The sequence below is a fragment of the Variovorax sp. EBFNA2 genome (assembly GCF_033802765.1).
Lineage (GTDB): Bacteria > Pseudomonadota > Gammaproteobacteria > Burkholderiales > Burkholderiaceae_C > Variovorax > Variovorax paradoxus_H.
The window spans coordinates 5,183,678-5,294,702 of record NZ_CP138496.1 but is presented as its reverse complement, the minus strand read 5'-3'; the positions used below and the strand labels follow the sequence as shown (position 1 = coordinate 5,294,702).

The window sequence follows — 111,025 nt, the reverse complement described above, 5'->3', positions numbered from 1 at the left end:
CGCGACGCCGACGCTGAGGCGCGTGTTCAGGCTGATGCGGGGTTTCCCGTTCGCAAAAATTTTCATGGGCGTCGTGCAGGCAGCGCAGCGAAGCGGCGGGACCACTGGCCGGCCGTGGGGGCACGGCTCACACCATTCGCGTGTTGCGCTTGTAGTGTGTCAGAAAGTGCGCGAAATGCGCGCCAATTCGGTGCACCTCGCAGGGCTGTACGGCGCCGGACTGTCGCGCAGGCGCACGACAGAAGCCAATCGTATTACTCGACGCGCGGCGGCGGCTCCGATCGGGCGGCGGCCGGCGACCGGGCCGGCGCAATGAGCACCATCGCGCCGTCCTGCCCGCGCCGCACGCGCAGGCGCGTGCCGTCGAGCAGGCGGTCCAGCGCCGCGTCGGCGGCGACCTTTCCCTTGATGCCCCGGGTGGAAAGGTCCTTGACGTCTTCCATCTTGTAGATGAGCTGCACGCCCGACTGCGCGATGTAGGCGTCGAGCGCGGGCCGCAGCTCGCCGCCCTTCACGTCGAACTCGCGCGCGTGGGCGAAGGCCAGGCCCGTCGCCAGCAGGCCGGCGGCGGCCACAGCCAGGGTCAGGGCCAGGCGGGGGCGGGTGATGAAGAGGGCAAGGAGGGTGGGGGGCTGCCTCCGGATTCGAATCATGTCGGTCTGTGTTTCCGCGAATTGGTTTTTCTTCTGCCCCCGGTGAGACGAGTTCGAGCGCACTTTCCGGTAACGGGGCAAGGGGGAAAAGCCCTTGGACCCGGCCTTCTAGAATTTCGGGAGCTGCCGCCGGGCACGGAAATTGGAAGAAATTTCGCCGCCGGACCCCCGCGCGTTACCGGAAATCTTCGGGCCGTTCGTCTCACTGTCTGTCGCCAATCCCGGCGGCCTGCCGTTCTCCTTTCGGCCCTTCAATTTCGAGGAGCGCTTCGTGGTTCTCAGTGACTTGGATGCCTGGTTCGTCAGCGAGGTGCTGCCGATGGAAGCCGCGCTCACGCGTTTCCTTCGCCGCAACTGGCGCGACGACGCCGAAGTGCCCGACCTGCGGCAGGACGTCTACGTGCGCATCTATGAGTCCGCCTCCAGATCCATGCCCGACCAGGTCAAGCCCTTCGTTTTTGCCACCGCGCGCAATCTGCTGATCGACCGCGCCCGGCGCGCGCAGATCGTTTCCATCGAGATCATTGCCGACCTCGACGCGCTCGATTTCTCGGCCGACGAGCTCACGCCCGAGCGCCACGCCGCCGGCCGCGGCGAGCTGCGGCTGTTGCAGACCGCACTCGACGCGCTGCCGTCCAAATGCCGCCGCGTGATCGAGATGCGCAAGATCGACGGCCTCTCGCAGCGCGAGGTCGCCACCCAGCTGGGCATCACCGAGGACACGGTCGAGCGGCAGGTGTCGCGCGGCGTGCGCGCCCTGGCCGACGCGCTGCTGTCGGGCGGCGTGCAGCTGGACACCAAGGCCTTCGGGCGAGCGCAGAACGAGCGGAGGCTTTCCACATGAGCGACGCCCAGCGCATTGAATCTTTGGCCGCCGACTGGCTGGCCCGCCGCGACAGCGGCGCCTGGACCGACACCGACCAGCAGCAGCTGGACGCCTGGATCGCCGCGTCGATCGCCCACCGCGTGGCCTGGCTGCGGCTGTCCAGCGCCTGGGAGCGCGGCGACCGGCTGGGCGCCCTGCGCACGCCGGAGATCCCGATCCCCGCGCCGGCGCCTGCGCAACAGCCGCAGGCGTCACGTCCGCCTCAACGCCTGTCGCGCTTCTCGCTGCAGCGCATCGCCGCCGGCGTGCTCGTGGCCGCAGCCGGCACCGCCTGGCTCGGCTGGCAGTACACGCAGGAAGAGCGCGGCCAGCACTACGCCACGGCCGTGGGCGCGCGCCAGTCGGTCGCGCTGTCCGACGGATCGAAGCTCACGCTGAACACCGCCACGCAGCTGCGCACGGCCGTGAACGACAGCGGGCGCAAGGTGTGGCTCGACGCGGGCGAGGCCTACTTCGACATCGCGCACGACAAGTCACACCCCTTCGTCGTCGTCGCCGGCGACCGCCTCATCACCGTGCTGGGCACGCGCTTTCTCGTGCGGCGCCAGGGCGACCAGGTGAACGTGACGGTGGAGGAAGGGCGCGTGCAGATCGCCGCGGCCAAGCCCGATGCCAAAAGCGCCGGGCCCACCGTGCTCACGCGCAACCAGGCGGCGGTCACGCATGCCGACAACGTGCTCGTGATGTCGAAGGCGCCCAAGCAGGTCGACGACGAGCTGCGCTGGCGCGAAGGCAAGCTCGTGTTCGACCAGACCACGCTGGGCGACGCGGCGGCGCAGTTCAACCGCTACAACCTGCGCAAGCTCGTGATCGCCGACCCGGTCGTCGCGCAGGTGCGCATCGGCGGCAGCTTCGATGCGAACAACATGAGCGGCTTCGTGGCCCTTCTCAAGCAGGGCTTCGGCCTCGCTGCGCAAGAGAACGGCAACGAAATCAGAATTTCGAATTAGAAAATTACCGGAATGTGACGGGGCATTCGTCTCAGTGGGTACCCAAACAAATAACCACGCTGGAGAAGACACCCCATGAATCGCATTGCGCCTCGCACCGGTCTGCCATCCAAGAAGAAGCGAACGTACGGGGCCCTGCGCCCATGGGTCATCGGCGGCGCATGGGCGCTGGCGAGCGGCATGGCCGCGCACGCGCAGACGCAGACCCCGCCCCAGGGTTTCGACGTGAGCGGCGGCGATCTCAAGACCGCACTCGACGCCTACATCGCGCAAGGCGGCGTGCAGCTGCTCTACAAGGTCGACGACGTGAAGGGCGTGGCCACGCGCGGCGTGAAGGGTGCGCTCTCGCCGCAGGATGCGCTGGCGCAGCTGCTCGAAGGCACGCCGCTGCGCACGCGCCGCGGTGACGACGGCGCCATCGTGATCTACACGGCCGCTGCGGCAGCGAAGCCGGTGGCCGACGAAGCACCGCAGTCGCTCGACAGCGTCACCATCACCGCCACGCGCCGCCGCGAGCCGGTGCGCGAGATCCCGATGCAGGTCAACGTGATGAAGGCGCAGGCGCTGCAACGCGCGGGCGCGAAAAACCTGGCCGACTACGTGGCCGAGCAACCGGGCGTGAACCTCACCAGCAGCGGCACCGTGGGCGGCACGCTCACCATGCGCGGGCTGACCATGGGCCCGGTGCAGGGCATCGCGACCGTGGGCGTGTACGTGGACGACGTGGCCACCGGCCTGAGCTCGGCCGGTGCCAACGGCGGCAACACGCCGCTGGACATGGGCATGCTCGACCTGAGCCACATCGAAGTGCTGCGCGGCCCGCAGGGCACGCTGTACGGCGCCGGCGCCATGAGCGGCGTGCTCAAGTACGTGACCAACCAGCCCGACACCATGGAGTTCGCGGGCTCGGTGCGGCTGGGCACCTCGTGGACGCAGGGCGGCGGCCCGGGCTTCACGACCGGCGCCGTGCTCAACGTGCCGCTCAAGGAAGACGTGGCGGCCATCCGCTTCGCCGCCTTCACCGACCAGGTCGGCGGCAGCTACGACGCCACGGGCCTGGCGCGCGGCCGCAACTACGACCGCGGCCACACCGACGGTGGCCGCGTCTCGCTGCTGCTCACGCCCACGCGCGAACTCACGGTGCGCCTCACGGGCACCGTGCAAGACGTGCATCGCAAGGGCCTGGGCTTCGAAGAGATGGACAAGCGCACGCTGCGCCCCTGGAGCCGGGAGCGCACGCGCCAGATGTCGGCCAATGAGTCGTACAGCAACCTCACGCAGCTGTTCGGGCTGGACGTGGAGTACGACTTCGGCTGGGCCCGCCTGAACTCGATCACCTCCGCGCAGGACGTGAAGATCAACACCACCGTCGACGTCACCGGCCTGTATGGGCCGATGCTGAGCGCGCTGCGCTTGCCGGTGGCCTCGGTGCCGCTCAACAGTGCCGTGGAGCAGCACCGCGTCAGCCAGGAGTTCCGCCTGACCTCGCGCTCGGGCACCACCATCGAGTGGCTGGCGGGCCTGTACCTGAACCGCGAGCGCGGCAGCAACAACGGCGGCATAGACGCCAATCTGATCGGGGGGCGCAGCCTCGGCCTGTTGACGTCGACGCAGTCCTCGCGCTACCGCGAAGAGGCGCTCTATGGCGACGTCACCTGGAACGTGACGCCCAAGTTCTCGCTCACCGGCGGCCTGCGCCTGGCGCGCAACAACCAGGCGTACGCCAGCCGCCAGACCGGCCAGCTGGTCGGTGCGGCCGGCGCCAGTGCCGCCGGCACTTCGTCGGAAAGCCCGACCACCTACCTGGCCGCCGCCAAGTACACGCTGTCGGACACGAGCACCATGTATTTCCGCGCGGCCAGCGGTTATCGCCCCGGCGGTCCCAACGTGCTGAAGCCCGACACCGACCGCCGCGTCGTGCAGCCGTCGTACAACTCCGACTCGCTGTGGAGCTACGAGCTGGGCTACAAGGCCGACCTGCTGGACCGCACGCTGTCGCTGGAAGCGGCGCTGTACGACATCGAATGGAGCGGCGTCCAGCAGCCCACGCGCAACGGTGCCTTCACTTTCATCACCAACGCGGGTGCGGCCCGTATCAAGGGCAGCGAGCTCACGCTCAACTGGAAGCCCAGCAAGGAGTGGCGCTTCACGGCCAACGCCGCCGCCATCGACGCGCGCCTGACCGAGGACGCCAAGGGCATCGGCGCCAAGGCCGGCACGCGCCTGCCGCACACGCCGCGCTTTGCCACCACGCTGGGCGTGACGCGCAACTTCAGCCTGGCCGACCACCCGGCCTATGTCGGCATCAGCGCGCGCTACACCGGCAAGCGCGACGCGGGCTACCGCGGCAGTGCGGCCCTGCCGAGCATCACCATGCCGGCCTACACGCTGGTCGACCTGCAGGCGGGCATCGACTTCAAGACCTTCAGCGTCTCGGCCTACGTGCGCAACCTGACGAACAAGCGCGGCATCGTGTCGATCGAAACCGGACTCAACGCGAACCCGAACCTGGTGACTGCGGCGCTCGTGCCGGCGCGCACCATCGGCGTGAACGTCAACGTCCCGTTCTGACATGTCGGGCCTCCCACCGTTCGCGGCACCGATGCCGCTGGATGCGGCCGCCCCTGCGGCCGTCGAAACGAACCGCAAGGCGCCCACCAGCGCCTGGTATGCGCTGGTGGTGCTCATCATCGCGACGGTGCTGGGGTCGATCGACAAGGTCATCCTCACGCTGCTGACGGAGCCGATCCGCCAGACGCTGTCGCTGACCGACACGCAGCTCGGGCTGCTGCAGGGCGCGGGCATCGTGCTGTTCACCGGCATCGCCACCTTGCCGCTGGGCTGGCTCAGCGACCGCTACGACCGGCGCGTGGTGCTGGCCGCGTGCGTGGTGCTGTGGAGCGCCGCCACCGCCATGCGCGGAACGGCCATGGACTACGGCGTGCTGTTCGTCGCCTCCGTCGGCCTGGGCGTGGGCGAGGCGGGCCTCACGCCCATCACCAACAGCATGATCCCCGACCTGTTCCCGCGCGCGCAGCGGGTGCTGGCGAATGCGGTGTTCGCGCTGTCGGCCATCTTCGGCAGTGCGCTCGGCGCGCTGCTGGGCGGCACCATCGTGCACCTCACCGACGACCTGCGGCCCTGGCTGCCCGTCGCGATGCAGCAGCTTGAAGCCTGGCGCCTGACCTTTTTCGTGCTGGCCTCCGCCGGCATTCCGGTGACGTTGCTCGTGCTGTCGATCCGGCGCACGCCGCGCGAAGGCTCGCAGGCCGCGAAGCCCGGGGCACCGGCCGCCGAAACCTCGGGCGCCACGACGCTGCGCGAGCACCTGCGCTTGCACTGGCGCACCTTCGCGGGCCTGGTGGTCGGCGTCGGCCTCACCAGCGTCGGCCTGAGCTCGCTGGGCACCTGGCTGCCGATCGTGACGGCGCGCACCTACGGCGTCACGCCGGTGCAGATGGGGCAGGGCATGGGCCTCGCATTCCTCTGCGGCACGGTGGCCGGCGGCCTGCTGGGCGTGGGCGCCATGCGCTATGCGCAGCCGCGCATGGGCCCGGCCGCGGCGCTGCGCCTGATCATGCTGGGCAATCTCACGGCTGCGCTGCTGTCGACGCTGCTGCTGTTCACGAGCTCGGCCAACCACAACTTCGCGCTGCTGGGACTCCTGGTGGTGCCGCTCATCGGCAGCGCGGTGCTGCTGCCCAACGTGCTGCAGGACGCTGCGCCGCCGCACCTGCGCGCTCGCACCATCGCGATGCTCACGCTGGCCAGCCTGCCCTTCGGCGTGGTCGGGCCGCTGATGGTCGGCATGTTGTCGGACGCCCTCAAGTCGATGCCCAACGGGCTGGCGGTGTCCATCGTCGCGACCACGCTGGTCGGCGGCTGCCTGGGCGCCATGGTGCTGCGCGCCACCGAAGGCCCGTTCGTGCGCCTGATGCGCGAGGCGAAGCCGAACTGAGCCTTCTGCGCCGACATCCGCTCCCCCCAAATTCATCGTTCGTTGTTCCCCCATGTCACAACCCCAAGCTTCAGCCTCTCTTCCTGACACCGCGTCCGCACTGGCCGCCATCGACGCGCTGGTGGCGCCCCTGAACCGCAGCGACGCGCCCGGCCTGGTGCTGGGCATCGCGCAGCATGGCCGCCTGCTGTACCGCCGCGCCGTCGGCATGGCCAGCCTGGAGATGGGCGTCGCGCTCACGCCGACCTCGCGCATGCGCATCGCCTCCACCAGCAAGCACTTCACGGCCATGGCCGTGCTGCTGCTGGCCGAAGACGGCCTGCTGAGCGTGGAAGACCCGGTGCAGAAATACCTGCCCGAGCTGCCGCAGCTGAGCGCCAACGGCCCCACGCTGCGCCACCTGCTCACGCACACCAGCGGCTGGCGCGGCCACGACGAGCTGTGGGCCATTGCGCATGGCCTCACGTTCACGCTGCCCGGCCCGGGCCTGCCGGCCATGGCGCGCCAGAGCGAGCTCAACTTCGAGCCCGGCACGCACATGGTCTACAGCAACGGCGGCTACTTCCTGCTGGCGAAGATCGTCGAGCGCGTGAGCGGCCAGAGCTTCAACGACTTCCTCAAGGCGCGCCTCTTCGGCCCGCTGGGCATGGCCGACACCTCGTCGGTGCAGACCGACCTCGACGTGGTACCGCACATGGCCGGCCTGTACATGCCCGCCCCCGGCGGCGGCTGGCGCCGCGGCGTGTACCCGTGCGAACTCGACGGCGGCGGCTCGCTGGTGTCGACGGCGGACGACATGCTGCGCTGGCTTGAACACATGCACGGCAGCGAAAAGATCGTGGGCAGCGCGAAGAGCTGGGCCCTGCTGTCGGAGCCCACCACGCTGTCGTCGGGCCCGAAGGTGACCTACGGCTTCGGCCTTGCGCGCCATCCGTACCGCGGCGTCGAGATCGTCCACCACGCGGGCGCGGTGCTCGGTGCGCAGTCGCAGATGATCAGTGTGCCCAGCCACGAGCTGCACATCATCGCCATGGTGAACGGCGCGCCCGTGTCGCCGGCGTCGCTGGCGCTCCGGGTGATCGAGCTGCTGCTGGGCGACGCGCTCGCGCCGCCCGAAGTGCGGCCCCTGGCCAGCGACTTCCCCGCGCTGGTCGGCCAGCGCTACCACGCGCCGTCCACGGGCAGCCTGGTGGGCTTCGCGGAGGTCGGCGGCAAGCTGGGCATGTCGTGGCAGGCCAGCGGCGCGCAGCCGCTGCACCAGGGCGAGGGCAAGCTCTGGCTGGGCCTGCAGGACATTCCGGTGAACGACCTCGTGATCGACGCGGGCGACATCGATCCGCAGCGCGCGCCCGACGCGCTAGTGCTGCACGAAGGCGGCCAGCCGCGCCGCTTCGAGCGCCTGCCCGAGACCGCGCCCGATGCCGCGTCGCTGGCCGACTCACTGTGCGGCGACTACACCAGCCCCGACCTCGACGCCACCGCGCAGATGGCGCTGGTCGACGGCAAGTTGCTGCTCACGGTGCAGGGCCGCCACGGCCAGCACGTGTGCGCACTGACGCCGTTGTCGGCCGACGTGATGGTGCTCGCCTCGGCCGATCCGGTGCTGGCGCAGCTGGGCAAATCGATCCTCAACGTGGAGCGCAAGGCCGGCCGTGTCGTGGGACTGCGGCTGGACACCATGCGCACCCGCAACATCCATCTCGCCCGCCAGGAGCCCCGCGCATGAAGTTCTTCACCACCCTGTTCGCCACCGAGACCAACACGTTTGTCTCGGCCCCCACCGGCCTGGGCAGCTACGAGGAATACGGCATCTTCCGCGGCGACGCGAGCACGCGCGATGCGGCCGGCTACGGCCTGTACGCGGTCGAGGTGCGCAAGCAACTGGCTGCCGAAGGCCATGAAACGGTCGAGAGCCTGCTGGCCTTTGCGCAGCCGCTCGGTCGCACCGTGCGCAGCGTGTACGAGCGCCTGCGCGACGAGATCCTGGACGACCTGCGCAAGGCCGGCCCGGTCGACGGCGTGATCCTCGTGCTGCACGGCGCGATGGTGGCCGACGGCTACGACGACTGCGAAGGCGACGTGATCTCGCGCGTGCGCGACATCGTCGGCCCCAACGTGCCCATCGGCGTCTCGCTCGACCTGCACTGCCACCTCACGCAGAAGATGCTGGACGCGGCCGACACGATCATTTGCTACAAGGAATATCCGCACACCGACGCGTTCGATCGCCTGCGCGAGCTGATCCGCATCGTGGTCGACACCGCGCAGGGCCGCGTGCGGCCCGTGACGGCCGTGCACGACTGCCGCATGGTCGGAAAGTGGCACACCACGCGCGAACCGATGGCCGGCTTCGTGCGCCGCATGCAGGCCGCCGAACAACTGCCGGGCGTGCTCTCGGTGTCGCTGGGCCATGGCTTCCCGTGGGCCGACGTGCCCGAGTCGGGCGCCAAGATGTGGGTCGTGACCGACAACGACCCGGCGCTGGCCGCCCGGCTGGCCGAAGAACTGGGCCGCGCCTTCTGGGACCTGCGCCACGAGACCGGCGTGCCCTCGCTCTCGATCGAAGAAACGCTCGCCCGCGCCATGGCCGTGCCCGACGGCCCCGTGGTCATTGCCGACACCGCCGACAACGCCGGCGGCGGTGCCACCAGCGACAGCACCTTCATGCTGCGCGCCGTGCTCGATCGCGGCATCGGCGACGTCGCCTTCGGCGGCGTGTGGGACCTGGGCGCGGTGCAGCTGTGCCGCGACGCGGGCGAGGGCGCGAGCTTCGAGCTGCGCCTGGGCGGCAAGTGCGGCCCGGCCTCGGGCGACCCGATCGACCTGCACGTGACCGTCAAGCGCGTGGTCGAGGCGCACTCGCAGGGTGGCCTCTCGGGCGTGCGCACGCCCATGGGCCCGTGCGTGTGGGTGCAGGCGGCCGACGGCGTGGACATCGTGCTCATCAGCAAGCGCAACCAGGTCATCGGCGCCGACCTCTTCACGGGCCTGGGCATCGACCTTGCGGCCAAGAAGCTGGTCATCGTGAAGTCGGCGCAGCACTTCCATGCGGAGTTCGGCCCGCTCGCGAAAGCGGTGCTGTATGTGTCGACGCCATCGTCGCTGAGCACCGACTTCGCCAACCTGCCGTACCGCGTGCGCGACCTCGACTACTGGCCGCGCGTGGAACAGCCCGGCCGGCCGCACCACATGGCTGCGCCCGGCGAGCTCTACACCATCGACGGCCGGCGCATGCACCTGCAGCGCAGCGGCCCCGCGCCCGCCAGTGCGTCGCAGCCCACGCTCATCATCGAAGCCGGCGGCGGCTGCGCCTCGCCGACCTACGCACGGCTGCAGCAGGCGCTGTCGGCAAAGTACCCAGTGATCAGCTACGACCGCGCCGGCATGGGCTGGAGCGAGGCCGACGACGCGCCCTTCGACGGCGAGCGCACCGCGCACCGCCTGCATGCGCTGCTCGAAGCCGCCGGCGTGACGGGCCCGATCGTGCTCGTCGGCCATTCGCTCGGCGGCCTGCTGAACCGGGTCTACGCGGGCCTGTATCCGCAGCAGGTGGCCGGCGTCGTGATGCTCGACGCCAGCCACCCCGACCAGTTCACGATGTACGACGCGCCGCCCGAATCGCAGTTCGCCGCCGAGCGCGAGAAGCGCGCCAACTTCCAGGCCGGCGGCCCGCCGCCGCCGGAGCAGGCGCCCATCGAGGCCCTGTTCGCCGACATGCCGCAGGTGCTGCGCCAGATGAAGGCGACCTACACGCCCGAGGCGCTCGACACCATGCTGGCCGAAGTGCGCGGCCTGCCGCACGTCGCGCGCCAGGCGGCTGCCTCGCCTGACTTCGGTGCGCGTCCGCTCGCCGTGCTGTGGGCGAAGCAGCAGCCGCTGCCGGCCGGCGCCGACCCGGCGATCGCCGCGGTGCAACAGCGCTGGCCCGCGTTCCAGGAAGCGCATGCGGCGCTGTCGACGCAACGTCGCCTGGCCTGCATCGAAGGCGCCGCGCACATGACGCTGGTGCTGCTGCCGCCGCTGGTGCAGCGCCTGGCCGAGGAAATCGACAGCGTGATGGCGCAGATCGCGTCGGGGACCGGCCGATGACGCCGCTGGCCGAACTCACCACGCCCGCGCTGCTGCTCGACGTCGGGGTGCTCGAACGCAACTGCGAAGCGATGGCGCAGCGCGCGGCGCGCCACGGCGTGGCGCTGCGCCCGCACCTGAAGACCGCCAAGTCGGTGGAAGTGGCGCGGCGCGCCACGCGCGGGCAGGCCGGCGGGCTCACGGTGTCGACCGTGGCCGAGGTCGCGTACTTCGCGCGCCACGGCTTCACCGACCTGACCTACGCCGTCGGCATCGACGCGAACAAGATCGAGGCGCTGCACGACATCCAGCGCACGCACGGCGCGCGCGTGACGCTGCTGGCCGATTCCATCGAGGCCGTGCAGGCCGCCGGTGCGCGCGCGCGAGCGCTGGGCGCGACTTTCCGCTTGCTGCTCGAGATCGATACGGGCGGCGGCCGCGGCGGTGTGGGTCCGCACGACGACGAACTGCTCTTGCTCGCGCGCGAAGTGCAGCGCAGCGAATCGCTGCTGCTCGCCGGCGTGCTCACGCATGCGGGCCACAGCTACCACGTGCAGGGCGGCACGGCGATCCGCGCCATCGCCGAAGCCGAGCGCGCCGGTGCCGTGCATGCGGCCGAGCGGCTGCGCGCGGCCGGGCTCCCGGTCGAGGTGGTGAGCGTGGGCTCCACGCCCACGGCCGTGTGCGCGCAGACGCTCGAAGGCGTCACCGAGATGCGCCCCGGCGTCTACACCTTCTGCGACCTCGACCAGGTGGCGCGCGGCATCTGCGGCGTGGAAGACATCGCGCTGTCGGTGCTGGCCACCGTGATCGGCCACAACCCGCGCTCGCGCCGCGTGCTCATCGACGCGGGCGCGCTCGCGCTGTCGAAAGACCAGTCGGCGGCCGAGTTCCGTAGCGGCCTGGGCTTCGGGCTGGTGTGCCAGGCCGAGGGCACCGTGCCGCTGCCCGGGCTGTGCGTGGCCGAGCTGCACCAGGAGCATGGCCTCATCGCCTGCGAGGGCGACAGCGATGCCGACGCACAGGCCATGTTCCGCGCGCTGCCCGTCGGCGCCCGCGTGCGCGTGCTGCCGCACCACGCCTGCATGACCGCCGCCCCCTACGACCGCTACCACGTGGTGGAAGGCGCCGGCAGCGGCGTGCAGGCGGTCTGGGACAAGGCGCGCGGCTGGTGAGCCGCGGCCTGCAGAGAACCAATTTTTTTCGGAGAAGACAACGATGACGAAGACATTCCTTGCACGGCTGGCGGCGGTGGCCGCGCCTTTCGTTCTGGCCCTCGGCCTGGGCAGCGCGCCGCAACTGGCGGGTGCCCAGACGCCGGCCGCACCGCAGGCCGCAGCCAGTGCTGCTGCTGCTGCGCCGGCGCCCGTGGCGGTGCCCGAAAAACCCGCTGCACCCGCTGCCACACATGCCGCCACGGCCAAGGTCGACAACCCCTACGGCGTCGGCGCGCTCTGGTCGCAGAGCGATGCCGTCGCCAAGGCCGTGCTCGCCATCCTGGCGATCATGTCGATGGGCAGCTGGTACGTGATCGTCACCAAGCTGCTCGAGCAGATGCGCATGGGCCGCCAGGCGCGCGCGGTCGACAACGAGTTCTGGAACGCGGGCACCGTGCAGGCCGGCACCTCGCGGCTGGCCGAGGGCAGCCCGTTCCGCTTCATTGCCGACGCCGGCATGCAGGCCACGCAGAAGCACGACGGCCTGCGCGGCAAGGTCGACTTTGCCGACTTTGTCGACCTGTGCATCCACCGCGCCACCGAGCGCGTGCAGCGTCGCCTGAGCAACGGCATGTCGCTGCTGGCCACCGTGGGCTCGACGGCGCCGTTCGTCGGCCTGTTCGGCACGGTCTGGGGCATCTACCACGCGCTCACCGCCATCGGCGTGGCGGGGCAGGCGTCGATCGACAAGGTGGCGGGCCCGGTGGGCGAGGCGCTCATCATGACCGCCATCGGCCTGGCCGTGGCCGTGCCTGCGGTGCTGGGCTACAACTGGCTCCTGCGCCGCAACATCACGGTGATGGACGACGTGCGCGAGTTCAGCGGCGAGCTGCACTCCGTGATCCTGGCCGGCAGCGCCGCGGCCTGACGCCCGCGCGCACACGCAAGCGGACGGCGCCATGGCGATGAACATCCCGGCTTCCGGGGGAGACGAGGAACAGGCCATTGCGGCCATCAACACCACGCCGCTGGTCGACGTGATGCTGGTGCTGCTGATCATCTTCCTCATCACCATTCCGGTGGTCAATTACTCGGTGCCCGTCGCGGTGCCGAAAGAGCGCAACGAGGTGCGCGAGAGCAAGCCCGAGACCGTCGTGATCTCGGTGGACGCCAGCGGCCGCACCTACTGGTACGACACGCCGGTGCAGGGCACGCCCGCGCTGGTCGCGCGGCTCACCAAGGTGGCGGCCCTGAACCCGCAGCCCGAGGTGCACATCCGCGGCGACTGGCATTCCGACTACGAGCCGGTGGGCCGGATCATCTACGCCTGCCAGGCGGCCGGGATCGCCAAGGTGGGCTTCATCACCGAGCCGCCCGCGCGCAACTGAGACGAGCAGACAGCGAGACACGCCATGCCAAGAAAAGAAAAGCAGGGGCGGCGCAGCAGCGCGCCCTCCGACGAGCCCTTGATGGACATCAACACCACGCCGCTCATCGACGTGATGCTGGTGCTGCTGATCATGCTGATCATCACCATCCCGATCCAGCTGCATTCGGTGAACCTGAACATGCCCACGGGCAACCCGCCGCCCAGCGACCTCAAGCCCGAGGTGCTGCGCATCGACATCGACGCGCTCAGCGTCGTGCAGTGGAACGGCGAGCCCTTGACCGACCGCAGTGAAATGGAACGGCGCTTCGAGCAGGTCGCCGCGCAGGCCGTGCAGCCCGAGGTGCACCTGCGACCCGACCGCCGCGCCAAGTACGAAGTGGTGGCGGGCGTGATGGCTTCGGCGCAGCGCACGGGCGTGAGCAAGCTGGGCATCGTCGGCGCGGAGCAGTTCGTCCCATGAAGCGCTCCCGGAAGGATTTCAATCCCAAGTCCCGCTTCGGGCCCGTCGGCATCGCCGTGATGGTGCTGTTCCACGTCGGCGTGGGCTATGCGCTCGTGTCGGGGCTCGCGCGACAGACGGTCGAGCTGATCAAGAAACCGATGGAGGCAACCATCATCAGCGAGATCAAGCCGCCACCGCCGCCCCCTCCACCGCCGCCTCCGCCGCCGAAGAAGATCGTGCGGCAGGAAACGCCCAAGCCGCCGCGACCGCCGCGCCCGGCCTACGTGCCGCCACCGGCCGTGACGCCGCCCGTCACCTCGGCGCCCGCGATCACCGCCGTACAGAACACCGAGCCCGTGCCACCGCCCCCGGCCGCACCACCGGCGCCCCCCGCGCCGCCGGCCCCGCCGAAGGCGACCACCACCGACATCGCCGTGGCCTGCCCGCGGCAGGTCAAGCCCGAGATGCCGCGCAAGGCGATGGACGAAGGCATCGGCGGCGTGGTCAAGGCCGAGGTGCGCATCAAGGGCGGCCATGTGCAGGAGGTGCGCTTCCTGTCGGGGCCGCGCGTGTACCACTCGGCCGTGCGCGCCGCGGTGATGCGCTACGAGTGCCAGACCACGGGCGACGCGGAAGTGCTGGCGACGCAGGAGTTCGTCTTCCGCATCGAATAGCGCGCAGGCGCCGAGCCGGTTTCACTTCTTCAGGGAGGCCGGCCCATGGCGAGCGCGCGCATCACGGCGGCCGTGCGTGTCTCGACGCCCAGCTTCACGTAGACATGCTCCAGGTGCTTGTGCACGGTGCGGGGGCTGATCGTCAGCAGGGCGGCGATGTCGGCGTCGGTCTTGCCTTGCGAGAGCCAGTGCATGACATCGCCCTCGCGCGGCGTGAGGCCGGCGGGCAGGGCATCGGGCAACGTGTCGAGCAATGGCGCCTGGGCGCGGCAGGCCAGCCGGTACAGGAAGGCCACCGCCATCGCATGCTCCAGCCCCACGCGCCGGCAGTAGTCGGCCTGCAGGGCGGCGCGGCGGAATTCGCGCCGGCCCGGCGCCTTGGCGACGCGGCGGGTGGTGCGCAATCGGTGCGCGTCGGTGCCGCGATGCCGCACGGGCGAATCCCCGGACTCCAGCTTGTCCAGCAGGCGAAGTGCGTTCGCCCAATCGTTGCGCGACAGGTGCGTCATGGCATGCCTTTCGCGGTGCATACGCATTGCTGCGTATGGCGCCCGCACGCATCGAGAGACAGGATGCGCGCAGGCCCTTTGCCGCGAATTCAGTATAGGCACGCAAGGGCCGCGCAAGTCGCCTGCCGACGAAGGGGATACACATGGCCATCGACGAAACACGGCTTAACGCCTTCATGGGTAACTTCGTCCACGACCTCGGGGCCGTGATGCACGCGGCCACCGTCGTCGTCGGCGACCAGCTGGGCCTGTACAAGGCGCTGGCCGAAGGGCCCTGTACCGTGGAGGCGCTGGCCCGCCGCACCGAGACCGACCCGCGCTACCTGCGCGAATGGCTCTCGGCCCAGGCCGCCAGCGGCTACGTCGAGTACGACCCCAAAGGCGAGCTGTTCTCGATGACCGAGGAACAGGCCTTTTCGCTGGCCGAGGAAGGCAGCCCGGCCTTCGTGCCCGGCGCCTTCCAGATCGCCGTGGCGCAGTTCAAGGTCATTCCCAAGATGGTCCAGGCCATGCGCACGGGCCTGGGCATCGGCTGGCACGAGCACGACGCGGCCCTGTTCCATGGCACCGAACGCTTCTTCCGGCCCGGCTACGCGGCCAACCTGGTGAGCCAGTGGATTCCGGCGCTCGAAGGCATCGATCCGCTGCTGAAAAGCGGCGCACGCGTGGCCGACGTGGGCTGCGGGCACGGGGCCTCGACGCTGCTGATGGCGCAGGCCTACCCCGAGTCCAGCTTCGTCGGCTTCGACTACCACGCGCCGTCGATCGAACGCGCCCGCGAAACCGCGCGCAAGGCCGGCGTCGACGATGAAAAGCGCCTGCGCTTCGAGGTCGCGAGCGCCAAGGATTTCCCCGGCGAAGGCTACGACCTGGTGGCGGTCTTCGACTGCCTGCACGACATGGGCGACCCCGTCGGTGCGGCGGCGCACGTGCGGCAAGCCCTCAAGCCGCAGGGCACGTGGATGATCGTCGAGCCCTTTGCCAACGACCGGCTGGAAGACAACATCAACCCGGTCGGGCGCGTGTTCTATTCGGCCTCGAGCTTCATCTGCACACCGGCCTCGCGTTCCCAGGAAGTGGGCCTGTGCCTGGGGGCGCAGGCCGGCGAAGCGCGCCTGCGCAACGTTGTCTCGCAGGGCGGTTTCTCGCACTTCCGCCGCGCCAGCGAAACGCCCTTCAACCTGATCTTCGAAGCACGTCCGTAAGGACACATGAAGGAGCCGCCATGTCACGCCAATACATCGACTGCCGCGAGTATCCGAGCACGATGAACTGCAGTGTCGCGCTCTGCGCCGATTCCGAAGGCGAACTGCTCGATGCCGCCGTCCAGCATGCCGTGGCCGTGCACGGCCACACCGATTCGCCCGAACTGCGCCAGCAGCTGGCGAGCATGTTCAAGGCCGGCACGCCGCCGGTGGAACTCGCGAAGACGCCCGCCTGACGGAGTGACTGAAGGTCCTGCGCGGCCCCGGCCGCTGCAACGAACCTTGATGCAGATCAAACGCTTGCATCGGCAAGGCGCTTAGCCTGCCCCGATGCAAGCTTCCGCCGCGCTCGCGCCGTTTCCGTCCCTGCCATCGTCCGCCAGCGGCGACGCCCGCGCGGACGCCTGGCAGCTGCTCGACGACCCCGCCGAGTGGGCCGCGTTCGGCCGCCAAGTCGATGCCGCCACGGGCCGCTGGGAATCGCATGTGGCGGTCGAGGGCATGCATTGCGCGGGCTGCGCCTTCACCGTCGAAGCCGCGCTGGCGCAGGTGCCCGGCGTGGTCGAAGTGCAGGTGAATGCCGCGAGCCGGCGCGCGCGCGTCGTGTGGTCGGCTGCGGCCACGCGGCCTTCGCGCTGGTTCGAGGCCAGCGCGCGCGTGGGCTACCCCTTGCTGCCCGCAGGCAGCCGCAGCGCGCGCGAGACGCGCACGCGCGAACTGCGCACCGCGCTGTGGCGCTGGCTGGTCGCGGGCTTCTGCATGATGCAGGTGATGATGTACGCCTACCCGGCCTATGTCGCGCGCCCCGGCGACATGACGGCCGATGCGGCGCAGCTGCTGCGCTGGGCCTCGTGGGTGCTCAGCCTGCCCGTGGTGCTGTTCTCGTGCGGGCCGTTCTTTCGCAGCGCCTGGCGCGACCTGCGCATCGGGCGCGTGGGCATGGACCTGCCCGTGACCTTCGGTGTGGTCATCACCTTCGTGGTGAGCACCGCCGCCACCTTCGACCCCACGGGGCCGCTGGGGCACGAGGTCTACTTCGATTCGCTGACGATGTTCGTCTTCTTCCTGCTCACCGGTCGCTGGCTCGAGGCGCGGCTGCGCGACCGCACGGCCGGCGCGCTCGAAGCGCTGATGCACCGGCTGCCCGACGGCGTCGAGCGCCTCGGGCCCGACGATGCGTGGACCCGCGTGGCGGTGCGCCGGCTCGCGACAGGCGACGTGGTGCGCGTGCGCCCCGGCGAGGCCTTTCCGGCCGACGGCACGGTGATCGACGGCGACACCACCGCCGACGAGGCGCTGCTCACCGGCGAGTCGCGCCCCGTGCCGCGCCCCTGCGGCGACCGCGTGCTCGCGGGCAGCCACAACCTGTCGGCCGTGGTGCAGGTGCGCATCGCGTCGGTGGGCGAAGGCACGCGCTTTGCGCAGATCGTGCGGCTCATGGAGAACGCCGCGCTCGACAAACCGCGGCTGGCCCGGCTCGCCGACCGCATCGCGCGCCCCTTTCTCATCGCCGTGCTGGCCTGCGCCTTCGGCGCGGGCGCGCTGTGGTGGTCGGTCGATCCCGGCAAGGCGCTGATGGTCGCGGTGGCGGTGTTGATCGTCACCTGCCCCTGCGCGCTGTCGCTCGCCACGCCGGCCGCGATGCTCGCGAGCGCGGGAGCGCTGGCGCGCGGCGGCGTGCTCACGTCGAACCTGCAGGCGCTGGAAGCCCTGGCCGGCGTCGACACCGTGGTGTTCGACAAGACCGGCACGCTCACGGGCGACACGCCGCGCCTGGAGCGCGTGTACTGCCGCCAGGGCCTGCGCCCGGGCGATGCGCTGGAGATCGGCGCGGCGCTCGCGGCGCTGTCGCTGCACCCGGCCGCGCGTGCGCTCGTGAACGCCTGGCAGGCGCAGTTCCGCGCGCCGCCGGCCTGGTCGGCGACGCAGCTGCGCGAGACGGTGGGGCAGGGCGTCGCCGCGTCGCTGCATCGACGCGATGCTGTGGACGACCGCGACGCGCGCCCCGTGCGCCTGGGCTCCGCGTCGTTCTGCGAGGTGCCGCCGCTCGACGTGGATGCGGCGCAGATCCACCTGAGCGACAACGAAGGCTGGATCGCCAGCTTCGTGCTCGCAGAAGAGCTGCGTCCCGATGCGACGCAAGCCGTGGCGGCGCTGCAGGCGCAGGGCTTGTCGGTGCGCCTGCTGTCCGGCGACCGCGACAACGCGGCGCGCGCCATTGGCGCGCAGGCCGGCATCGCGGCGGTGCAGGGCGATTGCGCGCCCGAAGACAAGCTCGAGGTGCTCTGGCAGCTGCAGGCGGCCGGGCGCGAGGTGGCGATGGTCGGCGACGGTTTGAACGACGGCCCGAGCCTGGCGCGCGCCAACGCCTCGTTCGCCTTCGGCCACGCCGTGCCGCTGTCGCGCGCACGCTCCGACTTCGTGGTGCTCGGCGATGCGTTGCAGGCCATTCCCGCGGCCGTGGCGCAGGCGCGCCGCACGCTGCGCGTGGTGCGCCAGAACCTGTTCTGGGCCGCGGCCTACAACGCCGTGTGTGTGCCGCTGGCCGTGGTGGGCTGGCTGCCGCCGTGGCTCGCGGGGCTGGGCATGGCCGCGAGCTCGCTGCTCGTGGTGCTCAACGCGGCGCGGCTCGCCGCGCCCGGCAAGGCGGCGGTGGCCTGAGATGGACGTGCTGTTCCTCCTCGTGCCGCTGTCGGTGGTGCTCGTGCTCGCGATCCTCGGGGGGCTCTGGTGGGCCATCGAGCGTGGCCAGTTCGAGGACATCGAGGTCGAAGGCGACCGCATTTTGAACAACGACTGACACCTTGATCTGCATCAAGCCTGGGCAGCAATAGCCAAAGGACACTGCCCGCCAACCACATCAACGGGCACCACGATGCAGCAGACCACGCACCCTCCAGCGGCCATCTACGACGACACCGTCGTCCGGCAGTTCGCACTCATGTCGGTGGTCTGGGGGGTGGTCGGCATGCTGGTCGGCGTGATCATCGCCTCGCAGCTGACCTGGCCCGACCTCAACCTCGGCATCCCCTGGCTCAGCTACGGCCGCCTGCGTCCGCTGCACACCAACGCGGTGATCTTCGCGTTCGGCGGCTGCGCGCTCATGGCCACGAGCTTCCACGTGGTGCAGCGCACCTGCCAGGTCCGTCTGTTCGCCCCGGCACTGGCCTCATTCGTGTTCTGGGGCTGGCAGCTGGTGATCGTTGCCGCCGCCGTCAGCCTGCCGCTGGGCTACACCAGCGGCAAGGAATACGCCGAGCTCGAATGGCCCATCGACATCCTGATCGCCGTGGTCTGGGTGGCCTACGCCATCGTGTTCTTCGGCACCATCGGCCTGCGCAAGGTGCGCCACATCTACGTGGCCAACTGGTTCTACGGCGCCTTCATCATCGCGGTGGCGCTGCTGCACATCGTCAACAGCGCGGCCATTCCGGCCGGCTGGATGAAGAGCTACTCGGCCTACGCCGGCGTGCAGGACGCGATGGTGCAGTGGTGGTACGGCCACAACGCCGTGGGCTTCTTCCTCACGGCCGGTTTCCTGGGAATGATGTACTACTACATCCCCAAGCAGGCGGGGCGTCCGGTGTACTCGTACCGGCTGTCGATCGTGCACTTCTGGGCGCTGATCTTCACCTACATGTGGGCCGGCCCGCACCACCTGCACTACACCGCGCTGCCCGACTGGACGCAGTCGCTGGGCATGGTGTTCTCGCTCATCCTGCTCGCGCCCAGCTGGGGCGGCATGATCAACGGCGTGATGACGCTGTCGGGCGCCTGGCACAAGCTGCGCACCGACCCGATCCTGCGCTTTTTGATCGTCGCGCTGTCGTTCTACGGCATGTCGACCTTCGAAGGCCCGCTGATGTCGATCAAGACCGTCAACGCGCTGAGCCACTACACCGACTGGACCGTGGGCCACGTGCACTCCGGCGCGCTGGGCTGGGTGGGCTTCATCACCATGGGCTCGCTGTACTACCTGATCCCGCGCATGTACGGCCGCGTGGCCATGTACAGCGTGAAGGCCATCGATGTGCACTTCTGGATGGCCACCATCGGCATCGTGCTGTACATCGCCGCGATGTGGATCGCCGGCGTGATGCAGGGCCTCATGTGGCGAGAGATCAACACCGACGGCACGCTCACCTACACCTTCGTCGAAAGCGTGAAGGCCACCTTCCCCTACTACCTGGTGCGCGTGATCGGCGGCGTGCTGTACCTGGGCGGCATGCTGGTCATGGCCTGGAACGTCTGGATGACCGTGATCAGCGGCCGCTCGGTGCGCGCCGAGATCCCGGCCGTTGCCGCCGCCCACGCCTGAAGCCCCGAAGCCTTTGAGGACGCACGATGAACGCACCTGACACCAAGACCCCCGCGCCCGCCGCCACCGGCTTCACGCACGAGAAGGTCGAGACCAACAACCTGCTGATGATCGTGCTGATCCTGCTGGTGGTGGCCATCGGCGGCCTCGTGGAGATCGTGCCGCTGTTCTTCCAGAAGTCGACCACCGAGGCGGTGCAGGGCGTGAAGCCGCTCACGCCGCTGCAGCTCGCGGGGCGCGACGTGTACCTGCGCGAGGGCTGCTACAACTGCCACTCGCAGATGATCCGCCCGTTCCGCTCGGAGACGCTGCGCTACGGCCACTACTCGGTGGCCGGCGAGTTCGTGTACGACCACCCCTTTCAATGGGGCAGCAAGCGCACCGGCCCCGACCTGCACCGCGTGGGCGGGCGCTACAGCGACGAGTGGCACCGCATCCACCTGAACAACCCGCGCGACCTCGTGCCCGAGTCGAACATGCCGGCCTACCCGTGGCTGGAGAAGGGGCTGGTCGACGGCGGCAGCATCGCCACCCACATGCGCGCGCTGCGCAAGGTCGGCGTGCCCTACACCGACGAAGAGATCGCCAAGGCCGCCGACGAGGTGGCCGGCAAGACCGACATGGACGCCACCGTGGCCTACCTGCAGTCGCTGGGCCTGGCGCTCAAGTAAGAAGAAAGAACAGGCAACGCCCCATGACCGACATCACCACCCTGCGCATCGCCGCGACCATCGCCTGCTTCGTTGTCTTCATCGGCATCGTGGCCTGGGCTTCTTCGCGCCGCAACACGCAGCGCTTCGCCGAAGCGGCACGCCTGCCCTTCGAGCAAGACTGACGGGGAGCCCACCATGAGCGATTTCATCAGTCACTTCTGGTCCAGCTACGTGGCCGTGGCCTCGCTGCTGAGCATCCTGGGCTGCGTGCTGCTGCTGTGGCTCACGGCGCGCAAGCGCGTGGCCTCGGACGCCGACAACACCACCGGCCACGTGTGGGACGAAGACCTGCGCGAATCCAACAACCCGCTGCCGATGTGGTGGGTGGGCCTGTTCGTGCTGACCATCGTCTTCGGCATCGGCTACCTGGCCGTGTTCCCCGGCCTGGGCAGTTTCCGCGGCACGCACGACTGGAGCTCGCGCGGCGAGTACCAGGAAGACATGGCCAAGGCCACGCAGGCGCTGGAGCCCGTGTATGCGCGCTACGCCCCCATGCCGATCGAAGAGGCCGCACGCGACCCGCAGGCCCACGCCATCGGCGAGCGCCTGTTCATGAACAACTGCGCGCAGTGCCACGGTTCCGACGCGCGCGGCAGCAAGGGCTTTCCGAACCTCACCGACGCCGACTGGCTGCACGGCGGCACGCCCGACAAGATCGTCGAATCGATCACCAAGGGCCGCACCGGCGTGATGCCGCCGGCCGCCGCCATGGTCGGTTCGCCCGACGACGTGAAGAACGTCGCCAACTACGTGCTGAGCCTGTCGGGCGAGCCGCACGACTCGCTGCGCGCGGGCCTGGGCAAGTCGAAGTTCGCGGCCTGCGCGGCCTGCCACGGCATCGGCGGCGTGGGCAACGCCGCGATGGGCGCCCCGCGTCTGAGCGACCGCATCTGGCTGCACGGCTACGGCGAGGCCGCCATCGTGCAGATCATCAACGAGGGCAAGCACAGCGCCATGCCCGCGCAGGAGGGCCGCCTGACCGAGGCGCAGATCAAGCTGCTGGCGTCGTACGTGTGGGGCATGTCCAACCCGCCTGCCGGGACGCCATGACGCGAAGGACCGTCATTCCCATCGCCAGCGCACCACCCGCCGCTGCGCCGGAGGTCGGTCTCTACGAGGCGACGAAGAAAATCTACCCGCGCAGCGTGCAGGGCCTGTTCGCGCGCTGGCGCTGGGCCATGGTCTTCCTCACCCAGCTGGTGTTCTACGGCATGCCCTGGGTGGAGTGGGGCGAGCGGCAGATGGTGCTGTTCGACCTGGCCGCGCGCCGCTTCTACATCTTCGGGCTGGTGCTGTACCCGCAGGACCTGATCTACCTGTCGGGCCTGCTGGTGATCAGCGCGCTTTCCCTTTTCCTCTTCACGGCCGTGGCCGGCCGCCTGTGGTGCGGCTATGCCTGCCCGCAGACCGTCTACACCGAGATGTTCCTGTGGGTGGAGCAGCGCATCGAAGGCAACCGCAGCGCGCGCATCCGCCTCGACGCCGGTGCGTTCTCGCTCGAGAAGCTGGTGAAGAAGGCCTTCAAGCACCTCGTCTGGATCGGCATTGCGCTGTGGACCGGCTTCACCTTCGTGGGCTACTTCACGCCGATTCGCGAGCTGGGCATGGCCTTCCTGCAGACGCAGATGGGCTCGTGGGAAGTGTTCTGGGTGTTCTTCTACGGCTTTGCCACGTATGGCAACGCCGGCTTCATGCGCGAGCAGGTGTGCAAGTACATGTGCCCCTACGCGCGCTTCCAGAGCGCGATGTTCGACCGCGACACGCTCATCGTCAGCTACGACCCGCAGCGCGGCGAGCCGCGCGCACCGCGCCGCAAGACCGTCGATCCGCGCAGCGCCGCGCTGGGCGACTGCATCGACTGCAGCCTGTGCGTGCAGGTGTGCCCCACGGGCATCGACATCCGCCAGGGGCTGCAGTACGAGTGCATCGGCTGCGGCCTGTGCGTGGACGCCTGCGACAGCGTGATGGACAAGATGGGCTACGCGCCGCGCCTCATCCGCTACGACACGCAGAACGGCATGGAGGCCGGCTGGTCGCGCCGGCAGCTCTGGCGCCGCGTTCTGCGACCGCGCGTACTGATCTACACCGCGCTGCTCGCGCTGTTGGTGGTGGGCCTGCTCGCCAGCCTGGTCGTGCGCACGCCGCTGAAGGTCGACGTGGTGCGCGACCGTGCGTCGCTGGCGCGCATCGTTGAGGGCGGGCGGCTGGAGAACGTCTACCGGCTGCAGATCATGAACGCGACCGAGCGCACGCAGCACTACCGCATCGCCGCGCGCGGCATCGAGGGGATGAGCGTGTCGCCCGACGAGGCCGTCGAGGTCGAGCCCGCGCAGGCGCGTTGGGTCGCCGTGCGGCTGCAGGTGCCTTATGGCGCCGCGCCGGCCGGTTCGCACACGGTGCACTTCGACATCCGGCAGGTGGATGGCGCGGCGCAGGTTTCCGAAAAAGCGGTCTTCCTGGTGCCGCGCTGAAAGGTCTTCCCATGAACGACGCCCTGCCGATGAACGAGCCCGCAACCTCCGGCCCCTGGTGGCGCTATCCACTGGTCTGGCTGGTGATCGCAGGGCCCGCCGTCGTGGTGCTCGCGAGCATCGCGACCGTCTGGCTGGCGCTGCGTACGCCCGAGGTGCTGGTGTCGGAGGACTACTACCGCGAAGGCATCGAGATCAACCGCACGCTGGCCGACAAGAAACTCATGCCGGCGCAGGCCGGGCGCAACCATGCGGCCACGCCCGAGGGCGACGTGCCGGTGCCCAAGCGGGGCGCGCAGTGAGTGCCATGCGCCGCGTGGCCGGCATCCTCTGGCCGTCGTTCCTCGTCGCCTGCGGCATGGAGGTGCTGGTGTTCGCGCTGATCGACCCGATCCACTCCTACTGCGGCGCGGACGCGCTGCATATGTCGCGCCAAGGCATCTACACCGTGTCCTTCTTCGTGTTCTGGCTGATGGCAGCGGCCTCGAGCGCGTGCACCACGCTGCTGGCCCTGCCGTCAGAGAAAGAGACCGCGCAATGACGCTCGCCCTTGCCATTCCCGACACGCCCTCCGTGCTGCCCGTCGAACTGCTGCGCCGCTTCGACGTGCCCGGCCCGCGCTACACCTCGTACCCCACGGCCGACCGCTTTGTCGACAGCTTCGGCACCGGTGACTACGCCCAGGCGCTGCACCAGCGGCGCGATGCGGACACGGCCGGAGAGCCGCTGTCGCTGTACGTGCACATCCCGTTCTGCGAATCGCTGTGCTACTACTGCGCCTGCAACAAGGTCGTCACCAAGCACCGCGAACGCGGACGCGCGTACCTCGACTACCTCGCGCGCGAAGTGGCGCTGCAGGTCGCGCAACTCGGGCCCGACGCGCCCGTCGGCCAGCTGCACCTGGGCGGCGGCACGCCGACCTTCCTCGACGACGAAGAACTGGGCGAGCTGGTCGCGATGCTGCGCCGCGCGTTCGCCTTCGTGCCGGGCGGCGAGCAGTCGATCGAGATCGATCCGCGCACCGTCGATGCACAGCGCTTGGCGGCGCTGGCCGCGCTCGGCTTCAACCGCCTGAGCTTCGGCGTGCAGGACTTCGACCCCGCCGTGCAGCAGGCCGTGCACCGCATCCAGCCGGCAGAACAGGTCTTCGCGCTGATGGACACGGCGCGCGCGCTGGGCTTTCGCTCGATCAATGTCGACCTGATCTACGGCCTGCCGCGCCAGAACGACGCCTCGTTCGAGCGCACGCTCGCGCAGATCCGCGACCTGCGGCCCGACCGCATCGCGCTGTATGCCTACGCCCACCTGCCGGAGCGCTTCAAGCCGCAGCGGCGCATCGCCGCCGACGAGCTGCCCGATGCCTCCATGCGCGTGCGCATGCTGGGGCGCGCGATTGCCGCGCTCACCGAGGCCGGCTATGTCTACATCGGCATGGACCACTTCGCGCTGCCCGACGATCCGCTGGCCGTGGCCAAGCGCGAAGGTCGGCTGCACCGTGACTTCCAGGGCTACAGCACGCAGCCCGACGGCGACCTCGTCGCGCTCGGCGTGTCGGCCATCGGCCGCGTGGGCGCGACCTACAGCCAGAACGCGAAGACGCTCGAAGACTATTACGCGCTGCTCGACCAGGGCCACCTGCCCGTGGTCAAGGGCCTCGCGCTGTCGGACGACGACGTGCTGCGCCGCGACGTGATCATGGCGCTGATGTGCCGGGGCCGCGTCGACTTCGATGCCGTCGAGGCCGCGCACGGCATCGCTTTCGCCGACTACTTCGCGCCCGAACGCGCCGCGCTGGCGCCCATGGCCGAACAGGGGCTGGTGCGCCTGTCGCCGCGCGCCATCGAGGTCACCGAGGCCGGCTGGTTCCTCGTGCGCGCCGTGGCGATGGTGTTCGACCGCTACTGCGCCGCGACGCGCACGCGCTTCTCGCGCGTCGTCTAGGACGGTATGGACTCACCCGCACTCGCCGGCGCCGCGCTGCTCATGGGGCTCGCGGGTGGCCCGCATTGCGTGGCGATGTGCGGCGCGGTGTCGTCCGCGGTGATCCGCATCGTGCCGGCGGGTGGGCCCTCGCAGGCCACGCACGCCATCGCACCGGTCGCCTTTCACCTCGGCCGCATGGCGAGCTACGCAGCGGCCGGCGCCGTCGCCGCCGCGAGCCTGCACGGCCTGGGCGCAGCGAGCGCGCAGGTCGCGGCCTGGCGGCCGCTGTGGGTGATGCTGCATGTGTTCGTGCTCGCGTGGGGCGTGGTGCTCGCTGTCGCGGGTCGCCAGCCGCTGTGGGCGCAACGCGCCGGGCGCGCGCTCGAAGCGCGTCTGCGCCCAAGGGCCGGCAGCTCGCTGCTGGGCGTGCTCGCCACGGGCACGCTGTGGGTCGCGATGCCTTGCGGCCTGCTTTACTCCGCGCTGATGCTGGCCGCGCTGGGCAACGGGCCGTGGCAGGGCGCCTCGACGATGGCACTGTTCGCGCTCGGCAGCAGCGTGTCGCTGCTCGCGGCGCCGTGGCTGTGGCAGCGGCTGCGCGGGTGGGGTGACAGCAGCACGCGCCAGGACTGGGGCGCGCGGCTGGCGGGTGTGTTGCTGGCCGCGGTGACGTTGCAGGCGCTGTGGATGGACCTGAGCCATCGCATTGCGGACTGGTGCGGCTGAGGCAGGCAGGCGCCTGCGACTCTCAGGGTTTGGGTGTCGACTGATCGGCGTCCCATTGCCAGAAGGTTGAGCCGTAGTCGCTGCCTTCGATGAGGGGCATGACTTCACCAGCTTTGAAATACTGGCGACTGCTCGTTTTGGCCGGAGTGAACCACCAGCCCGTTTGAGGGCACGGCTGGCCACCAGGAACAGAGCCAAGCCTCTTCTGTTCATCGTTATCGGGCGCGAGCTTGGCTCTTTGCTCTGCAGTAGGCCAGTCGCTGTCGTCGTCGAAGCGACGCATCCAGCGCAACGAACTCTCGTAGCCGAAGCGTGGGTTGGGGTCGCCGTCCCACGGGTCGAGTGTGTTGAGGTTCAACTCGTCACAGCGGATCGGACGGATCAAGCGGTTGGCTTTGATCAGTACATCTGGCACACCGTCTTCCACGGGATACAGGTCGAGGTCACCCAACTCGATCCAGAGGCCGTTGGCACTGTCAGGGTTGAACTTGTCCCGCGGGTATGGAATCGCCGTGATCTTGATGCGCGGGTCGGCCAATTCGGCGCGGATCTGATGCTCGGACTTGCCCAGCTTGCGCTGCCACACGGGTGAGAGCATGAAGCACCAAGTCGGTGGGCGCAGGCCAGAGCCAAGTCGAGCCGGATTGATGTACCCGTCTTCATCGTCATTGGCGTGAAATCCCATGTTCGATGGGTGATCGACGTCCAGACCGTAGAAATAATCCGCACAGATGCGTTCAAGCACATCGGACTCGTAGGCGCCCATCACGCTGAGGCCGCCGTTGCCTACCTCATATCCCATGTATGCCTGCTCTGGTCGGAGCGACGTTGTGCAGTCGACTACGAACTCGCGCCATCGAGCCTGATTGCCATCCTCGTACCAGTCGTAGCAGAAGATCAGTTTGAGCGTGCTGTAGCCCATTTGAGGCACATGGCAAACGCGCGCCGAATAGGACCACAACGGCGAAGCATCGGGCGATTCCATATCGGTGGCCATCAAATAGAAAGTCTCAAACTCCTTTTGATGATGTGCAGCTTCGGCTCGCAGGTCCGTCGGAAACCGCTTGTCGCCGGCGTTGAGCCACACCTGTGTGCGCGACTTGAACATCTTCTTGATGGGTTCGTCCACGAGTTCGCCAAAGCGTTCCCAGACGGTGATGAACTTGTCCGCCACTGCCATGTAGTCCTCGGGCTGGTGGTAAACATAGAACGTCACGTAGGGGCAGATGCCCAGTTCGCGGTCCTTGTAGCCGTAGAACCATTGCGGAGCGATCTTGCTCTCGCGGACAAATTTTTCGATCTCCTCGGGACTGAGGAAAAGCTCTGCTGTGCTCATCAAATGCCTCGTTTTCTATTGCTTCGCGATCTACCGCTAGATTTTTCGGACTTGTCCTCTTGCTTGGAGTCATCCTGCTTGTCAGGCTCTTTTTTTCCGTGCACCGCGATGTCTTCCGGGTATCGAAACAGCGACAGTCGACCGCCCGAACTGACGGGTTTGCCCTGGAACGTGACGGGAGCCCGACCCGTTTTTACTTTGGCCGCTCTTTCAAGCATGAACTTGTAGCCCTCGAACTGCTTCGCCTCAATCCGATCGTTCGGAAACTTGATCTCCACGATGGCAAAGATGTTCGCCTTGTCGGGACGCTGGTGCCGGTATTCTGAAATCATCAGGTCGGCTGAAATGCTGCCCCTGCGGTACTGGAACGGAGTCGGATAGAACGGATTGACCTTGCCAACCCGTTTGAGCCTGGTAGTGCCCTGCACGGGATGATCCTCGAAGCCGGGCGCAGGCCCGAAGTTGACTTCGCATTTCAGCGGGCTTGCCCAACCCAGGCATTCGTCCACGAACTCGAACAACAGGTTGGCCGCCAACTGCTTCAGCCTGATCACCAGGAATGCTTCGAGCTGCACGTCGCTCAGCTTCTCGACCGACATCGACAGCAACTCTTCGAAGATCTTGGGCTTGGCTCTGGCGAGGTCCTTGAGCGATACACCTTCCTTGCGCCGCAGACTAAAGACGGGCAAACGGTCGGCAGCGGCGCACACTTGGCTGATGGCATCGCGAAACGGAATCTTCTGCTCGATGGCCGCATTGATGGTGGCTTCCGTCGCGCCCCGGCCTGTGGCCTTGCGGGTTTTCTGACCCTGTGGGTCGGCGGCCTCGAGGGCCAGCAGGATGGCGACCTCTTCCTTCTCCTCGATCTTCTGAGCGATCTCTTCCTGAATGCTCTGGATGACCTTGCGAATCTCTTCCTTGGCCTTGCCGATGTCCTTGTTGTATTTCTGGACACCCTCGTACAGGTCTTTGGTCAGCTCCCCCAATTCGTGCGCCGTGATGGCGAGGGCGACCAGTTCGAGCACACCCCAAACGATGGCTGGTGCGGGCATTACGCGGCCTCGCTTTCAGCGTCACCGCACGACGCCGGGGCGCTTCGCGTTTCGGCTTCCCGGGCCTTGGCGTCCAGCACCGACGACCAGTTCTCGGTCACCCGTTCGCTTTCACGCATGATGGACTTGTAGCCTTTCAGGTCGATGGCCGCCTCGCTGTGGACCATGCGGGTCTGACCTGCTTCTGAGGTGTCGCCGCTCTCCAGCCGTTTGAGAGACCGGCCATGGATTTCGTAGGCATAACCCTCGAAGGGGCGGTTGTCGGTTTTGAACAGCTGGTAGTCGGCTTTGTAGGGCCCTTGGTCCAGGCGGGACTCGGTGAGTCCCATCGCTCCCACCGGCAAATGTGGCAGCTGGGCCGGACTCCGCCCGGGCCCCACGAAGCTCTTGCTCGTCCCCTTGATGTCCAGCAGCCCCGGCATCTTCAGCGTGATGTTCATCCCATCCAGCTCGATGCTCGTCTGCCCACCTTTGAGCGTGATCTTCTGCTGCGCCAGCACGTGGATCTCGTCATTGCTGCTCGTGACCGTGAAGCCTTGCTTGGCCAGCCATTCGAGTTCATCGGTATGCGCCTGCACGCTCACCGGCCCGTCCTGCGCAATGACCTGGATGCCACCTTCGTGGCTGTACAGGCCCACGGATTTAGCGGCCACGAAGCCCACGGTCTTGCCTGCGGCCAGATGGGCCTGCGCCTGCGCGGTCCAGTGGATCGCCTCACCCGCAAACACAGTCGCGCTGGCAGGCGTTGCCATGTTCAGGCTCATGGCCGCGTCGAGCACCATGAGTGGTCGCGCAAAGGCAGGCACGGGGTCTTGCCCTTCGCGCGAACTCGCGCCTTCTCCACCCTTCGGCTCGCGCGCGTCCTGCCCGTTGACGCTGCCCGGGTAGTGCCCGTTCTTCTGCGGATCGATGTCGTCGATGAGCGGCTGCAGCAGCGCCGTGGCACTCAATGCCAACGCCTTCGCGCCGCCGGCCGCATCCGACAGTTTCTGCGCCTCGCGCAACGCGCCCGCGAGCTGGCCGCGCACGCTGGTAGTGTCCTGGACGCTGCCCGCCGCGCGTTCCTGGGCCAGCGTGGAGATCAGCAGACCTTCGCCGGCACGCGTGGCGACCCAGGCGTCGGAGCGCAGTTCGGCGCCGGTGCCGCGCCAGGCGCCGCGGTTGCTCTCGTCGGGTGACTGGGCATTGAGGTGGCCCAGGTTCAGTTGACTGGCCGCGTGCGAGCTGGCCAGGCGGGTGCGCACCTGGCCGGGTGCGTCGTCGGCGATCCACTGGTTGTAGCCGCTGCCGTCGAGCGCGCGGGTGTGCCATCCCGAGAGTACGCCGGCGTGGTTGGCCGACGAATCGGTGCCGGCCGACCAGGGCGGTAGATCCTGGCCGTTGTAGAGCTGCTGGGCCACCACCGGCCGGTCGATGTCGCCTTCGATGAAGGACACCAGCACCTCGGAGCCCACGCGCGGCAGGTGGTGTGCGCCCCAGTTCGGACCGGCCACCGGCGCGGCCACGCGCAGCCAGACGGACTGGCGGTTGCTGGCTTGGCGACCGGCGGCGACCAGGCTGCCTTGTCCGCTGCTCGTCGATTGCTGCTGGCCCGCACGCTGGGCCTGCCAATGGAAACGGACTTGCACGCGATGGTCGCGCTGTGTATTGACAGCCGTCGGTGCCTCGTCGTCATCGGCTCCGACCACGAGCGCGACCATGGCTTCGGGAGCTGTGGGCTTGGGTCGCCACAGCGGCACGACCTGTGCATCCGCCGGCTGGGCCTCGAAGCTGTTGCGGTAGCTGCCCTTCTCGAGCTCGCCGGCTTCGAGCACCTGTGCGGCTTGTGCGCCGAGGTTGTTGGCTGCTTCGTGGCGAACGCGCAGCGCGAGGAATTTGCGGCCCTCGTAGCGGTCGTGCTGCGTGAGCGTGAAGCGCTCGCCCGCGCCGAGCTGTCGCACGCTGCCCGCGCCGCCGTAGCGCTTGATGCGCGACTCGAAGGCCACGAGCTGCTGCTCGGCGCGGCGGGCGGCAGTGGCGCTGTCGGCGTAGCGCTGCGCACCGGCGCCGTCGTAGTGCTCCAGCACGGGCACATCGCCCATCGCCAGCGCGCTCTGCACGGCGCCGGTGGGGGCTTGCAGCACGCTGGCGTCCCAGGCGTTGCGCATGACGGCGTTGGTGGCAACCTGACGTCGGCTGCTCCATGCGGTGATGGCATCGGTCGATTCGGTGGCGTCGACGCGGTGAAAGCGGATCTGCGGCAAGGCGCAGTCGGGCGGGGTCGCCGCGCGGTCGAAGATCACCAGGCGGTGGTGTGAGGGCGTGGTGTTGTTCCCCGTGCTGCTGCCATTGGCAGACTGCTGTTCATGCGCGAAGCGAAAGCTCAGGCCTTCTTCCGCGAGCAGGCGCAGCACAAAGGCCAAATCCGACTCGCGGTACTGCACGCAGGTGGGCCGCACGGGCATCTCCTGTGTGACTTCGAAACTGAAGCTCGCGGTCGTGTGGTCGGCGAACACTTCGCTGACGATGTCCTGCACGTGCTTGGCGGCGTACACGAAGCTGTCGCGGCGCAGACCCAGCGCAGCAAGCCAGGGTTGCAGGTGCAGCCGGTAGCGCGCCAGGCCGCCGTCACCGCCCAGCGCATCGACGGCCGTGAGGTAGCCGTGCCAGGTGCGAAAGCTGCCATTGGCCAGCAGCAGGCGCAGGCTCAGCTCTTCGCCGATCAGCGCGAACGGGTCGAACTCGCTCGACGTGGCAAGGGTGTCGATGGTGAACTCGAAGAGCTCGTTGAGGCCTTCGGTGCCGATGAAGCGCTCGACGACGACGGCGTTCTGCGGCGCCGACGCGGGCAGCTGCAGCTTGATGAGCCGCGCCTGCTCCGAAAGCCGCGCGACGTTCAGGCCTTCGAGCTTCCATGGCGCTGCGCCATGGAAGATGTTTGAACTGTCTGACATGGATAACCACCTCCCCGGTGTCACTGCCGGTATGCCCGGTCTTCGTTCGATTCCTGCCGCATCGGAGGCGGCATGGACCGGGGCAACTCTACTTCACGGAAGTGGTCCGGAATCGACGTCCAGATGAGTGCTTTTGGCTTCGGACAACGCCTCAGCCGATGCTCTCGATCAGCAACGCCTGCAGCACGAACCGCCGGTTGTCTGCCGGCGCCGTGCGCTCGTCGAGCAGGCCCGCGAGCGCGGCCGTGGGGTGGCTGTCTGCCGCTGCGCCGTCGAGCACCGGAATGCCCGCGTGCTGGCCGATCCGGCGCACCAGTGCGGGGTCGATGCCCTCGCAGGCCACGGCGTCGTACAGCCGCCCGAGCATGCGCGCGGTGTGCTGCAGCTCCTGCACCGGCGTGTCGGTCGACAGGCTGGAGCGCATCGTCGCGACCTGTGCGCCCAGTTCCTCGGCGGCCTGGCGCAGCAGGGCCAGCGCTTCGCTGTCGCCGGCCTCGCTGAGCAGGCCGAGGTTCTTGCCGCGCAGCAGCCGCGGCGGCGCGGCGCCGTCGAGCGCGGCGCGCTGGAGCAGCCGGGCGCGACCCAGCAGGCTGGCTTCTTTCTGGGGCGACAGCGCAGCGGCGAAGGAGTGCATGGCAAGGTTCGACATGTGTCTCGCGGAGGCTAGCCAGCCTTGGCTTTCCCGCCTTGACGCACATCAAGGCCGGCGCCGCTGTTACACGCCGGACACAGAGCATTCACCCGACGTTACGCACCGATGCGGGCCGTTGTCACTGCGGGGCCTCGCGCTTCCTAGCATCGAGACATCGCCTGATCGCAGGCGAAAGCTACACAAGACAGAACGCCGAGGAATCCCCATGCTCACGAGTGCCCGCCCCCATCCCATCCTCCCGCTTCGGCCCCTTCCGGTCGTGCAGAAGGAAGACGCGGGCCGGCGCACGGCCGAGCGCCTGCGCGTGCTGGCCGAGCAGCTGCAACCGCAGCGCCGGATGGTGCACACGGGTGACGTGATCTACCAGGCCGGCGAACGCTTCGGCAATCTCTACATCCTGAACTCGGGCTTCTTCAAGATCGTCAACCTCTCGGCCGACGGCCGCGAGCAGGTGGTGGGTCTCAAGTTCCGCGGCGACTGGCTGGGCTTCGACGGCATCGCGGGCCAGCGCTACGTGTGCGACGCCGTGGCGATGGACACGGGCGAGGTCTGGGTCGTGCCCTACGAATCGCTGCTGACGGCCTGCACCGCGCACCCCGCGCTGCTGCAGATGCTGCACGCCGCGATGAGCCGCGAGATCGCGCACGACCGCGACTCGCTGATGTCGGTGTGCACCTTGCCGGCCGACGCGCGCGTGGCCGACTTCCTGCGCTACTGGGCCGAGTCGCTGGCCGACCGCGGCATGCGCACCGACGAGATCACGCTGCGCATGACGCGCGCCGAGATCGGCAACTACCTGGGCATGACGCTCGAAAGCGTGAGCCGCGCGCTCTCGCGGCTGGCACGGGACAAGGTCATCGGCTTTGCGACCAAGGGCCGGCGCGAGGTGCAGATTCCCGACGTGGGCGCGCTGTCGGCCTTCGTGCAGCGCTGCCTGGCACCGGCACCTGCACTGCTTCAGTAACGAGAGCCGCCGCTCATTCGCGAGCGGCCAGCAGCGCCCGCGCCATCGCGCGCGCGAGTTCGCTGCGCGAATAAGGCTTGCGCAGCAGCTCCCAGCCCGGGGGCGCTTCGCGGTCGGCGTCGAGCAACTCCGCCGAGAACCCCGACATCAGCAGCACCGCGAGCCGCGGTTGGCGTTGCACCGCCTCGGCGGCGAGCCGCGTGCCGCGCATGCCGGGGCCGAGCGCGATGTCGCTCAGCAGCAGGTCGAAGGGCGTGGCCTCGGCGGCCATGGCGGGCAGGGCCTGTTCGGCGTTGGCAGCGGTCACCACCTCGCAGCCCAGCGTGGTCAGGAAGGTGTGGACGACCTGACGCACCTCGGCGTCGTCTTCGACCAGCATCACGCGCAGGCCCGGTGCCAACGTGGCCTCGGCTTCGATTTCCACGGGATCTTCATCGACAGGTGCCGCCGCACTCGCCGCATCGACCTCCACCTGCGGCAGGTAGAGCGTGACGGTGGTGCCGCCGTTGACCTTGCTGTCGATGGCGATGGCGCCGCGCGACTGCTTCACGAAACCGTACACCGTGCTCAGGCCCAGGCCGGTGCCGCGCCCCGCTTCCTTGGTGGTGAAGAAGGGCTCGAAGATGTGCTCCATGACCGCCTCGGTCATGCCGGTGCCGCTGTCGGCGATGGAGAGCGCGACGAAGCGGCGGCCGGCGTCGGCGTCGCTGAGTTCCTGGCGCACGGTGGCGGGCAGGGCGTCGCAGGCTTCGGCGCGGAAGTGCAGGCGGCCACCCTCGGGCATGGCGTCGCGCGCGTTGATGGCGATGTTCAGCAGCGCCGATTCGAGCTGGCCCGGGTCGGCGCGCACGGCGGGGCAGGGGTCGGCGGTGTCGATCTCGATCTGGATGCGCTGGTCGAGCGTGCGGCGCAGCATGTCGGTGAGCGAGTGCAGCATCTGCCGCACATCGACTGCGTCGGGCTGCAGCATCTGGCGCCGCGAGAAGGCCAGCAGCTTGCCCGTGAGTTCGGCGCCGCGCCGGCTGGCACGCGCGGCGGCGGCCACGAGCTGCTGCGCGTAGCCGTCGGCCGCGAGCTGCGGCAGCTCTTCGAGCACCTGCAGGTTGCCCTGGATGATGGTGAGCAGGTTGTTGAAGTCGTGCGCGATGCCGCCGGTGAGCTGGCCCACGCTTTCCAGGCGCTGCGCATGGTTCAGCGCTTCTTCGGTCTGCACGCGCTGCAGGCTGGTGGCCAGCAGGCTCGCCACCGATTCGAGAAAACGGATCTCCTCGTCGCCGAAGCGCCGCGCGGCCGTGGCGCGCACCGACAGCATGCCGGTCACGCGGCCCCGGTCGGACAGCGGCACGGCCAGCGCGCTGACCAGCCCGGCCTCGAGGTACGTGGGTGGCACGGCGAAGCGGCGCTCCTCGCGGTAGTCGGGCACGACGACCGGGCAGCCCTGCGAGAACACGTAGCCCGGTTGCGTGTCGGGCCGGTTGGCGATGCGCAGGCCGACGCTTTCGTCGGAGAGCAGGCCCACGCCGCTCGCGAGACGGAATTCGCGCTGGGTGCCGTCGAGCAGCCACACCATCGCGACCTCGACCTGCAGCGCGGTCGCGACGATGTCGGGCACCTGCGCCAGCACCACCTGCAGATCGCGCGTGTCGACCGCCAGGCGGCCCAGTTGCGCGAGGTGTTCGCTGTAGCGCGCGCGCTGCAGCGCCTGCTTCACGCGCGGGTAGGCGCCGATGTCGCGGATCGCGGCCACCACGAAGGGCAGGCCCTGGTTCTGCAGCGGGCTCAGCGCGATCTCGACCATGACCTCGCTGCCGTCCTTGCGCTTGGCGACGAGTTCCATGTCGGTGCCCATCGGGCGCGGTCGCGGCGCGCGGCCGTAGGCTTCGCGGAACGCGGCGTGGCGCGGACGGATGCTGTCGGGCACGAGCGCTTCGACGCTCAGGCCCACGAGCTCGTCGGCCGCGTAGCCGAGCATGGCGGCGGCCGAAGGGTTCGCGAGCACGATGCGGCCCGACTGGTCCACCACCAGCAGCGAATCGGGGTACGCGGCGAACAGCGAGCGGAACACGCTGCCTTCCTCGACGCCCGAGGGCAGGCCCGCGATGGACGGTTGCTGCGGCGCTTGGTCGTCAGCCATGGGTGACCGGCGGCACGAGGATGTAGCCCGCGCCGCGCACCGACTTGATGAGCTGCGGATCGTCGGCGTTGGCCTCGATCTTCTTGCGCAGCCGGCCGACCTGCACGTCGATCGTGCGGTCGAAGGGCGCGGCCTCGCGACCGCGCGTCTGCTCGAGCAGGAAGTCGCGCGAGAGCACGCGGCCCGGGTGGCGGGCGAAGGCGCACAGCAGGTCGAACTCGCCGGTGGTCAGCGGCACGGCCTCGCCCTGCGCGTTGCTGAGGCTGCGCGCGGCGGTGTCCAGGCGCCAGCCGGCGAAGCGCAGGCGCTCGGGCGGCGTGGGCGCGGCGACAGCAGCAGCGGGTGCTTCGGGCGTCAGGCGCCGCAGCACGGCCTTGACGCGCGCGACCAGCTCGCGCAGGTCGAAGGGCTTGGTCACGTAATCGTCGGCGCCCACTTCGAGGCCCACCACCTTGTCGACCGGATCGCCGCGGCCGGTGACGATCACGAGGCCGCAGCGCCAGTTCTCGCGGATGTGGCGGGCAATGGAAAAGCCGTCTTCGCCGGGCAGGCCGAGGTCGAGCAGCACGAGGTCGGCCGGGTCGGCGGCCATGAGCGCCCGCAGCGCCGCGCCGTCGTGGATCTGGGTGACGCGAAAGCCGTGGCCCTGGAGGTAGTTGGCCAGCAGCAGCGTGATGTCGACCTCGTCGTCGAGCACCGCGATGTGGGGGGCAGAAGTCATGCGGGGGCTGGGAGAAAAAACGCCGGCGCCACGGGGAGGGCGCAGGGAGCCCGGGAAGCGTAGCACGCAAGCTGCTGCTGTGGCAGCCGCAGTGCGCGCCGTTGATCTGGCGCAAGGCCTGCGGGCGGGGCGCTTCCGAGAATCGCGGCCACTGTCCACCGTGTCTGAAGGGTACGTACGCATGGCATCTTTTCTTTTCTCGGGCGCGCTCGACCTCCCGTGGTGGGGCGTGCTGCTGGCCGCACTGGCGCTGACGCACGTCACCATCGCCTCGGTCACCATCTTCCTGCACCGCCACCAGGCGCACCGGGCGCTCGACCTGCACCCCATTGCCAGCCATTTCTTTCGCTTCTGGCTCTGGATGACGACGGGCATGGTCACCAAGCAGTGGGCGGCCGTGCACCGCAAGCACCACGCCAAGTGCGACACGCCCGAGGACCCGCACAGCCCGCAGGTGGTGGGCCTGAAGCGCGTGCTCTGGGGCGGCGTGCTGCTGTACGTGGCCGAGGCGCGCAACCCCGAAACGCTGAGCCGCTACGGCCACGGCACGCCCGACGACTGGCTCGAGCGCCGGCTCTACACGCGCTACCAGACGCTGGGCATCACCTGCATGGGCCTGATCGACATGGCGCTCTTCGGCGTGCTGCCGGGCGCGCTGGTGCTGGTGGTGCAGATCGCGTGGATTCCGTTCTGGGCCGCCGGCGTGGTCAACGGCATCGGCCACTTCTGGGGCTACCGCAACTGGCCTGCGTCGGACGCGAGCACGAACATCTTTCCCATCGGCCTGCTGATCGGTGGTGAAGAGCTGCACAACAACCATCACGCGTTCCCGACCTCGGCCAAGCTGTCGAACAAGTGGTTCGAGTTCGACATCGGCTGGGTCTACATCCGCGCGCTGCAGGCGGTGGGGCTGGCGAAGGTGAAGCACCTGGCGCCGACGCCGCGCCTCACCAAGCCGCGCGCCACCGTCGATTTGCTCACGGTGCAGGCGGTGATCCGGCACCACTACGACGTGCTGTCGAACTACTCGCGCTCGCTGAAGCAGGCCTGCACCGAAGAGCTGGCCCGCATGCATGCGCTCGCACCCAGCCAGGCCCGCGCACTGCGCGCCGCGCGGCCCTGGCTCGGCAAGGAAGAAAAGGCGCTCGACGCCACGCGCCATGCGCAGCTCACGCAGGCGCTGGTGGCCTCGCAGGCCCTGGAGACCATGTACGCCATGCGGCGTGAACTGACCGCGCTGTGGAGCCGTTCGGGCGCCACCGGCGAACAGCTCGTGAAGCGGCTGCAGGACTGGTGCGAACGCGCCGAAGCCAGCGGCATCGCGCCGCTGGCGGCCTTTGCGGTGCGGTTGCGTTCCTACGCCTGAGAGGCTCCGGCAAAGAAAAGGCGCGGGCCGGTGTTGCACCGGCCCGCGCTTTTTGTTTTTGAGCGATCGCGCGTCGCAAGACTCACTGGCTCGCCACGCGTCCGTCCGGCAGGCTGAAGCGCTCGTGGTCTTCCTTGGCCGCGATTTCAGGCGCGCGGATCAGCAGCACCGGCACGGGCGCCATGCGCAGGATGTGCTCCGCGTTGCTGCCCATGGCCCAGCGGCTCAGGCCGCGCCGTCCGTGCGTGCCGAGCACGATGAGGTCGGCCTTCGAGGCGATGGCCTCGGTCACCACCTGGTCGTGGACCGCGCCGGCCTTGAAGCCGTCGCGCAGCACGACGTCGGCCTCGACGCCTTCGGCCTGCGCCTGGGCGCGCGCCTTCTCCAGCAGCGTCACGGCGTTGGTGCGCAGCACCTCGAGCCAGTCGCCCGAATGGCCCGCGTAGGCGTCCATGCCGAGCGCGAACGAGAGCTCGTCGAGGATGTGGACGAGCCGCAGGCGCCCACCGGTGAGCCTGGCCAGGCGGATGGCTTCGGCCAGGCCTTCGCCGGAGGTGGAGCTGCCGTCGACGGGAACCAGGATGTGTTGGTACATGGTGTGGAACCTCCAGGAGTGCGTTGAAGAAAGAAAAGAGGAGATGCCGTGCCAGTCTGTGCCTGGCCGCGTGCACGGGCCTTGATCTGGAGCAAGCCCGCACGGCCCCGGGCTTGCGACCCTTGGGCCTTCGAAGAAAGAAGGAGACCTCCATGACCCATGTCGCGGTGAAGATCATTCGCCAGGAGCACGCCGCGCTGGCGGCCATGCTGCGTTCCATCGTGATGCTGCTCGACCAGCACCGCCGCAAGGGCACGATGCCCGACTTCGCGACGCTGCGCGCGATGCTGTTCTACGTGGACGAATTTCCCGAGAAGCGCCACCACCCGAAGGAGACCGAGCTGCTCTTTCCCCGCTTGCGCGCCTGCACGCCGATCTCGCGCGACCTGATGGACAAGCTCGACAACGACCATGCCTGGGGCGAGCGAAAAATTCGCCACGTCGAGCACGCGCTGCTCGCATTCGAGATGCTCGGCGAGCCGCGGCGCGCGGCCTTCGAATGGGCGATGAACGAGTACGTGAGCTTCTACCTCGAGCACATGGCGCAGGAGGAGCGCGAGATCCTTCCGCTGGCCGAGCGCGTGCTCAATGCGGACGACTGGCGCGAGCTCGACGCGGCCTTCGGCGAGAACCGCGATCTGTTCTCCGACCAGAACGCGCCCGACGAGGTCTACGCCGCACTGTTCACGCGCATCGTCAACGTGGTGCCCGCGCCGATCGGGCTGGGGCCGGCGTTGTAACGGTCGAGCGGGTGTGGCGCCAGAGGCACGGATCGAGGGCGCACGGCGTTCATAATCGCCCCCGTCATGCCTGCCCGCCACCTGCCTTCGGACACTGCCCATGCGCCGCGCGTGAAGCGCGCGCAGATCTCGGTGTCCGCGCGTTCCGCGACGCCCGAACCGCCCCGCCGCCGCATCCATGACGGCGGCGCGTCCCGCAGCCTTGCGGGCTTCACTGCGATGGAAAGCAGCGCAGCACCGGCCCGCGCGCCGTCCGCAGCGCGTCCGCGCAACTGGCGCACCACGCTGCTGGGCGTGGCGCTCGGCCTGGTGATCGCGATGTTGCTGCTGATGAAATGGCTGCTCGACTACCAGGTCGAGTCCGCCGAAGCGCGCCATGCGCAGGAAGCGCAGGCGCGCACGCAGGCCGCGCGCTGCTTCGGCCGCGATGCCGGGCCATCGTGCCCGCCGGCCGGTCGCACGGTCGTCGAGACCGTCGAGTCGGCCGCGACGAGATAACCCCCGCGCACCGCGTGCGCTGTGCCACCGTCGTTCAGTTCAGCGCAGCACCAGCACCGGGACGTGCGAGTGCGTGAGCACGTGCAGCGTCTCGCTGCCCATCAGCAGCCGCGCGAGGCTGCGGCGCCCGTGCGAGGCCATCACGATGAGGTCGCAGTCCTGGTTCTTCGCGGTCTGGATGATGGCCTCGGCCACCTGGTTCGATTTCATGACCACCGCATCGGCGCGGCGCACGCCCCTGGCCAGCGCGGTGTCGCGCACCGCGTCGGCCAGTCGCTGGGCCGCCTGTTCGACGTGTTTCTGGTTGGCTTCGAAATCCGTCTGGTTCAGCAGCATCGAGCCTTCGAAGTAGCCGTACGGCTGGATGTGCGCGACGTTGACGCTGACCAGCTCGGCGCCGGTCAGCAACGCGAGGTCGATGGCCGTGGCCACCGCCTTGTCCGACAGCGAAGAGCCGTCGGTTGCGACGAGAACACGCTTGTACATGGCAGGCTCCTTGGCCCCCGGCACCGCGGGTGCCTTGCCATTCCAGTCTAGGTCGCGCGGGCGGCACATTCAAGGCCGACCCGGCGCGTCCTTCCTGGCGTCAGCTGCTCGTGCTGTGGCGACGTCCCAATGCGAACACCGAGTTCGGCGCGTCGACCACGAAGGGCTTGCGCACCGGTGTGCCGACGACGGCGGTCGTGCGGCGGGCGGCCGCGCTGGTGGCGGGCTGGACGCCCTTGGCCTTCTGTTCGTCGACCAGGCTCTGCAGCGAGATCGAGCGCAGGAACTCGACGGCGCGCAGGTTCACGGAGGCCCAGAGGTCGTCGATCTCGCAGCGGCCGGGTTCGTCGTCCGAGCCCGCCGCGCGCGGGCGCGCCTTGCTGGCGCCCAGGTCTTCGATGGTGAGCACGACGTCGGCCACGGTGATCTCCGCGGCCTTGCGGCTGAGCGAGTAGCCGCCGCCGGGGCCGCGGGTGGATTCGACCAGCCCGTTGCGCCGCAGCTTGGCGAACAGCAGTTCCAGGTACGAGAGCGAAACCTGCTGGCGCAGGCTGATCGAGGCCAGCGTGACGGGGCCCGAGCGGCCGTGCAGGGCGATGTCGATCATTGCGGTGACCGCGAAGCGGCCCTTGGTGGTGAGGCGCATGGTGTTTCCTTCCTTGCTTGCTTGTCGTTCCGGTGCGCTTACTCGTCGCGGCCGCCGGCGATGCCCAGCAGGGCCAGCAGCGACTGGAACACGTTGTAGAGGCTCAGGTACACGCCCAGCGTGGCCGAGATGTAGTTGGTTTCGAGGCCGTCCTTCACGCGCTTCAGGTCGTGCAGGATGAAGGCCGAGAAGATGCCGATGGCGGCGACCGACAGCGTCATCATCAGTGCGCTCGACTGGATGAAGATGTTGGCGATGCCCACCACCAGCAGGCCGATGGCGCCCACGAAGAGCCACTTGCCCATGGCCGAGATGTCGCGCTTGATGACCGTCGAGAGCATGGCCATGCCCAGGAAGATGCCGCCGGTGCCGGCGAAGGCGGTCATCACCAGGCTGGCGCCGTTGGCCAGGCCGAGCACGCTGCCGACCAGGCGCGACAGCATCAGGCCCATGAAGAAGGTGAAGGCCAGCAGCACGGGCACGCCGGCGGCGGAGTTCTTGGTCTTCTCGATGGCGTACATGAAGCCGAAGGCGCCGCCGAGAAACACCATGATGCCGATGCCCGGCGACATGGCGCGCGTGAGGCCGGTCGCCACGCCGAGCCAGGCGCCCAGCACGGTGGGCACCATCGACAGCGCAAGCAGCCAGTAGGTGTTGCGCAGAACGCGGTTGCGTTCCTGGACCGAGGCCAACGGTGCGCCGAAGCTGGAGGGGTAGGCCGATTGGCTGGAGTTCATCGAAAAATCCTGAAAAAAAGAGAGGGCCGGACGGGTCGCGTGACACGTGCGGCGGGGCCGTCGGACAGCTGAAAAAAAGAAGGGGCAGGGTCGTCGCGCAAGAACGGCGACGGGCCGGATGGATGAGCGCAAACGCCCGGACTTTTCAGTCCTCAGGCATTCGCTCGCCGCCGCGCGGCCTCAGGCGGCGAAGAGGCCGTGCGGCCGGGGTGGCCGCTTGGGCCGGTCGAGCAGCGGCGAGAGCACCGAGGTGGAGCCCCGCCGCGGCGGTTGCGCGGAGAGCACCAGCAGGTTGCGTGCGTGGGGTCGGGCGTCGAGCAGTTCGGCGTGCTCGGAGCCGGCTTCGTCCATGGCGGACGGGTCTTCCGACGACGTCTTGCCGACGTCCTTGTCGCCGCCATCGGCCAGTGCCATGGCGAGCGTTGCGACGGTCTGGCGTTCGCCCGACGACGTCACATGGTTGCCGCCGATCAGCCCATGCGCGAGCACGGCGAAGCCGTAGCAGGACAGCATGAAAGCGAGGACGGTAGCGGCAAACCAGCGGGACATGTAGGGGTATTTTACCCGGTGCGCCGGCATTGCTCCGGCGGCCGCGAATTCATCCGACCGCTGCGCACGGGTGTTGCCATCGTCCACAGGATGGAACGCTGCAGGCCACTTGCGCCGACTACCGGACTTCGGGGCGCGCTTTTACGCTGAGGGTCATGCATCGGGGCCATTTTTCCCGGGCATTCAACCTCACAAAGGAAGCCTCCCATGTCCAAGCCTTACACCCGTCTCGACAAGAACGATGTCGCCGTGCTGCTGGTCGACCACCAGACCGGCCTGCTCTCGCTGGTGCGCGACATCGATCCCGACAAGTTCAAGAACAACGTGCTGGCCCTGGCCGACATCGCCAGCTACTTCAAGCTGCCGACGGTGCTGACCACCAGCTTCGAGAACGGCCCCAACGGCCCGCTCGTGCCCGAGCTGAAGGCGCAGTTCCCCGACGCGCCCTACATTCCGCGCCCCGGCCAGATCAACGCCTGGGACAACGAAGATTTCGTCAAGGCCGTGAAGGCCACGGGCAAGAAGCAGCTCCTGATCGCCGGCGTGGTCACCGAGGTCTGCGTGGCCTTCCCGGCGCTGTCGGCGCTCGAAGAGGGCTTCGACGTGTTCGTTGTCACCGATGCGTCGGGCACCTTCAACGACGTCACGCGCCAGGCCGCGTGGGACCGCATGTCGGCCGCCGGCGCGCAGCTGATGTCGTGGTTCGGCGTGGCCTGCGAGCTGCATCGCGACTGGCGCAACGACATCGAGGGGCTGGGCACGCTGTTCTCCAACCACATCCCCGACTACCGCAACCTCATCACCAGCTACACGCAGCTGACCCAGGGAAAGTGAGCACGCCATGACCATCCCCAACAACGTCGCCAACTTCAACGGCGCCAAGCCCGTCATCGACGCGGGCGACGCCGTGATGCTGCTCATCGACCACCAGAGCGGCCTGTTCCAGACCGTGAAGGACATGCCGATGACCGAGCTGCGCTCCAACGTCACCACGCTGGCCAAGGTCGCGACGCTGGCGAAGATCCCGGTCATCACCACCGCCTCGGTGCCGCAAGGGCCCAACGGGCCGCTGATTCCCGAAGTGCACAAGTACGCGCCGCATGCGCAGTACGTGGCGCGCAAGGGCGAGATCAACGCCTGGGACAACCCCGAGTTCGTGGCCGCCGTGAAGGCCACCGGGCGCGGCACGCTGATCATTGCCGGCACCATCACCAGCGTGTGCATGGCCTTCCCGAGCATCTCGGCGGTGTACGACGGCTACCGCGTGTTCGCGGTGGTCGACGCCTCGGGCACGTACTCGAAGATGGCGCAAGAGATCACCTTGGCGCGCGTGGTGCAGGCCGGCGTGGTGCCGATCGACACCGCGGGCGTGTGCTCCGAAGTGCAGAAGACCTGGCACCGCGACGATGCCGCGCAATGGGCCGAGGCCTACAGCGCCGTGTTCCCGCCGTATCAGCTGCTCATCGAGAGCTACATGAAGGCGCAGGAGGTCGTGACGAACAGCGAGCAGCTGGATTCGCAGCGCAGCTGACACACCGGATCGCATCCTCGATGCGACACTGACGAACGCCGCGCCGCACGCGAAACCTGCGGCGCGGCTTTCTTCATTTCAACGCACGGCAAGGAGCCTCGCATGGACAGTCCCCGCATCCTGATCATTCCCGGCAGCGCCCGCGACGGTTCGCTCAACCGCCAGCTGGCGGCAGTCGCCGCCGCCACCGCGCGCGCTGCAGGCCTGCAGGTGACCGAGATGGACCTGCGCGCGCTCGCGCTGCCCGTGTACGACGGCGACCTCGAGGCCGCCTCGGGCGTGCCCGCCGGCGCGCTCGAGCTGCGGCGTGCCATCGCGGCGAGCGACGGCGTGCTGCTCGTCACGCCCGAGTACAACGGCTTTCCGACGCCGCTGGTCATCAACGCCTTCAGCTGGCTCTCGCGCATTCCGCCGGGCGACGGCCACGCGGGCGGGCTGGCCGCCACGGCCAACAAGCCGGCCGCGCTGCTGTCGGCCTCGCCCGGGCCACTGGGCGCGCTGCGCTCGATGAACTTCCTGCGCCAGTACCTGCAGATGGCCTTCGCGATGCTGGTGGCGCCGCAACAGTTCGCACTCGGGCGCGCGAACGAGGCCTTCGATGCCGGCGGCGCGCTGAAGGACGCGCGCGCCGCGCAGTCGGTGCAGAAGGTAGTGGCGGCGCTGGCTGCGCTGGCGACCGCACTGCCCACGCCACGCTGATCTGCGCAGGGCGGCGTTCGTGCTGTCGCGCGAACGACCGTCCCGATCCGCGTCGCGACGTATCTTCGACCGCACATTGGAAGAAGGACGAGACGACATGCAATTCGAATTCACGCCCCGGGTGCTCGCGCTGCGCGCCGAGCTGCTCAAGTTCATGGACGAGCACGTCTACCCGAACGAGAAGCGCCGCGAGGAAGAGCTGGCCGCCAACGCCCGCGCCGGCCGCCCCTACGCCGAGCTGCCGATGATGGCCGGCCTCAAGGCCAAGGCGCGCGAGCGCGGCCTGTGGAACCTCTTCCTGCCCGAGGCCGAACACGGCCCCGGTCTCACCAACGTCGAGTACGCGCCGCTGTGCGAGATCATGGGCCGGCGCTACTGGTGCGCCGAAATCTTCAACTGCTCCGCGCCCGACACCGGCAACATGGAAGTGCTGGCGCGCTACGGCACCAAGGCGCAGCAGGAGCGCTGGCTCACGCCGCTGCTGGCCGGCGAGATCCGCTCGTCGTTCGCCATGACCGAGCCCGAGGTGGCCTCGAGCGACGCCACCAACATCCGCTGCAGCATCCGCCGCGAAGGTGACGAGTACGTCATCAACGGGCGCAAGTGGTACATCACCGGCGCGATGAACGAGCGCTGCGAGATCTTCGTGCTGATGGGAAAGACCGACCCCGACAACGCCGACCGCCACAAGCAGCAGTCGATGGTGCTCGTGCCGAAGAACACGCCGGGCATCACCATCGTGCGCGACATGCAGCTGCTCGGCATGTACGACCCGCCCTTCGGCCACCCCGAGATCGTGTTCGACAACGTGCGCGTGCCGGTCGAGAACATCCTGCTCGGCGAGGGCCGCGGCTTCGAGATCGCCCAGGGCCGCCTCGGCCCCGGCCGCATCCACCACTGCATGCGCGCCATCGGCATGGCCGAAGCCGCGCTGGAGATGATGTGCCAGCGCCTCGTGTCGCGCGTCGCCTTCCACAAGCCGCTGTCGGAGCAGGGCGTGTGGCGCGAGCGCATTGCCGAGTCGCGCATGCTCATCGAGCAGTCGCGCTGGATGGTGCTCAACGCCGCCTACCGCATGGACACCGTGGGCAACAAGGTCGCCGCGAAAGAGATCGCGATGATCAAGGTGCTCACGCCCAACAACTGCGTGAAGGTGATCGACTGGGCCATGCAGGCCTTCGGCGCCATGGGCCTGAGCCAGGACACGCTGCTCACGCACTTCTACGCCTACGAGCGCCACCTGCGCGTGGCCGACGGTCCGGATGAAGTGCACCGCAACGCGATCGCGAAGCAGGAGCTGGCGGCGTACCAGTAGGGCGAGAGCGGGGCGCCAGCGCCCCGTGCCAGTGGCACTGCAGGCCGAGCGAAGCGATGGCCTGTCGGTATCCCAACCCCTTCTGTATGCGCCGAGGAGCGCAGCGTTTCGCGGATCAGGGCTCGCCCTTGTTTGAGCGAAGCGAGTTTGGGCGAGACCCCGCGAAACGCGAGCACCGCAGGTTGCCCGCAGCGAAGCGGAGGGACGCAGACAGCAGGGTCGCCTTTCTTTTGCCTACGTTTCTTTGGCGAAGCAAAGAAAAGTAGGTCGCCCGCCGGGGCGAGACCCGGCCTCAGGAAAACAAACGATCAGCCTTCGATTTTCCCGAGCCGCGATTCACGAAGCCGGCTCGGCGCCAACGCCCCGGCAGATTCAAGAATCGGATAAGCAATCGAACAGATATGCGAATTGATCCGCTTCAAATCGCTGATCAAGTCGATGTGCAGCGAACTCGTCTCGATGCTGAGAGTCGTCCGATCCGACAGCCGATCCAGATGCGTAGTGGCATACGCCCGCTCCAGATCACGAAACCGCGCCTTCTCCTCCAGCAGCTTCTGCGCATCCCGCACATTCCCATTCAAGAACACACTCATGCTCAACCGCAGATTGGCAATCAACCGCCCATGCAGCTCCACGATCTCCGCCATCCCCGCGGCTGAAAAGTTGCGCTGCGGCTTGATCTTCTTGTCCTCGATATCGATGATCACCCGCTCGATGATGTCCCCGATCTGCTCCATGTTGATCGTGAAGCTGATGATGTCCGTCCAGCGCCGGCTTTCCTCTTCGCCCAGCGCCTCGCGCGAGATGCGCGTCATGTAGTACTTGATCGCCGAGTACAGCTCGTCCACCGTGTCGTCGAGCTGCCGCAGCTCCTGCGCCAGCCGCAGGTCGTTGTTGCGGATCACGTCGAGCGTGCCGATGAGCATGGTCTCCACGATGTCGGCCTGATGCAGCGCCTCGCGCGCGGCATTCGAAATGGCGAGCGAGGGCGTCGACAGCGCCGAGGGGTCGAGGTGGTGCGGCCGGCTGGTGCCCACGGGTTGCGGCGGCACGGGCAGCATGCGCGTCACGAGCTTGGCCACCCATTGCGTGAGGCCGATGAAGCCGATGCTGATCACGACGTTGAACGCCAGGTGGAACAGCACCACGCCGTGCGTCTGGTTAGGCAGCTCGGGCTGCACGTAGCGAATCCACAGGCCGACGAACGGCGTGACCAGCGCCACGCCGAGCGCCTTGAACAGCAGGTTGCCGACGGTTACCTGCCGCACCGACACTGCCGACTTGGCCGTGGTCAACACCGCGAGCAGGCCGCTGCCGAGGTTGGCGCCGAGCACGAGGCCGAGCGCGACGTCGAGCGGCACCACGTTCGACGTCGCCATGGCCGCCACCAGCAGCACCACTGCCAGGCTTGAATACGCCACGATGGCCAGCGCGGCGCCGAGGGTGATCTCCAGCAGCACGTCGCTGGTGATGGACGCGAGCAGCGCGCGAACGGCGGGTGACGAAAACAGCGGCTCGGTGGCCGCGACCACCAGCTGCAGCGCCAGCAGCATCAGCCCCAGCCCGATCAGCACCCGCCCGACGCGCCCCGCCACGGTGGCCGAGCGCGTGATGAACAGCACCACGCCCACGAAGATGAACATCGGCGAGAGCCACGAGAGGTCGGCCGAGAAGAGCACCGAGATCAGCGCCGTGCCCACGTCGGCGCCCCGCATCACCGCCAGCGCGGCCGGCAGCGTGACCAGGCCCTGCCCGACGAAGGACGAGGTCATGAGCGATGTGGCCGTGCTCGACTGCACGAGCGCCGTGACGCCGATGCCCGAGAGCGCGGCCGTGAAGCGGTTGCGCATGCTCTGCACAAGGATCTTGCGCAGGTTGGCGCCGAAGACGCGCAGCACGCCGGTGCGCACGAGGTGCGTGCCCCACACCAGCAGGGCGACGGCTGCAAGCAGATTCAGAAGGTGCTTCATGGAGGGCGGGGGCTGACCTTTCTCTTGTTTTCGTTTTGGTTCGTTTCAGCCCCATTTTCCACAAGTGGACGCTTCAGTCGATCAGGGCTCCGTTGTCGTGGAAAGGATAAGGGCCTTCGAAGCTGCCAGAGGCCGCCAGGTGGGTGACGAGCCGGCGCCCGGTCGGCGACCAGGCGTGCACGCGGAAGGCGGGCGGCTCCAGCGTCCAGGCCGAGGCGGCGTCGGGCGCGAGGTCGAGGCAGACCTGGTGCGCCTGCGCCGGCGAGGTCGAGGCGATGGTGCCGCCGAAGCGCACGTCGATGGCGCGGTGCAGGTGGCCGCAGATCACGCGCTCGACGTTGGTGTAGCGGCGCAGCAGGGCTTCGAGCGCGTCGGCGCCTTCGAGCAGGCCGATTTCGTCCATGTGGCCGATCAGCGTCTCGAAGGGCGGGTGGTGCATGGCGACCACCACGGGCTCGTGGCGGCAGGCGTCGAGCTGGGCTTCGAGCCAGGCCAGGCGTTTGTCGCACAGCGTGCCGTGGCTGGCACCGGGCACGCAGGTGTCGAGCGTGAGCAGCCGCAGGTCGCCGACGCGCACCGAATACTGGACGAAGCCGTGCGTGTCGTCGCCCGTGCCCAGGTAGGCGTGGCCGGGGAAGCTGCGGCGCAGCTGGTCGCGGTCGTCGTGGTTGCCGGGCAGCAGGTAGACGGGCATCGTCAGCGGTGCGAGCAGGGCGGCCAGGTGTTCGTATTCGGCGGCGCGGCCGAAGTCGGTCAGGTCGCCGGTGATCACCACCGCGTCGGGCGGCTGGCGCAGCGCGAGCACCGACTGCACCGCACGCGCGAGGTACGGCGCGGTGTCGATGCGGCCATAGGCCAGCCGGCCAGGCTCGCGGATGTGCAGGTCGGTCAGCTGGACCAGGAAAGTGTTGGGGTTCGCGGTTGTCGTGGTCATGCGCTGGTTTCCTGCGACGTCATCAGGCGTTCGGCGGGGATGCGCAGGCCCACCGCGTCGCCCGGCCCGAAGGGGCTGTCGCGGCCCACGTCGGCCACCAGCACGGGCTGGTCCTGCACGCGCAGGTGCAACTGCACGCGGTCGCCGAGGAAGGTGCGGCGTTCGACCGTGGCGCGGCCCCAGCCGGGCGTGTCGTCGGACGGGGGAGCGCCGATCTCGATGTCTTCGGGTCGCACCAGCAGCGTCGCATGCTGTTGCCAGGGCGCGGGGCAGGGCAGGTACGACCCTCCGAGTCGGACAACGCCCTGCGCGATGGCGTCGGCCGCGCGCTCCAGCCGGTTGACCCGGCCCAGGAACTCGGCCACGAAGGGATGCGCGGGCGCGCGGTACAGGTCTTCGCCGCGGCCGACCTGCACGATGCGCCCGGCGCGCATCACGGCGAGGCGGTCGGCGATGGCCAGCGCTTCCTGCTGGTCGTGCGTGACGTGGATGGCCGTGATGTGCAGGCGGCGCAGCAGCTCGGCGAGCTCGTCGCGCAGCGATTCCTTGAGCTTGGCGTCGAGTGCAGCCAGCGGCTCGTCGAGCAGCAGCACGCGCGGGCGCACGGCCACGGCGCGCGCCAGGGCCACGCGCTGGCGCTGGCCGCCCGAGAGCTCGGCGGGGCGCTTGTTCTCCAGGCCACCGAGGCGCACGAGGTCGACCAGCTCGCCGACGGCGCGCTTCTCTTCTGCAGGCGACACGCCGCGGATGCGCAGGCCATAGCCGATGTTGGCTGCCACCGTCATCTGCGGAAAGAGCGCGTAGCTCTGGAACACCATGCCCACGCCGCGGTGCTCGACCGGGCGCTGCGTCACGTCCTGGTCGCCGAAGACGATGCGGCTGCCGTCGTCGGGCGCTTCGAGCCCGGCGATGAGGCGCAGCAGCGTGGTCTTGCCGCAGCCCGAGGGGCCGAGCAGCGCGAGCACTTCGCCGGCCTCGACCTTGAGGTTCGTGGGTTGCAGGCCGCGCGTGCCGTCGGCATAGGTCTTCGCGCAGTTCGAAATGTCGACGGGGATGCGTTCAAGTTCCATGGCGTTTCTGCATCAGGTTGGCGAGATACTGAAGGCCCCACAGCACGGGAAGGATCACGGCGAAGAAGACCAGCGTGTAGGCCGATCCGATCTCGATGCGCATCGAGGCGTAGCTGTCGGCCAGGCCCACGGGCAGCGTGCGCGTGAGCGGCGTGTGCAGCATCCACGTCAGGTTGAACTCGCCCACCGACAGCGTGAACACCATCAGGCTGCCGGCCACGATGGCGGGGAACACAGCAGGCACGAGGATGCCCATGAAGCGCTGGCGGAAGTTCGCGCCCAGCGAGCGCGCGGCTTCTTCGAGCGCGAGCAGATCGTCGCGCTGGAAGGCCGAGCTCACGGTGCGCACCATGAAGGGCAGCGTGAAGACGATGTGGCCCACGAGGATGAAGGCGAAGCTGGTGCGGAAGGCCGTGAGCTGGCCGTAGGCGAGGATGAGCGCGAGCGCCGTCGCCAGGCCCGGCACCGCGACCGGCAAGGTCAGCAGCTCTTCAAAAATGCGCGCCGCACGCGAGCGGCTGCGCGCCAACGCGTAGGCGCAGGGCACGCCGAGCAGCACGGTGCACACGACGCAGGCCACGGCCAGCGCGAGCGACCAGCCGACGGTGCCGCCGTAGTTCTCCCACACCTCGCCGAGCCAGCGCAGCGTGAGGCCGCTCTTGAGTCCCACGCTGTAGTTGTTGACGAGGCCGGCCATCACCGACAGCAGCATCGGCGCGATCATGAAGAGGCTCACGATCACCGTGACGGCGAGCAGGAATGGGGCGCGGGGTCGCGAGGATGTCTTCATCATCATCGGGCGACCGGGTTGGCGCCGAAGCGGCGCGCCACGAAGAGCACCAGCCAGGTCACGACACCCAGCGAGATCGACAGCGACGCGGCGAGCGCGAAGTTGGCGTAGTTGGTGAACTCGTTGTAGATGGTGATGGGGATCACCTCGAACTTGCTGGCCAGCGTGAAGGCCGTGCCGAAGGCGCCCATCGACGTGGCGAACAAAATGGCGCCGCAGGCCAGCGTGGTGGGCGCGAGCTCGGGCATCCACACGTCGCGTGCCACGCGCAGCTTCGAGGCGCCGAGCGAGCGCGCGGCTTCTTCGAGCTGCGTGTTCATCGACTCGGCCGCCGCGGCGTAGGTGGCAATGGCGCGCGGCAGCGAGAAATACAGGTACGCCAAAAAGAGGCCGAGCAGGCCGTAGGCGAAGGTGATGCGCTCGCCGATCAGCGTGTCGCTCAGGTCGGCCACCACGCCCTGGCGCCCGCCGAGCAGGATCACGAAGAAGCCGATGATCACGCCCGGGAACGACAGCGGCAGCGTGAGCAGCGACAGCAGCATGCGCTTGCCGGGGAAGGCATGGCGCGCGAGGTAGATGCCCACCGCCGCGCCCAGCACCAGCGTGGCCAGCGTCACCGCCACCGACAGCGCGACGGTGTTGGCCATGCTTTGCAGGTAGCGCGCGTCGGTCAGCACCGCGAAGTAGGTGGCGGCGCCCTTGTCGGCCGGCAGCGCCAGCAGGCGCACCACCGGCAGCAGCCAGAAGGCCGCGAAGAAGACGGCCGCCGGCGCGACGCAGGCCAGCAATCGCCAGCGCGGGTTCCAGGCGTTGGCGTTGGAGGTGGTGGTGGTGCTGCGTGTCATCGCGCGCGGCGCCGGGTCAGCGCACTTCCTTCAGGTACTGGTCGGAGAAGGCGCGCTGCGCTTCGGCCATGCGGGCGTAGTCGACAGTCTTGGCACGCGCGTAGTCGCTCGCGGGCAGGAACTGCGCCTCGATCTCCTTGGGCATGGCGCCGGCGCGCACCGGGCGCAGGTAGGCCTTGGCCCAGATCGCCTGGCCTTCGTCGGACAGCGTGAAGTCGAGCACCTTTTTCGCGTCGGCCGCGTGCGGCGCCTTGGCGACCAGGCTCATCACGTAGGGCACGGCCAGCGTGCCTTCGCTGGGAATGACGAAGGCGACGTTGGCCTTGTCCTTGTACTTGGCGCGGTAGGCGTTGAAGTCGTAGTCGAGCAGGATCGCGATCTCGCCCGACAGCACGCGCGCATACGACGTCTGCTTGGGCACGATGGGCTCGTTCTTCTGCAGCGCCTTGAAGTAGTCGATGCCCGGCTTGAAGTTGTCGAGCGTGCCGCCGCGCGCCTGGTTCACGGCCACGGCGCCCACGTAGCCCACGAAGGCCGAGGCGGGGTCGAGATAACCGATGAGGCCCTTGTATTCGGGCTTGAGCAGGTCGGCCCACGACTTGGGCACCGGCTTGCCCTTGAGCGCGTCGACGTTGACCATGAAGCCGAGCGTGCCCGAGTGGATGGTGAACCAGTGGCCGGCTGGGTCCTTCAGGCCGTCGGGAATGTCTTTCCACGCAGCCGGCTTGTAGGGCTCGACCACGCCGTCTTTCGCGGCCTGCACCGCGAAGGTCACGCCGAGGTAGGTGACGTCGGCGACGGGGCTGGCCTTTTCGGCGACCAGCTGCGCGAGCGACTGGCCCGAGTTCTTGTTGTCGGCTGGCACGGTGATGCCGGTCTTGGCCTTGATGGCCTTGAGCTGGGTGCCCCAGTCGGCCCATTCGGTCGGGCAGTTGTAGCAAATGGCGGTCTGGGCCATGGCGCCGCCGGCGGCGACGAGGGCGGCGGCCAGCACGCCGAGGCGGGCGAGTCGGTGAAAGCGAAGGGACATGGAAGAACTCCTGGGAGGGGTGGTGAGGTCAGGACACTGCGGCGTCGTTGTCTTCGCGCGCACTTGCGCACGACTCGCCGTCTCGGAAGGCATGGGGGAGCAGCAGGCTCGCGTCGGCCTGCAGCGCGCGGCCGCCGGCGATCGCCTGCACCAGCAGCTCGACGCTGTGGCGGCCGATGTCGCTGTTGGGCTGTGCGATGGTGGTGAGCGCGGGCGTGAGGTCTTCGCCGAGCGCGATGCCGTCGAAGCCGACCACGCTGAGGTCGTCGGGCACCACAAGGCCGCTCAGGTGCGCGGCGCGGATGCTGCGGATGGCGAGCAGGTCGTTCGAGCAGACCAGCGCGGTGGGGCGGCTGCGCGGGCGCAACTCGGCGCACAGTGCATCGACGGCGGTCTCGACGAAGGGCACTTCGATGAGCGGAGGAACTTCGAGGCCGGCCTCGGCCATGCCGCGCTGGTAGCCGCGGTAGCGCTGCTGGGCGCGGTCCGACGCGGCCAGCGTGCCGCTGACCATCGCGATGCGCCGGTGGCCCAACAGCACGAGGCGCGTGACCGCATCGGCCACCGCGCCTTCGCTGTCGACCGACACGCAGGGGTGGTCGGCGTGCCGGTTGTAGGCCAGCACGTAGGGCACGGCGGCGGCCTGCAGGCGTTGCAGCGCGGCCGAGGTGGACGGGTTCGACACCACGAGGATCAGCCCGTCGACGTTGCCCGCCAGCAGCAGCTGCACGGCGCGCTCTTCCTCGTCGAGCCGGTAGCCCGTGGTGACCGGCAGGATCGCGTAGCCGCCCGCGACGGCCGCGCGTGCAATGCCCTGCAGGCATTCGGCGAAGGTCGGGTTCAGCAGCGTGGGCAGCACCACGCCGAGCGTGCGGCTGCGCTGGGTGCGCAAGGTGCGGGCGCTGGCGTTGGGCAGGTAGTTGAGCTCGCGCGCCACGCGCTCGACCAGTTCGCGCGTGGCCGGCGTCACCTTGTCGGGGAAATTGAAGGCGCGCGAGACCGTGGCGACGGAGACCCCGGCTTGGGCGGCTACAGCTTGGATGCTCATCGTGCGGGGTCCGTGGCGTGGTTCATGTAATCGATTACATTGGACCGGCGCAGTATGACTTCGCGATGACAGGATGGGGAAGTGGGGAGAACCCCGGGGCCGCCGGCGCAGCGCACGGCCCAAAGAGAAAGGGGCCCGAAGGCCCCTTGGTCGAGAACTGGCTTACTTGCCGCGCCGGACTCGCCGGATCTCGTCGACGATCAGGCAGATGGCCCCGAGCGTGATGGCGCTGTCCGCCGCGTTGAACGCCGGGAAGTACCAGTTGCCCCAGTGGAAGCTCAAAAAGTCGACGACGTAGCCGTGCATCATGCGGTCGACCACGTTGCCGATGGCACCGCCCAGGATGCAGGCCATCGCGAACGAGAAGAGCTTCTGGCCCGCGTGCGACCTCAGCATCCAGACGATGAAGATCGCCGCCGCCACGCCGATGGCCGTGAAGAACCAGCGCTGCCAGCCCGAGTGGTCGGCCAGGAACGAGAACGCGGCGCCCGTGTTGTGCGCGCGCACGACGTTGAAGAAGCTCGTCACGTAGGTCGCGTCGCCGAGCTTGTAGTAGCCCAGGATCAGCGTCTTCGTGAACTGGTCGATGATCACGATGATCGTCGCCAGCCCGAGCCAGGGCCAGATGCTGGCCCCGCGCGAACGCGAGGCCGACGAGGCGGAGCGTGCGGTCGCCATCAGGCCACGCTGCGCGATTCGCCCGCGCCGAACAGGTTGCTCGTGCACCGGCCGCAGAGGGTCGGGTGCGCCGCGTCGTGGCCCACGTCCTCGCGGTAGTGCCAGCAGCGTTCGCATTTCTGCGCGGTGCTGGGCGTGACCACGGTCGACAGGGTGTCGCCCGCCGCCAGCGCCACGGCCGAGGCGATGAACACGAACTTCAGGTCGTCGCCCAGCGAGCCCAGCAGCGCGAGGTCGTCGGCCGGCGCGTTCAGCTGCAGGGTGGCCTGCAGCGACGAGCCGACCTTGCCCTCGGCGCGCACCGCTTCGATGTCCTTGTTGACGCCGTCGCGGATCTCGCGGATGCGGCTCCACTTGGCGAGCAGTGCTTCGTCGGGTGCGGCGAACTGGCTGTAGGTCTGCGTGAAGATCGACTCGCCGGCCTTGCCGGTGCCCACGATCTTCCAGGCCTCTTCGGCCGTGAAGCTCAGGAACGGCGCCATCCAGCGCAGCATCGCCTGCGAGATGTGCCACAGGGCCGTTTGCGCGCTGCGGCGCGCGAGCGAGCCGGGGGCCGTCGTGTAGAGGCGGTCCTTCAGGATGTCGAGGTAGAAGCCGCCCAGGTCTTCCGAGCAGTAGATCTGCAGCTTGGCCACCACCGGATGGAACTCGTACACCTGGTAGTGCGCAAGGATCTCGGCCTGGAACTGCGCCGCGCGCGACATCGCGTAGCGGTCGATCTCGAACAGCTGGTCGAGCGGCACGGCGTCTTTCGCGATGTCGAAGTCGCTGGTGTTCGCAAGCAGGAAGCGCAGCGTGTTGCGGATGCGGCGGTAGGCATCGACGACGCGCGCGAGGATCTTGTCGTCACCCGCGATGTCGCCCGAGTAGTCGCTCGCGGCCACCCACAGGCGGATGATTTCCGAGCCCAGCTTGTTGCTGATTTCCTGCGGGTCGATGCCGTTCTTGAGCGACTTGCTCATCTTGATGCCCTTGGCATCCACCGTGAAGCCGTGCGTGAGCAGGCCCTTGTACGGTGCGCGGTCTTCCAGCATGCAGGCGATCAGCAGCGACGAGTGGAACCACCCGCGGTGCTGGTCGTGGCCTTCGAGGTACAGGTCGGCTTCGGGGCCGGTCTCGTGGTGCACGTTGGGGTGCGTGCCGCGCAGCACGTGCGAGAAGGTCGAGCCCGAGTCGAACCACACCTCGAGGATGTCGGTGCTCTTGGTGTAGCTCGGTGCGTCTTCGGCGCCCAGGATCTCTTCGACGGTGACGCGGCTCCAGGCCTCGATGCCGCCCTTCTCGACGATGTCGGCGGCCTGGTCGAGGATCTCCATGGTGCGCGGGTGCAGCTCGCCCGAATCCTTGTGCAGGAAGAACGGGATCGGCACGCCCCAGCTGCGCTGGCGGCTGATGCACCAGTCGGGCCGGCCGGCGATCATGTCGTGCAGGCGGGCCTTGCCGTTCTCGGGGTAGAAGCTGGTCTGCTCGATGGCGTCGAGCGCGGTCTGGCGCAGCGTCTTGGGCGCCTTGTCCTTGGTGAACACGCCTTCGCCTTCGTCCATGCGCACGAACCACTGCGCGGCCGCGCGGTAGATCACCGGCGTCTTGTGGCGCCAGCAGTGCGGGTAGCTGTGGGTGATGGTCTCGGTGGTCAGCAGGCGGTTGGCGTCGCGCAGCGCGGCGATGATCACCGGCACGGCCTTCCAGATGTTCTGGCCGCCGAACAGCGGGAAATCGGGCGCGTAGCTGCCGTTGCCCTGCACCGGGTTCAGGATGTCGTCGTACGCCACGCCGTGGGCGATGCAGGAGTTGAAGTCGTCCACGCCGTAGGCAGGCGACGAGTGCACGAGGCCGGTGCCGTCGGTGGCCGTGGCGTAGTCGGCCAGGTACACGGGCGACAGGCGCTGGTAGCCCGCATCGACGTCGTACAGCGGGTGTTCGAATTCGAGCCCGCCGAGCTTCTCGCCCTTGACCGTGGCCAGCACCTTGCCGTCGAGCGCGTAGCGCGTCATGCACATCTCGACCAGCGAGTTGGCCAGGATCAGCAGGCCGCGCTCGGTATCGACCAGCGAGTACTCGAGCTCGGGGTTGAGGTTGATCGCCTGGTTGGCCGGGATGGTCCACGCGGTGGTGGTCCAGATCACGGCGAAGATGTCGCCGAGGATCGTGTGGTCGGTGCCGAAGGCCTTGAGCACATTCTCGCGCTCATGCGCCTTGAAGGCCACGTCGATGGTCTGGCTCTTCTTGTCGGCGTATTCGATCTCGAACTCGGCCAGCGAGGAGCCGCAGTCGAAGCACCAGTACACGGGCTTGAGGCCCCGGTACACGAAGCCGCGCTCGATCACGCGCTTGAACGCGCGCAGCTCGCCGGCTTCATTGGCGAAGTCCATCGTCTTGTAGGGATGGTCCCATTCGCCCAGCACGCCCAGGCGCTGGAAGTCGACCATCTGCTGGGCGATCTGCTCGGTGGCGTAGGCGCGGCTCTTGGCCTGCATCTCGTCGCGGCTCAGGTTGCGGCCGAACTGCTTTTCGATGGCGTTCTCGATCGGCAGGCCGTGGCAGTCCCAGCCGGGCACGTACAGCGCGTCGAAGCCTTCGAGCTGGCGCGCCTTGGTGATCATGTCCTTGAGGATCTTGTTCACCGCGTGACCCATGTGGATCTGGCCGTTGGCGTACGGCGGGCCGTCGTGCAGGATGAACTTGGGCGCGCCGTGGCGGGCGTCGCGCAGGCGGTGGTAGCGGCCTTCGTCGTTCCATTCTTTCACCCAGCCCGGTTCGCGCTTGGGCAGGTCGCCGCGCATCGGAAAGGGGGTGTCGGGCAGGTTCAGCGTGGAACGGTAATCTTTGGGGGAAGCAGCGTCAGACATGTTGGGTGCGGCGAAACAGAGGGGGCTTCGACAGGCTCAGCCCGAACTGCATTGAGCGGTCGGTGCGGAAGATATAGCCGTTCGCCCTGAGCTTGTCGAAGGGCGGCAGCACGGGGCGTGCAGGGCTAAATTCGGTCGCGCGTGGTCTGGCGGTGGGTCTCGGCGTGGGTCGATGCGAAGAACGCGCGTGCGTCGCGGCCATCCTTCGCGATGCCCGCAGTGAGGGCCTCGAGGCTGGTGTAGCGCAATTCGTCGTGCAGTTTGTGCAGGAGTTCCACGCGCACGATTTTACCGTAGGCCCCTTCGGCCCCCAGATGCGAGGGCCACTCCAGGCAATGCGTCTCGAGCAACACGCGTCCGGCGTTGACGTCGTTGGCGTCCAGCGAGGGCCGCACGCCGAGGTTGGCCACCCCGGGCAGCGGCTGGTCGGCCAGGCCATGCACCAGCACCGCGAAGATGCCGCTGGCGGCCGGTTTCCAGTGCTTGAAGCGCAGGTTGAGGGTGCGAAAGCCGTCGTCCTTGCCCGGCGACGAAGCGCCCAGCGCCCGGCCCAGCTTGCGGCCATGGACCACGTGGCCCGAGATCGTGTACGGGCGGCCCAGCAGGGTGTGGGCGTCGGCCATGCGGCCTTCGGCCAGCGCCTCGCGCACGGCCGAGCTGGACACGCGCAGGCCGTGCACCTCGTAGCTGTTCATGCGCGCGACGTCGAAACCGTGCGTTTCACCGGCCGCATCGAGCATGGCGTAGTCGCCGGCACGCTTGGCGCCGAAGCGGAAGTCGTCGCCCACCAGCACATAGCGCGCGCCCAGGCCGTCGATCAGCACGTTCTGGATGAAGGCCTCGGGCGACTGGGACGCCAGCCGGCCGTCGAAGGGCAACACGATGGTCTGGTCGACGCCGCAGGCCGCCAGCTCGGTCAGCTTGTCGCGCAGCGTGCCGATGCGGGCCGGGGCCAGGTCGGGTTTCTTGGTGACGGCGGCGAAATAGTCGCGCGGGTGCGGCTCGAAGGTCAGCACGCAACTGGGCAGCCCGCGATGGCGGGCCTCGGTCTGCAACAACGCCAGCATGGCCTGGTGGCCGCGGTGAACGCCGTCGAAATTGCCGATCGTGAGGGCGCAGGCCGGAGCCACGCCCGGGTGTCGGAAGCCGCGGAAAACCTGCATGGGAGAGTATCTTTTTGATAGCGCCTGACGCCCGTCGAATGGGCAAATCAGGCCGATTTGTCACAAAGCCGGTATATTGTGACGCAGTGGTGGGTCGGCGTGCGTCGCCGATGCACCCCGAGTCTCTGGTCTCTGCGTGGTTTTCTCGTTCGAGGAGGCGTGTGTGAAGGTCTTGAAGCTGTCGGCCCAAGGGCTGCCCCAGTCATGGATATCGCTGGAACAGGCGGTGATCCACTACGCAGCGGACGAAGTTCGCTGGGAAGTGGGCGCGCAGGTGGCCGTGTTCCGTGGCGGCCACAACGCGGTCACCGGTGAGCAGTCGCAGATCGCGATCAACAGCATCATCGGCACCAAGGGCGTGCCCCGCATCAACCCCTTCGCGCAGCGCCCGGGCCTGACCAACAGCAAGCTGTTCTCGCGCGACCGCAACGTCTGCGCCTACTGCGGCGGCCATTTCCACGAAGACGAACTCACGCGCGAGCACATCATTCCGTTCGCGCAGCGCGGCATCGACACCTGGATGAACGTGGTCACGGCCTGCAAGCCCTGCAACCACCGCAAGAGCAGCCGCACGCCCGAGCAGGCGAACATGCCGCTGCTGTATGCGCCGTATGTGCCCAGCCTGTGGGAAGACTTCATCCTGCGCAACCGCCGCATCCTGGCGGACCAGATGGAGTTTTTGATGGCGCACCTGCCGCAATCGTCCCGGTTGCACGACATCTGAAAACGAAAAAGAGGCCCTCGGCCTCTTTTTCATTTCAGCCCTTCCAGGCCGGCGGCCGCTTCTCGATGAAGGCCTGCACGCCTTCCAGCGCACTCTCGTCCATCATGTTGCAGGCCATCGTCTGGCTGGCGTCGGCCAGCGCAGCCTCGATGCCGGTCTCGAGCTGGCGATAGAACAGCGCCTTGCCCAGCGCGAGCGCCGTGCGGGGCTTGGCGACGATGCTGGACACCAGCGCCTCGACCGCGGCGTCGAGCCCTTCGAGCGGCGCGACCCGGTTGACCAGGCCTTTCTCGCGCGCGTCTTCGGCGCAGATGAATTCGCCCGTCACCAGCATCTCGAAGGCTTCCTTGCGCCCGAGGTTGCGCGACAGCGTGACGCCGGGCGTGGCGCAGAACAGCCCCACGTTGACGCCGCTGACGGCAAAGCGTGCATCGCTGGCGGCCACGGCCAGGTCGCACACCGCGACCAGCTGGCAGCCTGCCGCGGTCGCAATGCCGTGCACGCGCGCGATCACCGGCACGGGCAGCCGCTGGATCGACAGCATCATCGCGCCGCACCGGTCGAACAGCTGCTGGTAGTAGCCGAGCGACGGTTCGGCGCGCATCTCCTTCAGGTCGTGGCCTGCGCAGAAGGCCTTGCCCGCGGCAGAGATGACGACGGCGCGCACGGTCTCATCGGCGGCGACGGACCCGAGCGATTGCTCGAGCGCGCCCAGCATGCCTTCGGAAAGCGCGTTGAAGGCGGCGGGGCGGTTCAACGTGAGCGTGACCACGCCGCGCGCGTCGCGTGCCGTCAGGACAAAGGGGGACGTGTCGTTCATGGCCGGCTCAATAAGTCAGCTCGAGCACCGTCGTGTGCCCTTGCGCGGCGGGCCAGCTCTGGCCGGTGAGGCGCTCGCCGTTGAACTCGGCGCTGACCGTGCGCTGCGGCGCGCCGGCCGCGACGCGCAGCCGCGAGGTCGACTGTCCTGCGCCCTGGGCCGGCACGCCGGCGGGCGGGCTCTGGCCGTCGAATTGCATCGTGTCGCGCTGCGCATCGAAGTAGCCGCGCGGACGCGTGAAGACGACCACTGCACCCGCACCGCTTTCGGCCGGCGCCAGGCGCTCGGGCCGCAGGTTGACGAAGCCGCTGCTGCGCACGAACGGGCTGCGGTAGATGTGCGTGGTGCCCTGGCCGGGCACGTCGAGCACGAACTCGTAGCGCGCCGTCGGCTGCGCGCTGAACGGGCCCCAGCGGCCGTCGGCGCCGACCGTCTGCTGGTGCGCCGCCTCGCCGCGCCGTGCGCCCGAGGCCGGATCGACCGCAAAGACCGTGACACGCGCGCCGGTCAGCGCGAGGTTGTCCGCGCCGATCGCGCGGCCGTTGAGCACGACCTTCGATTCCGGCGCGACCGCCGTGCTGGCGGGTGGCTGGCCAGTGAGGAAGCGCCAGGTCGCTGCGAAGGCGGCGGGCGAGAACGAGGTCTCGCGGTGGTCCACGCGCGGCAGCACGAGATTGGTCGCGCCCTTGAGTGCCGGCCCGTCGAAGCCGATGTTGGTCGGCTGGCCCGGCGCGCCGATCCACAGGCCGTCGGGCTGGGCGTACTTGTCGTTGCTGTCCGAGCGCAGCGTGAGCCACTGCACGCCGGGCGTGACCTCGTCGCCGTTCGGGCCCTTGGGCGCATTGAGCTGCTGCATGAAGGCCGAGAGCCCCGAGAACTCGTTGTTCTCCCGCAGGCCCTTCACCTTCCAGATGCCGTGCGCGGGGTTGCCGCCGAGCACCACGTGGCTCACCACGGCCGCGCCGCCACCGTTCTGCACGTAGTTGCGGATGGTGTTGCCGCCGCGCGAATTGCCGATGAGCACCACCTTGGGCGCGCCCGTGGCTTTCAGCACCTTCTCGACCTCGGCGCGCAGGAACGCGGCCGACTCGGTGGTGGAACTGCGCCCCGACTGGGCCACGGCGTCGTCGTCGCGGGCCAGGGGATTCGGTTGGTCGACGGCAAACAACCGCTCGCGCGGCCAGCCGTTCGATTCGAAGCGCCAGACCGTGGTCTGCCACAGCGCCGCCGAGTCGCCGTTGCCATGCATGAAGACGATGGGCGGGCGCTCGGTGGAAGAGGGCGTGGAGGTCGCGCAGGCGGTCAGCAAGGTGACGGCGGCGGTTCCGGCAAGGGCCAAGGCAAGCAGGGTGCGGCGGGAAGGCATGTCTGTCTCTCTCCTGGCAAGGGGCTCGGGCCCCACAAGTGAAAACGCCCGCCGGCGCAAGGCGGGCGGGCGTTGGATGCTATCGACAAACAGCCGTCAGGCGAAGACGCCTGCGGTGTCCTCCATGCGTGCCGACACTTCGCCCAGGTGGTGCAGCGTGTCGCCGAAAGTCAGCTCAAGCTGCGTGAGCTTGCGGAAGTAGTGGCTGCCGATGTATTCGTCGGTCACCCCGATGCCGCCATGCAGCTGCACCGAGTTCGCGGCAACGTAGCGCATCGACGTGCCGAGCTGGTACTTGGCGCGGGCCAGCGCCTGGCGGCGTTCGTCGGCCGGGGCGTTGAGCTTGAGCGTCGCGTAGTAGCTCATCGAGCGTGCCAGTTCCAGCTGCATCTTCATGTCGGCGATGCGGTGGCGCAGCGCCTGGAAGCTGGCGATGACCACGCCGAACTGCTTGCGCTGGTTCATGTAGTCGATCGTGACGTCGAGCGTCTTGTCGAGCACGCCGACCGCTTCGGCGCAGGTGGCGGCAATGCCGACATCCACCGCGTATTCGAGCGCGGTCAGGCCGTCGGCCGTGACCAGCGTGGCGTCGGCCTTGTCGAACACCACTTCGGCCGCGCGGCCGCCGTCCTGCGTGCCGTAGCCGCGGGCTTCGACGCCGCTGGCGCTGCGCTCGACCAGGAAGAGGGCGATCTTGCCGTCGACCTTGGCGGGCACGAGGAAGGCGTCGGCTTCGTCGCCCACGGGCACGACGCTCTTGGCGCCGGTCAGCGAGTAGCCGTTGCCCGACTTGATGGCGGTGGCATCGCACACGTCGAGGCGGTAGCGCGCCTTGCGCTCCTGGTAGGCCAGCACCACGAGGGCCTGGCCGCCGGCGATGCGCGGCAGCCAGTTGTCCTTGGTGGCCGCGTCGGCGTAGCCGCCGAGCACGGCGCCGGCGATCAGCGTCTGCGCGAAGGGCTCCAGCACGATGCCGCGGCCCAGTTCTTCCATCACGACCATGCCGGCCACCGGGCCCATGCCCAGGCCGCCGTCGTCTTCGCTGATGTACAGGCCGCCCAGGCCGAGCTCGGCCAGTTCGTCCCACGCCTCGCGCGAGAAGCCGCCCTTGGCCTCGATGCCGCGACGGCGCTCGAAGTCATAGCCCTTGTCGACCCACTTGCGAACGGCGTCGCGCAGCTGGTCCTGGTCTTCCGAAAAATTGAAATCCATGTTGGTGTCTCCTCAGCCCAGGACGGTTTGCGCCACGATGTTGCGCTGCACTTCGTTCGAGCCGCCGTAGATCGTGGTCTTGCGCATGTTGAAGAAGGTCGATGCCAGCGGTGCCAGCGCCGGGTTGCCGCCGGGGAAGTTGCCCTGCCAGCCGGCTTCCATGGCTTCGCGGATCAGCGGCAGCGAGTACGGGCCGCCGGCCAGCATCATCAGCTCGGCGTAGCGCTGCTGGATCTCGCTGCCGCGGATCTTCAGGAGGCCGGCCACGTCCAGCGAGTTCTTGCCCGAGGTGGCGGCCGAGAGCACGCGCAGCACCATCATCTCGAGGGCGACGATGTCGACTTCGAGCTTGGCGATCTCGTCGCGGAAGCGCAGGTCGTCGTACACGCCTTCGCTCTTGGCGATGCGCTTCAGGCGCTCGAGTTCGCGCTTGGCGCGGTTCACGTCGGCGATGTTGGTGCGCTCGTGCGAGAGCAGGTGCTTGGCGTAGGTCCAGCCCTTGTTCTCTTCGCCGATCAGGTTTTCGGCGGGCACTTCGACGTTGTCGAAGAACACCTCGTTCACCTCGACGCCGCCGTCGATCAGCTTGATCGGGCGCACGGTGACGCCGGGCGATTTCATGTCCAGCAGCAGGAAGCTGATGCCGGTCTGGGGCTTGCCTTCGTTGCTGGTGCGCACGAGGTTGAACATCCAGTCGCCGTGCTGGCCGAGCGTGGTCCAGGTCTTCTGGCCGTTGACGATGTACTTGTCACCCTTGCGTTCGGCCTTGGTCTTGACGGAGGCCAGGTCGGAACCCGAGCCGGGTTCGCTGTAGCCCTGGCTCCACCAGACTTCGCCGCTGGCGATGCCGGGCAGGAAGCGCTTTTGCTGCTCGGCGTTGCCGAAGGCCATGATCACCGGGGCCACCATGACGGGGCCGAAGGGGATGATGCGCGGCGCGCCGGCGAGGGCGGTTTCTTCCTCGAACAGGTGGCGCTGCACGGCGGTCCAGCCGGGGCCGCCGAATTCCTTGGGCCAGCCGTAGCCCAGCCAGCCCTTCTTGCCGAGGATCTTGGCCCAGCCTTGCAGATCGTCGCGCGTCAGTTCGAGCGCGTTGTGCACCTTGTGCGAAATCTCCTGGGGGAGGTTGTCCTTGACCCATGCGCGAACTTCTTCGCGGAACTTCTGTTCTTCGGGTGTGAAGCTCAAATCCATGCGTGCCTCGCTGTGTTGATCGGTCCACCGCAGACGCGGGGTGTCTCCGGAATTGCGAGTTTTAGCACGGTCGTGCTGCGATCCGGTGTCCGCGTCGCGACAAGCCCGCCGGCGTGTGGGGCGGCGGAAGGCGTCGGCGGGGCACGGATAATCCCGGCCTCCCATGAAGAACATCGTGATCCTGATCTCCGGCGGCGGCTCGAACATGGCGGCCATCGTGCGCGCCGCCGAGCGCGACCGCTGGGCCGAGCGCTTCGGCGCGCGCATTGCCGCCGTCATCAGCAACAAGCCGGAGGCCGGCGGGCTGGCGCTGGCCAGGTCGCACGGCATCGCGACCGCCGTGGTGCCGCACCAGGCCTTCGACAGCCGCGAGGCCTTCGACGCCGCGCTGGCCGAGGCGGTCGACGCCCACGCGCCGGCGCTGGTGGTGCTGGCGGGCTTCATGCGCATCCTGACGCCGGGCTTCGTGGCGCGTTACGCCGGGCGGCTGGTGAACATCCATCCGTCGCTGCTGCCGGCGTTTCCGGGGCTGCACACGCACCAGCGCGCCATCGATGCGGGTTGCAAGGTGGCCGGGGTGACGGTGCACCAGGTCACGGCCGAGCTCGACCACGGGCCGATCCTGGCCCAGGCCGTGGTGCCGGTGCTGCCCGACGACACGGCCGCCACGCTGGCCGGCCGGGTGCTGTCGCAGGAGCACCTGCTGTATCCGCGTGCCATCGCTGGATGGCTTTTGGATACATTGAGTCACAAACCTTAAAGTTGTTTATATTCGCGGGTTTTCGGGAGCACAGAACTTTGAAAACCCAATCGCTACTGCTGACGATGGCCACCGCGGCCCTGCTGGCCGCCTGCGCCGCCCCGGCCCCCGCGCCGGCACCGGGCAGCGCCGCTGCCGCTGCGCCCGCTGCGCCGGCCGAGCCCGTCTTCCAGTGCAACGCCGAAGGCGCCCGCTTTGCCGTGGGCCAGCAGGTCACGCCTCAGCTCGAGGCCGCCGCGCGCGCACGTGCCGGCGCCGGCACGGTGCGGGTGCTCAAGCCCAATCAGGCGGTCACGATGGAACTCAACGCCGGCCGGCTCAACCTCAGCGTGGACGCGCGTGGCCGCGTCAAGGACGTTCACTGCGGCTGAGCGTCGATCGGGGTGAACCGGCGTTGCGGCCGGCCCTCGATCTCGATGGTTTCTTCGAACATCGCGGCGGGCCGGACCCACAGGCCGCGGGCACCGTAGAGGGCGCGGTACAGCGTCATCGGCTCCAGCGTTTCGCTGTGGCGCACGGTGCCGATCACGTCGTACTCGCCGCCCTTGTAGTGGCGGTAGCGACCAGGGGGCGTTTCGATCAGGGGAGGGAGGTCTTCGTCGTTCAACGGGGCACTTCTTTCTTCGAATAACAACTGTCGGATGTGTATTTGACGGGAGTCGGATGGACCGTGCGGATTTTGTTCACCTGGTTCGCCTGAGCGAGCACGCAAGTGCGGACGACAGTGCGCGCTACCGGCGTGGCGTCGCGGCGTTTGCCGCGCTCGGCTACCTCTGGGTGCTGGCCTGCCTCGGCCTGGCGGTGGGCATTGTGGCCTGGGTGGTCGTGTCGGTGGCCGGGGGGCACTTCAACTTCACCCGCGGCTGGCTGCTGCTGTTCGCGCTGGGCCTGTTCTGGGCGACCCTGCGCGCGCTCTGGGTGCATTTCGACGAGCCCGACGGCGAACCGCTCACACGCGCCGACGCGCCCGGGTTGTTCGAGGCGCTGGACCGCATCCGCGAGCGCATCAAAGGGCCGCCGGTGCACCGCGTCTACCTGGACGAGAACTTCAACGCCAGCATCAGCCAGGTGCCGCGCTTCGGCCTGTTCGGCGGCGCGCTCAACTCGCTGAGCATCGGCCTGCCGTTGCTGATGATGCTGGACCGGCAGCGGCTGCTGTCGGTGCTGGCCCACGAATACGGGCATCTGCGTGGCAACCACGGCCGCCTGAGCGCCTGGATCTACCGCACGCGGCTGTCGTGGCTGCGCCTGGATGCCAGCCTGCAGCGCGACGAGGGCGTGATGGCGCTGGTGTCGCAGGCCTTCTTCCGCTGGTACTTTCCGCGCTTTGCCGCCAAGACCTTCGCGCTGGCCCGCCAGGACGAGTACGAGGCCGACCGCATCTCGGGCCGGCTGCTCGGCACCGCGGTGGCCGCGGCCGCGCTCACCGAAGTGGCCATCAAGGGCAACTGGTACGCCAGCGAGTTCTGGCCCTGGCACTGGGCGCGCGCCGAGCGCGAGCCGCTGCCGCCCGGCCCGTTCGCCGCGCTGCGGCAGCGCGCCCGCACGCCGCCGAGCGAGGAGTTCGCGCGCCAGGCGCTGCGCGAGGCGATGCGCCGCGTCAGCGATCTGGACGACACCCACCCGGTGCTGCGCGACCGGCTGGAAGCGCTGAATCAGAAGGCGGCGCTGCCGGCCTGGTCGCAGCGGCCCGCGCTCGACATGCTGGCCGACAAACACAAGTGGATCTCGCATTTCGACAACGCCTGGCGCCGCGCCCACGCCGCCGACTGGAAGCAGCACCACGCGCACCGGTCGCGCATCCGCGAGCGCATCGCCGTGCTGGCGGCCCGCGGCGAGCGCAACACGCCCGACGAGATGGTCGAGTGGGCCGACGCCGAGCGCCGGCTCGACCCGGCGGCGCCGGTGCGCGCGCGCTACGAAAGCGCACTGCGGATCGCGCCGGACCATCCGGGCGCCCTGCGTGGGCTGGCCCAGATGCTGCCCGTGCGCGAGCGCGCCGAGCGCCTGGCGGTGCTCGAGCGGCTGCACCAGTCGGGCGTGGCCAGCCGCTGGTGGGCGGCCAAGAACGCCGTCGCCTCGCTTGAAGATCCCGAGGCGGGGCCGCACGACGAGCGGGGACTCAAGCTGTGGCGCGCGCGGCTCAAGGAGGCGGAGGAGGCCGAGGCGCGCGCCTGGGAAGAGATCACCGACACGCCGTTCTTCAGCCAGATTTCGCGCCACGACCTGAACGACCATGAACTGGGTGAACTGCGTGCCGACATCGTGCGCTGCCTGCCCGTGTCGCGGCTGTGGGTGGTGCGCAAGAACCTGCGCGAGTTCGCATGGCGGCGGGCGTACATCGTGTTCGTCGAGGTGCCGGGGCTCGGCGACGAAGACCGCTGGCACCTGTGCCGCGAGCTCGAGCAGACGCTGACCCTGCCGGGCGCGGCGCTGGTGCTCTGGGCGGGGCATTCGCCCACGCTGGAAGACATCGAGCGGCAGGCCTTCGGAACCGTCTGGGTGCGCGGCGCCTGAGGCGTTTGGGCCGCGAGGCCGGCCGGCTGAGACAATCGGGGCTATGCATCCCAAAGCCCTGTTGGAGGCCACCGCCGATCTGGTCGGCCTGGTCCTGAAATTCGATCACCCGGCCGACCAGGTCGTTTCGCGCTTTTTCCGCGACCACCGCGAGTTCGGCCCGCGCGAGCGCGCGACGCTCGCCGAGACCGTCTACACCGTGCTTCGCAAGAAGCTGCTGTTCGATCACCTGTCGCCCTCGGGCAGCGGGTCGAAGGAGCGCCGCATGGCGATCCTGGGCTTTCACGGCCCGCGCGACTTCCTGAAGAGCGCACTCAACGACACCGAGAAGCGCTGGCTCGACAACTGCGACGCCGTCAAACCCGACGACCTGCTCGAACGCCATCGCCACAACCTGCCCGAATGGCTGGTCGCGCCGCTGAAGGCACAGCTGGGCGACGGCTTCTGGCCGATGGTCGAAAGCCTGCAGCAACCCGCACCGCTTGATCTGCGCGTCAATGCATTCACCGACAAGCGGGCCGAAGTGAAGGCGGAGCTTGCGAAGGCTGCTATCAAATCGGTAGTGACGCCGTTCTCGCCCTGGGGGCTGCGCATCGAGGGCAAGCCCGCGCTGACCAAGCTCGACGCGTTCGTCCGCGGCGCCATCGAGGTGCAGGACGAAGGCTCGCAACTGCTGGCGCTGCTGCTGGACGCCAAGCGCGGCGAAATGGTGGTCGATTTCTGCGCCGGCGCCGGCGGCAAGACCCTGGCCATCGGCGCGACCATGCGCAACACCGGCCGGCTCTACGCCTTCGACACCTCGGCCCACCGCCTGGACGCGCTCAAGCCGCGGCTGGCGCGCAGCAAGTTGTCGAACGTGCACCCGGCCGCCATCGCCCACGAGCGCGACGACCGGGTCAAGCGCCTGGCCGGCAAGATCGACCGCGTGCTGGTCGACGCACCCTGTTCGGGGCTCGGCACCTTGCGCCGCAACCCTGACCTCAAATGGCGTCAATCGGCCAAGTCGGTGGCCGAACTGACGGCCAAGCAGACCGCCATCCTGCAAAGCGCGGCGCGGCTGGTGAAGTCGGGCGGCCGGCTGGTGTACGCCACCTGCAGCGTGCTGCCGGAGGAAAACGAGGCCATCGCCGAGGCCTTTGTCGCCGCGAACCCCGATTTCGAGCCCATCGACGCGGCGGAATTGCTCCAGAGCCTCAAGGTGGAGGGCGCCGAGACCCTCTGCGCGGGTGGGGAAGACGGCCGCCGCTACCTGCGGCTGTGGCCTCATCGCCACGCCACCGACGGCTTTTTTGCCGCCGTGTGGAACCGGAAATAGGGACGGGGCTCCAAACTAGGGTAAATCTGCGGTGTGACAAAAGGACAAAAGGCCTCGTTTTGGTCCTGACATCCTAAAATCGCGGGTTACTTACTGAAGGCTGCACCTTCGTGTGGCCATGGAGTACCTGACTCAATGATGCTTCCTGACTCCGCCGTTCTGAACGCGGTCATCCAATGGCTCGGACACGGCCTGTGGGACATTGCCTGGTGGCAAGTCGTGCTGTACACGCTCGTCACCACGCACATCACCATCGCGGCGGTGACGATCTTTCTGCACCGCACGCAGACGCACAAGGCGATGGACCTCGGTCCGATTCCCTCGCACTTCTTCCGTTTCTGGCTCTGGCTCGGCACCGGCATGGTGACGAAGGAATGGGTCGCCATTCACCGCAAGCACCACGCGAAGTGCGAAACCGCTGACGACCCGCACAGCCCGCAGGTCAAGGGCATCGACGAAGTCTTCTGGCGCGGCGCCGAGCTGTACCGCAAGGAATCGAAGAACAAGGAAACGATGGAGCGCTACGGTCATGGCACGCCCGATGACTGGATCGAGCGCAACCTGTACACGCGCTACAGCTGGCAAGGTGTGGGCCTGATGCTGGTGATCAACCTGGCGCTGTTCGGCGGGCTCGGCCTGACCGTGTGGGCGGTCCAGATGCTCTGGATCCCGATCACCGCCGCCGGCATCATCAACGGCATCGGCCACTACTGGGGCTACCGCAACTTCGAGGCGGCCGACGCCAGCCGCAACATCATGCCCTGGGGCCTGATCATTGGTGGCGAAGAGCTGCACAACAACCACCACACCTACCCGACTTCGGCCAAGTTCTCGGTCAAGAAGTACGAGTTCGACATCGGCTGGGTTTACATCCAGGTGTTCCAGAAGCTGGGCTGGGCCAAGGTCAAGAAGGTGCCGCCGAAGATGCTGATGGGCGACGTCCAGCCTGTGGCCAACGAGAAGACGCTCGAGGCCGTCATTGCCAACCGCTACGAAGTGATGGCCGGCTACGCCCGCGAAATGCGCCGTGCGACCAGCGAGGAAATCGAAGTGCTGAAGGCCAAGGGCGCCGACCTGTCGGTGCTCAAGGCGGCCAAGCGCTGGCTGCATCGCGACGACGACAAGGTGCCCGCCTCGGCGCGCACCCATCTGGTGCAAGCCCGTGCCGCGCACCCGGTGCTCGACAAGATGGTCACGATGCGCGAAGAGCTGCGTCAGCTCTGGCTGAACACCTCGCAATCGCGCGAGCAGCTGGCAGCCGATCTGGCGGCCTGGTGCCACCGTGCGGAAGCCAGCGGCATCGCCGGCTTGCGCGAGTTCTCGACCCGCCTGCGCGCTGCACGCGCCTGACCTAGAAAAGAGTGCCAGCGCCTCGCGCGCTGTTGCTCTTGCTCAATAGGGAATAAAGAAGCCGACCTGAGGGTCGGCTTTTTTGCGCCCGCCTTTTCTGCTTTTGCAAAAAACGACGGGCAATAAAAAACCCGCTGGGTGAGCAGCGGGTTTTTTGGGAGAGCAGGCTGAATTACTTCAGCTTGATTTCCTTGTATTCGACGTGCTTGCGCGCCTTGGGGTCGAACTTCATGATCGACATCTTTTCAGGCATCGTCTTCTTGTTCTTGCTCGTCGTGTAGAAGTGGCCGGTACCCGCGGTGGATTCCAGCTTGATCTTTTCGCGTCCGCCTTTGCTCGTTGCCATGATTCAGCTCCTTAAGCTTGGCCGCGGGCACGCAGGTCTGCGAGCACGGCATCGATACCGTTCTTGTCGATCAGGCGCAGTGCAGCGCTCGAAACGCGCAGGCGAACCCAGCGGTTTTCGGTCTCGACCCAGAAACGGCGGTATTGCAGGTTCGGCAGGAACCGGCGCTTGGTTTTGTTGTTGGCGTGGGAAACGTTGTTTCCGACCATCGGGCCTTTGCCCGTTACGTCGCATACGCGTGCCATGTGGACACTCTTTCTTGAACAGCTGGCACCGGCGCAATCAGGGCGATTGCAGGGTGTTTTGCAGCTTGACCTCGCCAGAAACGGGTGGCGGTACCCCGGATTTGCCGCAACCAGACTCCCGGTGGGAGGTGGCCCTATTTCGGCAAAGCCTCGGATTATAGCCCCTTCAGGGGCCGCAGGGCTGGCCGCGCCGCAGAAGCGGGAAACCGGGCCCGGCAGGACGGTGACCCCTCCCGCGGGGAAGGGTCTCAGTGTTCCTCGAGGAAGCGCTGCGCGTCGAGGGCGGCCATGCAGCCCGTGCCGGCGCTCGTGATGGCCTGGCGGTAGATGTTGTCCTGCACGTCGCCGGCCGCGAACACGCCGGGCACGCTGGTCATCGTCGCGAAACCCTTCAGGCCCGAGCGGGTCACGATGTAGTTGTCCTTCATTTCCAGCTGGCCCTGGAAGATGTCGGTGTTCGGGTGGTGACCGATCGCGATGAAGCAGCCCTTGAGCGTGATGTCTTCGGTGGCGCCGGTCTGCGCGTTCTTGATGCGGACGCCCGTCACGCCCGTGTCGTCGCCGAGCACCTGGTCGAGCTCGCTGTGCAGCTTCAGTTCGATCTTGCCTTCGGCCACTTTTTCCATGACCTTGTCGATCAGGATGGGCTCGGCGCGGAACTTGTCGCGGCGATGTACGAGCGTCACCTTGTTTGCGATGTTGGAGAGGTACAGCGCTTCTTCGACGGCCGTGTTGCCGCCGCCGATCACGCAGACCTCTTGCTCACGGTAGAAGAAACCGTCGCAGGTCGCGCAGGCGGAGACGCCGCGGCCCATGAATTTTTCTTCGGAATCCAGGCCGAGGTACTTGGCCGATGCGCCCGTGGCAATGATCAGCGAATCGCAGGTATAGGTGCCGCTGTCGCCCGTGAGCGTGAACGGGCGCTTGCTCAGGTCGACCTTGTTGATGTGGTCGAACACGATCTGCGTCTTGAAGCGTTCGGCGTGCTCGAGAAAGCGCTGCATCAGCTCCGGGCCCTGCACGCCGTGCACGTCGGCCGGCCAGTTGTCGACCTCGGTCGTGGTCATGAGTTGACCGCCTTGCGCGATGCCCGTGATGAGCAAAGGCTGGAGGTTGGCGCGTGCGGCGTAGACGGCGGCGGTGTAGCCGGCCGGGCCGGAGCCCAGAATGAGAACCTTGGCGTGTTGGGGTGCGGACATGAGTAGAAAACCTAGGATAGACGCTGCGTCAGCGTGTACATTTTCAGGGTGGTAGCGATACGTGGGGAGTATCACCGCCCGGTTCAACACCGGGTGCACGGTGTTTTCAATGCGCGCGATTGTAGTAATCCATGGGCTCGGCATCAGGATCACATCAGCGCGCTGTTTCAGGGATTGATACGAATGTCGATGCTGTCCAACCTTGAATTGCTTCGGCGCGTTCCATTGTTCGCGTCGTTGACGGCCTCGCAGTCCGCAAGCATTGCGGATGCGATCATCAAGAAGCGCTTCAAACGCGCCGAGGTCGTTGTAGAGCAGGGCAAGAAATCCGATGCGCTGTACATCATCCTGACCGGCCGCGCCCGCGTCACGAGCGCCGACAGCCGCGGCCGCGAGGTGATCCTGGCCACGCTGCATCCCGGCGACTATCTCGGCGAGATGAGCCTGATCGACGACGAGCCGCATTCGGCCACCGTGCGCACCGAAATCCAGTGCGACGTGCTCATGCTGGGCCGCGATGCCTTCGCGCGCTGCCTGCCCGAGAACTCCTCGATGGCCTACAACATCATGCGCGGCCTGGTGCAGCGCCTGCGCCACGCCGACCGCAAGATCGAATCGCTGGCGCTGATGGACGTGTATGGCCGCGTGGCCCGCGCGCTGCTCGAGTTCGCCAGCCAGGACGGCCTGGGCAATCTCAAGGTCCGCGACAAGATCTCCCGCCAGGACCTGGCCAAGATGGTCGGCGCCTCGCGCGAAATGGTGAGCCGTGTCATGAAAGACCTGGAAGAGCGCGGTTTCGTGCAGTCCCAGGAAGACGGCTCGGTGATCATCAAGGACCGGCTTCTGTCGCTGACCTGAGCCCATAGGCCGGGCGCTTTCGGCGCCCACGGCCTTTTGTTGTAGTGTTCGGGCGGCCGGCCTCCGTTTTTTCGGGCCGGACGCCGTGCTTTTCATGACCTATTCGCTTCATACGCTTCAATCGTCGTCCTCTTCTTCCGCTGCCGAAGGGCAACCCGTGCGCCTGCGCGCCCTGCGCTTCGCCCACGAAATCACCTTGATCGCCGGGTTCGCAGCCCTCCTGTTCTGGCTGCTGGCGATGCTGAGCTTCACCCCCTCCGATGCCGCCTGGTCGACCTCGGGCACGGGCGGTGAAATCAAGAACTGGGGCGGCCGCATCGGCGCCTGGCTGGCCGACGGCAGCTATTTCCTTGCCGGCTATTCCGTCTGGTGGTGCCTCGCGGCGGGCCTGCGCGCATGGCTCTCGTCGCTGGCCGGCTGGCTGCGCGGCGGTGAACCGACACCGGCGGTCGAGCAACCCCCGCGCGGTCGCTTCAACCGAAGCCGCCTCGCTTTCTGGTTCGGCCTGGTCCTGCTGCTGTGCGCGAGCGCGGTGCTCGAATGGTCGCGCCTGTACCGGCTTGAATCGCACCTGCCGGGTTCGGGCGGCGGCGCCCTCGGCTTCCTTGTGGGGCCGGCGAGCGTGCGCTGGCTGGGCTTCACGGGCTCGGCGCTGGTCGCCATCGCCGGCGGCGTGATCGGCTCGGCGCTGGTCTTCCGCTTTTCGTGGAGCCTGATTGCCGAGCGCATCGGTGCCCGTGCCTACTCGCTGTTCGAGTCGCGCCGTGAAAAGCGCGAAATGGCGGCCGACATCGCCATGGGCAAGCAGGCCGCACGCGAACGTGCCGGCGACGAGGAAGAGTTGGCGCCCGCGCCACGCGCCAAGAAAATGCGTCCCAGCAAAGAGACCGCGTTCGGCGAAGCGCTGGATCCGAGCTTCGACGACGAAGAGGAAGAGGTCGCGCCCAGGCGCCGCCCCGCATCGCCCCCCGTGCAGATCGAGCCCGCGATGACCGAGGTGCCCCGCAGCGACCGCGTCGTCAAGGAGCGCCAGAAGCCGCTCTTCAACGAACTGCCCGACAGCAAGCTGCCGCAGGTCGACCTGCTCGATGCCGCGCTGGTGCGCCAGGAAACGGTGTCGTCCGACACGCTCGAGATGACCTCGCGCATGATCGAGAAGAAGCTGAAAGACTTCGGCGTCGAGGTGCGCGTGGTGCTCGCCTCGCCGGGCCCCGTGATCACGCGCTACGAAATCGAGCCCGCCACCGGCGTCAAGGGCTCGCAGATTCTCGGCCTCGCCAAAGACCTCGCGCGCTCGCTCTCGTTGGTGTCGATCCGCGTGGTCGAAACGATCCCCGGCAAGAACTACATGGCGCTTGAACTGCCGAACGCCAAGCGCCAGTCGATCAAGCTCAGCGAAATCCTGGGCTCGCAGGTCTACAACGAAGGCAAGTCGATGCTCACGATGGGCCTCGGCAAGGACATCATCGGCAACCCCGTGGTGGCCGACCTCGCGAAGATGCCGCACGTGCTGGTGGCCGGTACGACCGGCTCGGGCAAGTCGGTCGGTATCAACGCGATGATTCTTTCGCTGCTCTACAAGGCCGAGGCACGCGACGTTCGCCTGCTCATGATCGACCCGAAGATGCTCGAAATGTCGGTCTACGAAGGCATTCCGCATTTGCTGGCGCCCGTGGTCACCGACATGCGCCAGGCGGCGCACGGCCTGAACTGGTGCGTGGCCGAGATGGAGCGCCGCTACAAGCTCATGAGCAAGCTCGGCGTGCGCAACCTGGCCGGCTACAACACCAAGATCGACGAAGCCAAGGCGCGCGAAGAGTTCATCTACAACCCCTTCAGCCTCACGCCCGACGATCCGGAACCGCTGCGCCGCGAGCCGCACATCGTCGTCATCATCGACGAGCTGGCCGACCTGATGATGGTCGTCGGCAAGAAGATCGAAGAGCTGATTGCCCGCCTCGCGCAGAAGGCCCGCGCCGCCGGCATCCACCTGATCCTGGCCACGCAGCGGCCCAGCGTCGACGTGATCACCGGCCTCATCAAGGCCAACATCCCCACGCGCATCGCGTTCTCGGTGGGCTCCAAGATCGACAGCCGCACCATCCTCGACCAGATGGGCGCCGAGGCGCTGCTGGGCATGGGCGACATGCTCTACATGGCCAGCGGCAGCGGCCTGCCGATCCGCGTGCACGGCGCCTTCGTGAGCGACGAGGAAGTGCATCGCGTGGTGGCCTACCTCAAGAGCCAGGGCGAGCCCGACTACATCGAGGGCGTGCTCGAAGGCGGCACGGTCGATGGCGACGGTGACGGCGACCTGCTGGGCGGCGGCGGCGATGCCGAAAAAGATCCGATGTACGACCAGGCGGTCGAGGTCGTGCTCAAGAACCGCAAGGCCAGCATCTCGCTGGTGCAGCGCCACCTGAAGATCGGCTACAACCGCGCCGCGCGCCTCGTCGAAGACATGGAAAAAGCCGGGCTCGTGAGCGCCATGAGCGGCAGCGGCCAGCGCGAGATCCTCGTGCCCGCGCGCCAAGCGGAGTGAGTCGCCGGCGCGCCACCGACGACCCCCATCGCCACCGCTGCAGGGCCGGTTACGTGCTGAGAGGCAATTTGCAAACGCGCACCGCTGCCGCTGCAAATCTTCATCAAAGCCTACAGATGCCGGCATCTGCTGCGGGTAGTGTCGATGGGCATCGCAGCAACGTTTTTCCGAGGAACCTCCCATGAAGAAAACCCGCCTCTGGCTGTTGGCCGGCCTGTTCTGTACGGTGGCCGGCAGTGCCTGGGCCGACGGGCTCGAAAGCCTCGAAGCCTTCGTGAAGACGGTCAAGTCCGGCCGCGCCGAGTTCACCCAGACCGTGACGGCCCCGCCGCGCGAGGGCCAGCCGGGCCGCGTCAAGACGTCGACCGGCACCTTCGAATTCCATCGCCCCGGTAAATTCAAGTTCGACTATCGCAAGCCCTTTGCGCAAAGCATCGTGGCCGACGGCAAGACGCTGTGGCTCTACGACGCCGACCTGAACCAGGTCACGCAGCGCACCCAGGCGCAGGCGCTGGGTTCGACCCCCGCGGCGCTGATTGCCTCTGCCGCCGACCTGCGCGCCCTGCAGGCCGATTTCGCGCTGGAAGCCGCACCGGAGCGTGATGGCCTGCAGTGGGTCAAGGCCACGCCGAAGAACAAGGACGGCCAGCTGCAGAACGTGATGGTCGGCTTCCAGGGCGACGCGCTCGCGGCCCTCGAGATCCTGGACAGCTTCGGCCAGCGCTCGATGCTCAAGTTCAGCAAGGTCGAGGTGAATCCGGCGTTGCCCGCCAGCACCTTCGAGTTCAAGGCACCTGCGGGTGCGGACGTGCTCAAGCAGTAATCACCCGCAGACGGTAGTTCCGGTTTGGCCACGACGCGCTCCCACCAGCCCCTCGCCGAGCGCCTGCGTCCCAAGACGCTCGGCGACGTGATCGGCCAGCAGCACCTGCTCGGTCCGGGCATGTCGCTGCGCATCGCCTTCGAGTCGGGCCAGCCGCACTCCTGCATCCTCTGGGGCCCGCCGGGCACCGGCAAGACCACCATCGCGCGGCTCATGGCCGACGCTTTCGACGCGCAGTTCCTGAGCATCAGCGCGGTGCTGGGCGGCGTGAAGGACATCCGCGAGGCGGTCGAACAGGCTACGACCGCGCGCGACGGGCTCACGCAGCAGCGCACGATCGTCTTCGTGGACGAGGTGCACCGCTTCAACAAGAGCCAGCAGGACGCGTTTTTGCCGCACGTCGAGTCGGGCCTCTTTACCTTCATCGGCGCGACCACCGAGAACCCGTCGTTCGAAGTCAATTCGGCCTTGCTGTCGCGGGCGGCGGTGTACGTGCTGCAGTCGCTCAACGAGAGCGACCTGAAGCAGATCGTCGCCAGGGCGCAATCGATCCAGGCGGTTCCGGCCATCGACGAGGCGGCCATCGACCGCCTGGTGGCCTACGCGGACGGCGACGCGCGCCGCCTGCTCAACACGCTCGAGACGCTGGCCGTCGCGGCCGGCGCCGAAAAGCTCACGAACATCACCGACGAGTGGCTTCTGCGCGTGCTCGGCGAGCGCATGCGCCGCTACGACAAGGGCGGCGAGCAGTTCTACGACACCATCAGCGCGCTGCACAAATCGGTGCGCGGCAGCGACCCCGATGCCGCCCTGTATTGGTTCGTTCGCATGCTCGACGGCGGCGCCGACCCGCGCTACATGGCGCGCCGCCTCGTGCGCATGGCCAGCGAAGACATCGGGCTGGCCGACCCCCGCGCGCTGCGCCTGGCGCTCGACGCGGCCGAGGTCTACGAGCGGCTGGGAACGCCCGAAGGCGAGCTGGCGCTGGCCGAATGCGTGGTCTACCTGGCCATCGCGCCCAAGTCGAACGCGGTCTACAAGGCGTACAACGCGGTGCGCGCGCTGGTGAAGAAAGACAGCACGCGCCCGGTGCCGATGCATCTGCGCAATGCGCCCACCAAGCTCATGAAAGAGCTCGACTACGGCAAGGGCTACCGCTACGCGCACGACGAGGAGGGCGGTTTCGCCGCTGGCGAGCGCTACCTGCCCGAGGGCCTGGAAGGCCAGGTTTTCTACGAGCCGGTCGAACGTGGACTCGAAATCCGTATCTCGGAAAAGCTGCGCGAACTGCGCCGCCGCAACGCTGAACGAGACGATTGATACCGTCTTGCAACATGCGCTCACGCCGCGCATGACCTCTCCCACATACAGCATGAGGTGAGCGGGTAAACCCCGGTCATCCCGCCCCAAAACAGCGCCGGGGCATGTCTAAAATCCCGCCCACCAAACCTACCGACGGCACATGTTGGCTGGTTTTTTGCTTGTCAAGCCAGAGGCGCCAAACCGGTGCCTCGGTAGGTGAATGGCACCCGCAAGGTGCAACACATAGGGAATCGCGTTATGGAAATATTGCTGCAGCAGATCATCAACGGTCTGGTTCTCGGCAGCATGTATGCCTTGATAGCCTTGGGCTACACCATGGTGTACGGCATCATCAATCTGATCAATTTTGCGCACGGTGAAGTGCTGATGGTGGGGGCGCTCACAAGCTGGACCATCATCGGCCTCATGAAGGACGGCATGCCCAACACACCGGGCTGGCTGATTCTTCTCGTCGCGTTGATCATTGCCTGCGTCGTCGCGGCAAGCCTCAACTTCGTGATCGAAAAAGTGGCCTACCGGCCGCTGCGCAACAGCCCCAAGCTCGCACCGCTCATCACCGCCATCGGCGTGTCGATCCTGCTGCAGACGCTGGCCATGATCATCTGGAAGCCGACCAACAAGGCTTACCCCAACCTGCTGCCGACCGACCCCATCCACGTGGGCGGCGCTGTCATCTCGCCCACGCAGGTGATGATCCTCAGCGTCACGGCGTTCTCGCTCGTGGTGCTGATGTGGCTGGTCAATTACACCAAGCTCGGCCGCGCGATGCGCGCCACCGCCGAGAACCCGCGCGTCGCGGCGCTCATGGGCATCCGGCCCGACATGGTCATCTCGGCCACCTTCATCATCGGCGCCGTGCTCGCGGCCATCGCCGGCGTGATGTACGCCTCCAACTACGGCATCGCGCAACACGCGATGGGCTTCCTGCCCGGCCTCAAGGCCTTCACCGCGGCCGTGTTCGGCGGCATCGGCAACCTGGCCGGCGCGGTGGTCGGCGGCATTCTGCTGGGCCTCATCGAGGCCATCGGCTCCGGCTACATCGGCACCCTCACGGGTGGCGTGCTGGGCAGCAACTACAGCGACATCTTCGCTTTCATCGTGCTGATCGTGATGCTCACGCTGCGGCCTTCGGGTCTGCTCGGCGAGCGCGTGGCGGACCGGGCCTGAGGAGCAGCACACCATGAAAAACAGCAAGAACCTCGCGCTCTACATCCTCGGCGTGGTCGCCGTGCTGGCGCTGCCGATCCTGTTGCAGACCCAAGGCAATGCCTGGGTGCGCATCGCCGACATCGCATTGCTCTACGTGATGCTCGCGCTCGGCCTGAACATCGTGGTCGGCTATGCCGGCCTGCTCGACCTGGGCTACGTGGCCTTCTTTGCGGTCGGTGCGTACCTCTACGCGCTGATGGGCTCGTCGCACCTCTCGGACACCTTCCCGTGGTTCAAGGCGATGTTCCCGAACGGGCTGCACACCTCGCTCCTGATCGTGGTGCCACTCGCGCTGGTGGTGGCCGGGGTGCTCGGCGCGATGCTGGGGGCGCCCACGCTGAAGCTGCGCGGCGACTACCTCGCGATCGTCACGCTCGGCTTCGGTGAAATCATCCGGGTGTTCCTGAACAACCTCGACCAGCCGATCAACATCACCAACGGGCCGAAGGGCATCACGGCGATCGACTCCATCAAGTTCTGGGGTCTCGACCTCGGCAAGGCGTGGAAGTTCGACGGCTTCACGATCTCGTCGGTCACGCTGTACTACTACCTGTTCCTGGCGCTGGTGGTGGCCACCATCATCATTTCGCACCGGCTGCAGATCTCGCGCATCGGCCGCGCCTGGATGGCCATCCGCGAAGACGAAATCGCTGCCAAGGCGATGGGCATCAACACCCGCAACATGAAGCTGCTGGCCTTCGGCATGGGCGCCAGCTTCGGCGGCGTGTCGGGCGCGATGTTCGCGGCCTTCCAGGGCTTCGTGTCGCCCGAGTCCTTCAGCCTGATGGAGTCGGTGATGATCGTCGCCATGGTCGTGCTCGGCGGCCTCGGGCACCTGCCCGGCGTCATCCTGGGCGCCGTGCTGCTGGCCGCGCTGCCCGAAGTGCTGCGCTACGTGGCCGGCCCGCTGCAGGCGATGACCGACGGCCGCCTCGACGCGTCCATCCTGCGCCAGCTGTTCATTGCGCTGGCCATGATCATCATCATGCTGATGCGTCCGCGCGGCCTGTGGCCCTCGCCGGAGCACGGCAAGACGCTGACCAAGAAGAACGGCACGCCCATCGACCCGGCCCATGCGGCCGTGGCGCCCGGCTCGCTGCAGACCCACGCACCGGGCATCGACAGCCCCGCCGACGAAGTGCCGGGTGCGGCATCGCGTCCCATGTCCATCAATCCGTGAGCCCAGGAAACACAGACATGACGACAGACACCATCCTCGAAGTTCGCGGCATCTCCAAGCGTTTCGGCGGGCTGCAGGCCCTCTCCGACGTGGGCATCACCATCAAGCGCGGCCAGGTCTACGGCCTGATCGGGCCGAACGGCGCCGGCAAGACGACCTTCTTCAACGTGATCACCGGGCTGTACACGCCCGACAGCGGCACCTTCGAACTGGCCGGCAAGCCCTACCAGCCGACGGCCGTGCACGAAGTGGCCAAGGCCGGCATTGCGCGCACCTTCCAGAACATCCGCCTCTTCGCCGAAATGACGGCGCTCGAGAACGTGATGGTCGGGCGCCACATCCGCACGCACTCCGGCGTGTTCGGCGCGATGCTGCGCACCAAGGGCTTCAAGGCCGAAGAGGCCGCCATCGCCAAGCGCGCGCAGGAGCTGCTCGACTACGTGGGCATCGGCAAGTTCGCCGACTACAAGGCGCGCACGCTGAGCTACGGCGACCAGCGCCGCCTCGAGATCGCCCGCGCACTGGCCACCGACCCCCAGCTCATCGCGCTGGACGAACCGGCCGCCGGCATGAACTCGACCGAGAAGGTCTTGCTGCGCGAGCTCATCGACCGCATCCGCAAGGACAACCGCACGATCCTGATCATCGAACACGACGTCAAGCTCATCATGGGCCTGTGCGACCGCGTCACCGTGCTCGACTACGGCAAGCAGATTGCCGAGGGCAACCCGGTCGAGGTACAGAAGAACGAAAAGGTGATCGAGGCCTACCTCGGCACCGGAGGACACTGAGATGAGCACCGCAGAAGCAACGATGGCAACCACGACGGCCGCGGCCGCCGCCAAGGCCGCAGGCAAGAACCTGCTCAAGGTCCGCGGCCTGAAGGTGGGCTATGGCGGCATCCAGGCCGTGAAGGGCGTGGACTTCGACGTGTTCGAGGGCGAGCTGGTCTCGCTCATCGGCTCCAACGGCGCCGGCAAGACCACCACCATGAAAGCCATCACCGGCACGCTGCCGGCCGGCGCGGGCGAGATCGAGTTCCTGGGCCGCAGCATCAAGGGCCGCGGCGCCTGGGACCTGGTGGGCGAGGGCCTCGTGATGGTGCCCGAGGGCCGCGGCGTGTTCACGCGCATGACGATCACCGAGAACCTGCAGATCGGCGCCTACATCCGCAACGACAAGGCCGAGATCGCGAGCGACATGGAGCGCGTGTTCGTGACCTTCCCGCGCCTGCGCGAGCGCAAGGACCAGCTGGCCGGCACGATGTCGGGCGGCGAACAGCAGATGCTGGCCATGGGTCGCGCACTCATGGCGCGCCCGAAGGTGCTGCTGCTCGACGAACCCACCATGGGCCTGTCGCCAATCATGTGCGACAAGATCTTCGAGGTGGTGCAGACCGTGGCCTCGCAAGGCGTCACGATCCTGCTGGTCGAGCAGAACGCCAACCGCGCGCTGCAACTGGCCGACCGTGGCTACGTGATGGAGTCGGGCCTCATCACGATGAACGGCGACGCCAAGGAACTGCTGCGCGATCCGCGCGTGCGCGCCGCCTATCTCGGCGAGTAAGCGCCAGCCAGCGCCAAACGGCCAGCACCGCAGCGCGCGGTGGCTGGCCGTTTTTACGTCTGTCCCTATCCCATCATCGCGGCGGCAGCCTTGATCGCCTCGCGGATGCGGCCGTAGGTGCCGCAGCGGCACACGTTCTCGATGGCGTCGATGTCGGCGTCCGTCGGGGTGCGCGTGCGGCGCAGCAGGTCGACCGCCGCCATGATCTGCCCCGGCTGGCAGAAGCCGCACTGCGGCACATCGAGGTTCATCCAGGCCTGCTGCACGGGGTGCAGCGTGTTGCCGTTGGCCAGGCCCTCGATGGTCGTCACCTGGCGGCCGCGCACGTCGGACACGCGCACCGAGCAGGTCGTCACGGCCTTGCCGTCGACGTGGCAGGTGCAGGCCTTGCACACGTTGATGCCGCAGCCGTACTTCGGGCCGGTGATGCCGAGCTTGTCACGCAGCACCCACAGCAGCGCCAGGTCGTCGGGCGCCTCGATGTCGACGTTCTGGCCGTTCACCTTGAAAGATTGCACAGGCATGGTGGGTCTCCTCAGGCGGGGATTGGAACGTTGACGGGCGTGGGCAGCTTGCCCGGCGGGATCGGCGTGAAGTCGACCGGAAAATTCAGCGGGAAGCTGCGCGGCTTGATGCCGGTGGCGCGCCCGTAGGCATTGGCAATGGCACCCGAGCTCGCCGACAGGCCGACCTCGCCCAGGCCGCCGATGGCCTCGCCACTGGCCGGCATGATGATGATCTTCACGTCCTTTGGGTAGTGCTTCATGCGCGAGAAGTGGTACTGCGAGTAGCTGCCTTCCAGCGGCAGGCCGTTCTGGATGTGCAGGCCTGCGGTGAGCACCAGCGCGATCGATTCGCACAGGCCGCCCTGCAGCTGCGCCTCGATGCCCGAGGGGTTGATCGGCGTGCCGACATCGATGGCGATGGTCGCGCGCACCACGCGGGCCTGCGCCGGCACGCGCGCGTCGATCTCGACGATGCAGGCCGTGAACGACTTCGACTCCTGGTGCACGGCCACGCCCTGCGCAAAGCCTGCGGGCATCGCCTTGCCCCACTGCGCGGCCTCCGCCACGGCCTTCAGCACCGCGCGGGCGCGCGGCAGGCGCAGGTACTCGAGCCGGAAGGCGATCGGGTCCTTGCGCGCCGCGCGGGCCATCTCATCGACCAGGATCTCTTCCACCAGCCGCGCGGGCTGGATGTGCACCGAGCGGTAGGAGCAGGTGTTCATGTCCATCGCCACCGGTGTCAGCAGCTTGGTCGTGACGCCGAAGTTGTACGGCGAGGTCACCATGGTCTTGAACATCACCTGCTCGATCGCGAAGTTGCCCACCGTCTGCGGGAAGGCATTGGGCAGTGCGATGGCGGCGGCCTCGAGCATGTTGCCGAAGCCGTGGCGCGTGTCCAGCCGCACGCTGGCGATGCGCTGCTCGAAGGCGATGACCTGGCCCAGCAGCATCGTGGCGCGCGCCTTCTGGTAGATCGGCGGGCGGATGCGCGTGTGGCGCATGTCGTCGGTGCGGTGGTACATCAGGCGGCAGGGGCGCCCGAGCGCCTTCGACACCTGGATCGCCTGCAGCACCGGGTCCCAGAACAGGCGCCGCCCGAAGGAACCGCCCGAGGGCACCGCATGCACGACGACCTTGTTCAGCGGCAGGCCCAATTCGGCGGCCACCGCCTGCTGGGTGACGATGGGGCTCTGCAGCCCGGCCCAGATTTCGGCGCGATCGGCGCGCACGTCGGCAATCGCACATTCCACTTCCATCGGGCAGTGCGCGGCCGGCGCGAACTCGAACTCGGCCTCGACCGTCAGCGCGCCCAGCGGCGGCAGCGCGAAGGGCAGCAGCGACGACTTCAGCTTGCGCATGATGGTCGCGTTCGACTCGCCGTCGAGCGGGCCCGCGGCCCAGGTCACGTCGAGCGCATTCACGGCGGCCCAGGCCTGCCCGAAGGTCTCGGCCATCACGGCCACGCCCGGCGGCGTCGGCGTGATGCCGTTGGTCGACGGAATCGGCACCACGCCGATCACGCCCGGCATCGCCATCACCGTGTTCATGTTGTTGATGCCGACGAACTTGCCGTTGATGGTCGGCGGGCGCCGCACCATCGTCGGCTTGGCATTGGGCACGGCCTGGTCGAGCGTGAACTTCTTGCGACCGGTAACGATGTCGAGCGCATCGAGCCGCGTCACGCGCTGGCCGACCACCGAAGGCGTGGAGCCCGAGAGCAGGCCGCCGAGACCGCCCAGCATCGGCATGCCCGCGTGCATCGAGCGCACGCTCGACGAACCGCCGGTGAGCTGGTTCCAGATCAGCTCGGGGCTCGCGTCGGCCGACGTGACTTCGATGGCGCTCAGCGGCAGGCGCAGCTTGTCGGCCAGCATCATCGCGCTGGCCGTGGCGATGCTCTGGCCCACTTCGAGGCGCGGCAGCGCGAGCCGCACGCGGCCGTCGCCGGTGTTCGTCACCTTCACGAGCGGCATGGTCGGCAGCGACGTGAGCGTGACCGCATCGCCGATGTCGATCAGGTCGGTGGTGTCGGGCGGCGTCATCGGCAGCAGCGCGGCGACCGCCGAGGCGGGCGCCGTGAGGGCACCGAGCCCCACGATGCCGGCCGCCGCCGATGCCAGCGGCGCGGCCGTGGCGTAGCCCAGCACATCGCGCCGGCGCAGGCCGTGCGCGTCTCCGTCGTCCGGTCCGCGCGCAGGGCGCGGGTCCTTGTTCGAACGCTTCATCGTTGTCTCCTTGTTGTTTGGCGAACGCGAATGACTGTGGCACCATCGCCGCGCCGAAGATGTCGTTGCAACGACATTTCTTACGGTACCCCGCCGACCGGCGCCTGCGACGGATCGGCCGATGCGATGTCATGAGGGAAGACAGCAGGAGGCGCGATGTCGGACGCGTTGGAGAACATGCTCCGCGAGAGCTTGTGGGCGCGCGCGCTCACGGACGACGAACTCGATCGCGTCGTGCACGAATCGCACGAGCGCGTGGTGCCGGCCGGAGGCTTCGTCGTGCGACGCGGCGAACCCGCTGATCACTGGATCGGCGTGATCGACGGTCTCATGAAGATGTCGGTGTCGCTGCCCGACGGGCGCGTGTCCACGTTCACCGGCGTGACCGCCGGCGGCTGGGGCGGCGAAGGCTCGCTGCTCACTCCCGGATGCTGGCGCTACGACGGCGTGGCGCTGCGGCCGACGCGCGTGGCCTGCGTGCCGCGACACAGCTTCGAGCGGCTGATGTCCACCAGCATCGACTTCAATCGGTTTCTGTTGTTACACATCAATGCGCGACTGAGCCTGTTCATCGGTCTCATGGAATTCGATCGGCTGCTCGGCCCCGACGCGCGCGTGGCGCGTTGCCTGGCCAGCCTGTTCGACCCCATCCTCTACCCGCGCGCGACGCGTTTCGTGCGGCTGAGCCAGGACGAGATCGGCCTCTTGTCGGCGGTGTCGCGCCAGCGTGCCAACCGTGCGCTGCACGCACTGCAGCGCGACGGCCTGTTGCGCATCGAACACGGCGGCGTGGAAGTGCTCGACCTCGCAGGTCTGCGCACGTACCAGGGCGGGGCGGCGGAAGCGGCGGCGGCCGTTGCTGCGGCCACCGACACGGAAGCGAGCGCGGAAGCGCCCTTGGACGACCTCGTCAGTCCACCTTCGCCCCGGTGGCCTTGACCACCTTCTCGTACTTGATCAGTTCGCTCTTCATGAAGCTGCCGAACTGCTCGGACGAATTGCCGACCGGCTCGGCCAGCATCGAGGCGAAACGGGTCTTCGTTTCCGGCGCGTTCAGCGCGGCGACGAAGGCCTGATTGAGCTTTGCCACCACGTCGGGCGGCGTGCCGGCCGGTGCGACCAGGCCCCACCACGTGTCGATCGAGAAGCCCTTGAGCGTGTCGGCCACGGGCGGCACGTCGGGCAGGGCGTTGCTGCGCTTGAGTGTCGTGACCGCGATCGCCTTCAGCTTGCCCGAGCGGATGTTCGGCGCGGCCGTGGCGAGGTTGTCGAAGTTGAAGTCGACCTGACCCGACAGCAGCGCCAGCTGCGCCGGGTTGCCGCCGTTGTACGGAATGTGCACCGCGAAGATGCCCGCTTCTTTCTTGAACAGCTCGCCCGCCAGGTGGCCGGCGCTGCCGTTGCCGCCGCTGCCGTAGTTGAGCTTGGCGGGGTTGGCCTTGGCGTAGCGGATCAGGTCGGCCAGCGTGCGGATGTTCAGGCGGTTGGCCGTCTCGGCGTTCATCACCAGCACGTTGGGCACGCGCACCATCTGCGTGATCGGCGCGAAGTCGGTCGCGGCGTTGAACGGCATCTTGCTGTACAGCCACGGGTTCACCGCGTTCGTGGCCGTGGCCGCGATGCCGATCGTGAGGCCGTCGGCCGGCGCCTTGGCGACGAAGTCGGCGCCGATGTTGCCGCCCGCACCGGGCTTGTTGTCGATGATGACCGGTCCGCCCAGCGTGTCCTTCACCTGCTCGGCCAGGATGCGCGCCGTGTTGTCGATCGGGCCACCGGCCGCATAGGGCACCACGAGGCGGATCGGGCGATGTTGCTGGGCTGCGGCATGGCCGGTGCCGAGCACTGCGGCGCCGGCGATCAGGGTCAGGAGGAAGTGTCTCGTCTTCATGTTGTTCTACGGAAAAGGAAAAAGGGAACGCGAAGGCTCAGGGCAGCGCCTTGTCGGCTTCGGTGGTGAACGCGTCGGCGAAGAATTCTTCTTCGGGCAGGCCGGCCAAGGCCACGTAGTCGCGCTTGGCCGAGTCGACCACGATCGGCGCGCCGCAGGCATACACCTGGTGGCCCGACAGGTCCGTGAAGTCTTCCAGCACGGCCTGGTGGACGAAGCCCGTGCGGCCGGTCCAGTTGTCTTCGGGTGTGGCGTTCGACACCACGGGCACGTAGTGCAAGTTCGGCATCTCGGCCAGCTGCGCGCGCACCCACGCGTCCATGTACAGGTCTTCGGGGCGGCGCCCGCCCCAGTACAGCGCGGCGGGCCGGTCTAGCCCCAAGAACTTCATGTGCTCGAGCAGCGCCTTGATCGGCGCGAAGCCCGTGCCCGAGGCCAGCAGGATCATCGGCTTGTCGGAGTCCTCGCGCAGGAAGAAGCTGCCGAACGGGCCTTCGATGCGCAGGATTTCCTTTTCCTTCATCGCGCCGAAGACATGGTCGGTGAACTTGCCGCCCGGCAGGTGCCGCAGGTGCAGTTCAAGGCCCGTACCCGGCACGGCCACCGTGTGCGGCGCATTGGCCATCGAATAGCTGCGGCGCGCGCCGTCGCGCAATATGAATTCGACGTACTGGCCCGCGTAGAACTGCAGCGGCTCGCCGGCCGGCAGCTGCAGGCGCAGCAGGATCACGTCGTGCGACTGGCGCGTGAGCGCCATCACGCGCACCGGCATCTTGCGGATCGGCAGCGCGCCGGCCTCGGTGACCTGGCGCGACTCCAGCACCACGTCGCTCGTCGGGTGGGCGCAGCAGGTCAGTACGTAGCCGGCCAGTTGCTCCTCGGCGCTCAGCGCCTTGCTCTGGTGCGGGCCGAGCGTGACCTCGCCCGACAGCTTCTTGCACTTGCACGAACCGCAGGCGCCGTCCTTGCAGCCGTAGGGGAGGCCGATGCCCTGGCGGATGCCCGCTGCGAGGATCGTCTCGTCGCCCTGGACCACGAAGTGGCGCCCGCTGGGTTCGACGGTGATGGAAAAGCCCGCTTCGTGCGGCGCTGTAGCAGTCATCGGTATTCTTCGGGGGTGAACTTTCCCGGCTGCGTGCGGCCGGGACAACTGAAAAGAGACAGGAACCCGGATTTTGCCTTCAATCAATAGCCCCTCCGGCGCACTGCCGGCCCGGTTCCGGCGCGAGCGCCTGCTGATCGTCGGCTGCGGCGACATCGGCCAGCGCGTGGCGCGCGATCTGCGCGGGCGCATGCAGCTGGTCGCACTCACGTCCTCGGCCGACCGCGTCGGGGCGCTGCGCGCGGCCGGCATCCGGCCTCTGGTGGGCAACCTGGACGACAGCGCCACCCTGCGCCGGCTGGCGGGCATCGCCACGCGCGTGCTGCACCTGGCGCCCCCCGCGCGCGACGGCGGCGCGGCCTGGTGGCGCGACCAGCGCACCGTGTCGCTGGCCCAAGCGCTGCGGCTGCGTTCGCTGCCCTCGTCGCTGGTCTACGGCTCGACCAGCGGCGTGTACGGCGACTGCGGCGGCGCGCGCGTGAGCGAAACGCGCGGCGTGCGCCCCGACACCCCGCGCTCCCACCGGCGCGTCGATGCCGAGCGCGCCGTGCGCTGGTTCGGCCGCAGCACCGGCGTGCGCACCAGCATCCTGCGCATTCCGGGCATCTACGCCCCCGACCGCGAGAACGGCACCCCGCGCGGCCGCCTGCAGCGCGGCACGCCGGTGCTGCGCCGCGAAGACGACGTCTACACCAGCCACATCCACGCCGACGACCTCGCGCGCGCCTGCATGGCGGCGCTGTTCCGCGGCAAGCCCCAGCGCGTGGTGCATGCGTCGGACGACACCGAGCTGCGCATGGGCGACTACTTCGACCTGGCCGCCGACCTCTACGGCATGCCCCGCCCGCCACGTGTGGCGCGCGATGAGGCGCAGCGGCAGCTGCCGGTGCAGTTGCTGAGCTTCATGGGCGAATCGCGCCGGCTCGACAACACGCGGCTCAAGCGTGAGCTGCGCGTGCGGCTGGCGCACCCGACGGTGCATACCGGGCTGCAGCCTGCGCAACCCTGAAAGGACGCGACCCGTGAGCAAACAAAGTGTCCGCGTCCCCGACGGCCATCCGACCTTCGGCTCGACCGCCGTCTTCGACACCTTCAAGTACGCGCCCGGCGTCAAGGCCGGCGGCCTGCTGTTCGTGGCGGGGCAGGTCGGCCTGCGTGCGGACGGCAGCGTGCCCGAGAGCGCCGCGGAGCAGGCCGACTGGGCCTTCCGGCGGCTGGGCGTCGTGCTCGAAAGCGCGGGGCTCGGTTTTGCCGACCTGGTGGAGATCGTGAGCTACCACGTCGACGTCGGCAGCGAACTCGCGGGCTTTCGCGAAGTGAAGGACCGCTACATCACGGAGGATTTTCCGGCGTGGACGATCCTCGGCGTGGCGGCGCTGGCGCGGCCGGCGCTGCGGGTGGAGATTCGGGCGGTGGCGGCGTTGAGGACCGCGCAGGCGGGCTGACCGAAGCGGGTGCCCCCGGGGCCGGCATCGCAGACCGAGCCGGGCGTACCATGGCGCGACGAGTTCCAGATCGAAATCGATCGAAGCGAAGCGGACGAAACGTATGCCACAGATGATTGAAGCCTTGCTTGCCGATCAAGGCGTGCAGGCGGTCCTCGCCTACTTGAATGCGCGCGTGCCGCATCGGTACACCGGGGTCTACAAGATTCGCTCCGACTTGGTCACGAGCCTTTATCTGCACGACAAGCAAGGCGAGTTGATCCCCGAAAACATTGCCATCGTTCCCTTCGAGGCGAGCATCTGCCCGTTTGTATTGCGTGACGGCTGGTTCCGGACCGACGACTCGAGCGCGGACGAGCGTTTTGCGACGCATCCCGGGCGGGACTACACCATCAGCTACCACGGCGTTCCGTTGTTGAACGCCTCGGGCGCGGTCGCCGGGACCTTGTGCCACTTCAACTTCACGGCCGTGCCGCTGCCGGACGACGAGTTCGAGTTGCTGCACCGGGCTGCTTTGTCGCTCCAGGTGAAGCTCGCCGGCGTTCTTGGCTAGGAAGGGCGCTGTCCGGCCCGAGAGGGCTCGAAGCAAAGAAAAACCCGCTGCGCCGATGAAGCGAGCGGGTTTCTTGATGTGGGGGTGAGACGCTGTCGTCTCATGGTGCCCGGGGCCGGAATCGAACCGGCACACCTTTCGGTGGGGGATTTTGAGTCCCCTGCGTCTACCAATTTCACCACCCGGGCACATCCGGAAGGAAGCCCAAAATTATGGCACAGTGGCTGGCATGAATTATCCGACGATCGAAGACGCCATCGGCAAGACCCCCCTGGTCGCCCTGCAACGCATCCACGCGGCAGAAAACGCCAAGCGCGGCAACGTGATTCTCGGGAAGCTCGAAGGCAACAACCCGGCGGGTTCGGTCAAGGACCGGCCGGCGCTGTCGATGATCAAGCGGGCCGAGGAACGCGGGGAAATCAAGCCCGGCGACACGCTGATCGAGGCCACCTCGGGCAACACCGGCATCGCGCTGGCGATGGCTGCGGCCATCAAGGGCTACCGCATGGTGCTGATCATGCCGGAGGACCTCTCGGTGGAGCGCGCCCAGACCATGAAGGCCTTCGGCGCCGAACTCGTGCTCACGCCCAAGAGCGGCGGCATGGAATACGCGCGCGACCTCGCCGAGCAGATGGTCGGGCAGGGCAAGGGCCGCGTGCTCGACCAGTTCGCCAACCCCGACAACCCGCGCATCCACTACGAGACCACCGGCCCCGAGATCTGGACCGACACGCAGGGCAAGATCACGCATTTCGTGAGCGCCATGGGCACCACGGGCACGATCACCGGTGTCTCGCGCTACCTGAAGGAAAAGAACCCGGCGGTGCGCATCGTCGGCGCGCAGCCGGCCGAAGGCTCGCGCATTCCCGGCATCCGCAAATGGCCCACTGAATACCTGCCGAAGATCTACGACTCGAGCTGCGTCGACGAAGAAATCAGCGTGACCCAGGACGACGCCGAAGAAATGTGCCGGCGCCTCGCGCGCGAAGAGGGCATCTTCGGCGGCATCTCGGCAGCCGGCGCGCTGTGGGCGGCCATCGAGGTGTCGAAGAAGGTCGAGAACGCGACCATCGTCTTCGTCGTGTGCGACCGCGGCGACCGCTACCTGTCGACGGGCGTTTTCCCCGCCTGATTCCGTCATCCTGCTGCGGCGCCTTCATCGGGCGCCGCACGCCCGAGAAAAAAGAACAGAGACCTCCCCATGCCCCACCCCAAGTTTTGCCAGGCCTGTGCCACCCCGCTCGAATGGATCGCGCTCATGGAAGACGGCGGTCCCAAGGAGCGCCTGCGCTGCCCCAACTGCGGCCACACGCACTGGAACAACCCCACGCCCGTGCTCGCGGCCATCGTCGAGTACCGCGGTCAGGTGCTGCTGGCGCGCAATGCGGCCTGGCCGGGCAAGATGTTTGCGCTCATCACCGGCTTCATGGAAGCCGGCGAGACGCCCGAGGAGGGCATCGCGCGCGAGGTCAAGGAAGAAACCAACCTCGACGTGAGCGCGACGAAGCTCGTCGGCGCCTACGACTTCCAGCGCATGAACCAGATCATCATCGCGTACCACGTGGTGGCCGACGGCGAGGTGAAGCTCTCGCCCGAGTTGGTGGACCACCGCCTCTACGACCTGCCCGACCTGCGGTGCTGGCCCGCTGGCACCGGCTACGCGCTGGCCGACTGGCTGCGCACGCGCGGCCACGAACCTGTGTTCTTTACCGCCGCGGAAAACGAAGAGCGTCGCCGCGGCCTGAACCTGCCGCCGGAGCCTGGCAATGCAAGTTGACCGCGAAATCGACACGCGCGGCCTCAACTGCCCGCTGCCGATCCTGAAGGCGAAAAAGTCGCTCAACGACATGGCGAGCGGCCAGTTGCTGAAGGTGGTGTCGACCGACCCGGGCTCGGTGCGCGACTTCCAGGCCTTTGCGCGCCAGACCGGCAACGAGTTGATGGCGCAGGAGACCGTGGGCAGCGACTTCATCCACGTGCTGAAGCGGCGATAGCGTCAGCGATCGACAAAAGGAAAGGGGCCTCACGGCCCCTTATCTTTTTCAGTGCTTTGCAGCGTCCCTCAGAGCTTCAGGCTCTTGAGGTACTCGCGGAACTGCTCGCCCACTTCGGGGTGCGCCAGCGCCAGTTCCACCGAGGCCTGCAGGAAGCCTTCCTTGCTGCCGCAGTCGTAGCGGATGCCCTTGTACGCATAGGCGTAGACCGATTCCTTCTTCATCAGCGCCGCGATGCCGTCGGTGAGCTGGATCTCGCCGCCCGCGCCCTTGGGCTGGTTGCGGATCTCGTCGAACACGCCGGGTGTGAGGATGTAGCGGCCGGCCACGCCCAGGCGCGAGGGCGCGTCTTCGGGCTTGGGCTTCTCGACCATGCGGTTGACCTTCACGAGGCCGTCTTCCACGGTCTCGCCGGCCACGATGCCGTAGCGCTTGACGTGCTCCAGCGGCACTTCCTGCACGGCCAGCACCGAGGCGCCCAGGCGTGCGAAGGCTTCGGTCATCTGCGCCAGCACCGGCAGGCCGCCGACAGGGCCCACCATCAGGTCGTCGGCCAGCAGCACGGCGAAGGGCTCGTTGCCCACCAGGTGTTCGGCGCACAGCACCGCGTGGCCCAGGCCCAGCATGCGCGGCTGGCGCACGTACGAGCAGGTCATGTCGTCGGGCGACACCGAGCGGGCGATTTCGAGCAGCGCGTGCTTGCCGCTGGCTTCGAGCTGGCTTTCGAGCTCGTAGGCGGTGTCGTAGTGGTCTTCGATCGCACGCTTGTTGCGCCCGGTCACAAAAATCATGTCGCGGATGCCCGCGGCATAGGCTTCCTCGACGGCGTACTGGATCAGCGGCTTGTCGACAACCGGCAGCATTTCCTTCGGCTGTGCCTTGGTGGCAGGCAGAAAGCGGGTGCCGAAGCCTGCAACAGGGAATACGGCCTTGCGGATGCGTGTCGGGGAAGAAGTGGACATGGGCGGTTCAGTGTCGTTTCAAAGAGGAAAGAAGAGGGTTGGGAGAGGAGGCGGCGCGAAGCCGGCCACCGCATCCTAAGCCCCCACTCCGGCCTCGTCTGTCAGCCGAGGCGTACAAGCTGGTCGCGCAGGCGCTCCAGCGTGGCGGTGAAATCGGCCAGGCGCGTGCGCTCCTGTTCGATCACGGCGGGCGGCGCCTTGGCCACGAAGGCCTCGTTGCCGAGCTTGCCGTGCACCTTGGCGATCTCGCCCTCGATGCGTGCAATTTCCTTGCCGATGCGCAGCTTCTCGGCCGCCTTGTCGATCTCCATGTGCAGGCACAGGCGCGTGGTACCCACCACCGCCACGGGCGCGGCTTCGGCAGCGGCCTGCCACGAGGCCTCGTCGTCGAACACCTTCACTTCCTTGAGCTTGGCCAGCGCCTGCAGCACCGGGGCCGCATCGCGCAGGAAGGCCGCGCCCTCGGCGTCGTCGGCCACCGCGTACAGCGGCAGGCGCGTGGCGGGCGACACGTTCATCTCGCCGCGCAGCGTGCGGCAGGCGTCGACCAGCGCCTTCAGGCGCGCCACGTGCGCCTCGGCCGCTTCGTCGATCTTCTCGGGCTGGCTCTGCGGATAGGCCGCGATCATGATCGACGCGCCTTCGCGGCCCGCGACCTTCGAGACCTTCTGCCAGAGCTCTTCCGTGATGAACGGAATGATCGGGTGCGCCAGGCGCAGCAGCGCCTCGAGCACGCGGATCAGCGTGCGGCGCGTGGCGCGCTTTTGCGCGTCGTCGCCGGTCTGGATCTGAACCTTGGCGATCTCGAGGTACCAGTCGCAGAACTCGTCCCAGGCGAACTGGTAGATCGCGTTAGCCACGTTGTCCAGGCGGTATTCCTCGAAGCCCTTGGCCACTTCGGCCTCGACGCGCTGCAGCTGCGAGACGATCCAGAAATCGGCGCGGCTGAACTTCAGGTAGCCGTGCGCCTTGCCGCCGACCTGGCAGTCTTCCTTGGTGTGTTCGAGCAAGCCGCAGTCCTGACCTTCGCAGTTCATCAGCACGAAGCGGGTGGCGTTCCACAGCTTGTTGCAGAAGTTGCGATAGCCCTCGCAGCGCTTCGAGTCGAAGTTGATGCTGCGGCCGAGCGATGCGAGCGAGGCAAAAGTGAAGCGCAGCGCATCGGCGCCGAAGGCCGGAATGCCGTCCGGGAATTCCTTTTGCGTGTTCTTGCGCACCGCCGGTGCGGTCTCGGGCTTGCGCAGGCCTTGCGTGCGCTTGTCGAGCAGTTGGGGCAACTCGATGCCGTCGATCAGGTCGACCGGGTCGAGCACGTTGCCTTCCGACTTGCTCATCTTCTTGCCCTGCGCGTCGCGCACCAGGCCGTGGATGTACACGTCCTTGAACGGCACCGTGCCCATGAAGTGCTTGGTCATCATGATCATCCGGGCGACCCAGAAGAAGATGATGTCGTAACCCGTGACGAGCACGGTCGAGGGCAGGTACAGCGCCAGGTCCTGCGTCTTCTCGGGCCAGCCCAGCGAAGAGAAGGGCACCAGCGCCGACGAGTACCAGGTGTCGAGCACGTCTTCGTCGCGCGTGAGCGTCTTGCCGGGTGCCTTGGCCTGCGCCTCGGCTTCGGTCTCGGCCACGTACACCGTGCCGTCTTCGTCGTACCAGGCGGGAATCTGGTGGCCCCACCAGAGCTGGCGCGAAATGGTCCAGTCCTGGATGTTTTCCATCCAGTGGTTGTAGGTGTTGACCCAGTTCTCGGGCACGAAGCGCACTTCGCCCGACTTCACGACGTCGATGGCCTTCTGTGCGATCGACTGGCCGTCGGCGCCGGGGCGCGTCATGGCCACGTACCACTGGTCGGTGAGCATCGGCTCGACCACGGCGCCCGAGCGTGCGCAGCGCGGCACCATGAGGCGGTGCTTCTTCACCTCGACCAGCAGGCCCAGCGCCTCGAGGTCGGCCACGATGGCCTTGCGTGCCACGAAGCGGTCCAGGCCGCGGTACTTTTCAGGTGCGTTGTCGTTGATGGTCGCGTCGAGCGTCAGGATGCCGATCACCTCGAGCTTGTGGCGCTGGCCGACCGCATAGTCGTTGTAGTCGTGCGCAGGCGTCACCTTCACCACGCCGGTGCCGAACTCCTTGTCGACGTAGTCGTCGGCAATGATCGGAATCAGTTTGTCCACCAGCGGCAGCTTCACGTGCTTGCCGATCAGGTGCTTGTAGCGTTCGTCTTCGGGGTGGACCATCACGGCCGTGTCGCCGAGCATGGTTTCGGGGCGGGTGGTGGCCACCGTGAGCGTGCCGCTGCCGTCTTCGAGCGGGTAGGCGATGTGCCAGAGCGAGCCGTCTTCTTCCTCGCTCTCGACTTCGAGGTCGCTCACCGAGGTCTTGAGCACCGGGTCCCAGTTGCCCAGGCGCTTGCCGCGGTAGATCAGGCCTTCTTCATACAGCTTCACGAAGGTGTGCGTGACCACCTTGGACAGGTCGTCGTCCATCGTGAAGTATTCGCGGCTCCAGTCCACCGTGTCGCCCATGCGGCGCATCTGCTCGGTGATGGTGCTGCCCGACTTTTCCTTCCACTCCCACACGCGCGCCACGAAGTTCTTGCGGCCCAGGTCGTGGCGGCTGACCTTCTGCTCCTGCAGCTGGCGCTCCACCACGATCTGGGTGGCAATGCCCGCGTGGTCGGTGCCCGGCACCCACAGCGTGTTGGCGCCTTTCATGCGGTGGTAGCGCGTGAGGCTGTCCATGATCGTCTGGTTGAACGCATGGCCCATGTGCAGCGTGCCCGTCACGTTGGGCGGCGGCAGCTGGATCGCGAACGACTCCGCGCCTTCCTTGGGCTGCTGCGTGCCGCGGAAACCCGCCTTGGCGTAGCCGCGCTGCTCCCATTCCGGGCCCCAGTGCGCCTCGATGGCGGCGGGTTCGAACGATTTGGAGAGGCTCTCGAGGCCGGGCTGGGAGGTAGGTTCGCTCATGGGGAATGCAAAACGGCACCCTCGGGTGCCGTTGGTGACAAGGTGGGATTGCCCGGGATTTTACCGGCGCGGCCCGGGGTAACCCCAGCCCCACATAATCGACCGATGCTGTTCCTGCTTTCCCCCGCGAAGTCGCTCGACTACGACACCCCCGTCCCTTCCGAAACCCCCGCCACCCAGCCCCATTTCGAAGCCCCGCGCGGCCCCTCGGTCGAACTCATCAAGCTGCTGCGCGAGAAGTCGCCCCAGGACATCGCCGAGCTGATGCACCTGTCCGACAAGCTCTCGGCCCTCAACGTGGCCCGCTACGCCGCCTGGTCGTCCAAAAGCACCGAGAAGAACGCCCGCCAGGCCGCCTTTGCCTTCGACGGCGACGTCTACGGCGGCTTCGATGCCCGCAGCCTCACGCCCGCCCAGCTCGCCTGGGCACAGGACCACGTCGGCATCCTCAGCGGCCTGTACGGCCTGCTGCGCCCGCTCGACCGCCTGCAGCCCTACCGGCTTGAAATGGGCACCGCGCTGGCCAACCGCCACGGCAAGGACCTGTACGCCTTCTGGGGCTCGCGCATCGCCGAGCACCTGAACGAGCGCCTCGCGGCCGACCGCACGCCGGTCGTCATCAACGTCGCCTCGCAGGAGTACTTCAAGTCGGTGGACCAGAAAGTGCTCAAGGCGCGCGTGGTCGAATGCGTGTTCCAGGAATGGAAGGGCGACAAGTACAAGATCGTGAGCTTCTTCGCCAAGCGCGCTCGCGGGCTGCTGGTGCGCTGGGCCGTGCTGCACCAGGCGGCCACGCCCGAGGCGCTGGAAAAATTCGATCTCGAAGGTTATGGTTTCGACGCTCAGGTATCGACAGCCGAAAGGCTGGTGTTCAGAAGGAAAGTCTGATGTCCCAAGCGATCAGTCCGGAATTGCGCGAATGGCTGGTGGCCCAGCTCGCGGCCGGCCATTCGGTGCCCGCACTGCGCATGTCGATGCGGGCGGCCGGCTGGCAGGATGCCGCCACCGACCTCGCACTGGCCCAGCTCGAGGCCGGTTTTCCCGAGGCCGAGGCGGCCCTGGCCCTGGCGCCGGCCCGCACCGAGATGCCCGGCCCCGACCTGGACGGCGCGCCGCTGTACATCGAGGCCGGCGACCGCCGCGTGCAGGTGCTGCAGACCGTGCGGCATCCGCGCGTCGTCGTGTTCGGCAACCTGCTGTCGGCCGAGGAATGCGAAGGCCTGATCGCCGCCGCGCGCGTGCGGCTGGCCCGTTCGCTCACCGTCGAGACCCGCACCGGCGGCGAGGTGCTCAACGTCGACCGCACCAGTGACGGCATGTTCTTCGAGCGCGGCGAGAACGAGATCGTCGCGCGCCTCGAACAGCGCCTGGCCATGCTGCTGCGCTGGCCGCTCGAATATGGCGAGGGCCTGCAGATCCTGCGCTACGCGCCCGGCGCGCAGTACCGCCCGCACTACGACTACTTCGACCCGCACGAGCCCGGCACGCCCACCATCCTCAAGCGCGGCGGCCAGCGCGTGGCCACGCTCGTGATGTACCTGCAGGAGCCCGAGCAGGGCGGCGCCACCACCTTCCCCGACATCGGGCTCGAAGTGGCGCCGGTGCGCGGCACCGGCGTGTTCTTCAGCTACGACCGGCCCGACCCCGCCACCCGCACGCTGCACGGCGGCGCGCCGGTGCTCGCGGGCGAGAAATGGGTCGCCACCAAGTGGCTGCGCGAGCGCGAATTCAAGTAGCAGCCAAAGAAACAACAGGGAACCGATGAAAGTCACCGCCAACGGCCTGCAGATCGAAGTCGACGACACCGGCGGCGAAGGGCGCCCCGTCATCCTGCTGATCATGGGGCTGGGCATGCAGCTGGTAGCCTGGCCCGACGCGTTCGTGCAGCAGCTCGTCGATGCGGGCTTTCGCGTGGTGCGCCACGACAACCGCGACATCGGCCTGAGCCAGGGCTTCGACCACCTCGGCACCGGCAACATCGTGTGGGAAACCATCCGCCACCGCGTCGGCCTGAAGGTGCGCAGCGCCTATACGCTGCAAGACATGGCGCTCGATTCGCTCGGCGTGCTCGACGCGCTGGGCATCAACAAGGCCCACATCGTCGGCGCCTCGATGGGCGGCATGATCGCCCAGCGCATCGCCGCCACCGCGCCCGAACGCACCGCCAGCCTCGTGAGCATCATGAGCTCCAGCGGCGCGCGCGGCCTGCCGGGCCCGCGCCGCGAGGTCGGCGCCATGCTCATGCGGCGCCCGCGCAGCCACGAAGAAGCCGCGCTGGTCGCGCACAGCATCAAGCTGCTGCGGCTCATCCAGAGCCCGGCCTACCCGCAGACCGACGAGCAACTGGCCACGCGCCTCACCTTCAGCATGCGCCGCGCCTACCACCCGGCCGGCCTGATGCGCCAGATGCTCGCCATCGGCGCCGACGACGACCGGCCGCAGGTGCTGGCGCGCATCCAGCGACCGACGCTCGTGCTGCACGGCGACGCCGACGCGCTCGTGCCCATCGCCTGCGGCCAGGACACCGCGCGCCGCATTCCCGGCGCGACCTTCGTGGCCATTCCCGGCATGGGCCACGACCTGCCGCCCGAGGTCTGCACGATCCTCGCCAATCACATCGCTCCGTTCGCGCACGCGGCGGATGCCGGAACCGCCCCATGAGCCACGACCCGACCAACCCGAACCCCAACCCCAACACCCCCGAACAATCGCAGCTCGGTCGCGCCTCGGCCTACGCCGACACATACGACCCGAGCCTGCTGTTCCCGATTGCGCGTGCCACGCAACGCGAAGCCATGGGCATCCAGGCCGGCGCCTTGCCATTCTTCGGCGCCGATCTCTGGACCGCCTTCGAGCTGAGCTGGCTGAACCCGCGCGGCAAGCCGCAGGTGGCCATTGCGCACTTCACCATTCCCTGCGAAACGCCGAACATCATCGAGAGCAAGTCGTTCAAGCTGTACCTCAACAGCTTCAACAACAGCACCTTCGCCAGCATCGATGCCGTGCGCGAGCACCTGCGCACCGACCTTGCCGAAGCCGCATGGCGCGGCAGCGACCAGTCGGCCGGCATCGGCGTGAAACTGCTCACGCCCGACCTGTTCGACCGCGAGCCGGTGCACGAGATCGACGGCCTCGACCTCGACCGCCTCGACATCGAATGCACCCACTACCAGCCCGCGCCCGAGCTGCTGAGCAGCGACACGACGCAGGTGCATGTGAACGAAACCCTCACCAGCCGCCTGCTCAAGAGCAACTGCCTCGTGACCGGCCAGCCCGACTGGGGCAGCGTGCAGATCCGCTACAGCGGCCCGCCCATCGACCAGGCCGGCCTGCTGGCGTACATCGTGAGCTTTCGCAACCACAACGAGTTCCACGAGCCCTGCGCCGAGCGCATGTTCACGGACATCTGGCGCCAGTGCCAGCCGACCAAGCTCGCGGTGTATGCGCGCTACACGCGGCGCGGCGGGCTCGATATCAACCCGTTCCGCACGAGCTGGCCGCAGGCGCTGCCGGCGAACATCCGCACGGCGCGGCAGTAGCCAGCCAGTCGGCCCTCGCGCCGCCGCTTAAGCCCCTCTTCGGAAACCCCAAACCCGCGCCTGTCTCGCCTGTGGCATTCTGAAATTCCCCCGCGAGCTCGCGGGCGAACGAACATCCGAAGCAGAGGCAAGACACATGGTTGAAGGAAAAGTGATCGTCGTCACCGGCGCGGGCGGCGGCATCGGGCGGGACATCGCGCTTGCGATGGCGCGGCATGGCGCGAAGGTGGTGGTCAACGACATCGGTGCGGGGCTCGACGGCGAGGGCGGCAGTGCCGGGCCGGCGCAGCAGGTGGTCGAGGAGATCCGTGCGGCGGGCGGGCAGGCGGTGCCCAACACCGACAGCGTGGCCGAGGCCGCGAGCGCGGGGCGCATCGTGGAGTGCGCGGTCGACAGCTTCGGGCGCATCGACGCGGTGGTCAACAACGCGGGCATCCTGCGCGACCGGTTCTTCCACAAGATGTCGGTCGACGAGTGGGACGCCGTGATCAAGGTCCACCTGTACGGCGCCTACTTCGTGAGCCGCGCGGCCGCGACGCATTTCAAGGAACAGAATTCGGGTGCGCTGGTGCACATGACCTCCACCTCGGGCCTCATCGGCAACTTCGGCCAGGCCAACTACGCGGCGGCCAAGCTCGGCATTGCGGCGCTGTCGAAGTCCATCGCGCTGGACATGCTCAAGTTCAACGTGCGCTCCAACTGCATCGCGCCCTTCGCCTGGAGCCGCATGATCGGCCCCATTCCCACCGACACCGACGAGCAGCGCGCCCGCGTCGACAAGATCAAGCAGATGACGCCCGCCAAGGTGGCGCCGCTCGCGGTGTACCTCGCGAGCGACGCGGCCGCCGCGGTCAACGGGCAGATCTTCTCGGTGCGCAACAACGAGATCTCGCTCATCAGCCAGCCGCGCCCGGTGCGCTCCGTGCACCGCTCGGAAGGCTGGACGCCCGAGAGCATTGCCGAGCACGCCATGCCCGCGATGCGCGCCAGTTTCTTCCCGCTGGATCGTTCGGCGGACGTGTTCAGCTGGGACCCGGTCTGAAGACATGAGGGCATGAGGACAAACCCGCAAGCGGCTGCAGGCGGCGCCGTTCGCCGGACAATGCGCGTTCCTCCCGCTTCCTTCGTGCCCGCCCGGTGAATCTGCACTTCGACCTGTTCGACCTGAAACTGTTCGTCTACGTGGCGGACGCACGCAGCCTCACGCGCGGCGCCGAGAAGGCCTGCATCTCGCTGGCCGCCGCGTCCACGCGCATCAAGCAGATGGAAGAAGCGGTGGGCGGCAAGCTGCTGCACCGCAGTGCCCAGGGCGTGACGCTCACGGCCGCGGGACAGGCGGTGCTGTACCACGCCAAGCGCGTGATGCAGCAGATGGAGCACCTGCGCTGCGACATGCAGGACTTCGGCAAGGGCATCAAGGGCCATGTGCGCGTGTTCGCCAACACCACCTCGATCACCGAGTACCTGCCGCAGAAGCTCGCGGGTTTTCTCACGCAGCATCCGGCCGTGCAGGTCGATCTGCGCGAATACCTGAGCGAAGAAATCGTGCGCGCCGTGGCCGACGGCGAGGCCGATATCGGCATCCTCGCGGGCGACGTGCACACCGGCGAGTTCGATGCGCGCCCCTTCGGCCGCAACCAGCTCGTGCTGGTGGTGCCGCCCACGCACCCGCTGGCGGGCGCGTCGTCGGTGGCCTTTGCCGACACGCTCGACGAGCAGCACGTGGGCCTGCACCACGGCAGCGCGATCCACCGCTTTCTGCAGCGCCGCGCCGAACTCGCGGGGCGCGGCTTCAACCCGCGCATCCAGGTGAGCAGCTTCGAGGCCATCTGCCTGATGATCGAAGCGGGCGTGGGCGTCGGCGTGCTGCCATCGTCGTCGGCGCACCGGCTGTCGATGGCGATGCGCATCTCGACGGTGGCGCTCAGCGACGCCTGGGCCGAGCGTGAGCTCAAGCTCATCGCGCGCAACCGCGAACAGCTGCCGGCCTCCGCGCGCGAGCTGTTCGATCACCTCGTCCTTGTCTGAGGCGCGACGGGCCATGTCCGCCGACCTGAAGTCGCTGCGCCTGTTCGTGGCCGTGGCCGACCACGGCAGCATCAGCGAAGGCGCCAAGCGCTGCCACATCGCGCTGGCGGCTGCGAGCAAGCGCATCTCCGACCTCGAGGCCCGCGCGCGCTTGCCGCTGCTGGTGCGGCATGCGCGCGGTGTCACGCTCACCTCGGCGGGCCACGGCCTGCTCCTGCACGCGCGCGCCGTGCTGTCGGCCATGGACCGGCTGGGCGCCGAGCTCGACGATTTCCAGAACGGCGTGGCAGGCGTGGTCAGCATCACGGCCAATGCCTCGACCATCGCGCAGTTTCTGCCGGCGCAGATCGGCTCGTTCCTGCGGCTGCACCCGGTGCTCAAGATCGACCTGCAGGAGCGCGCCAGCACCGAGGTGGTGAAGGCCGTGCAGGCCGGCCTGGCCGACATCGGCGTGATCGAAGGCCAGACGCCGGCCGACGGCCTCGAATGCCTGCCTTATCGCACCGACGAGCTGGCCGTGGTCATCGCGCGCGACCACCCGCTGGCGCGCCGCAAGCGCATCGATGTGGCGGAGGTGCTGCGCCACGACCATATCGTGGTGCGCGAAGGCACGGCGCTGCACCGCGTGCTGCTCGCGGCCGCGCTCGAGGCGCAGGTGCCGCTCAAGGTGCGCATGCAGGTCGGCAGCTTCGACATGGTCTGCCGCATGGTGGAGCAGGGCGTGGGCATCGGCGTGCTGCCCTATGCGGCCATCCTGCCGCAGCTGCAGATCCTCAAGCTGCGCTGCCTCAAGCTCGATGCGCCCTGGGCGCTGCGCCGCCACCTGCTGTGCGTGCGCCGCCAGCAAGACCTGACAGCCGCCGCGCGCTCGGTGCTCGAACACCTCGGCCGTCCCGACTGAGCTGAGGCGGGCGGTCCATCGGGCGACGAGCCTTCGCGCCGCGCGAAGGCTCGAACTCGCCAAAAACGAATTGTTCTCCTGCGGCCCGCGCGCAAAGATGCGTGCACACCAAAGGAGACAGCCTTGAAGATCATCCGCGTCAGCGCCACGCCGCTGAACATCCCCGTGACCATCGACGTGGTCGGCCTGAACAAGCAGACCTCGCTGTCGCTGTGCCTCACCGAGATCGAGACCGACACCGGCCTCGTCGGCCACGGCATGACGGCCATCACCGAAGAAGAAATCATTGCCGCCGCCGTGCGCGAAGTGGCCGGCCCGGCGCTGATCGGCGAAGACCCGATGGCCACCGAGCGGCTGTGGGAGAAGCTTTACTGGCTGCTCTCGCCGCGCGGCCAGACCGGCTACGCGAGCCACACCATCGCCGCACTCGACATCGCCCTGTGGGACCTGAAGGGCAAGGCATTGGGCCAGCCGCTGTGGCGCCTGTTCGGCGGCGCGCGCGCCAAGGTGCCGGTGTATGCCACCTTCGGCTTCGGCTTCTTCGAGCGCGACCAGCTCGCCGCCGCTGCCAAGCTGTGGGTGTCGCAAGGCTTCCAGCGCCTGAAGATGACCGTCGGCAACCACGCGCTCGCACGCCGCGACGAGCCGCGCCCGCTCGACGAGGTCATCGCCGAAGACGTGCGCCGCGTGGCTGCTGTGCGCGAGGCCGTGGGCCCCGACGTCAAGCTGTACGTCGACGCCAACTGCGGCCTCGACCTGTTCCACGCCACCGAGCTCGCGCAGCGCATCGAGCCCTACGGCATCAGCTTCTTCGAAGAGCCGCTCACGCAGAACGACGTGCGCCAGATGGCCCAGCTGCGCGCACGCACGCGCATTCCGCTGGCCTGCGGGCAGAACGAGGGCCTGGCCTACCGCTTCCGCGACCTGCTCGTGAACCAGGCGGCCGACGTGCTGCAGCCCAACGTGACCATCTCGGGCGGCTACTCGCAGTGCCTGAAGATCGCGGGCATGGCCGCCGCCTTCAACGTGCCGATCGACAACGGCGGCGCTTGGCCCTTCCACAACATGCACCTGCACGCGGGCGTGTCGAACGGCGGACTGGTCGAGTACCACTACGTCGCGGTGAAGATGCTCGAGCAGATCTTCGACGGCCTGCCCGTGCCCGACCAAGGCTGGCTCACGCTGCCCGAGGCGCCGGGCCTGGGCTTCACGCCCAATGCCGAGCGCGTGCGCGAACTCGCGAAGCTGCCGACCTCGCACGGGAAAGGAAAGGCCTGAGCGCCGCCTCCCGACGACACTTTCGAAAACGACCAGGCCGCACAGACGGCCGGCGAATCCCGACCACCACGGAGACAAGATGAACGACAGAAGAAGAGACGCCATGCGGCCATCGCGCCGGCATGCCCTGCGGGCCGCAGCGGCCCTGGCCGGCCTCCTGGCCACCGCACCCGCCGCGTGGGCGCAGAAGTTTCCCGACAAGCCCATCCGCATCGTCGTCGGCTACTCGGCCGGCGGCGGCGTCGATGCGGTCGCGCGCATGCTCAGCGCGCGCTTGCCCGCCGTGCTGGGCCAGCAGGTGCTGGTCGAAAACCGCACCGGCGCCACCGGCCTCATCGCGGCCGACCTCGTCGCCAAGGCGCCGCCCGACGGCTACACGCTGATGATGGGCGACAGCGCCTTGCTCATCGCCAAGCTGCTGCAGCCGAAGATTCCCATCGATCCGCTGACCAGCTTCAAGCCCGTGGCCGGTGCCTTCGTGTCGCCGCTGATGATCGTCGCGGGCAACGACTTTCCTGCGAAGACACCCGCCGAACTCGTCAAGGAACTCAAGGCGCATCCGGGCCGTTATTCCTATGCGTCGTCGGGCGTCGGCACCGTGCAGCACCTGGGCTTCGAGATGCTCAAGCAATCCACCGGCGCGTTCGTGGTGCATGTGCCGTACCGCGGCGCGGCGCAGATCGTGCCCGATGTCGTCGGCGGGCAGGTGCCGCTGGGCGTGGTGAGCGCCACCGCCGCCATGGCGCAGTCGAAGGCCGGCAAGCTGCGCGCACTCGCGCTGCTGAACAACGCCAAGCTCGAAGGCGCCGAAAGCGTCGCGCCGCTGGCCGATGCGCTGCCGGGCTTCGACGTGGCGCCGCGCATCTTTCTGCTGGCACCGGCGGGCACGCCCAACGATGTCGTCGACAAGCTCTCGGCCGCCGTGAAGACCGTGCTCGACATGCCCGAGACGGGCGCGGCCGCCGCTGCGCAAGGCACGCTGCGCGCTTACGCCACGCCGGCCCAGTTGGGCAAGGACATGGCGGAGGAAACGACGCGATGGAAACGCATCATCACGGACCAGCGCATCGTGGCGGAGGGGAACTGAGGTGACGGTCTGTTCGAGTCGTTTTTCTGTGCGCTGCGGTTCTTCAGGGCGACGCTCCCGCCGACGGGGTACCTTGCTCCGCGAATGTCCCCCGCTTCGCTCCTCCTTGATTTCGCTGCGCAAGGCACCCCATCGCCGTGAGCGTTGGGCAGTGCAGTCGTTGATCGACCAACAAAGCGACCGCGCTCGGTGTGCGCAGGACACTGGGTGCTTCCCGCAGCGAAATCAAGGAGGAGGGCGAAGCCCGGGGGACATTCGCGGAGGGAAGTACCCGGTGGCCTGTGCACACGCCCTGAACCAACAAGAGCCACACCCATGACCCGTCCTCCTCATCTGGGCCTCATCGTCCCCCCAGCAGCCGGCGCAGTCCCGGTAGACGGCCCACTGCTCTACGGCGACCGCATCCGCTTTTCAGCAAAAGGGTTGGGCCTCGGCGAAATCTCCACCCGCGGCTACACCGAAGTGATCGACTCGGTCATCGGCAAGGCGCTGGAGCTCAAGGCAGAGGGCGCCAGCGCCGTCTCCCTCATGGGCACGTCGTTGAGCTTCTTCCGCGGCGTCGCCTTCACGCGCCAACTCCAGCGCGAGATGGAACAGGCCACGGACCTGCCCTGCACGACGATGAGCGACGCCATCCTCGCGGGCCTGCGCCACCTCAAGGTGCGGCGCGTGGCCGTCGCCACGGCCTACATCGACGAGGTCAACACGCAGCTGCGCACCTACCTCGAACAGAGCGACTTCGAGCCGCTCGCGCTCGAAGGCCTGGCCATCTCCGATGTGCAGGCCGTCGGCCAGGTGTCGACCGAGGTGCTGGTCGACCTGTGCCTCAAGGTGTTCGAAGACCAGCCCGGCGCTGACGGTCTCCTCATCTCGTGCGGCGGCCTCGTCACGCTCGATGCGGTGCGCGAGGTCGAGGCGCGCCTGCAGGTGCCCGTGGTGTCCAGCTCACCCGCAGGCTTCTGGGACCTCGTGCGCACCGCGGGGCTCGATGCGCGCTCGCCGGGGCAGGGCCGGCTGTTCGCCTGAAGTAACGGCCTCAGCCGAGCCAGCGCCCCACGCGGGCCGTGTCGGCCAGCTGCCAGACGCGCTCGCACAGCGCCTTCGCTTCGTCGGCCGTCGCGCCTTCGCCGTAGTGCGCCAGGCGCTGCATCTTGTCTTCGATCTCGGCGCGGCTCAGGCTGTTGCCGGGGTCGCCCTTGGGCTCGTCGACGCGGCCGGCCAGCGTGCGGCCGTCGGTGGTGTGCACGCTGACCTTGCCGATCCAGCGTGCGGGGTAGGCGGTGTCGACCTCGTCGTCGAGCGCCATCGTCACCTTCTCGCGGAAGGCCGAGACCTCGGGCGAGAGAAAGTCGCGGTCGAACTCGCCCAGGCCCGCGCGGCCGTGCACGGCGATGAGGCCGAGCACCGTGCCCATCGAGAACTTGCCCTGGTGCACCGTGGCGGGCACCGTCACGCGGCCGAGCACGTCGATGGCGCCCTGGTGCACGTGCGTCGTGACCTGGGAAACGTCGGCCGGCTTGAGCTGGTTCTGCGTCATCACTTGCAGCAGCGCATCGGCGGCCGGGTGCGTGTGGCGGCAGGAGGCGTGGTACTTGAACGAGGTTTCGGCCAGCGTCCAGCGCGTGCCCAGGCCGTCGGTGAGCTTGGCCGGATCGGCGTCGCTCGACATGCCCACGCCCAGCCCCTGCGCGCCTTCGAGGATCTTTGCCGCGCCCGTGAAGCCGTCCTGCGCGAGGTAGGCCGACATCAGCCCGCTGGCCGCCGCGTGCGCGCAGTGCAGCTGCTTTGAATCGGCGGCGTCGCGCAAGAACTCCCACACACCGGCCGACTGCGTGCCGGCCGAGCCGAAGGCATGCAGCATCTGTTGCGGCGACAGGTCGAGCAGCCGGCCCACGGCTGCGGCTGCCGCGAGCGTGCCCGCCGTCGCCGTGGTGTGGAAGGTGCGGTAGTGCGATCGGCCCAGGAACTCGCCGACGCGGATGCCCACCTCGTAGCCCGCGACCACGGCCGTCAGCAGCTGCGCGCCGCTGGCGCCGATGCTTTGTGCCACGGCCAACGCGGGCGCGATGACCACAGCGGCTGGGTGGAACACCGAGCCGTTGTGCACGTCGTCCTGCTCCACGTAGTGCGAGGCCGCCGCGTTGACCAGCGCGGCGAACAGCGGCGAGCTGGTGCGTCGCGAGGTGAGGATTTCGCTCGGGCCTTCTGCGGGGCCCATCATCTGCGCGAAGCGCTCGATGCTGCGTATCGGCCGTGCCGTGCGCGCCGCGAGCACCGAGCCGAGCCAGTCGAGCATCAGGTCCTCGGTGCGGCGCAGCACGGGTGCGGGAATGTCGGCGAACTTCAGCCCGGCCGCGAAGGTCGCGAGCACCTTGCTGGGGTGGTCGATGGCGTTCATGTGCAGTCCTTCAGAACGAGCGCGGCAGGCCGAGCATGTGTTCGGCGACGTAGCTCAGGATGAGGTTGGTCGAGATCGGCGCCACCTGGTACAGCCGCGTCTCGCGGAACTTGCGCTCGATGTCGTATTCGCACGCAAAGCCGAAGCCGCCGTGGAACTGCAGGCACGCGTTGGCCGCCTCCCAGCTCGCCTTGGCCGCGAGGTACTTCGCCATGTTGGCCTGCGCGCCGCAAGGCTGGCGCGCGTCGAACAGACGGCAGGCCTCGTAGCGCATCAGGTTCGCGGCCTCGGTCTCGATGAAGGCTTCGGCAATCGGAAACTGCACGCCCTGGTTCTGCCCGATGGGACGGCCGAACACCACGCGGTCCTTCGCGTAGGCCGTCACCTTGTCGATGAACCAGTAGCCGTCGCCGATGCACTCGGCCGCGATCAGCGTGCGTTCGGCATTGAGGCCATCCAGGATGTACTTGAAGCCCTGGCCTTCCTCGCCGATCAGGTTCTCCGCCGGGATCTCGAGGTTCTCGAAGAACAGCTCGTTGGTCTCGTGGTTCACCATGTTGAGAATGGGCCGCACCGTCATGCCCTTGCCGATGGCCTCGCGCAGGTCGACGATGAAGATCGACATGCCTTCCGACTTCTTCTTCACGTCCGCGAGCGGCGTGGTGCGTGCCAGCAGGATCATCAGGTCCGAATGCTGGATGCGCGAGATCCACACCTTCTGGCCGTTGATGACGTAGCGGTCGCCCTTCTTCACGGCCGTGGTCTTGATCTTCGTGGTGTCGGTGCCGGTGGTCGGCTCGGTCACGCCCATCGACTGCAGGCGCAGATCGCCGCTGGCGATCTTCGGCAGGTACTGGCGTTTTTGCGCCTCGCTGCCGTGGCGCAGCAGCGTGCCCATGTTGTACATCTGGCCGTGGCAGGCGCCCGAGTTGCCGCCGCAGCGGTTGATCTCTTCCATGATCACCGAGGCTTCGGTCAGGCCCAGGCCCGAGCCGCCGTACTCCTGCGGAATCAGCGCGGCCATCCAGCCGGCCTTGGTGAGCGCGTCGACGAACTCGGCGGGGTAGCCGCGCGCCTCGTCGACCTTGCGGAAGTACTCGTTGGGAAACTGCGCGCACAGGTCGCGCACGGCGTCGCGGATGTCGGGGAAACGGTTGTCGGTGGCGATCATGGTGTTCATCAGTCCTGGCGGGGGCCGCCTGCTTCTTTTTCGACGCGTTGCCAGATCTCGATGGCCATCGGGTCGTCGATCTCTTCGAGGATGTGGCCCACGAGGCCGATGGCGCGCGCCATCACGCCGAAGCCGCGAATGATCTTCCACGGAAAGCCGAACTCGGCCGCAATGGCGCCGATGGCGCCCGTGGCGTTGATCGGCAGCGACTTGCCCGACACGCGCTCGGCCTCTTCCTGCACCGCCTGCATCAGCGCGACGTAGTGGCTGGAGAGCCCGTTCTCCGCTGCGATCTGGAACAGGCGCGGCGTGCGCGGGTCGATCGGCTTGTGCAGCGGATGGCCCAGGCCCGGCACGATGAGCTTGCGTGCGCGGTGGTCGGCCACGATGTCCTTCGCCATGTCGGCGAGCGGACGCGTCGGCTTCTCGCCGAAGGGAATGGCCTCGTAGAGCATCTTCGCGGCGCCCTCGGTGCTGCCCACGAACACGCTGCCCAGCCCGCACAGGCCGGCGGCCACGGCGGCCTGCAGGGCTTCGGGTGCGCCGGCGTAGGTGAGCCGCGCGGCCAGCGCGCTCGGCGTGACGCCGTGCTCCACCAGCGTGACGACGATGGCGTTGAAGGTCACGGATTCCTGCGGCGTCGGGATGCGGCCCGTCAGCTCCAGGAAGGCCATGTCGCCCAGGTTGAGGTGGCCGAGGATTTCCGAGGGCAGGTCGCGCCCGCGCACGGTGATCTTGTCGGGCGTGCTGTGGCCGAGCTCGGTGTGCAGGGATTTCTTGATCTTTGTCATGGCCGCAAATCTATCCCCGCGCGCGCGATCGGCCACTCAGTGATTGCCAAACCCTCCCTTCCGCAATTGCGAATGCCCTGCGGCGGGGTCTTCGGGCACGCTGCGACTCGTCATTGCAACGGAAAAGAAAAGGCAGACAGCGCGATGGATTCCGACTCACTCCTGGCCGTGCGCGAAGCGGCGCTCGACTACTTCACCCGCAGCGGCGCCACCGCGCGACGCCGCGCCCGCACCGAACGCCCCGAGGCCGACGAGGCGCAGGGCTGGGGCGAGATCGCCGCGCTCGGCTGGCCCGGCATGCTGGCGCCCGAAGCGGCCGGCGGCCTCGCGCTGGGGCTCGACGGCGCCGCGGAAATCTTGCGTGCGGCCGGCGAGCACGCAGCGCCCGAGCCGCTGTTGGCCGTGGCGGGCCTGAGCGCGCTGCTGCTGGCGCGGCTCGACTCGCCGGCGGCGCGTGCCTTGCTGGCCGAACTGGTCGCGGGCCGCAGCCTGCCCGCGCTGGCCTGGCAGGAAAGCGCCGGCGACCTCAGCGCCGTGCCGCTGGCTTGCGGCTGCGAAGCGCGCGCGGGTCATGGGGGCGGCGTGCTGTTGCAAGGCGACAAGCTCATGGTGCTGCCCGGCGCCGCCGCCAGCGGCTGGCTGGTGTCGGCGCGCGGCGAGGACGACGCCGTGCTGCTGTGGGTGCCGCGCGGCACAGAGGGCGTGAGCGAGACGCTCGTGCCGCTGGTCGATGGCAGCCAGGCAGCCAACCTGCGCTTCGAAGAGGTCGTGCTGCCGGCCGACGCGGTGCTGGCCAGCGGGCCGGCCGCGCAGGAGGCGTTGCGCCAGGCGCTCGCCGCCGGACAAATCTTGCAGGCCGCCGAGCTGCTCGGCGCGGGGCAGGCGATGCTGGCGCAGACGCTGGCCTACCTGCGCACGCGTTCGCAGTTCGGCAAGGCCATCGGCAGCTTCCAGGCGCTGCAGCACCGCAGCGTCGACATGTTCATCCACCTCGAAGTGGCGCAGGCCACGCTCAACGAAGTGCTGGCGCTGGTGGGCGACGGCACGATGCCTTCTGACCGGCTCGAAGCCGAAGCCAGCCGCGTCAACGCGCGTTGCACGGCGGCTGCGCTGCAGGCGTCGCGCGCAGCGGTGCAGCTGCACGGGGCCATCGGCTACACGCAGGAGTGCGACCTGAGCCTGTTCTACAAGCGCGTGCTGTGCCTGTCGGCATGGCTGGGCAATGCCACGGCGCACCAGCGCCGCCATGCCGCGCTGACGGGCGAAGCCGAAGCTGCTGCGAGTGGTGCAGCGGCCTGGCATGGCGAGTTCCTGGCGCGCACCACCGACTGGTCCACGGTGCCCGAGCCCGAGTTCCGCCGCATGGTGCGCGGCTTCCTGCAGCAGCGGTATCCGGCGCAGTTGCGCTACCTCTCGCACCGCGCGCGCTGGAGCGAGATTCGCGAGTGGTACCTCACGCTCTCGGCGCAGGGCTGGATCGCGCCGGCCCGGCCGCAGTCGCACGGCGGCATGGGCCTGCTGGCCGACAAGCTCATCGCGTGGATCGAGGAACTGGAGCAGCACGGCGTGGCGCGCGCGCCCGACCAGGGCATCGTGATGATCGGGCCGCTGCTCATCCAGCACGGCACGCCCGAACAGCAGCAGCGCTTTCTGCCGCGCATCCTCAGCGGCGAGCACGTGTGGTGCCAGGGCTATTCGGAGCCCAATGCCGGCTCCGACCTGGCCGGCCTGCGCACCGAGGCGGTGGCCGGGCGCGATGCGCAGGGCGATCACTTCGTCGTCAACGGCCAGAAGATCTGGACCACGCTCGCACAAGACGCCAACCACATCTTCATGCTCGTGCGCACCGACAAGGGCGCGCGCAAGCAGGAGGGCATCAGCTTCCTGCTGTGCGACCTGCGCACGCCGGGCGTCACGGTGCGGCCCATTCACACGCTGGCGGGCGAGCCCGAGTTCTGCGAAGTGTTCTTCGACAACGTGCGCGTGCCGGCCGACCAGCTCGTGGGCCAGCTGCACGGCGGCTGGACGATCGCGAAGGCGCTGCTGGGCTTCGAGCGCATCTTCCTCGGCAGCCCCAAGCAGTCGCAGTACGCGCTGGGCCAGCTGGCGCGGCTCGGGCAGGCGCGGCGGCTGTTTGCCGACCCGGTGTTCGCACAGCGCTTCGCGGCGCTGCGGCTCGATGTGCTCGACCTGTCGGCCGCGTACACGGGCTTTGCCAACATCGTGCGCGCAGGCAAGCCGCTGCCGGCGTCGGTGTCGCTGCTGAAGATCTGGGCCAGCGAGACGTACCACCGCATCGGCGCATTGCTGGTCGAGGCCGGCGAAGAGCAGGGCGCGGTCGCGGGCGACCAGGTGCTCGACGGTCAGAGCTTCAACGTGCTCTCGCCGCTCATCGGTTCCACCGCCGCAATGATCTACGGCGGCACGAACGAGATACAGCGCAACATCCTTGCGCGGCAAGTTTTGGACTTGCCGGCCTGAGCGATGTGAGCGACCGAAGACATACACAACTGGAGACAACGCTCATGCAATCCCTCGAACTCTTTTCGCGCCGCCAGCTCATGGCCGCGCTGGCGGGCAGCGCGGCGCTCGCCGCACTGCCGCACCGTGCCTTCGCGCAGCAGCCGCTGCCGCCGCTCATCAAGCTGGTGGTCGGCTATTCCGCCGGCGGGCCGGTGGACGGCGCCGCGCGCCTGCTGGCGCCCGCGCTGGGCCAGGAGCTGGGCACGCAGGTGATCGTCGACAACCGGCCCGGCGCTGCGGGTTCGCTCGGCGGCAACGCGGTCGCCAAGGCGCCGCCCGACGGCGCGATGCTGTTCTTCGGCGCGAGCCCGACCATCACCATCAACCCGAACGTGCAGCGCAGCATGCCCTTCGACCCGATGAAGGACCTCACGCCCCTGGCGCCGCTGGTCGACTACACCAACGTGCTCGTGGTCAACAACGACCTGCCGGTGCGCAGCGTGGGCGAGCTGCTGGCGTATGCGAAGGCCAAGCCCGGCAAGCTGTTCTACGGCTCGGCGGGCGTGGGCGCGTCGAACCACCTGAGCGGCGCGCTGCTCGAGAAGATGAGCGGCGTGCAGCTCACGCACGTGCCGTACAAGGGCAGCGCGCCGGCGCTGGCCGACGTGATGGCCGGCACCGTGCCGATGATGTTCGACATCATCGCCACCTCGCGGCCCTTCATCCAGTCGGGCAAGCTGCGTGCATTGGCCGTCACTTCGCGCCAGCGCAACCGCATGCTGCCCGACGTGCCGACCATGATCGAGTCGGGCGTGCCCGGCTACGACGTGGGCGGCTGGTTCGGCCTGTACGGCCCGGCGCGCATGGATGCGGCGCTGGTCGCGCGCGTGAACGCCGCGGCGCAGAAGATGCTGGCGCGCGAAGACATCGCGCACCGCCTGCGCGAGCAGGGCTACGAGGTCTGGGCGGGCGCACCGGAGGTGCTGGGCACCAAGGGCGTGTCGGACCGCAAGCTGTGGGCCAGCGCGTCCAAAGGCATCGAGGCGGAATAGCCGATGCAGCCCTCACGCATTCATCACCTTCTCGAAGACCGCGCGGCCCGCACGCCGGACGCGGTGTTTTTGTACGAGCTTGACGGCACCACCACCTATGGCGCACTGCAGGCCATGGTCGAGACCGCCGCGAACGACCTGCTCGCCGCCGGCGTGCGGCCCACCGACCGCGTGCTGCTGGTGGCCGAGAACTGCGCCGCCCACATCGCGCTGCTGCTGGCCTGCAGCCGTGTGGGTGCGTGGTCGTGCGGCGTCAACGCGCGGATGTCGCCGGGCGAGATCGCGGCCATCGCCGAGCGTGCCGACGCGCGGCTGTGCGGCTTCACCACCGACGCGTCCGATGCGGCGCGCACGCATGCACAGCGCGCGTCGGCCGTGCAGGCCACGCTGCCCGGCGTGATGTTCACCGCCGCGCGCGCCGAAGCCCGCCCCGAGCCCGACCCGGCGCTGGCCGATGCCGCCGCGATCATCTTCACCTCAGGCACCTCGGGCACGCCCAAGGGCGTGATGGTGTCGCACCGCGGGCTGCTGCACTTCGGCCGCGTGTCGGCGGCGGTGCGCGCGCTCGACACGCACGACCGCGTCTACGCCTTCCTGCCGATGACCCACATCTTCGGCATCGGCACCGTGCTGATGGCCGCGCTCACGGGCGGGGCCGCGCTGGTGCTGCGCGCCAGCTTCTCGCCGGCCGACATGCTCGAGGCGCTGGCGCACGGGCAGGTGTCGAACCTGCTCGGGCCGCCGACC

At 68.1% G+C, this 111,025-nt stretch carries 107 protein-coding genes and 1 tRNA gene (2 of these 108 cut by a window edge); 66 read left to right on the top strand and 42 right to left on the bottom strand.

Going from position 1 to position 111,025, the window contains the following annotated elements:
• Both RZE79_RS24885 and RZE79_RS24880 read right to left on the bottom strand, forming a co-directional pair.
• A protein-coding gene (locus RZE79_RS24885) for a diguanylate cyclase domain-containing protein (protein ID WP_319357257.1) crosses the window boundary here: on the bottom strand, positions 1–66 show its start. It extends 2,658 nt beyond the left edge of the window; only the first 66 of its 2,724 coding nucleotides appear in the window; its start codon is at positions 64–66; its stop codon lies off the left edge, out of view.
• A 188-nt stretch (positions 67–254) separates the two neighbouring features.
• Entirely contained in the window at positions 255–653 is a 399-nt protein-coding gene (locus tag RZE79_RS24880) for an STN domain-containing protein (protein WP_319357256.1), read from the bottom strand.
• A 271-nt stretch (positions 654–924) separates the two neighbouring features.
• On the opposite strand from RZE79_RS24880, the gene RZE79_RS24875 reads away from it, so the two are divergent.
• The 11 genes from RZE79_RS24875 to RZE79_RS24825 all read left to right on the top strand — a co-directional run bounded on the left by RZE79_RS24875 (position 925) and on the right by RZE79_RS24825 (position 14,178).
• Entirely contained in the window at positions 925–1,497 is a 573-nt protein-coding gene (locus RZE79_RS24875) for an RNA polymerase sigma factor (protein ID WP_228122001.1), read from the top strand.
• Positions 1,494–2,489 carry a FecR domain-containing protein gene (locus RZE79_RS24870; RefSeq protein WP_319357255.1) on the top strand — a complete coding sequence of 332 codons (996 nt, stop codon included), beginning with the start codon at positions 1,494–1,496 and terminating at the stop codon, positions 2,487–2,489. Before RZE79_RS24875 ends, RZE79_RS24870 begins: the two co-directional genes overlap by 4 nt.
• Positions 2,490–2,564: 75 nt before the next feature.
• Positions 2,565–5,060: a TonB-dependent receptor gene (locus RZE79_RS24865; protein ID WP_319357254.1), complete on the top strand. Its 2,496-nt coding sequence runs from the start codon at positions 2,565–2,567 to the stop codon at positions 5,058–5,060.
• A 1-nt stretch (position 5,061) separates the two neighbouring features.
• Positions 5,062–6,447: an MFS transporter gene (locus RZE79_RS24860; RefSeq protein ID WP_319357253.1), complete on the top strand. Its 1,386-nt coding sequence runs from the start codon at positions 5,062–5,064 to the stop codon at positions 6,445–6,447.
• Positions 6,448–6,499: 52 nt separating this feature from the next.
• Positions 6,500–8,173 carry a serine hydrolase domain-containing protein gene (locus tag RZE79_RS24855; RefSeq protein WP_319357252.1) on the top strand — a complete coding sequence of 558 codons (1,674 nt, stop codon included), beginning with the start codon at positions 6,500–6,502 and terminating at the stop codon, positions 8,171–8,173.
• Positions 8,170–10,536, top strand: coding sequence for an alpha/beta fold hydrolase (locus RZE79_RS24850; protein WP_319357251.1), 2,367 nt, complete (start codon positions 8,170–8,172; stop codon positions 10,534–10,536). The genes RZE79_RS24855 and RZE79_RS24850 overlap by 4 nt, the downstream gene beginning before the upstream one ends.
• Positions 10,533–11,690: an alanine racemase gene (locus tag RZE79_RS24845; protein WP_319357250.1), complete on the top strand. Its 1,158-nt coding sequence runs from the start codon at positions 10,533–10,535 to the stop codon at positions 11,688–11,690. Before RZE79_RS24850 ends, RZE79_RS24845 begins: the two co-directional genes overlap by 4 nt.
• 43 nt (positions 11,691–11,733) lie before the next feature.
• On the top strand, positions 11,734–12,600 hold the full coding sequence (locus RZE79_RS24840) for a MotA/TolQ/ExbB proton channel family protein (protein WP_319357249.1): 867 nt from the start codon (positions 11,734–11,736) through the stop codon (positions 12,598–12,600).
• Positions 12,601–12,631: 31 nt separating this feature from the next.
• Entirely contained in the window at positions 12,632–13,060 is a 429-nt protein-coding gene (locus tag RZE79_RS24835) for a biopolymer transporter ExbD (protein ID WP_101488902.1), read from the top strand.
• 24 nt (positions 13,061–13,084) lie between these two features.
• Positions 13,085–13,522, top strand: coding sequence for a biopolymer transporter ExbD (locus RZE79_RS24830; protein WP_153282317.1), 438 nt, complete (start codon positions 13,085–13,087; stop codon positions 13,520–13,522).
• Positions 13,519–14,178: an energy transducer TonB gene (locus RZE79_RS24825; RefSeq protein WP_319357248.1), complete on the top strand. Its 660-nt coding sequence runs from the start codon at positions 13,519–13,521 to the stop codon at positions 14,176–14,178. The genes RZE79_RS24830 and RZE79_RS24825 overlap by 4 nt, the downstream gene beginning before the upstream one ends.
• Before the next feature lie 29 nt (positions 14,179–14,207).
• Here RZE79_RS24825 and RZE79_RS24820 read toward each other — a convergent pair whose 3' ends face one another.
• Positions 14,208–14,687 (bottom strand): helix-turn-helix transcriptional regulator, encoded by a 480-nt coding sequence (locus RZE79_RS24820; protein WP_319357247.1) that lies wholly within the window; start codon positions 14,685–14,687, stop codon positions 14,208–14,210.
• Between the two features lie 143 nt (positions 14,688–14,830).
• Between RZE79_RS24820 and RZE79_RS24815 the strand changes: the two genes are divergently transcribed.
• From RZE79_RS24815 to RZE79_RS24755, 13 genes are all read left to right on the top strand, one after another.
• On the top strand, positions 14,831–15,892 hold the full coding sequence (locus tag RZE79_RS24815; RefSeq protein WP_319357246.1) for a class I SAM-dependent methyltransferase: 1,062 nt from the start codon (positions 14,831–14,833) through the stop codon (positions 15,890–15,892).
• Positions 15,893–15,912: 20 nt separating this feature from the next.
• Entirely contained in the window at positions 15,913–16,128 is a 216-nt protein-coding gene (locus RZE79_RS24810; protein ID WP_099792485.1) for a DUF1059 domain-containing protein, read from the top strand.
• Positions 16,129–16,222: 94 nt separating this feature from the next.
• Positions 16,223–18,553: a cation-translocating P-type ATPase gene (locus tag RZE79_RS24805; RefSeq protein WP_319357245.1), complete on the top strand. Its 2,331-nt coding sequence runs from the start codon at positions 16,223–16,225 to the stop codon at positions 18,551–18,553.
• 1 nt (position 18,554) lies between these two features.
• A complete protein-coding gene (gene ccoS, locus RZE79_RS24800) occupies positions 18,555–18,692 on the top strand; it encodes a cbb3-type cytochrome oxidase assembly protein CcoS (protein ID WP_062481719.1) in 138 nt (45 codons plus the stop codon).
• A gap of 75 nt (positions 18,693–18,767) precedes the next feature.
• Positions 18,768–20,210 (top strand): cytochrome-c oxidase, cbb3-type subunit I, encoded by a 1,443-nt coding sequence (ccoN, locus tag RZE79_RS24795; RefSeq protein WP_153282322.1) that lies wholly within the window; start codon positions 18,768–18,770, stop codon positions 20,208–20,210.
• A gap of 26 nt (positions 20,211–20,236) precedes the next feature.
• The gene (gene ccoO / locus RZE79_RS24790; RefSeq protein ID WP_153282323.1) at positions 20,237–20,881 is read left to right on the top strand and encodes a cytochrome-c oxidase, cbb3-type subunit II; all 645 of its coding nucleotides are present in this window, start codon (positions 20,237–20,239) and stop codon (positions 20,879–20,881) included.
• 23 nt (positions 20,882–20,904) lie between these two features.
• On the top strand, positions 20,905–21,045 hold the full coding sequence (locus RZE79_RS24785) for a CcoQ/FixQ family Cbb3-type cytochrome c oxidase assembly chaperone (RefSeq protein WP_319357244.1): 141 nt from the start codon (positions 20,905–20,907) through the stop codon (positions 21,043–21,045).
• Positions 21,046–21,058: 13 nt separating this feature from the next.
• Entirely contained in the window at positions 21,059–21,973 is a 915-nt protein-coding gene (gene ccoP / locus RZE79_RS24780; RefSeq protein WP_153282325.1) for a cytochrome-c oxidase, cbb3-type subunit III, read from the top strand.
• On the top strand, positions 21,970–23,394 hold the full coding sequence (ccoG, locus tag RZE79_RS24775; protein WP_319357243.1) for a cytochrome c oxidase accessory protein CcoG: 1,425 nt from the start codon (positions 21,970–21,972) through the stop codon (positions 23,392–23,394). The genes ccoP and ccoG overlap by 4 nt, the downstream gene beginning before the upstream one ends.
• Before the next feature lie 11 nt (positions 23,395–23,405).
• Positions 23,406–23,696 (top strand): FixH family protein, encoded by a 291-nt coding sequence (locus RZE79_RS24770; protein ID WP_319357242.1) that lies wholly within the window; start codon positions 23,406–23,408, stop codon positions 23,694–23,696.
• 5 nt (positions 23,697–23,701) lie between these two features.
• The gene (locus RZE79_RS24765) at positions 23,702–23,935 is read left to right on the top strand and encodes a hypothetical protein (RefSeq protein ID WP_319361284.1); all 234 of its coding nucleotides are present in this window, start codon (positions 23,702–23,704) and stop codon (positions 23,933–23,935) included.
• Entirely contained in the window at positions 23,932–25,335 is a 1,404-nt protein-coding gene (gene hemN, locus RZE79_RS24760) for an oxygen-independent coproporphyrinogen III oxidase (RefSeq protein WP_319357241.1), read from the top strand. Before RZE79_RS24765 ends, hemN begins: the two co-directional genes overlap by 4 nt.
• A 6-nt stretch (positions 25,336–25,341) precedes the next feature.
• Positions 25,342–26,043 (top strand): sulfite exporter TauE/SafE family protein, encoded by a 702-nt coding sequence (locus RZE79_RS24755; protein ID WP_319357240.1) that lies wholly within the window; start codon positions 25,342–25,344, stop codon positions 26,041–26,043.
• Between the two features lie 22 nt (positions 26,044–26,065).
• On the opposite strand, the gene RZE79_RS24750 is transcribed toward RZE79_RS24755, so the two are convergent.
• The 4 genes from RZE79_RS24750 to RZE79_RS24735 all read right to left on the bottom strand — a co-directional run bounded on the left by RZE79_RS24750 (position 26,066) and on the right by RZE79_RS24735 (position 31,998).
• Positions 26,066–27,379, bottom strand: coding sequence for a type VI immunity family protein (locus tag RZE79_RS24750; RefSeq protein ID WP_319357239.1), 1,314 nt, complete (start codon positions 27,377–27,379; stop codon positions 26,066–26,068).
• Positions 27,379–28,431 carry a hypothetical protein gene (locus tag RZE79_RS24745; protein WP_319357238.1) on the bottom strand — a complete coding sequence of 351 codons (1,053 nt, stop codon included), beginning with the start codon at positions 28,429–28,431 and terminating at the stop codon, positions 27,379–27,381. The genes RZE79_RS24750 and RZE79_RS24745 overlap by 1 nt, the downstream gene beginning before the upstream one ends.
• Entirely contained in the window at positions 28,431–31,364 is a 2,934-nt protein-coding gene (locus RZE79_RS24740; RefSeq protein WP_319357237.1) for a type VI secretion system Vgr family protein, read from the bottom strand. The genes RZE79_RS24745 and RZE79_RS24740 overlap by 1 nt, the downstream gene beginning before the upstream one ends.
• Positions 31,365–31,515: 151 nt before the next feature.
• A complete protein-coding gene (locus RZE79_RS24735) occupies positions 31,516–31,998 on the bottom strand; it encodes an ornithine carbamoyltransferase (protein ID WP_319357236.1) in 483 nt (160 codons plus the stop codon).
• Positions 31,999–32,221: 223 nt separating this feature from the next.
• Between RZE79_RS24735 and RZE79_RS24730 the strand changes: the two genes are divergently transcribed.
• A complete protein-coding gene (locus tag RZE79_RS24730; protein WP_319357235.1) occupies positions 32,222–32,980 on the top strand; it encodes a Crp/Fnr family transcriptional regulator in 759 nt (252 codons plus the stop codon).
• Between the two features lie 13 nt (positions 32,981–32,993).
• On the opposite strand, the gene RZE79_RS24725 is transcribed toward RZE79_RS24730, so the two are convergent.
• The gene (locus RZE79_RS24725; protein WP_319357234.1) at positions 32,994–35,114 is read right to left on the bottom strand and encodes a PAS domain S-box protein; all 2,121 of its coding nucleotides are present in this window, start codon (positions 35,112–35,114) and stop codon (positions 32,994–32,996) included.
• Positions 35,107–35,835, bottom strand: a complete 729-nt coding sequence (locus RZE79_RS24720) for a winged helix-turn-helix domain-containing protein (RefSeq protein WP_153282335.1) — start codon at positions 35,833–35,835, stop codon at positions 35,107–35,109. The genes RZE79_RS24725 and RZE79_RS24720 overlap by 8 nt, the downstream gene beginning before the upstream one ends.
• A gap of 181 nt (positions 35,836–36,016) precedes the next feature.
• Here RZE79_RS24720 and RZE79_RS24715 point away from each other — a divergent pair, with 181 nt between their 5' ends.
• Entirely contained in the window at positions 36,017–37,201 is a 1,185-nt protein-coding gene (locus RZE79_RS24715) for a fatty acid desaturase (protein ID WP_319357233.1), read from the top strand.
• Positions 37,202–37,283: 82 nt separating this feature from the next.
• On the opposite strand, the gene RZE79_RS24710 is transcribed toward RZE79_RS24715, so the two are convergent.
• Positions 37,284–37,796 (bottom strand): universal stress protein, encoded by a 513-nt coding sequence (locus tag RZE79_RS24710; protein WP_153282337.1) that lies wholly within the window; start codon positions 37,794–37,796, stop codon positions 37,284–37,286.
• A gap of 152 nt (positions 37,797–37,948) precedes the next feature.
• Here RZE79_RS24710 and RZE79_RS24705 point away from each other — a divergent pair, with 152 nt between their 5' ends.
• Together RZE79_RS24705 and RZE79_RS24700 are read left to right on the top strand one after the other, a co-directional pair.
• Positions 37,949–38,536, top strand: coding sequence for a hemerythrin domain-containing protein (locus RZE79_RS24705; protein ID WP_153282338.1), 588 nt, complete (start codon positions 37,949–37,951; stop codon positions 38,534–38,536).
• Between the two features lie 66 nt (positions 38,537–38,602).
• The gene (locus RZE79_RS24700) at positions 38,603–39,034 is read left to right on the top strand and encodes a hypothetical protein (protein WP_319357232.1); all 432 of its coding nucleotides are present in this window, start codon (positions 38,603–38,605) and stop codon (positions 39,032–39,034) included.
• 39 nt (positions 39,035–39,073) lie between these two features.
• On the opposite strand, the gene RZE79_RS24695 is transcribed toward RZE79_RS24700, so the two are convergent.
• The 4 genes from RZE79_RS24695 to RZE79_RS24680 all read right to left on the bottom strand — a co-directional run bounded on the left by RZE79_RS24695 (position 39,074) and on the right by RZE79_RS24680 (position 41,452).
• The gene (locus RZE79_RS24695) at positions 39,074–39,520 is read right to left on the bottom strand and encodes a universal stress protein (protein WP_153282340.1); all 447 of its coding nucleotides are present in this window, start codon (positions 39,518–39,520) and stop codon (positions 39,074–39,076) included.
• Between the two features lie 100 nt (positions 39,521–39,620).
• Entirely contained in the window at positions 39,621–40,166 is a 546-nt protein-coding gene (locus RZE79_RS24690) for an Rrf2 family transcriptional regulator (protein WP_153282341.1), read from the bottom strand.
• Positions 40,167–40,204: 38 nt separating this feature from the next.
• Complete coding sequence (locus tag RZE79_RS24685; RefSeq protein WP_319357231.1) at positions 40,205–40,903, bottom strand: Bax inhibitor-1/YccA family protein; 699 nt, start codon at positions 40,901–40,903, stop codon at positions 40,205–40,207.
• 180 nt (positions 40,904–41,083) lie between these two features.
• Complete coding sequence (locus RZE79_RS24680; protein ID WP_319357230.1) at positions 41,084–41,452, bottom strand: hypothetical protein; 369 nt, start codon at positions 41,450–41,452, stop codon at positions 41,084–41,086.
• A gap of 207 nt (positions 41,453–41,659) precedes the next feature.
• Between RZE79_RS24680 and ycaC the strand changes: the two genes are divergently transcribed.
• From ycaC to RZE79_RS24660, 4 genes are all read left to right on the top strand, one after another.
• The gene (gene ycaC / locus RZE79_RS24675; protein WP_153282343.1) at positions 41,660–42,286 is read left to right on the top strand and encodes an isochorismate family cysteine hydrolase YcaC; all 627 of its coding nucleotides are present in this window, start codon (positions 41,660–41,662) and stop codon (positions 42,284–42,286) included.
• A 7-nt stretch (positions 42,287–42,293) separates the two neighbouring features.
• Positions 42,294–42,983 (top strand): isochorismatase family protein, encoded by a 690-nt coding sequence (locus RZE79_RS24670; protein WP_319357229.1) that lies wholly within the window; start codon positions 42,294–42,296, stop codon positions 42,981–42,983.
• Positions 42,984–43,085: 102 nt separating this feature from the next.
• On the top strand, positions 43,086–43,682 hold the full coding sequence (locus tag RZE79_RS24665; RefSeq protein ID WP_319357228.1) for an NAD(P)H-dependent oxidoreductase: 597 nt from the start codon (positions 43,086–43,088) through the stop codon (positions 43,680–43,682).
• Positions 43,683–43,779: 97 nt separating this feature from the next.
• Positions 43,780–44,997, top strand: a complete 1,218-nt coding sequence (locus RZE79_RS24660; RefSeq protein ID WP_319357227.1) for an acyl-CoA dehydrogenase family protein — start codon at positions 43,780–43,782, stop codon at positions 44,995–44,997.
• A 308-nt stretch (positions 44,998–45,305) separates the two neighbouring features.
• Here RZE79_RS24660 and RZE79_RS24655 read toward each other — a convergent pair whose 3' ends face one another.
• The 10 genes from RZE79_RS24655 to RZE79_RS24610 form a co-directional block, all read right to left on the bottom strand.
• Positions 45,306–46,967, bottom strand: coding sequence for a Na/Pi cotransporter family protein (locus RZE79_RS24655; protein WP_319357226.1), 1,662 nt, complete (start codon positions 46,965–46,967; stop codon positions 45,306–45,308).
• Between the two features lie 73 nt (positions 46,968–47,040).
• Positions 47,041–47,901, bottom strand: a complete 861-nt coding sequence (locus RZE79_RS24650) for a phosphodiesterase (RefSeq protein WP_319357225.1) — start codon at positions 47,899–47,901, stop codon at positions 47,041–47,043.
• Positions 47,898–48,971 (bottom strand): ABC transporter ATP-binding protein, encoded by a 1,074-nt coding sequence (locus RZE79_RS24645; RefSeq protein WP_319357224.1) that lies wholly within the window; start codon positions 48,969–48,971, stop codon positions 47,898–47,900. Before RZE79_RS24645 ends, RZE79_RS24650 begins: the two co-directional genes overlap by 4 nt.
• Positions 48,961–49,767, bottom strand: coding sequence for an ABC transporter permease (locus tag RZE79_RS24640; protein WP_373696504.1), 807 nt, complete (start codon positions 49,765–49,767; stop codon positions 48,961–48,963). Before RZE79_RS24640 ends, RZE79_RS24645 begins: the two co-directional genes overlap by 11 nt.
• Complete coding sequence (locus tag RZE79_RS24635; RefSeq protein ID WP_319357223.1) at positions 49,764–50,606, bottom strand: ABC transporter permease; 843 nt, start codon at positions 50,604–50,606, stop codon at positions 49,764–49,766. The genes RZE79_RS24640 and RZE79_RS24635 overlap by 4 nt, the downstream gene beginning before the upstream one ends.
• Before the next feature lie 16 nt (positions 50,607–50,622).
• Complete coding sequence (locus tag RZE79_RS24630) at positions 50,623–51,636, bottom strand: ABC transporter substrate-binding protein (protein WP_319357222.1); 1,014 nt, start codon at positions 51,634–51,636, stop codon at positions 50,623–50,625.
• 28 nt (positions 51,637–51,664) lie between these two features.
• On the bottom strand, positions 51,665–52,684 hold the full coding sequence (locus RZE79_RS24625) for a LacI family DNA-binding transcriptional regulator (RefSeq protein ID WP_319357221.1): 1,020 nt from the start codon (positions 52,682–52,684) through the stop codon (positions 51,665–51,667).
• Positions 52,685–52,846: 162 nt separating this feature from the next.
• Positions 52,847–53,362: a signal peptidase II gene (gene lspA / locus RZE79_RS24620; RefSeq protein ID WP_062480914.1), complete on the bottom strand. Its 516-nt coding sequence runs from the start codon at positions 53,360–53,362 to the stop codon at positions 52,847–52,849.
• The gene (ileS, locus tag RZE79_RS24615) at positions 53,362–56,211 is read right to left on the bottom strand and encodes an isoleucine--tRNA ligase (protein ID WP_319357220.1); all 2,850 of its coding nucleotides are present in this window, start codon (positions 56,209–56,211) and stop codon (positions 53,362–53,364) included. Before ileS ends, lspA begins: the two co-directional genes overlap by 1 nt.
• A gap of 125 nt (positions 56,212–56,336) precedes the next feature.
• Positions 56,337–57,374 carry a bifunctional riboflavin kinase/FAD synthetase gene (locus RZE79_RS24610; protein WP_307694915.1) on the bottom strand — a complete coding sequence of 346 codons (1,038 nt, stop codon included), beginning with the start codon at positions 57,372–57,374 and terminating at the stop codon, positions 56,337–56,339.
• A 163-nt stretch (positions 57,375–57,537) separates the two neighbouring features.
• Here RZE79_RS24610 and RZE79_RS24605 point away from each other — a divergent pair, with 163 nt between their 5' ends.
• The gene (locus RZE79_RS24605; RefSeq protein ID WP_099795431.1) at positions 57,538–58,098 is read left to right on the top strand and encodes an HNH endonuclease; all 561 of its coding nucleotides are present in this window, start codon (positions 57,538–57,540) and stop codon (positions 58,096–58,098) included.
• Positions 58,099–58,132: 34 nt separating this feature from the next.
• Here RZE79_RS24605 and RZE79_RS24600 read toward each other — a convergent pair whose 3' ends face one another.
• The 4 genes from RZE79_RS24600 to RZE79_RS24585 form a co-directional block, all read right to left on the bottom strand.
• Positions 58,133–58,918 (bottom strand): enoyl-CoA hydratase, encoded by a 786-nt coding sequence (locus RZE79_RS24600; protein ID WP_319357219.1) that lies wholly within the window; start codon positions 58,916–58,918, stop codon positions 58,133–58,135.
• A 7-nt stretch (positions 58,919–58,925) separates the two neighbouring features.
• Complete coding sequence (locus RZE79_RS24595; protein WP_319357218.1) at positions 58,926–60,284, bottom strand: alpha/beta fold hydrolase; 1,359 nt, start codon at positions 60,282–60,284, stop codon at positions 58,926–58,928.
• 96 nt (positions 60,285–60,380) lie between these two features.
• Positions 60,381–61,496, bottom strand: coding sequence for an acyl-CoA dehydrogenase family protein (locus RZE79_RS24590; RefSeq protein WP_319357217.1), 1,116 nt, complete (start codon positions 61,494–61,496; stop codon positions 60,381–60,383).
• Positions 61,497–61,508: 12 nt separating this feature from the next.
• Complete coding sequence (locus tag RZE79_RS24585) at positions 61,509–62,690, bottom strand: acyl-CoA dehydrogenase family protein (protein WP_062482930.1); 1,182 nt, start codon at positions 62,688–62,690, stop codon at positions 61,509–61,511.
• 163 nt (positions 62,691–62,853) lie between these two features.
• Between RZE79_RS24585 and purN the strand changes: the two genes are divergently transcribed.
• Both purN and RZE79_RS24575 read left to right on the top strand, forming a co-directional pair.
• A complete protein-coding gene (purN, locus tag RZE79_RS24580; protein ID WP_153282356.1) occupies positions 62,854–63,450 on the top strand; it encodes a phosphoribosylglycinamide formyltransferase in 597 nt (198 codons plus the stop codon).
• Between the two features lie 65 nt (positions 63,451–63,515).
• A complete protein-coding gene (locus tag RZE79_RS24575) occupies positions 63,516–63,821 on the top strand; it encodes an I78 family peptidase inhibitor (RefSeq protein ID WP_373696503.1) in 306 nt (101 codons plus the stop codon).
• Here the strand turns inward: RZE79_RS24575 and RZE79_RS24570 are convergent.
• A complete protein-coding gene (locus RZE79_RS24570) occupies positions 63,809–64,057 on the bottom strand; it encodes a DUF1653 domain-containing protein (protein WP_101493167.1) in 249 nt (82 codons plus the stop codon). The two genes, RZE79_RS24575 and RZE79_RS24570, sit on opposite strands and share 13 nt — an antisense overlap.
• A gap of 56 nt (positions 64,058–64,113) precedes the next feature.
• On the opposite strand from RZE79_RS24570, the gene RZE79_RS24565 reads away from it, so the two are divergent.
• The 3 genes from RZE79_RS24565 (at position 64,114) to RZE79_RS24555 (ending at position 68,632) form a co-directional block, all read left to right on the top strand.
• Positions 64,114–65,967 (top strand): M48 family metallopeptidase, encoded by a 1,854-nt coding sequence (locus RZE79_RS24565; protein ID WP_319357215.1) that lies wholly within the window; start codon positions 64,114–64,116, stop codon positions 65,965–65,967.
• Between the two features lie 43 nt (positions 65,968–66,010).
• Entirely contained in the window at positions 66,011–67,282 is a 1,272-nt protein-coding gene (locus RZE79_RS24560; RefSeq protein WP_319357214.1) for an RsmB/NOP family class I SAM-dependent RNA methyltransferase, read from the top strand.
• A gap of 135 nt (positions 67,283–67,417) precedes the next feature.
• On the top strand, positions 67,418–68,632 hold the full coding sequence (locus RZE79_RS24555) for a fatty acid desaturase (RefSeq protein WP_153282360.1): 1,215 nt from the start codon (positions 67,418–67,420) through the stop codon (positions 68,630–68,632).
• 172 nt (positions 68,633–68,804) lie between these two features.
• Here the strand turns inward: RZE79_RS24555 and rpmG are convergent, their stop codons facing one another.
• The 3 genes from rpmG to trxB all read right to left on the bottom strand — a co-directional run bounded on the left by rpmG (position 68,805) and on the right by trxB (position 70,422).
• Positions 68,805–68,978, bottom strand: a complete 174-nt coding sequence (gene rpmG, locus RZE79_RS24550; protein ID WP_007830291.1) for a 50S ribosomal protein L33 — start codon at positions 68,976–68,978, stop codon at positions 68,805–68,807.
• 11 nt (positions 68,979–68,989) lie between these two features.
• The gene (rpmB, locus tag RZE79_RS24545; protein WP_007830293.1) at positions 68,990–69,223 is read right to left on the bottom strand and encodes a 50S ribosomal protein L28; all 234 of its coding nucleotides are present in this window, start codon (positions 69,221–69,223) and stop codon (positions 68,990–68,992) included.
• A 248-nt stretch (positions 69,224–69,471) separates the two neighbouring features.
• The gene (gene trxB, locus RZE79_RS24540) at positions 69,472–70,422 is read right to left on the bottom strand and encodes a thioredoxin-disulfide reductase (RefSeq protein ID WP_319357213.1); all 951 of its coding nucleotides are present in this window, start codon (positions 70,420–70,422) and stop codon (positions 69,472–69,474) included.
• 183 nt (positions 70,423–70,605) lie between these two features.
• On the opposite strand from trxB, the gene RZE79_RS24535 reads away from it, so the two are divergent.
• The 8 genes from RZE79_RS24535 to RZE79_RS24500 all read left to right on the top strand — a co-directional run bounded on the left by RZE79_RS24535 (position 70,606) and on the right by RZE79_RS24500 (position 79,923).
• Positions 70,606–71,280, top strand: a complete 675-nt coding sequence (locus RZE79_RS24535; protein WP_153282362.1) for a Crp/Fnr family transcriptional regulator — start codon at positions 70,606–70,608, stop codon at positions 71,278–71,280.
• Between the two features lie 94 nt (positions 71,281–71,374).
• On the top strand, positions 71,375–73,822 hold the full coding sequence (locus RZE79_RS24530) for a DNA translocase FtsK 4TM domain-containing protein (RefSeq protein WP_319357212.1): 2,448 nt from the start codon (positions 71,375–71,377) through the stop codon (positions 73,820–73,822).
• Between the two features lie 181 nt (positions 73,823–74,003).
• Complete coding sequence (gene lolA / locus RZE79_RS24525; protein ID WP_099795444.1) at positions 74,004–74,645, top strand: outer membrane lipoprotein chaperone LolA; 642 nt, start codon at positions 74,004–74,006, stop codon at positions 74,643–74,645.
• Between the two features lie 24 nt (positions 74,646–74,669).
• Complete coding sequence (locus RZE79_RS24520) at positions 74,670–75,965, top strand: replication-associated recombination protein A (RefSeq protein WP_319357211.1); 1,296 nt, start codon at positions 74,670–74,672, stop codon at positions 75,963–75,965.
• A gap of 240 nt (positions 75,966–76,205) precedes the next feature.
• Positions 76,206–77,135, top strand: a complete 930-nt coding sequence (locus RZE79_RS24515; RefSeq protein ID WP_056572297.1) for a branched-chain amino acid ABC transporter permease — start codon at positions 76,206–76,208, stop codon at positions 77,133–77,135.
• Positions 77,136–77,148: 13 nt separating this feature from the next.
• Positions 77,149–78,357, top strand: a complete 1,209-nt coding sequence (locus RZE79_RS24510) for an ABC transporter ATP-binding protein (RefSeq protein WP_319357210.1) — start codon at positions 77,149–77,151, stop codon at positions 78,355–78,357.
• 17 nt (positions 78,358–78,374) lie between these two features.
• Positions 78,375–79,148 carry an ABC transporter ATP-binding protein gene (locus RZE79_RS24505; protein WP_101493176.1) on the top strand — a complete coding sequence of 258 codons (774 nt, stop codon included), beginning with the start codon at positions 78,375–78,377 and terminating at the stop codon, positions 79,146–79,148.
• A gap of 1 nt (position 79,149) precedes the next feature.
• On the top strand, positions 79,150–79,923 hold the full coding sequence (locus tag RZE79_RS24500) for an ABC transporter ATP-binding protein (protein WP_319357209.1): 774 nt from the start codon (positions 79,150–79,152) through the stop codon (positions 79,921–79,923).
• Between the two features lie 65 nt (positions 79,924–79,988).
• Here the strand turns inward: RZE79_RS24500 and RZE79_RS24495 are convergent, their stop codons facing one another.
• Together RZE79_RS24495 and RZE79_RS24490 are read right to left on the bottom strand one after the other, a co-directional pair.
• On the bottom strand, positions 79,989–80,447 hold the full coding sequence (locus RZE79_RS24495; RefSeq protein WP_319357208.1) for a (2Fe-2S)-binding protein: 459 nt from the start codon (positions 80,445–80,447) through the stop codon (positions 79,989–79,991).
• Between the two features lie 11 nt (positions 80,448–80,458).
• Positions 80,459–82,654 (bottom strand): molybdopterin cofactor-binding domain-containing protein, encoded by a 2,196-nt coding sequence (locus RZE79_RS24490; RefSeq protein WP_319357207.1) that lies wholly within the window; start codon positions 82,652–82,654, stop codon positions 80,459–80,461.
• Positions 82,655–82,810: 156 nt separating this feature from the next.
• Between RZE79_RS24490 and RZE79_RS24485 the strand changes: the two genes are divergently transcribed.
• The gene (locus tag RZE79_RS24485; protein ID WP_319357206.1) at positions 82,811–83,593 is read left to right on the top strand and encodes a Crp/Fnr family transcriptional regulator; all 783 of its coding nucleotides are present in this window, start codon (positions 82,811–82,813) and stop codon (positions 83,591–83,593) included.
• Here RZE79_RS24485 and RZE79_RS24480 read toward each other — a convergent pair.
• Both RZE79_RS24480 and RZE79_RS24475 read right to left on the bottom strand, forming a co-directional pair.
• A complete protein-coding gene (locus RZE79_RS24480) occupies positions 83,565–84,542 on the bottom strand; it encodes a tripartite tricarboxylate transporter substrate binding protein (RefSeq protein ID WP_153282368.1) in 978 nt (325 codons plus the stop codon). The genes RZE79_RS24485 and RZE79_RS24480 overlap by 29 nt on opposite strands.
• Positions 84,543–84,579: 37 nt before the next feature.
• On the bottom strand, positions 84,580–85,644 hold the full coding sequence (locus tag RZE79_RS24475; protein ID WP_319357205.1) for a CDP-6-deoxy-delta-3,4-glucoseen reductase: 1,065 nt from the start codon (positions 85,642–85,644) through the stop codon (positions 84,580–84,582).
• 73 nt (positions 85,645–85,717) lie between these two features.
• Here RZE79_RS24475 and RZE79_RS24470 point away from each other — a divergent pair, with 73 nt between their 5' ends.
• The 3 genes from RZE79_RS24470 (at position 85,718) to RZE79_RS24460 (ending at position 87,642) form a co-directional block, all read left to right on the top strand.
• Positions 85,718–86,653: an SDR family oxidoreductase gene (locus RZE79_RS24470; RefSeq protein ID WP_319357204.1), complete on the top strand. Its 936-nt coding sequence runs from the start codon at positions 85,718–85,720 to the stop codon at positions 86,651–86,653.
• 13 nt (positions 86,654–86,666) lie between these two features.
• Positions 86,667–87,089, top strand: a complete 423-nt coding sequence (locus RZE79_RS24465; RefSeq protein ID WP_319357203.1) for a RidA family protein — start codon at positions 86,667–86,669, stop codon at positions 87,087–87,089.
• Positions 87,090–87,201: 112 nt separating this feature from the next.
• Positions 87,202–87,642, top strand: coding sequence for a GAF domain-containing protein (locus tag RZE79_RS24460; RefSeq protein WP_319357202.1), 441 nt, complete (start codon positions 87,202–87,204; stop codon positions 87,640–87,642).
• 103 nt (positions 87,643–87,745) lie between these two features.
• Here the strand turns inward: RZE79_RS24460 and RZE79_RS24455 are convergent.
• A tRNA-Leu gene (locus tag RZE79_RS24455) sits at positions 87,746–87,830 on the bottom strand.
• A gap of 41 nt (positions 87,831–87,871) precedes the next feature.
• On the opposite strand from RZE79_RS24455, the gene cysM reads away from it, so the two are divergent.
• The 3 genes from cysM to RZE79_RS24440 all read left to right on the top strand — a co-directional run bounded on the left by cysM (position 87,872) and on the right by RZE79_RS24440 (position 89,636).
• On the top strand, positions 87,872–88,774 hold the full coding sequence (gene cysM / locus RZE79_RS24450; protein WP_319357201.1) for a cysteine synthase CysM: 903 nt from the start codon (positions 87,872–87,874) through the stop codon (positions 88,772–88,774).
• 69 nt (positions 88,775–88,843) lie between these two features.
• Positions 88,844–89,419: an NUDIX domain-containing protein gene (locus tag RZE79_RS24445; RefSeq protein ID WP_101493184.1), complete on the top strand. Its 576-nt coding sequence runs from the start codon at positions 88,844–88,846 to the stop codon at positions 89,417–89,419.
• Positions 89,409–89,636 (top strand): sulfurtransferase TusA family protein, encoded by a 228-nt coding sequence (locus RZE79_RS24440; RefSeq protein WP_099795458.1) that lies wholly within the window; start codon positions 89,409–89,411, stop codon positions 89,634–89,636. Before RZE79_RS24445 ends, RZE79_RS24440 begins: the two co-directional genes overlap by 11 nt.
• 68 nt (positions 89,637–89,704) lie before the next feature.
• Here RZE79_RS24440 and galU read toward each other — a convergent pair whose 3' ends face one another.
• Together galU and RZE79_RS24430 are read right to left on the bottom strand one after the other, a co-directional pair.
• Positions 89,705–90,598: a UTP--glucose-1-phosphate uridylyltransferase GalU gene (galU, locus tag RZE79_RS24435; RefSeq protein WP_319357200.1), complete on the bottom strand. Its 894-nt coding sequence runs from the start codon at positions 90,596–90,598 to the stop codon at positions 89,705–89,707.
• 101 nt (positions 90,599–90,699) lie between these two features.
• Positions 90,700–93,570, bottom strand: coding sequence for a valine--tRNA ligase (locus tag RZE79_RS24430; protein ID WP_319357199.1), 2,871 nt, complete (start codon positions 93,568–93,570; stop codon positions 90,700–90,702).
• A 105-nt stretch (positions 93,571–93,675) separates the two neighbouring features.
• Between RZE79_RS24430 and yaaA the strand changes: the two genes are divergently transcribed.
• The 10 genes from yaaA (at position 93,676) to RZE79_RS24380 (ending at position 103,429) form a co-directional block, all read left to right on the top strand.
• Positions 93,676–94,458: a peroxide stress protein YaaA gene (gene yaaA, locus RZE79_RS24425; protein ID WP_319357198.1), complete on the top strand. Its 783-nt coding sequence runs from the start codon at positions 93,676–93,678 to the stop codon at positions 94,456–94,458.
• Positions 94,458–95,306 carry a 2OG-Fe(II) oxygenase gene (locus RZE79_RS24420; protein ID WP_153282375.1) on the top strand — a complete coding sequence of 283 codons (849 nt, stop codon included), beginning with the start codon at positions 94,458–94,460 and terminating at the stop codon, positions 95,304–95,306. The genes yaaA and RZE79_RS24420 overlap by 1 nt, the downstream gene beginning before the upstream one ends.
• 25 nt (positions 95,307–95,331) lie before the next feature.
• Positions 95,332–96,231 (top strand): alpha/beta hydrolase, encoded by a 900-nt coding sequence (locus tag RZE79_RS24415; RefSeq protein ID WP_319357197.1) that lies wholly within the window; start codon positions 95,332–95,334, stop codon positions 96,229–96,231.
• On the top strand, positions 96,228–97,109 hold the full coding sequence (gene queF / locus RZE79_RS24410) for an NADPH-dependent 7-cyano-7-deazaguanine reductase QueF (protein WP_319357196.1): 882 nt from the start codon (positions 96,228–96,230) through the stop codon (positions 97,107–97,109). The genes RZE79_RS24415 and queF overlap by 4 nt, the downstream gene beginning before the upstream one ends.
• Before the next feature lie 136 nt (positions 97,110–97,245).
• On the top strand, positions 97,246–98,151 hold the full coding sequence (locus RZE79_RS24405) for an SDR family NAD(P)-dependent oxidoreductase (protein WP_319357195.1): 906 nt from the start codon (positions 97,246–97,248) through the stop codon (positions 98,149–98,151).
• A 95-nt stretch (positions 98,152–98,246) separates the two neighbouring features.
• Positions 98,247–99,137, top strand: a complete 891-nt coding sequence (locus RZE79_RS24400; RefSeq protein WP_319357194.1) for a LysR substrate-binding domain-containing protein — start codon at positions 98,247–98,249, stop codon at positions 99,135–99,137.
• A 13-nt stretch (positions 99,138–99,150) separates the two neighbouring features.
• On the top strand, positions 99,151–100,038 hold the full coding sequence (locus tag RZE79_RS24395; RefSeq protein WP_319357193.1) for a LysR family transcriptional regulator: 888 nt from the start codon (positions 99,151–99,153) through the stop codon (positions 100,036–100,038).
• Between the two features lie 123 nt (positions 100,039–100,161).
• Entirely contained in the window at positions 100,162–101,316 is a 1,155-nt protein-coding gene (locus RZE79_RS24390) for a mandelate racemase/muconate lactonizing enzyme family protein (RefSeq protein WP_319357192.1), read from the top strand.
• Between the two features lie 103 nt (positions 101,317–101,419).
• On the top strand, positions 101,420–102,403 hold the full coding sequence (locus RZE79_RS24385; RefSeq protein ID WP_319357191.1) for a tripartite tricarboxylate transporter substrate-binding protein: 984 nt from the start codon (positions 101,420–101,422) through the stop codon (positions 102,401–102,403).
• Between the two features lie 315 nt (positions 102,404–102,718).
• Positions 102,719–103,429, top strand: a complete 711-nt coding sequence (locus RZE79_RS24380; protein WP_319357190.1) for an aspartate/glutamate racemase family protein — start codon at positions 102,719–102,721, stop codon at positions 103,427–103,429.
• A 10-nt stretch (positions 103,430–103,439) separates the two neighbouring features.
• Here RZE79_RS24380 and RZE79_RS24375 read toward each other — a convergent pair whose 3' ends face one another.
• The 3 genes from RZE79_RS24375 to RZE79_RS24365 are packed head-to-tail and all read right to left on the bottom strand — an operon-like array spanning position 103,440 to position 106,763.
• Complete coding sequence (locus RZE79_RS24375) at positions 103,440–104,801, bottom strand: MmgE/PrpD family protein (RefSeq protein ID WP_319357189.1); 1,362 nt, start codon at positions 104,799–104,801, stop codon at positions 103,440–103,442.
• Between the two features lie 10 nt (positions 104,802–104,811).
• Complete coding sequence (locus RZE79_RS24370) at positions 104,812–105,972, bottom strand: acyl-CoA dehydrogenase family protein (RefSeq protein WP_319357188.1); 1,161 nt, start codon at positions 105,970–105,972, stop codon at positions 104,812–104,814.
• Between the two features lie 8 nt (positions 105,973–105,980).
• On the bottom strand, positions 105,981–106,763 hold the full coding sequence (locus RZE79_RS24365) for a citryl-CoA lyase (RefSeq protein ID WP_319357187.1): 783 nt from the start codon (positions 106,761–106,763) through the stop codon (positions 105,981–105,983).
• A gap of 144 nt (positions 106,764–106,907) precedes the next feature.
• On the opposite strand from RZE79_RS24365, the gene RZE79_RS24360 reads away from it, so the two are divergent.
• The 3 genes in view from RZE79_RS24360 to RZE79_RS24350 are tightly spaced (at most 44 nt apart) and all read left to right on the top strand, a layout consistent with a single transcriptional unit that may run on beyond the window.
• The gene (locus tag RZE79_RS24360) at positions 106,908–109,244 is read left to right on the top strand and encodes an acyl-CoA dehydrogenase family protein (RefSeq protein WP_319357186.1); all 2,337 of its coding nucleotides are present in this window, start codon (positions 106,908–106,910) and stop codon (positions 109,242–109,244) included.
• Between the two features lie 44 nt (positions 109,245–109,288).
• Complete coding sequence (locus RZE79_RS24355) at positions 109,289–110,278, top strand: tripartite tricarboxylate transporter substrate binding protein (RefSeq protein ID WP_319357185.1); 990 nt, start codon at positions 109,289–109,291, stop codon at positions 110,276–110,278.
• Between the two features lie 3 nt (positions 110,279–110,281).
• Positions 110,282–111,025, top strand: the start of a protein-coding gene (locus tag RZE79_RS24350; protein ID WP_319357184.1) for a class I adenylate-forming enzyme family protein. Its footprint extends 765 nt past the window's final position; the window shows 744 of its 1,509 coding nt (coding positions 1–744); the start codon lies at positions 110,282–110,284; its stop codon lies off the right edge, out of view.

Bases quoted from the DNA above. Each gene is read 5' to 3' on its own strand.
- ccoO (WP_153282323.1), top strand. From the start codon at position 20,237: ATGAACGCACCTGACACCAAGACCCCCGCGCCCGCCGCCACCGGCTTC.
- RZE79_RS24625 (WP_319357221.1), bottom strand. From the start codon at position 52,684: ATGAGCATCCAAGCTGTAGCCGCCCAAGCCGGGGTCTCCGTCGCCACG.
- RZE79_RS24590 (WP_319357217.1), bottom strand. From the start codon at position 61,496: ATGGATTTCAATTTTTCGGAAGACCAGGACCAGCTGCGCGACGCCGTT.
- RZE79_RS24645 (WP_319357224.1), bottom strand. From the start codon at position 48,971: ATGGAACTTGAACGCATCCCCGTCGACATTTCGAACTGCGCGAAGACC.
- cysM (WP_319357201.1), top strand. From the start codon at position 87,872: ATGAATTATCCGACGATCGAAGACGCCATCGGCAAGACCCCCCTGGTC.
- RZE79_RS24365 (WP_319357187.1), bottom strand. From the start codon at position 106,763: ATGACAAAGATCAAGAAATCCCTGCACACCGAGCTCGGCCACAGCACG.
- ccoS (WP_062481719.1), top strand. From the start codon at position 18,555: ATGGACGTGCTGTTCCTCCTCGTGCCGCTGTCGGTGGTGCTCGTGCTC.
- RZE79_RS24770 (WP_319357242.1), top strand. From the start codon at position 23,406: ATGAACGACGCCCTGCCGATGAACGAGCCCGCAACCTCCGGCCCCTGG.
- RZE79_RS24515 (WP_056572297.1), top strand. From the start codon at position 76,206: ATGGAAATATTGCTGCAGCAGATCATCAACGGTCTGGTTCTCGGCAGC.
- RZE79_RS24755 (WP_319357240.1), top strand. From the start codon at position 25,342: ATGGACTCACCCGCACTCGCCGGCGCCGCGCTGCTCATGGGGCTCGCG.
- RZE79_RS24715 (WP_319357233.1), top strand. From the start codon at position 36,017: ATGGCATCTTTTCTTTTCTCGGGCGCGCTCGACCTCCCGTGGTGGGGC.
- ileS (WP_319357220.1), bottom strand. From the start codon at position 56,211: ATGTCTGACGCTGCTTCCCCCAAAGATTACCGTTCCACGCTGAACCTG.
- RZE79_RS24845 (WP_319357250.1), top strand. From the start codon at position 10,533: ATGACGCCGCTGGCCGAACTCACCACGCCCGCGCTGCTGCTCGACGTC.
- RZE79_RS24855 (WP_319357252.1), top strand. From the start codon at position 6,500: ATGTCACAACCCCAAGCTTCAGCCTCTCTTCCTGACACCGCGTCCGCA.
- RZE79_RS24370 (WP_319357188.1), bottom strand. From the start codon at position 105,972: ATGATCGCCACCGACAACCGTTTCCCCGACATCCGCGACGCCGTGCGC.
- RZE79_RS24695 (WP_153282340.1), bottom strand. From the start codon at position 39,520: ATGTACAAGCGTGTTCTCGTCGCAACCGACGGCTCTTCGCTGTCGGAC.
- RZE79_RS24840 (WP_319357249.1), top strand. From the start codon at position 11,734: ATGACGAAGACATTCCTTGCACGGCTGGCGGCGGTGGCCGCGCCTTTC.
- hemN (WP_319357241.1), top strand. From the start codon at position 23,932: ATGACGCTCGCCCTTGCCATTCCCGACACGCCCTCCGTGCTGCCCGTC.
- RZE79_RS24700 (WP_319357232.1), top strand. From the start codon at position 38,603: ATGCCTGCCCGCCACCTGCCTTCGGACACTGCCCATGCGCCGCGCGTG.
- RZE79_RS24640 (WP_373696504.1), bottom strand. From the start codon at position 49,767: ATGATGATGAAGACATCCTCGCGACCCCGCGCCCCATTCCTGCTCGCC.
- RZE79_RS24440 (WP_099795458.1), top strand. From the start codon at position 89,409: ATGCAAGTTGACCGCGAAATCGACACGCGCGGCCTCAACTGCCCGCTG.
- RZE79_RS24575 (WP_373696503.1), top strand. From the start codon at position 63,516: ATGGCCACCGCGGCCCTGCTGGCCGCCTGCGCCGCCCCGGCCCCCGCG.
- RZE79_RS24415 (WP_319357197.1), top strand. From the start codon at position 95,332: ATGAAAGTCACCGCCAACGGCCTGCAGATCGAAGTCGACGACACCGGC.
- lolA (WP_099795444.1), top strand. From the start codon at position 74,004: ATGAAGAAAACCCGCCTCTGGCTGTTGGCCGGCCTGTTCTGTACGGTG.
- RZE79_RS24830 (WP_153282317.1), top strand. From the start codon at position 13,085: ATGCCAAGAAAAGAAAAGCAGGGGCGGCGCAGCAGCGCGCCCTCCGAC.
- RZE79_RS24730 (WP_319357235.1), top strand. From the start codon at position 32,222: ATGCTCACGAGTGCCCGCCCCCATCCCATCCTCCCGCTTCGGCCCCTT.
- RZE79_RS24660 (WP_319357227.1), top strand. From the start codon at position 43,780: ATGCAATTCGAATTCACGCCCCGGGTGCTCGCGCTGCGCGCCGAGCTG.
- RZE79_RS24600 (WP_319357219.1), bottom strand. From the start codon at position 58,918: ATGAACGACACGTCCCCCTTTGTCCTGACGGCACGCGACGCGCGCGGC.
- RZE79_RS24420 (WP_153282375.1), top strand. From the start codon at position 94,458: ATGTCCCAAGCGATCAGTCCGGAATTGCGCGAATGGCTGGTGGCCCAG.
- lspA (WP_062480914.1), bottom strand. From the start codon at position 53,362: ATGGCGACCGCACGCTCCGCCTCGTCGGCCTCGCGTTCGCGCGGGGCC.
- RZE79_RS24405 (WP_319357195.1), top strand. From the start codon at position 97,246: ATGGTTGAAGGAAAAGTGATCGTCGTCACCGGCGCGGGCGGCGGCATC.
- RZE79_RS24635 (WP_319357223.1), bottom strand. From the start codon at position 50,606: ATGACACGCAGCACCACCACCACCTCCAACGCCAACGCCTGGAACCCG.
- RZE79_RS24665 (WP_319357228.1), top strand. From the start codon at position 43,086: ATGGACAGTCCCCGCATCCTGATCATTCCCGGCAGCGCCCGCGACGGT.
- purN (WP_153282356.1), top strand. From the start codon at position 62,854: ATGAAGAACATCGTGATCCTGATCTCCGGCGGCGGCTCGAACATGGCG.
- RZE79_RS24765 (WP_319361284.1), top strand. From the start codon at position 23,702: ATGCGCCGCGTGGCCGGCATCCTCTGGCCGTCGTTCCTCGTCGCCTGC.
- RZE79_RS24475 (WP_319357205.1), bottom strand. From the start codon at position 85,644: ATGACTGCTACAGCGCCGCACGAAGCGGGCTTTTCCATCACCGTCGAA.
- RZE79_RS24630 (WP_319357222.1), bottom strand. From the start codon at position 51,636: ATGTCCCTTCGCTTTCACCGACTCGCCCGCCTCGGCGTGCTGGCCGCC.
- RZE79_RS24750 (WP_319357239.1), bottom strand. From the start codon at position 27,379: ATGAGCACAGCAGAGCTTTTCCTCAGTCCCGAGGAGATCGAAAAATTT.
- RZE79_RS24820 (WP_319357247.1), bottom strand. From the start codon at position 14,687: ATGACGCACCTGTCGCGCAACGATTGGGCGAACGCACTTCGCCTGCTG.
- RZE79_RS24670 (WP_319357229.1), top strand. From the start codon at position 42,294: ATGACCATCCCCAACAACGTCGCCAACTTCAACGGCGCCAAGCCCGTC.
- ccoN (WP_153282322.1), top strand. From the start codon at position 18,768: ATGCAGCAGACCACGCACCCTCCAGCGGCCATCTACGACGACACCGTC.
- RZE79_RS24530 (WP_319357212.1), top strand. From the start codon at position 71,375: ATGACCTATTCGCTTCATACGCTTCAATCGTCGTCCTCTTCTTCCGCT.
- RZE79_RS24585 (WP_062482930.1), bottom strand. From the start codon at position 62,690: ATGGATTTGAGCTTCACACCCGAAGAACAGAAGTTCCGCGAAGAAGTT.
- galU (WP_319357200.1), bottom strand. From the start codon at position 90,598: ATGTCCACTTCTTCCCCGACACGCATCCGCAAGGCCGTATTCCCTGTT.
- RZE79_RS24810 (WP_099792485.1), top strand. From the start codon at position 15,913: ATGTCACGCCAATACATCGACTGCCGCGAGTATCCGAGCACGATGAAC.
- RZE79_RS24860 (WP_319357253.1), top strand. From the start codon at position 5,062: ATGTCGGGCCTCCCACCGTTCGCGGCACCGATGCCGCTGGATGCGGCC.
- RZE79_RS24680 (WP_319357230.1), bottom strand. From the start codon at position 41,452: ATGTCCCGCTGGTTTGCCGCTACCGTCCTCGCTTTCATGCTGTCCTGC.
- RZE79_RS24565 (WP_319357215.1), top strand. From the start codon at position 64,114: ATGGACCGTGCGGATTTTGTTCACCTGGTTCGCCTGAGCGAGCACGCA.
- RZE79_RS24735 (WP_319357236.1), bottom strand. From the start codon at position 31,998: ATGCACTCCTTCGCCGCTGCGCTGTCGCCCCAGAAAGAAGCCAGCCTG.
- RZE79_RS24655 (WP_319357226.1), bottom strand. From the start codon at position 46,967: ATGAAGCACCTTCTGAATCTGCTTGCAGCCGTCGCCCTGCTGGTGTGG.
- RZE79_RS24850 (WP_319357251.1), top strand. From the start codon at position 8,170: ATGAAGTTCTTCACCACCCTGTTCGCCACCGAGACCAACACGTTTGTC.
- RZE79_RS24445 (WP_101493184.1), top strand. From the start codon at position 88,844: ATGCCCCACCCCAAGTTTTGCCAGGCCTGTGCCACCCCGCTCGAATGG.
- RZE79_RS24490 (WP_319357207.1), bottom strand. From the start codon at position 82,654: ATGAAGCGTTCGAACAAGGACCCGCGCCCTGCGCGCGGACCGGACGAC.
- RZE79_RS24355 (WP_319357185.1), top strand. From the start codon at position 109,289: ATGCAATCCCTCGAACTCTTTTCGCGCCGCCAGCTCATGGCCGCGCTG.
- RZE79_RS24505 (WP_101493176.1), top strand. From the start codon at position 78,375: ATGACGACAGACACCATCCTCGAAGTTCGCGGCATCTCCAAGCGTTTC.
- RZE79_RS24480 (WP_153282368.1), bottom strand. From the start codon at position 84,542: ATGAAGACGAGACACTTCCTCCTGACCCTGATCGCCGGCGCCGCAGTG.
- trxB (WP_319357213.1), bottom strand. From the start codon at position 70,422: ATGTCCGCACCCCAACACGCCAAGGTTCTCATTCTGGGCTCCGGCCCG.
- RZE79_RS24685 (WP_319357231.1), bottom strand. From the start codon at position 40,903: ATGAACTCCAGCCAATCGGCCTACCCCTCCAGCTTCGGCGCACCGTTG.
- RZE79_RS24500 (WP_319357209.1), top strand. From the start codon at position 79,150: ATGAGCACCGCAGAAGCAACGATGGCAACCACGACGGCCGCGGCCGCC.
- RZE79_RS24720 (WP_153282335.1), bottom strand. From the start codon at position 35,835: ATGACTTCTGCCCCCCACATCGCGGTGCTCGACGACGAGGTCGACATC.
- RZE79_RS24865 (WP_319357254.1), top strand. From the start codon at position 2,565: ATGAATCGCATTGCGCCTCGCACCGGTCTGCCATCCAAGAAGAAGCGA.
- ycaC (WP_153282343.1), top strand. From the start codon at position 41,660: ATGTCCAAGCCTTACACCCGTCTCGACAAGAACGATGTCGCCGTGCTG.
- ccoP (WP_153282325.1), top strand. From the start codon at position 21,059: ATGAGCGATTTCATCAGTCACTTCTGGTCCAGCTACGTGGCCGTGGCC.
- rpmB (WP_007830293.1), bottom strand. From the start codon at position 69,223: ATGGCACGCGTATGCGACGTAACGGGCAAAGGCCCGATGGTCGGAAAC.
- RZE79_RS24375 (WP_319357189.1), bottom strand. From the start codon at position 104,801: ATGAACGCCATCGACCACCCCAGCAAGGTGCTCGCGACCTTCGCGGCC.
- RZE79_RS24385 (WP_319357191.1), top strand. From the start codon at position 101,420: ATGCGGCCATCGCGCCGGCATGCCCTGCGGGCCGCAGCGGCCCTGGCC.
- RZE79_RS24650 (WP_319357225.1), bottom strand. From the start codon at position 47,901: ATGACCACGACAACCGCGAACCCCAACACTTTCCTGGTCCAGCTGACC.
- RZE79_RS24510 (WP_319357210.1), top strand. From the start codon at position 77,149: ATGAAAAACAGCAAGAACCTCGCGCTCTACATCCTCGGCGTGGTCGCC.
- RZE79_RS24870 (WP_319357255.1), top strand. From the start codon at position 1,494: ATGAGCGACGCCCAGCGCATTGAATCTTTGGCCGCCGACTGGCTGGCC.
- RZE79_RS24430 (WP_319357199.1), bottom strand. From the start codon at position 93,570: ATGAGCGAACCTACCTCCCAGCCCGGCCTCGAGAGCCTCTCCAAATCG.
- RZE79_RS24535 (WP_153282362.1), top strand. From the start codon at position 70,606: ATGTCGATGCTGTCCAACCTTGAATTGCTTCGGCGCGTTCCATTGTTC.
- RZE79_RS24690 (WP_153282341.1), bottom strand. From the start codon at position 40,166: ATGCGCCTCACCACCAAGGGCCGCTTCGCGGTCACCGCAATGATCGAC.
- RZE79_RS24710 (WP_153282337.1), bottom strand. From the start codon at position 37,796: ATGTACCAACACATCCTGGTTCCCGTCGACGGCAGCTCCACCTCCGGC.
- RZE79_RS24610 (WP_307694915.1), bottom strand. From the start codon at position 57,374: ATGCAGGTTTTCCGCGGCTTCCGACACCCGGGCGTGGCTCCGGCCTGC.
- RZE79_RS24805 (WP_319357245.1), top strand. From the start codon at position 16,223: ATGCAAGCTTCCGCCGCGCTCGCGCCGTTTCCGTCCCTGCCATCGTCC.
- queF (WP_319357196.1), top strand. From the start codon at position 96,228: ATGAGCCACGACCCGACCAACCCGAACCCCAACCCCAACACCCCCGAA.
- RZE79_RS24595 (WP_319357218.1), bottom strand. From the start codon at position 60,284: ATGCCTTCCCGCCGCACCCTGCTTGCCTTGGCCCTTGCCGGAACCGCC.
- RZE79_RS24785 (WP_319357244.1), top strand. From the start codon at position 20,905: ATGACCGACATCACCACCCTGCGCATCGCCGCGACCATCGCCTGCTTC.
- rpmG (WP_007830291.1), bottom strand. From the start codon at position 68,978: ATGGCAACGAGCAAAGGCGGACGCGAAAAGATCAAGCTGGAATCCACC.
- RZE79_RS24560 (WP_319357214.1), top strand. From the start codon at position 66,011: ATGCATCCCAAAGCCCTGTTGGAGGCCACCGCCGATCTGGTCGGCCTG.
- RZE79_RS24815 (WP_319357246.1), top strand. From the start codon at position 14,831: ATGGCCATCGACGAAACACGGCTTAACGCCTTCATGGGTAACTTCGTC.
- RZE79_RS24835 (WP_101488902.1), top strand. From the start codon at position 12,632: ATGGCGATGAACATCCCGGCTTCCGGGGGAGACGAGGAACAGGCCATT.
- RZE79_RS24380 (WP_319357190.1), top strand. From the start codon at position 102,719: ATGACCCGTCCTCCTCATCTGGGCCTCATCGTCCCCCCAGCAGCCGGC.
- RZE79_RS24395 (WP_319357193.1), top strand. From the start codon at position 99,151: ATGTCCGCCGACCTGAAGTCGCTGCGCCTGTTCGTGGCCGTGGCCGAC.
- RZE79_RS24740 (WP_319357237.1), bottom strand. From the start codon at position 31,364: ATGTCAGACAGTTCAAACATCTTCCATGGCGCAGCGCCATGGAAGCTC.
- RZE79_RS24880 (WP_319357256.1), bottom strand. From the start codon at position 653: ATGATTCGAATCCGGAGGCAGCCCCCCACCCTCCTTGCCCTCTTCATC.
- RZE79_RS24460 (WP_319357202.1), top strand. From the start codon at position 87,202: ATGATTGAAGCCTTGCTTGCCGATCAAGGCGTGCAGGCGGTCCTCGCC.
- RZE79_RS24360 (WP_319357186.1), top strand. From the start codon at position 106,908: ATGGATTCCGACTCACTCCTGGCCGTGCGCGAAGCGGCGCTCGACTAC.
- RZE79_RS24485 (WP_319357206.1), top strand. From the start codon at position 82,811: ATGTCGGACGCGTTGGAGAACATGCTCCGCGAGAGCTTGTGGGCGCGC.
- RZE79_RS24495 (WP_319357208.1), bottom strand. From the start codon at position 80,447: ATGCCTGTGCAATCTTTCAAGGTGAACGGCCAGAACGTCGACATCGAG.
- RZE79_RS24555 (WP_153282360.1), top strand. From the start codon at position 67,418: ATGATGCTTCCTGACTCCGCCGTTCTGAACGCGGTCATCCAATGGCTC.
- RZE79_RS24825 (WP_319357248.1), top strand. From the start codon at position 13,519: ATGAAGCGCTCCCGGAAGGATTTCAATCCCAAGTCCCGCTTCGGGCCC.
- RZE79_RS24705 (WP_153282338.1), top strand. From the start codon at position 37,949: ATGACCCATGTCGCGGTGAAGATCATTCGCCAGGAGCACGCCGCGCTG.
- ccoG (WP_319357243.1), top strand. From the start codon at position 21,970: ATGACGCGAAGGACCGTCATTCCCATCGCCAGCGCACCACCCGCCGCT.
- yaaA (WP_319357198.1), top strand. From the start codon at position 93,676: ATGCTGTTCCTGCTTTCCCCCGCGAAGTCGCTCGACTACGACACCCCC.
- RZE79_RS24745 (WP_319357238.1), bottom strand. From the start codon at position 28,431: ATGCCCGCACCAGCCATCGTTTGGGGTGTGCTCGAACTGGTCGCCCTC.
- RZE79_RS24725 (WP_319357234.1), bottom strand. From the start codon at position 35,114: ATGGCTGACGACCAAGCGCCGCAGCAACCGTCCATCGCGGGCCTGCCC.